Consider the following 114,484-nt stretch of genomic DNA (forward strand, 5'->3'; position numbering starts at 1 on the left):
CGGTCATCACGGTCTTCATTCGGTAGCCGTTGCGCGCGTTGCCGCCCTTGCGGGCGGAGCGGCCCGGCTCCGCGGTTGAGGCCAGGTGCTCGTCCGTCTCGGCTTCCAGGGCTTCCTGAAGCAGGTGCCGGGTCAGCTGCTGCAGCAGCCCGCCCTCACCGAGCAACTGCATCCCGCCGGCCCTGGCCTGCTCGGCCGCCAGCTCGGCGACCGACGCCACCACATCCGACGCACCCGTGTTCTTCCTCGGACCCATGTCCAAGGCATCGGCCCTTCCGGACTCCGACGAAACCGAACCGTCAGAAGCCGACCCGATCTGGTGATCCGTCAGCGAGCTCATCAGTGTCTCCCTTGATCAGGGTGTCCACCTGATTCATGACACTCCCTTTTACAGACCCGTTCCCGGCTGTCGGGCCGACGTCCCGTCGGGCCGGACGTCGTCGTCGGGCTCGGGCACCGGTTCGTCGGCGGGCAGGTCATCCTGCTCCGCGTCCGTCACCGGTGCGGGCTCGGTCGCCGGTGCAGGCTCGGCGTTTTCGCGGAGAGGGAGTTCGCGCTCGGCGGGCTTCGGTTCGGTGGTGGTCGCGGTCGCGGTCGCGGTTGCGGTGGCGCGGTGGGCGAGGAGGGTGCCGCCGAAGAAGGCGAGGGCGGGCCATCCGGCGACCATGATCCGCAGCCAGGCGGGGACGTGGGCGAGGTCGAGGAGGCCGGCGGTGGCGACGTTCGCGCCGAGGGAGGCGGTCAGGGCGATGGCGAACCAGGTCCAGGCGGTGCCGGCGGGACGTCCGGTGGTGCGCAGGGTCCGCATGCGGTGCCAGGCGGCGACGAGCAGCAGGTCGACCGAGACGGGGTAGGCCCAGGCTTTCCAGCCGTGTTGTCCGGCGGCTTCGGCGATGTCGTGGAGGTGGGCGAAGGACAGAGCGCCCGCGATGGCGGCTTGTACGAGGACGGCGTCCGGGCGGGGTAGACGCGGCGGTGGGGTGGTGGCGGTCATGCGGAAGGTGGTCCTCGCGGGTCAGGTGGTGGTTTGTGGGATTGCCGTCTTTGCCGTCTTGGGGCTGCGGGACGGGCTCTGAGCTGGGGCGGGTTCGGCTGCCCGGGTGGTGCCGTGGACGCGGCGGTGTGCGGGGTCGGGACGGTGCGTATAGCGCCGAGGGTCGGGCAGCGGGGTAGGTGGTGGGCGGGGCGGGCACGCGGCCCGAGTACCGGCACGGCTGCGGCGACCGCTGCGGGCGCAAGCCCGGCTTCTGCCCGCAGAAGGAGCCGATCCGACGCGAGACCAAGGACACCAAGTCCCGAGCCGGGCGACGTGCGGTGCCGCTGCCCGAGCAGCTCGTCGTGATCCTCCGGCAGCACAAGGAGGAGCAGGACCGCGAGCGGGCCCTCGCGCGTCACCTCTGGACGGACAAGGGCTACGTCTTCACCTCGGAGACCGGCGAGCCGCTCAACCCCAGCACCGATTACCACCACTGGAAGCGGCTCCTGCGCGAGGCCGGCATCCGCGACGGCCGCCTCCATGACGCCCGTCACACCGCCTCGACCGTCCTCCTCCTGCTCGGCGTGCCGGAGCGGATCGTCATGGCGATCATGGGCTGGTCCTCGACCTCGATGGCCCAGCGCTACCAGCAGGTCACCGAGCCGATGCTGAACGACGTCGGCAGGAAGATCGGCGCGGCTCTGTGGGGCGACGTCGGATCTGGCCCAGAGGAGCCCGGTGAAGACGCCGCCTGAGGCCCAGAACCCCAACTGAGACGACGACACGAAGAAGGCCCCGACCGGAAACCCGGTCGGGGCCTTCAACTGCCCTACTGGGCAAGGGCGGAGGATACGAGATTCGAACTCGTGAGGGGTTGCCCCCAACACGCTTTCCAAGCGTGCGCCCTAGGCCTCTAGGCGAATCCTCCGTGGGAGAGCTTAGTACATGTTCGGGGGTGGTCGCGACCAGCTATCCCGTAGGCGGGAGGGTGGGGGTGGCCTGTGGATCGTCGGGGCCCGGATCCGGTAGTGTGGGGGTCAGCCCCTCGTGTGGCGTTATCTCTCTGAACCCCCCCAGGGCCGGAAGGCAGCAAGGGTAGGAGGGCTCTGGCGGGTGCACGGGGGGTCTTTGCGTTCCCGGACCGGGGGGCGGGGACGGTGGCGAGGTGAGGGGCGACGCGTTTGTCGGTGCGTCCCGATATCGTCGGGGGTGTGTCCCTAGCCCTGTACCGCCGCTACCGCCCCGAGACCTTCGCGGAGGTCATCGGGCAGGAGCACGTGACCGCTCCGCTCCAGCAGGCCCTGCGTAACAACAGGGTCAACCACGCGTACCTGTTCAGCGGGCCGCGCGGCTGCGGGAAGACGACGAGTGCGCGCATCCTGGCCCGCTGTCTGAACTGCGAACAGGGGCCGACGCCGACGCCCTGCGGGGAGTGCCAGTCCTGTCGCGACCTCGCGACCGGCGGGCCCGGTTCGATCGACGTGATCGAGATCGACGCCGCCTCGCACGGTGGTGTGGACGACGCGCGTGAGCTGCGGGAGCGGGCGTTCTTCGCGCCGGTGCACAGCCGCTACAAGATCTTCATCCTGGACGAGGCGCACATGGTGACCTCGGCCGGGTTCAACGCTCTGCTCAAGGTGGTCGAGGAGCCGCCGGAGCACCTCAAGTTCATCTTCGCGACCACCGAGCCGGAGAAGGTGATCGGGACGATCCGGTCCCGGACGCACCACTACCCGTTCCGGCTGGTCCCGCCGGGCACGCTGCGCGACTACCTGGCGGAGGTCTGCGGCCGGGAGGGCATCCAGGTCGAGGACTCGGTGTTTCCGCTGGTGGTCCGGGCCGGGGCCGGGTCGGTGCGTGACTCGATGTCGGTCATGGACCAGCTGCTGGCCGGTGCCGCCGAGGGCGGCGTGACGTACCAGATGGCGACCGCGCTGCTCGGGTACACCGACTCGGCGCTGCTGGACGAGGTGGTGGACGCCTTCGCCGCGCAGGACGGGGCGACGGTGTTCCAGGTGATCGACCGGGTGGTCGAGGGCGGGCACGACCCGCGCCGCTTCGTCACCGACCTGCTGGAGCGGCTGCGCGACCTGGTGATCCTGGCCACCGTGCCGGACGCGGGGGAGAAGGGGCTGATCGACGCCCCGGCGGACCGGGTCGCGATCATGCAGGCGCAGGCGGACGCGTTCGGTGCGGCGGAGCTCAGCCGGGCGGCGGACATCGTCAACACCGGGCTGACCGAGATGCGCGGCAACGCGGCGCCCCGGCTGCAGCTGGAGCTGATCTGCGCCCGGGTGATGCTGCCGGGCGCGTACAGCGACGAGCTGTCGCTGCAGGCACGGCTGGACAAGCTGGAGCGCCGGGCGGCGGCTGGTGGACTGGCCGTGCCGGTGGGCCTGGGTGCGCCGGTGGGCCTGTCCGCGCAGGTGGGCCTGGGTGCGCAGGTGGCGCCGCCCGCCGCCGCGCCTGTTCCGGCGCCGGCCCCGGTGGCCGAGGCCGCCCCGGCGCAGGCCCAGCCCGTGCAGACGGCACCGGTCGCACCGCCGGCCCCGGTAGCCCCCGCGCCGGCCGCCCCGGCGGCGCCCGCCGGGCCCGCGCCGGGCGCCTGGCCGATCCCGCGCAGCTTCCCGCCGGCGGGCGGGGCCCCGGCCGCCGCTCCCGCGCCGCAGTCGCCGGCCCCGGTGGCCGAGGCCGCCCCCGCCCCCGCGCCCGCGCCCGCGCCCGCTCCCGCCCCCGCCCCCGTAGCGCCCGCGCCCGCGCCCGCGCCGGCACCTGCCCCGGCGCCCGTGGGCGCCCCGGCCGGGCAGCCGTCGGGCGCCGCGCAGCAGGGCGCGGCGCAGGTCCGGCAGCTGTGGCCGCAGATCCTGGAGGCGGTGAAGAACCGCCGCCGCTTCACCTGGATCCTGCTCAGCCAGAACGGCCAGGTGGCCGGGTTCGACGGCAGCGTGCTCCAGGTGTCCTTCATCAACGCGGGCGCCCGGGACAGCTTCGTCGGCAGCAACAGCGACGACGTGCTGCGCCAGGCGCTGGCCGACGCGCTGGGTGTGGACTGGCGGATCGAGTGCATCGTCGACCCGTCGGGTGGCAGCTCCGGTGGCGTTTCCGGTGGTGGCTCCCCGGCCGCCACCCCGTCCGGTGGTGGCTGGGGAGCCCCGGCCCGTCCGGCGGCCGCCGCGCCGCCGGCCCCGGCGCCCGCGCCGGTCCAGCCGCAGCCCTCGCCGCAGGTGCCGGCCGCCCCGGTGGCGCCCGCGCCGGTCCAGGCCCCGTCGCCGGTGGCCGCGCCGTCCGCCCGCCCGGTGCAGGCGGTGGCGCCGGAGGACGACATCCCGGAGGAGGACGACCCGGACCTCAACGAGGAGGCGTTCTCCGGTCAGGAGCTGATCATCCGCGAGCTGGGAGCGACGGTCCTGGAGGAGATCCACCACCGCGGCAACTGAGCGACGGCCCGCCCCGGCAGCACGTAGGCTCGGCCGTGACGACGCGAGCGGACTGCGCGCAGGACAGCAATGCAGGATCGCGAGCACGACAGCGAGGAGTGAGCCGTGTTCCCCGGTGGTGGCCAGCCCAACATGCAGCAGCTGCTGAAGCAGGCGCAGAAGATGCAGCAGGATCTCGCGCAGGCGCAGCAGGAGCTGGCGGAGACGAAGGTGAGCGGTTCGGCGGGCGGTGGCCTGGTCGAGGCCACGGTGACCGGTGCCGGTGAGCTGGTGGCGCTGACCATCGCCCCGGCCGCCGTCGACCCGGAGGACACCGAGACCCTGGCCGACCTGGTCCTGGCGGCCGTGCGGGACGCCAACCAGTCGGCGCAGAAGATGCAGGCGGAGCGCATGGGCCCGCTGACCCAGGGCCTGGGCGGCGGCATCCCCGGCCTGCCGTTCTGACCTCGTAGGGGTTCAGCGGCGACCCGGCAGGCCGGTCCGACCCGGACCGGCCCACGGGCCCGTGTCCGACCCGCCCAAGGGGCCGACCAGGCGGGCCTGAAGTTCTGGAGTTCAGACAACGGTCCCATGTGATTTATGTGGGAGTCGGGCGTCGGGCGGTGCGTCCGGCGCCCGATTCGTTGGATGATGGCACCGGAGCACCACCGACCATCCGAGGGAAGGCGCGACGTTGTACGAGGGCGTGGTTCAGGACCTGATCGACGAACTGGGCAGGCTGCCCGGCGTCGGGCCCAAGAGCGCCCAGCGGATCGCCTTCCACATCCTGCAGTCCGACCCGACCGACGTGCGCCGCCTCGCGCACGCGCTGCTGGAGGTCAAGGACAAGGTCCGCTTCTGCACGGTCTGCGGCAACGTCGCGGAGGCCGAGCAGTGCCGGGTCTGCCTGGACCCGCGCCGCGACCTCGGCGTCATCTGCGTGGTCGAGGAGTCCAAGGACGTCGTCGCCATCGAGCGCACCCGCGAGTTCCGCGGCCGCTACCACGTGCTGGGCGGCGCGATCAGCCCCATCGAGGGCGTCGGCCCGGACGACCTGCGGATCCGCGAGCTGCTGGCGCGCCTCGCGGACGGCACGGTCACCGAGCTGATCCTGGCCACCGACCCCAACCTGGAGGGGGAGGCGACCGCCACCTATCTGGCCCGGCTCTGCAAGCCGATGGGCCTGAAGGTGACCCGGCTGGCGAGCGGACTGCCCGTCGGCGGGGATCTGGAGTACGCGGACGAGGTCACCCTCGGCCGCGCCTTCGAAGGGAGACGACTGCTCGATGTCTGACCGGACGATCAACCAGCAGCCCCACACGCCCCACCAGCCGTCCCACGGGCAGGCCCACCAGCCGCCGCCGGGGCAGCCGCACGGGGAGCCGCAGAGCCACACCCCGCACACCCACGCGCACGGTTCGGAGCCGGACGACTTCGCCGTGCAGATCGCCGACTCGGTGGAGAGCTTCGTGCTCGCCGTCACCGAGGTCGCCAAGGGCGACGAGCCGGGCAGCGCGGTCTCGCTGCTGCTCCTGGAGGTCTCGCAGCTGCTGCTGGCCGGTGGCCGGCTGGGCGCCATCGAGGACGTCGTCCCGGAGGACCGCTTCGAGCCCGACACCGGACCGGAGCCGGACGGCGAGCAGCTGCGCGAGCGCCTGGCCGTGCTGCTCGCGCCGATCGACGTCTACCACGAGGTCTTCGACCCGTACGGCCCGCCGGAGAAGCCGAACGCCTTCCGGATCTCGGACGACCTGGCCGGCGTGGTCGGCGAGCTGCAGCACGGGCTGACCCACTACCGCGAGGGCCGGGTCAGCGAGGCGCTGTGGTGGTGGCAGTTCTCGTACCTCTCCAACTGGGGCACGACCTGCACGGCGGTGCTGCGGGCGCTGCAGTCGCTGATCGCGCACGTCAGGCTGGACAGTCCGATCGGCGCGGTGCCGGACGGCGCCGACACCGACGACGACGGCCTCACGGACGAGCAGCTGGAGCAGCAGGCCGGTGACCTGATGGCGGCCGAGCTGGGCCTCGGGCGGTAGCACCGGTTTCCGGTGCACCCGTGGTGTCCGGGGCGTCGTGGGCGGCGCGGCGGGTTTCGGTGTGCCCCTCGGATTTCGCCGCGTGCCCCGGGTTTTCGCCCCGCGCCCCCGGTTTTCGCCGCGCGCCCCGGTTTTCGCTGAGTGCCCCCGGCGCCCTGGCGTCCGGCCCCCCGGCGGCTGATGGTGACGAATGCCTCAGCATTCCGCGCGGAAAAGAAATCCCGCCGGATCGCCGCCCATTCGTCCGCCGATTCTTCGGAGCGGCGGCGAATTACCCGCAGACCTGCCGGTGGGCCGCCCGTTTCGCCGACCACCTGCTGAAACGGGCGTCTCATCATATGGAAAGCGCCGGTTGCGGCACCCCTGCTCGGTAGACTGGCGTCGACCGCACACCCCCCTTCCCCCGGAGGGTGCGGGGGCCTGGCGCCCCCGGAAGACGACACAAGTCGAGGAGCGCACGTGGGCCTTGTCGTGCAGAAGTACGGCGGCTCATCCGTTGCGGATGCCGAAGGCATCAAGCGCGTAGCCCGCCGAATCGTTGACGCCAAGAAGGCCGGCCATGAGGTCGTCGTCGTGGTGTCCGCGATGGGCGACACGACGGACGAGCTCATCGAACTCGCGGAGCAGGTGTCACCGCTCCCTGCCGGCCGTGAGTTCGACATGCTGCTGACCGCTGGAGAGCGCATCTCCATGGCGCTGCTGGCCATGGCGATCAAATCCCTGGGTCACGAGGCCCAGTCCTTCACGGGCAGCCAGGCCGGTGTCATCACCGACTCGGTCCACAACAAGGCGCGCATCATCGACGTGACGCCGGGTCGCATCCGCACCGCCCTGGACGAGGGCAACATCGCGATCGTGGCCGGCTTCCAGGGCGTGTCGCAGACCAGCAAGGACATCACCACGCTGGGCCGGGGCGGCTCGGACACCACCGCCGTCGCCCTCGCCGCCGCGCTCAGGGCCGAGGTCTGCGAGATCTACACCGACGTGGACGGCGTGTTCACCGCCGACCCGCGCGTGGTGTCGAAGGCCCGCAAGATCGACTGGATCGCGTACGAGGACATGCTGGAGCTGGCGTCGTCCGGTTCCAAGGTGCTGCTCGACCGCTGCGTGGAGTACGCCCGGCGCTACAACATCCCGATTCACGTACGCTCGTCCTTCTCGGGTCTTCCCGGGACGATCGTCAGCAACGAGAACCCGAACAAGCCCGAAGGGGGCGAGATGGAGCAGGCCATCATCTCCGGAGTCGCCCACGACACTTCCGAGGCCAAGGTCACGGTCGTCGGCGTGCCCGACAAGCCGGGCGAGGCGGCCCGGATCTTCCGTGCCATCGCGGACGCCGAGGTCAACATCGACATGGTGGTGCAGAACGTCTCCGCCGCGTCGACCGGGCTGACGGACATCTCCTTCACCCTGCCCAAGGCCGAGGGCCAGAAGGCCATCGACGCGCTCGGCCGGGTCAAGGAGGGCATCGGCTACGAGTCGCTGCGCTACGACGACGCGATCGGCAAGATCTCCCTGGTCGGCGCGGGCATGCGCTCCAACCCGGGCGTCACCGCGGCCTTCTTCGAGGCGCTGTCCGCCGCGGGCGTCAACATCGAGCTGATCTCCACCTCGGAGATCCGCATCTCGGTCGTCACCCGCGCCGAGGACGTGCCGGAGGCCGTCCGCGCCGTGCACAGCGCCTTCGGACTGGACAGCGAGACGGACGAAGCCGTCGTCTACGGAGGCACCGGGCGATGACCCGGCGGGCGAACCTCGCCGTCGTCGGCGCCACCGGCGCGGTCGGCGAGGTGCTGCTCGGCCTGCTCTCCCTCCGCCAGGACGTCTGGGGCGAGGTCCGACTCATCGCCTCCCCGCGCTCGGCCGGCCGCACGCCGGTCGTGCGGGGGGAGCCGGTCGAGGTCGTCCCGCTGGCGGAGGAGGCCTTCGAGGGGATCGACGTCGCCGTGTTCGCCGTCCCCGCCGAGGTCGCCGCCCAGTGGGCGCCGATCGCGGCCGCCAAGGGCGTCGTGGTGGTCGACGACTCCGCCGCCTTCCGCACCGCCGAGGACGTGCCGCTGGTCGTCCCCGAGGTCAACGCGGCCGCGCTGCGGCTGCGCGCCCGCGGCATCGTCGCCAGCCCGGCCAGCACCACCCTCGCGATGATCGCGGCCGTCGGTGCCCTGCACGCCGAGTACGGGCTCGCGCGACTCGTCGTCGCCTCCTACCAGGCCGCCTCCGGCGAGGGCCGGATCGGCGAGGCGGCGCTGCGCGAGCAGACCGCCCTGGTGGCCGGCACCGAGGTCGGCCGGCAGACCGGCGACCTGCGCGCGGTGATCGCCGAGCACGGGCCGTTCGCCGGCCCGCTCGCCCTCAACGCGGTGCCCTGGACGGGCTTCCTGATGGACGGCGGCTGGTCCTCCGAGGAGGTCGGCATCCGCGACGAGGCCCGCAAGGTCCTCGGCCTGCCCGCCCTGAAGGTCTCCGCGACCTGCGTCCGCATCCCGGTCGTCCGCACCCACGCGCTGGCCGTGCACGCGGTGTTCGAACGCGAGGTCACCCAGGAGCACGCGCAGCAGATCCTCCGCGACGCCCCCGGCGTCGTGCTCTACGACGACCCGGCGGCCGGCGAGTTCCCCACCCCGAACGACGTGGTCGGGACGGACCCGGTCTGGGTCGGGCGGGTGCGCCGGGCGCTGGACGAGCCGGCCGCGCTCGACCTCTTCCTCTGCGGCGACAACCTGCGCAAGGGCGCGGCGCTCAACCTGCTGCAGATCGCGGAACTGGTGGCCGGCGAGCTGACACTGGAGCAGGAGGGGGACGCGCTCTAGGGCAGGAAGGGACACGCCTCAGGGGGAGGAAGGGGCGCGCCCAGGTGCAGGAAGGGGCACACCTCGGGGGAGGGAGTGTCCGCTCCTCGACACAATCTGTCCGGAATCCCGATGGAATCCCCTGGAGGCCGCTTCCGCCGATGCGGAAGAATGGCCCCCGGGCTGGGCAACCATGACAGGGGATCGAGTGTCCAACGGGCGTGGCGAACGTGATGGTGGGGGTAGGGGCGGGCATCCCGGCGAGAGCCGCGGTGGCCTTCCTCTCGCGTGCCCCGTGGCCGGCGAGTAGGCCGGAAGACGACCAGATGACCTCGGTCGCACCCGGTGCGGCGGACTCCGGTGCCGGTACCGACGCGGGTACCAGCGAGGACCTGCTCACCGAGACCTACCAGGCCCACTACCGCTCCCTGCTGCGGCTCGCCGCGCTGCTCCTGGACGACCTCTCGACCTGTGAGGACGTCGTCCAGGAGGCGTTCATCCGGGTGCACGCCGCCCGGCGCCGGGTCCGCGAGCCCGAGAAGACCCTGGCCTACCTGCGGCAGACCGTGGTCAACCTGTCCCGCTCCACGCTGCGCCGACGGATCCTCGGTCTGCGGCTGCTGCCCAAGCCCATGCCTGACATGGCCAGTGCAGAAGAAGGCGCTTACGATGCGCTGGAGCGCGACCAGTTGAAGGCCGCGCTGCGTGGTCTGCAACGCCGTCAGCGGGAGGTTCTGGTGCTGCGTTACTTCGTGGACATGACGGAGGCGCAGGTCGCCGAGACCCTCGGTATCTCGCTCGGGTCGGTGAAGGCCTACGGTTCGCGCGGACTCGCCGCCCTGCGCACCCAGATGGAGGCCGGACATGGCTGACGGCGCCGGGCAGCGGCCCTCGGGCGGCGAGGACGACGGGTTCTCCGCCGAGGAACGGGCCGTCCGCGAGCTCATGCGGCACGCCGTCGCCGACATCCAGCCCGAGCCCGGCGGCCTGCCGCGGATCCGGCACGCCGTACCCCGCCGCCGGGCCGTCCGGCGCGGGGCCTGGACCGGCGCCGCCGCCCTCGCCCTCGCCGTCGCCGTCGCCCTGCCCGCGCTGCACGACGGGGAGCACCTCGGCCTGTCCGGCGGCCCCGGCTCGGCCGACGCCACCAGCCCGTCCGTCGCCACCCCGACCGGCACCAGGACCGGCGGCAGCACCGGCACCGGCACACCCTCGCGCCCCGGCCCCAGCGGCACCGGCGACACCGCCTCGCCCTCTGCCCCTGCCACCGCCTCGCCCAGCCCCGGCACCAGCACCACCCGCCCCGACGGCACCCCCGCCGCGCCCGTCCCCGCCGCCAGCACCGGCGACAGCGCGATCGTCCCGCTCTGCACCCGCGCCGACCTCGGCCAGGGCGGCGCGCAGGTCGGCCCGGCCGACGCCGACGGCCGGATCTACGGCTCGTTCACCGTGGTCAACGTCTCCGGACACGGCTGCCGGCTCGGCGGCCCCGGCGCCGTCGCCGTCACGGCGGTGAGCGGCACCGACCGCAGCCTCGTCCGCACCGCCGACCACACCGCCGGCGACCCGGCCGCCGCCCTGCCCGCGATGGACGCGGACCCCCCCGTCCTCGCCCCGCAGGCCGGCTACCGGGTGCCGTTCGCCTGGATCCCCGACCGGATCTGCCCCACCTCCGGCGGTGGCGCCGCCACCACCGCCGCGCCCACCGGCCAGGGCGGCGCCAAGTCGGCCGCCGCCGGCTCCCAGGCACCCGCCGCCAGCGGCGCCGCCCCGGCGACGGACGCCTCGGCGGCCCCCAGCGGCGGCCCCCAGCCCAGCTCGTCCCCCAGCGCCGGGCCCACCACCGGCACCAGCCCCACCGCCACCCCGACCGCCAACCCCAGCACCCGGCCCGCCACCGCCACCATCGCCCACACCCCCGCCCCCGGCAGTCCCGCCGTCGCCACCGCCACGCTGCCCATCACCTGCGCCGGCACCCTGTACCGCGGCGGCGTCCAGCCGGTGGGGGCAACGGCGCCGCAGCCGTCGGGCTCGCCCTCGGCGGGCTGACGGGGGCGCCGGCCCCGGCGGGGCTTCAGCCCGTGACGGTGACCGGCCCGGTCGGCCGGGCCGGCGGCGCACCCCGGGGGGCGGGACGGGTGTGAGGAGTGGTTACCGTGGGGGGTGTGTACCGGTTCCTCCTGACTCCCCGCTGGCTCGGCGGCACCGCGCTGGCCGTGGCGGCCGTGGCGGTGTGCGTCTGGCTGGGCTCCTGGCAGCTCGGCCGGTTCGAGGACCGGTTCTCGTCGCATCGGGAGACCAAGCAGTCCATCACCGCTTCGAGTGATGTCCGGCCGATCGACGACCTGCTCAACCCGGCCGCCCCGCAGGTGAACACCGAGACCGTCGGCAAGCCCGTCACGGTCACCGGCAGCTACGACGCGGAGCACCAGCTCCTCGTCCCGAACCGGGTGGTGGACGGCAGGCAGGGCTACTACGTGCTGACCCCGCTGCGTACCGCGGACGGTCACGTCGCCGCCGTGGTCCGCGGCTGGGAGCCCGGTGCGCCCGCCGAGGGCGCGTCCGCGGCCGTGCCGCCGCCGACCGGGCAGGTGACCGTCACCGGTCGGCTACAGGCCGGGGAGAGCAGCGGCAGCAACGGCGCGGTGGCGGGCGGTCTGCCGGCCGGCCAGCTCGGCACGATCAACCGGGCGGCGCTGCTCAACGTGCTGGCGTACGACGGCTGGTACGACGGCTGGGTGGCCGCCGACGCGGTGCCGGCCGGGCTGACCCCGGTGCCGACCGTCCAGCCGCAGGGCGGGGACGGGCTCACCCTGCGGGCCTTCCAGAACCTGGGCTACACCCTGGAGTGGTTCGTCTTCGGGGGCTTCGTCATCTTCATGTGGTTCCGCCTGGTGCGCCGCGAGGGGGAGGCGGAGCAGGACCGGGCCCTCGGTCTGGACCCGGTCCTGGACTGACCCTCCGGCCGTCGGCGCCGCCTCGGTGCCTCGGTGTCTCGGCGCCTCGCGTCAGCGCGCCGGTTTGCCCGGTGACGTCGGAGCCGTCGGGACCGCCGGTACGGGCGGTACGGTCGTCGGCTTGCCCGGCGCCGTCGGGGTGGTCGGCACCGGCGTCGGCGACTCGGTGAACACCGGCTCGTCGTGGCAGCGGCCGTGGCCGCCGTTCACGGTGTCGGCCGAGTCGTAGTGGTCGATGTGGTGGTGCACGGTGCGCCCGGTCTTCGACCCCTTGGACCCGGAGCCCTTCGAACCGGACGAGCCCTTGGAGCCGCTCGACCCCTTCGACCCGCCGGACCCCTTGGCGAGCTGGACCACGTCCTCGCCCCCCGCCGGCGCGTAGGCCGCCCGTACGACGGCCGGCCCCGGTCCCGCCCCCGGCGCGCTCGCACGCGTCGCCGTGGCGACCGGGCTCGCGGCCGGGGCGGCCGGAGCCGCCGGTGTGGTCGGTGCGGCCGCCGTCGGCGTCGGACTGGGCACCGCGGGCCCCGCCGGGGGCGGGCAGGAGGCCTCGGTGCCCTGCCCGCCCGAGCAGCCGGTGAGCACCAGGGCCCCGGCCACCGCCACCCCCGCGAGCGTCAGCCGACGCCTCACACCGACCCCCCGTCGCCGGCCCCGGTCCCGGCCCCGTTCCCGTTCCCGTTCTCGGCGTCCGCCACCGCGGCGAGGTGACGTCGGACGAAGTCGATCTCCAGCCGCAGCTGCTTGATCCGCTCCTCCACCACCAGCGACCCGTGCCCGGCGTCGTACCGGTAGACCTCGTGCGGCTTGCCCAGCTGCTCCAGCCGCTCGACGTAGTTCTCGATCTGCCGGATCGGGCAGCGCGGGTCGTTGACCCCGGCGCTGATGTAGACCGGCACCCGCACCTGCTCGACGTAGCTGAGCGGCGAGGAGGCGGTGAAGCGCTCCGGGACCTCCTCCGGGGTGCCCCCGAAGAGGGTGCGGTCGAGCGACTTGAGCGCCTCCATCTCGTCGGCGTACGCGGCGTGGTAGTCCGCGACGGGCACGGCGGCGATGCCCAGAGCCCAGCTGTCCGGCTGGACGCCGAGGCCGAGCAGGGTCAGGTAGCCGCCCCAGCTGCCGCCGCTGAGCACCAGTCGGCGCGGGTCGGCGAGGCCGCTGGTGACCGCCCACTCCCGGACGGCCGCGATGTCCTCCAGCTCGATCAGGCCGACCCGCCCGTGCAGGGCGTCCGTCCAGGCCTGGCCGTAGCCGGTGGAGCCGCGGTAGTTGACCCGGACCACCGCGAAGCCGTGGTCCAGCCAGGCGGCCGGTCCGGCGGCGAAGGAGTCGCTGTCGTGGTGGGTGGGGCCGCCGTGGACCTCGAACACGGTCGGGAAGGGGCCTTCGCCCGCTCCGGCCGGCCGCTGCACGAGGGCGTGCACCCGCCCGCCGGGCCCGTCCACCCAGGCGTCCTCGACCGGGACGGAGCCGGGCGGCACCGCGCCGGGCGCCCGCAGCACGACCGTCCCGGTGGTGGAGCGGACGGCGGAGGGCTCGGCGGCGGAGGACCACAGGTACTCGACGGTGCCGTCCGGACGGGAGGTGGCGCCGCCGACGGTGCCGCGCGGGGTGTCCAGCCGGGTCAGCCGGCCGTCGGCGAGCGTGTACGAGAACAGCTCGCTGCGCGCCTCGTACTCGTGCTCGACGAGCAACGCCTCGGCGCCGGGGCGCCACTGGGCGGAGACGTCGCCGGGCAGTTCGCGCCCCCGCTCGTCGCGCAGCGGCAGCGCGGTCTCGGCGCCGGTGGCGACGTCCCAGATCATCGGCTCCCAGCGGCCGGTGCGCTGGTGGGCCACCAGCAGCCGGGTGTCGCCCTCGACCGGGGCGAAGCCGAGGCAGGCGACGCCGCGCGGTTCGTCCCGGCCGGTCACCTCGTCGAGTTCGGCGACGGTCGAGCCGTCGGAGAGACGGACGACGCGGATCGCGGAGTGCATCGCGTCGCCGTGCTCGGTGTGGTCGATGGCGAGCAGCGTGCTGTCGTAGCTCAGGTCGCCGACGCCGCCGTACTCCTCGTGCCGGTAGATCTCGACGGCCTCGGCCGCGCCGGGGCGGCGCAGGTGCAGGGTGGTGCCGTCCTCGTCGGTGGACCGGCCGACGACCACCGTGCCGTCGCGGCCGAGCGCCAGCCCGGCCGAGTAGGAGGCGGCGAGGCCGGGCACGGCCTCCTCGTCGCGGGCGTCGGCCTCGCGACCCTCGGGCCCGCCGGCGAAGGGCAGGCGGCGCCAGACGCCGAACTCGTCGCCGTCGTGGTCGTCGAACCACCAGACCCAGGCGCCGTCGGGGGACAGCTCGGCGTCAGTGGTGCCGTTCGGTCGGTCGGTGACCTGGCGGTGGGTGCCGGTGGCGCGGTCCCAGGCGTAGACCTCGTAGGTACCGGTCGCGTTGGACACGTACAGCGCCCGGTCGGGGGCGTCCTCGGCCCAGTCGGGCAGTGACACCCGGGCCGCCCTGAACCGCTGCTCCCATGCCGGTACGGCGCTCTTCTCCTCGCTCATCCGACCATCCAACCCGATCGGGGGGACAGAACGGAACGGGCGGGGGCCGTAGCCCACCACCCGTTCCGTTCCGCCGACCCCGCGGGGTGGCCGGACCGTGCCCCGTCCGCTGTGGGGCTAACCCCTGCGGGGCAGCAGCCGGACCAGGCCCACCAGCACCAGCTCCAGCACCGCCAGCGCCGTCACACTGCGGCCGAACGCGGCCACCGGGTCGCCGGCGCCGTAGTACAGCAGGCCGATCAGCGCGATGCCGAGCGCCCCGCCGACCTGCTGCACGGTGGCCAGCACCCCGGCCGCCGAACCGGCCAGCCGCGGTTCGACCCCGGCCAGCACGACGGAGGTCACCGGGGCGATCACCAGGCCCATCCCGAGGCCGTCCACGAACAGCCCCGGTGCCAGCCACCAGACGCTCCCGCCCGGCGCGCCGTACACCGCGAGCGCGAGCAGGCCCAGCCCGGCGGCCATCAGCAGCCCGCCGACGGTGATCGTCCGCCGTCCGCCGAGCCGGGCGGCGACGCGGTGGGCGGCGTTGGAGGTGAGCAGGTAGCCGAGGCCGATCGCGGTGAACACCAGTCCGGCGCCGAGCGCGTCCAGGCCGCGGCCCAGCTGCAGGTGCAGGGCGAGGACCAGGAAGAAGGAGGCCTGGCCGAGCCAGAAGGCGAGCTGGGCGAGCAGACCGGCACCGAAGGACCTGGTCCGGAACAGCCGGGTGTCGACCAGCGGGGAACCGGTGTCCCGGGCGCGGTGCTGGTGCACCGTGAAGCCGGCCAGCAGGGCGGCCGAGCCGCCCAGGCAGAGCCAGGTCCACAGCGGCCAGCCCTGCTGGGGGCCCTGGATCAGCGGCAGCACCAGGCCGGTCAGCGCGGCGGTGACCAGCAGCACGCCCACCGGGTCCAGGCCCGGCCGCTGCGGGGCGCGCGACTCCGGCAGACAGCGGCGGACCAGGGCCAGGGCGGCCAGGCCGATCGGCAGGTTGATCAGGAAGCAGCTGCGCCAGCCGAGGCCGAAGAGGTCCGCCCGGATCAGCAGCCCGCCGATCAACTGGCCGAACACCGAGCCGACGCCCATGGTCAGCGCGTACCGGGCGAAGGCCCGTGCCTGCGCCGCGCCGCTGAACGCCGTCCGCAGGATCGCCAGCACCTGCGGGCCCATCAGCGCCGCCGCCAGGCCCTGCACCACCCGGGCGCCCACCAGCGCGGCGGCGGTGGGGGCGAGGCCGCAGCCCGCGGAGGCGAGGGTGAACAGGGCCAGGCCGAGCCCGAACACCCGGCGGCGGCCGTACCGGTCGCCGAGGCGGCCGGCGGTGACCAGGCCGGCCGCGAGGGCCAGGCTGAACCCGGCGATCACCCACTGGACGGCGGCCGGTCCGGCGCCCAGGTCGGCCTGGACGGACGGGACGGCGACGTTGACGACGAAGAAGTCGAGGGCGGTCATGAAGGTGGCGGTCAGGACGACCGCCAGCAGGCCGCGCGGGGCTTCGGGCGTCGCGTCGGCCGGAGCCTCGGTTGTCGCCTCGGTTGTCGCCGCGGTCTCGGTCGCGGTAGCGGTCTCCGAGCGGTTGGTCAGGGCGGTGCTCATCTCGGCTTCTCCTCAAGGGGGTTGGGGCGGCGGTCAGGGGCGGTGGGGGCGCCCCTGACCCGTCCGGCCTGTCGTCAGGCGCCCGGGACGCGGTCCAGGAAGCCGTACACCGAGCCGATCCGGCCGTCCGGCGAGGCCACCAGCACGTCGAAGCCGATCACCACCGGCTCGGCGCCGGCCGGCCCGAGGTTCCAGGTGAACCGGGCGATGTCGTGGTGCGCGTCCACCGGGCCGAGGGTGAACTCCAGCCCGGGGAACTGGGCCTGGGCGGCGCCGATCAGCGCGTCGATCGCCTCCCGGCCGGTGACGGCGGCCAGCGGGTCGGTGTAGCTGCCGTCCTCGGCCCACACCTCGTCGACCAGCTTGCGGCGGGCGGCCGGGTCGGTCTCGTTCCAGACCGCGAGGTAGCGCTCGGCGAGCTGCTGGAGGGTGCTGGCGGTGATCTCGGTCATGGTCTTCTCCCGTGTCCTGGTGGGTGGTTGGCGGCTCGTTCCCGCTGCTCACCAAGGTAGGGACGGGGCGGCGCGGGCGAATCGGTCACGTATCGGTACGGGGGTACGTAGCGTTCGGCGACGGGGTACGCAGGTGCGCTCGGCCTCGGTGGCGCCGCCCGTTCCCGCGCTCGGTAGGGTCGGGGCATGCTGTACGGGAGGGAAGACGAACAGTCCGTCGTGGCGGCGCTGTTGGACGCGGCACGGGAAGGCCGCAGCGGGGTCCTGCTGCTCCGGGGCGAGCCCGGGATCGGCAAGACCGCGCTGCTGGACCACGCGGTCGCGCGGGCGGGGGAGCCGTTCCGGGTGATCCGGGCCGCCGGCGTCGAGTACGAGGCCGAACTGCCCTTCGCCGGGCTGAGCCTGCTGCTCGCGCCCGGCCTCGACCGGCTGCACGTCCTGCCCGGGCCGCAGCGACGCGCCCTGGAGGCGGCGTTCGGGCTCGCCGAGGACCGCACCCCGGCCGACCGGCTACTGGTCGGGCTCGCGACCCTCGGGCTCCTCGCCGAACTCGCCACCGAGCAACCGCTGTTGTGCATCCTTGACGACGCGCAGTGGCTGGACGACGCCTCCCTGGACGCGCTGCTGCTGGCCGCCCGCCGACTCCAGGCCGAGGGGGTGGCCCTGCTGCTCGCCGCCCGCACCGGCAGCGCCGCTCCGGAACTCCCGAACACGGGCTTCCCCGAACTCCGGCTGACCGGCCTGTCCGAGCCCGACGCCGCCCGGCTGCTGGAGCACCGGGCCGGCCCCGACCTGCCCGCCGCCGTCCGCGACCGGCTGCTCGCCGAGGCGGCCGGCAACCCGCTCGCCCTCACCGAACTCCCCGTCACTACCGGTGCGCAGGCGCCCGCCACCGGCTCGTCGGCACCGGCCCCGGGCGGCCTGCCGCTCACCAGCCGGCTGCTGATCGCCTTCCACGGCCAGGTCACCGGCCTGCCCCCGGCCACCCAGACCCTCCTGCTGGTCGCCGCCGCCGAGGAGAGCGGTGAACTCGACGTCGTGCTGCCCGCCGCGGCCGCCCTCGGCATTCCCGCCGAACACCTGGGCCCCGCCGAGGAGTCGGGCCTGGTGGCCGTCACGCCCGGGCGCCGGATCGCCTTCCGCCACCCGCTCCTGCGCGCCGCCATCCTGCAACGCGCCCCGCACCACCAGCGGCTGGCGGTCCATCAGGCCATCGCCGGGGCGCTGCCGGACGGCGACCGCCGCACCTGGCACCAGGCCCTCGCCGCCACCGCGCCCGACGCCGCCCTCGCCGAAGCGCTGGAACGCACCGCCGTCCGCGCCGAGGCCCGCGGAGCCCACGGTGGCGCCGCCGCCGCGTACGAGCGCGCCGCCCGGCTCACCCCGGACCGCGACGCCGCCACCCGCCGCCTCGTCCTGGCCGCCGAAGCCGCCACCGAGGAGGGCAGGTTGGCACAGGCCGAGGCGCTCGCCGACGAGGCCGGGGCCCGGACCGACGACGCCCTGGCGCACGCCCTGCTCGACCAGGTCCGGGCCACCGCGCACTTCTGGCGCGGCTCCCACCCGACCGCGTACCGGCTGCTGCTCGACGCCGCCGGCACCGCCATCGAGGCGCCGTACGCCGCCCGGATGCTGTTCCAGGCCTTCCACACCGCCTGGTACGTGGGGGAGGAACCGGTGGTCGCCGTCCTCGACCGGCTGGCCGCGCTACCGCTCGCCGACGACGACCCGCTCACCCCGCTCGCCCGCCACCTGCCCGCCGCCGTACTCCCGGCCCTCGGTCGGCCCGCGGCCCGGCCGCCCGCCGCCAGGGACACCGCCGCGGCCGCCCGCAAGGCCGGCGCCGAGACCCCGGTCGACCTCGTCCAACTCTGCGGCGCCACCCTCATCCTCGGCCGGGACGACGAGACCGCCGAACTCGGCGGCGAACTCGTCGCCGAGGCCCGGGCCAAGGGCACCATCGGCGTGATGCCCACCCTGCAGTTCTTCCTCGCCGAGGCCGAACTCTTCCACGGCCGCCACCGCGACGCCGAGGTCACCGCCACCGAGGCCCTCGCCCTCGCCCGCGACACCGGCCAGCACCAGTGGGTCAGCCAACTCACCGCGCTCCTCGCCCACCTGGCCGCCCTCGACGGCGCCACCGACCGCTGCACCCGCCTCGCCGCCGAAGCCCTCGCCGCCACCGGCCCGCAGACCGCCGCCCCGGCCGCCGGTCGCCCCTGGGTGCACTGGGCGCTCGCCCTGCTCGACCTCGGCCACGGCCGCGCCGGCGACGCCGCCGACCGCCTGCACACCCTCACCACCGGCCCCCACCGGCACCACGTGAGCGCCACCCGGGCCGTCCCCGACCTGGTCGAGGCCGCCGTCCGGCTCGGCACCCCCGAACGCGCCGCCGAACCGTACGAACGCTTCGCCCGCTGGACCGCCGCCGCCGACCGCCCCTGGACCGAGGCCCTCCGGCTGCGCTGCCAGGCCCTGCTCGGCCCCGACGAACTCGCGGAATCCGCCTACCGCGCCGCCCTCGACCTGCACGAGGACGCCCACCGCCCCTTCGAGCAGGCCCGCACGGCCCTCCTCTACGGCGAGTGGCTACGCCGCTCCCGCCGCCGGACCGACGCCCGCCCCCACCTGCGCGCCGCCCTCGAAACCTTCGAACGCCTCGCCGCCCACCCCTGGGCCGCCCGCGCCCGCGCCGAACTCACCGCCACCGGTACCCCCGCCCCGGCCCCCACCGACACCCCGCACTCCCCGCTCACCCCGCAGGAACTCCAGATCGCCCGCCTGGCCGCCCAGGGCCTCACCAACCGCGAGATCGCCGCCCAACTCTTCCTCAGCCCCCGCACCGTCGCCCACCACCTCTACAAGGCCTACCCCAAGCTCGACATCACCTCCCGCACCGACCTCCCCACCACCCTCTGACCCCCACCCCACCCAGCTCTCCGGAGCAGCTCCGGAAAACCACTCAGGGCTGGGCTCCGGAAGGGGGCCGGCCACTGGGTCGTATGGGGGCGTCCCCTGCCAGGGCGTAGCGCGCCGGGGGGAGCCCCTCCCTTTCCGTACCCGCTTCGATCGGGCGCTGGTCAACCGTTCAGTTCTGCGACAGGGCGAAGGCCAGCATCGCGGTGGAGGTGAAGTCGACCGAGGGTTCCACGGTCTGCCAGGCGCCCGCGTCGTCGAGGAAGCGGGCCTTGGCCCCGTCGAAGTCGGTCCAGGCAGTTCCGGGGTTGGAGGAGCAGCGCTTCATGGTGGGGAAGGTGTTGAGTTCGGCGAGCTTCTCTGCGGCGTTCGGCCCGTTGACCACGGCGCCGCGCAGGATCTCGCCCGTGCCGTCGAGGCTGCCGCCGAGGTTGGCCAGTTGGTGTTCCGGGCAGTGGGGGTAGACCTCGCCTGCGCCGATCATGAAGGTGCTGCCCCAGGAGTTGGCGCCCAGGGCCCAGCCGCGCTGTTGTGCGCCGAAGGCGTCGTAGTGGTGGTCGCCGGTGGCCTTGCCGTACAGCTGTGCGGTGGCGACCAGGCCGAAGGTGTGCGGTACCGAGTCGAAGTCGGTGTACACCGCGCCTGCCCTGAAGGGGTCCGTGGCGGCTCGGTTCACGCCGTCGTCCAGCTGTCGGCGCAGGTCGCCCTGCAGATCGGCAGGAGTCACGCTGTCCGTGCCGCTGTCACCGCCCGTCTTCAGGGCGGTGAGCAGGTCGGCGTGGGCGAGGGCGCTGACGTCGGCGACGCCGAGGGTGCCCTTGGTGTCGGAGCCGATGTACTGCTTGGCCCAGTGCCCCGCCTGCTGCTGCCAGCCGGCGGCCCGGCCGTCGCCCAGTGCCTTGGCTGCCAGGCTCATTTCGGCGGCGCCGAACTCCATGTCGTCCTGCCAGGAGTACTCGGGGTAGAAGTTGTGCGGGAACGCGGTGACCAGTTCGTCGCCGGGCTCGGTGTCCGCCTTGGCGTAGACGGCCGCGGCCTTGTTCAGCCAGGACTTGGCGGCGGCTGGATCGCTCTTGGCGCTGCTCTGCGCGGCGAGCGCGAAGACCGCGGCCACGCGGCCGGCCAGGTTGGGGCTGATCGCTGCGCCGGGCTCGTTGGCCCGGAAGACCGGCCGGTTCTTGATCAGGTAGTCGGGGTCACCCGGTTTCACGTCCAGCTTGTCGTCGGCCTCGGGCAGCCGCCAGACGTCGTGGTCGGTTCGGACGTTGTCGTTGCCCGCGCCGATGCCGACCTGGGCGTAGAGGGTGCCGGTCTTGCCGTCCCACATCTTGTCCAGCCAGGCCAGGCCTTGCTTGGCCTCGTCGGCCAGACCTGCGGCGTGCGGTGCGGTGCGCAGGGCCAGCAGCAGATCGGCGGTGCTGTAGGCGGTGGTGTGCGTGAACTTGAGGAAGTCGCCTGCGTCGGACCAGCCGCCGGAGACGTCGATGGGGCCGCCCACCGGGGTCAGCTTCGCGTCGAGCAGCTGGGTGCCGTCCTCGTTGTAGTGCGGGGTGGCGTAGACCGTTGCCGTGCGGTCCGCCAGGTGCGAGGGCTTGCGGTGCATGACATCGGGCAGGACGTCCGCGCCGTCGCGCTGGGCCTGGAAGAAGCGGACGTTGTCCTCGATGAGCGGGGTGAGCAGGTCCTTGGAGGGCGCGATGCGGAACTTCGGGGAGCTGCCGGAGGCCGTGCCGGTGAGCTCGAGGCGGTAGCTGCCCGGGACGTCGACGGCCGACAGGTCCACGGTGTGGACGTCCGGGTACTTGCTGTTCCAGGTTCCGGTGCGGCTGCCGACCTGGCCGGTGGCCACGGTGGTGCCGTGTTCGTCCACCAGTCGGTAGCCGGCCCGGCTCAGTCCGGCTTCCGTCCCCATCACGAAGGCCTGCTTGGCTTCCCCGACGGCGTAGCCGACCTGGTCGACCCGGATCGCGGCCGGGCCGGCCTGGGACGGGTCCCCGTCGGTGGTTGTCCCGCTCTCGGGCAGGGCGTAGAAGACTGCGCCGATGCCGAGCGCGGTGGTTGCGAGGAGTGCGGTGGAGCGCAGGCTCCAGGTGAGGCCAGCTGGGAAGGTGGGCATGGATTCACTCTGCTCGGTTGTGTATGAGGCGAAGATGAGGGGGCTTGGCGGGGACGGCCTGGCCTCGCCAGGGTGGTCCCGGCCGGCGAGAACTGCCTTACGGGCGGAGTTCTCGCACCAGTCGGCCACCCTGAGTGAGCGCCAGATGGTGGAGGTGGGCCTTGCCGATGGCGCGGGTGATGCTGGTGAGGGCCGCGGGGCCGGGGTTCCCGGCGGGAGTTGTTCCACCCGCGGGCAGGGCGTAGAAGACTGCGCCGACGCCGAGCGCGGTGGTTGCGAGGAGTGCGGTGGAGCGCAGGCTCCACTTGGGGCCGGCTGGGAAGGTGGACACGGCTCCACCCTGCCCGGTGCTGCATGAGATGAGGATGAGGTGGCCTGGCGATGACGGCCGGGCGTCGCCAGGTCGCGTCAGCCGCTCTTGCGCTCTGGCAGCAGCAGCTCTGCCAGTGTCCCGCCGCCGGTGGCCTGGGAGAGCTGGGCGGTGCCGCCGTGAAGCTCGGCCACCCAGCGGACGATGGCGAGGCCGGTGCCGGTGCCGGTGCTGGCGGCCCCGGTGACGCGTCGCTCGAAGACCCGGGTACGGTCCTCGGCCGGCACGCCGGGGCCGTGGTCCCGGACCGCGACCCGGGTGGCGGCGACCGTCACGTCGACCGGAGTGCCGCCGCCGTGCCGTAGGGCGTTCTCCACGAGGTTGCGGACCGCTTGGGCCAGCAGCTCGGGATCCCCGTCGACGATGACGGCCTCGGTGGTGACGGTGACGCCGGTGGGGTCCGGCAGTTCCTCGATGGTCTGTTCGACCAGCTGGTCGAGGCGTAGCGGGGTGAGTTCGACTTCCTGGGTGCCGGCTTCCACGCGGGCTCGGGCCAACAGCCCGGTGACGAGTCGGCCCAGCCGGTCGACCAGCCGCACCGCCTCGTCCAGGGCTGCGGGGGCCCGGTGCGGTGAGGCGCTGCCGTTCTCCACCACCAGGCGCAGGGTGGCCAGTGGTGTGCGCAGTTCGTGGGCGGCTTCCGCGAGGAACTGCTCTTGCTGCTCAAGTCCTTGGAGGGCGGGGCGCATGGAGCGTCCGGTCAGCAGGTGGCCCACTGCGGCGGCCGCCAGCACGAGTGCGACGCAGCCCAGGGCGAGCCACTGGATCAGCCGCTTGTGGTCCGCCTGGCTGCGTGCGGGGTCGGCTCCGACCAGCACGGTGGCGCCGATCCGGTCACCGTCCCAGACCGGGGCCGCGGCCCAGTGGTACTGGCGCCCGTTGGCGGCGGTGGTGGTGACCAGGGTGGTTTCCTGGTCGTGTTGGACTTCCTGCCGGATCTCGTCGAGTTCTGCTTGTCCGGGCAGGGCGGCCTGGGAGGGGTACGCGTAGCGGATCCGTGGTCCGGCGTTCGGGGTCGCCTGGACGACCGCGAGTGCCTCGGCGCTGCGGGCGAGTTCGTCCTCCTGCAGCGAGTCCAGGCGCAGGGTGCCGTCGGCGTCGTAGTAGAGGGTGCGGGCGAGGCCGTCGGCGCGGTGGCTGACGGCGTTGTCGAGATCGTTCGTGCGGGAGTGGCTGTCGGTGCGGACGGCGATGGTGGCGAGCACCAGCAGGCAGACGGCGGTCGTCGCTGCGAAGAGCAGAGTCATCACCCACCGGACGCGATGCAGGCGCGCGGCGGCTGGAGTACGTGACATCACAGGCCCGTGGCCGGGTCGGCGAGGCGGTACCCGGCGCCGCGTACCGTCAGGATGAGTTCAGGTGGTCCCAGCCGCCGGCGCAACTGGCCTATGAGGACGTCGACGACATTCGAGAGCGGTTCGGCCTGCTCGTCCCAGCAGCGTTCGATGAGTTCACTGCGGGTGACCACCTCGCCGGCACGCAGCATCAGGACCTCCAGGACCGCGAACTCCTTCGCGGTCAGTGTGAGCAGCACGCCGTCTCGCCGCACCCGGCGGCGGGGGAGGTCGAGTTCCAGGTCGCCGACGCGAAGCTCGGGCAGCCGTGCGGGCTGGCCGCGGCGGCACAGGGTGCGCACCCGGGCGTTGAGCTCGGCGAACGCGAACGGCTTGACGAGGTAGTCGTCGGCGCCGTGCTCGAAGCCGGCCACCCGGTCGGCGACCGCGTCCAGTGCGGTGAGCAGGAGGACCGGCAGGGTGGAGCCCGCCTTGCGCTGAGCGGAGAGGAGGGTGAGCGCGTCCCCGTCGGGCAGAGTGCGGTCGGCGATCAGGCAGTCGTAGTCGTTGACGGCGAGTTTGAAGTCGGCCTCGGCGAGATCGCCGGCGAAGTCGACGGCGAAGCCGGCTTCGCGCAGGCCTCTGGTGATCGCCGGGCCAAGCTCTGGGTCGTCCTCAAGGACCAGTACGCGCATGACCGGGGAGCCTACTTGGTCGGAAAGATCGCGAAGGCCTGGGTCATGGCGATGAGAGTGGATTATGCGGCTTTGCTGGATCTGGGCATCCCCGAAGTGGACCGGTGGTCGCCGGTGCGCGCTCGGGAGGCCGTCGAGGCCCCGCAGAGCGGCGCCGATCACCGGAGCTGGGCGAGGTGCGGGGACACGAGCCGACGGACGGCCTCGCTCGACCGGCATGGAAGCGCCAGGATGCCGTCGAAGACGGCTTCACGAGCGTCGACTCGGCAGGGGAGCTCCGGGTGCCGTCGCCTTCCTCATGATCGCCTCATGAAGCCGCTGGCAGCCTGCGGGCATGGCAAAGATACGTACCGGCGTCATCGGCATGACCGCTGTCGGCGTGGCAACCACCGTGCTCGCGGTCTGCTGCATCCAGTCCGCCCAGGGAGCGACGGCAGCGGCCTCCGCGTCCGCAGCGCCTCGCGCCGTGGTGCGCGTCGACCAGGTCGGCTACACGCCCGGTGAGGCCAAACAGGCCTACCTCATGACCTCCGTCTCCGCGTCCACAGCGTCCTTCCGGGTGCGGGACGCCTCCGGAAAGGAAGCGCTGAGTGGCAAGGTCGGGGCCTCCACCGGCGGGTGGAACAGCACCTACAAGGCCGTTCACACCCTGGACCTGTCCCGTCTCACCGAGCCCGGTGACTACCGGGTGGAGGTGTCCGGGCCCGTGAGCGCGACCTCCTCGCAGTTCCACATCGCGCCTGCGGACGAACTGTTCGGCAAGCTCGTCCAGGACAACGTCCGCTTCTTCCAGGCCCAGCGCGACGGAGCCGACGTCGTTCCCACCGAGCTGCGACGCAAGCCCTCGCACCTGGCGGACCGCCAGGCCACCGTGTACGACACCCCGGCCTACGACGCGGACGAGAAGGTTCTGCTGGCGCCCCTCAAGCCGGTCGACGGCCCGGTCGACGTCTCCGGCGGCTGGAACGATGCCGGTGACTTCCTCAAGTTCACGCACACCGCCTCCTACTCCACCGCGAGTCTGCTGCTTGCACAGCGGACCGCGCCCGTCGGCGGGAAGGAGCTGGCTACCGAGAGCCGCCACGGGCTGGACTGGCTCGACAAGATGTGGGACGACGAGTCCCGCACCCTCTACGTGCAGGTCGGTCTCGGCAAGGGCGACACGGACGACGGCAGCGGCAAGATCCGCTCCGATCACGACATCTGGCGCCTGCCCGAGGCCGACGACGCCCTCCAGGTCAAGCCCGGCGACCCGAACTACCTGATCAAGCACCGGCCGGTCTTCCGTGCGGCACCCCCCGGCAAGCCGATCAGCCCCAACCTCGCCGGGCGCGTCGCCGCGACCTTCGCCCTGGCCGCCCAGCTGGACGCGGCGGACAACCCGGACCGGGCACACGCGGAGCTGGAGAAGGCCGCACACGTCTACGAACTCGCCAATACGGCACCCGGTGACCAGCTGGTCACCGCTTTCCCCCACGGGTTCTATCCCGAGGCGTCCTGGCAGGACGACATGGAATTCGGCGCCAGCGAGCTGGCCCTCGCCGGCCAGGCCCTCGGCGACAACCGGGCAGTCGGCTGGATCAAGCAAGCCGGCCACTGGGCCAAGCAGTACATCGACTCCGACACCAAGGGCACCCTGGGGCTTGGCGACGTCAGCGCACTCGCACACGCCGACCTCGCCAAGCTCCTCAACTACGGCACCCCGAGTGCGGAGGTGACCAGCAGTCAGCTTGTCGCCGACCTCAAGCGACAGCTCGACGACGGCAGCTCCCGTGCGGCCCGCGACCCGTTCCGAGCCGGCGCCGTCTACACCGACTTCGACTCCGTGCCCCACACCTTCGGTCTGGCCGCCACCGCCCAGCTGTACCACCGCGTGACCGGAGACTCCCGCTACGACGCCTTCGCCACCCAGCAGCGCAACTGGACGCTGGGCGCCAACGCCTGGGGTTCCTCCTTCGTCATCGGGGCAGGCACCACCTTCCCGCACTGCCCCGAGCACCAGGCCGCCAACCTCGCCGGTGACCTCGACGGCGAAGGTGACATCCTGCTGGGCGGTGTCGTCAACGGCCCCAACGCCGCTGCCAAGCTCAAGGATCTCAACTCCTTCCCCACCATGCGCAAGTGCCCGACGAACCAGGGCAACCCCTTCGCGGCTTTCGACGGACGCGGCAGCGGCTACCTGGACCACGTAGGAGCCTGGCAGACGGTCGAATCCGCAGACGACTTCACCGCCACAGCCCTGCTCGCCTTCACCCTCTCCGCCTCCACCCCCCAGAACGCCGAGGCCAACGCCAGGTGACGACCGCGCAGGGCGACGCCCTGACCGCTCTGGACGTCATGCTGGACCGGGGTGAGCTCCTCGTCCGGCAGCAGCTCCAGCGCGTGCGCCGCCGGCTGCTGCAGCCCGAGGTCAAGACCGACGCCTCGGAGTCCGTGCTCCCGCTGCCGGAGACACGGGACATGGTGTCCTCCCCGGTCCGAGGTCTTGTATCGACACCTGTCGGTACAGCGAGCTTGGCTTGCTGATTAGATGACTGTCAACATAGACATATGTCGAATTCAGAACCGGTCGTCCTCGGGCAGGACGATGCCGTGGTGTGCTGCTCGCCGATGGTCCGCGAGCCGCTGGGCGAGGAGGCGGCCGTCGACCTGGCGCGGATGTTCAAGGCGCTCTCCGACCCGGTCCGTCTGCGGCTGCTGTCCCTGATCGCCTCGCACGAGGGCGGCGAGGCATGCGTCTGCGACCTGACGGGCCCGTTCGACGTCTCCCAGCCGACCATCTCCCACCACCTCAAGGTGCTGCGCGAGGCTGGCCTGGTCGGCTCCGAGCGGCGCGGCACCTGGGTTTACTACTGGGTGCTGCCCGCTGCCCTGGTCACGCTCTCCTCCCTGCTGCAGGCCCCGGCTGGCGCGGCTGCCGGGGGTGCGGGATGACAGGGATGGCTTCGCTCGGCCGCCGGGCGGCAGTGGAGTTCGTTGGGACCGGTGCGCTGGTCGCGGTGGTGGTCGGCTCGGGCATCCAGGCCACCAAGTTGTCCCAGGACGTCGGTGTGCAGCTGCTGGCCAACTCCCTGGCCACGGTGTTCGGCCTCGGGGTGCTGATCGCCTTGCTCGGCCCGGTCTCCGGCGCGCACTTCAACCCGGTGGTCACCCTGGCCGCGTGGTGGACCGGCCGCCGCGGCGGAGAAGGGCCGAACCTGCGCGAGGCTGCCGCCTACGTCCCGGCGCAAATCGCCGGGGCGATCGGCGGGGCAGTGCTGGCGGATGCGATGTTCGCCGAGCCGCTCGTCGCCTGGTCGACCCACGACCGCTCCGCCCCGCACCTGTGGCTGGGCGAGGTGGTGGCGACCGCCGGGCTCATCCTGCTGATCTTCGGCCTGGCCCGGACCGGCCGCGAGCACTTCGCCCCGGTCGCGGTCGCCTCCTACATCGGCGCCGCCTACTGGTTCACGTCCTCGACCAGCTTCGCCAACCCGGCGGTGACCGTCGGCCGGGCGTTCACCGACACCTTCGCCGGCATCACCCCAGCCTCCGCTCCGGCCTTCGTCGCCGCCCAGCTCGTCGGCCTGGCCGTCGGCCTCGCCCTGGTCGTCGTGCTCTTCGGCCGCGCCGCGCCCGCCACCGAGGACGTCGTCCTCCCGCACGGCGAGCTTCACCCGGCCGCCTCCGGCCGCTGAACCCCCGCCCCGCACCTGCCCGAAGGAAGAGACCCGTGACTGCTCCCGCCGTCCCGTCCGTGCTGTTCGTCTGCGTGCACAACGCCGGCCGCTCCCAGATGGCCGCCGCCTTCCTCACCCGCCTCGGCGCAGACCGGGTCGAGGTCCGCTCGGCCGGCTCCGCCCCGGTCGACACCGTGAACCCGGCCGTGGTCGAGGCCATGGCCGAGGTCGGCATCGACATCTCCGCCGAAACCCCGAAGGTGCTGACCGTCGAGGCGGTGCAGGCGTCCGACGTGGTGATCACCATGGGCTGCGGCGACGCCTGCCCCTCCGTCCCCGGCAAGCGGTACCTGGACTGGAAGCTGGACGACCCGGCTGGCCAGGGCGTCGACGCCGTCCGCCCGATCCGCGACGAGATCGAGGAGCGGATCCGCGGCCTGCTCGCCGACCTTGGCGTCGAGGCCGCCGCATGAGCCCCGCCGTGCGCATCGGCACCATGGTGCCCGAGCACGCTGATCAGGTCTTGGCGATCTATCAGCTCGGCATCGACGAGGGCAACGCGACCTTCGAGACCACCGCCCCGACGTGGACCGCCTTCGACGCGGCCAAGCTCCCGGACCACCGCCTGGTTGCCCTCGACGCTGACGGCCGCGTCCTCGGCTGGGCCGCCGCCGTCGCCGTCTCCGACCGGTGCGCGTACGCGGGCGTCGTCGAGCACTCCGTCTACGTCCACCCGGACGCACAGGGCCGAGGCGTCGGCGCCGCCCTCCTGGACACCCTGATCGCCTCGACCGAGACGGCAGGCATCTGGACCATCCAGTCCGGCATCTTCCCCGAGAACACAGCGAGCCTCGCCCTCCACGCTCGCGCTGGCTTCCGCGTCATCGGCACCCGCGAACGGATCGGCAAACACCGCGGCACCTGGCGCGACGTCACCCTCGTCGAACGCCGCAGCCCCACTGTGTCCTGAATCACCCGGTGGCGTCGGCGGAGCCACCCGCTCTGCCGACGCTTCCTCAGTAGGCGTTGCCGGCGGTCGGGGAGGGGCGGAGCGGTTGCTGCACTTTCGTGTTTGCAGAAACGTCAGAGGCCCTATCGGATCTCTCCGATAGGGCCTCTGACCTGGGTCGGGGTGGCGGGATTTGAACCCACGGCCTCTTCGTCCCGAACGAAGCGCGCTACCAAGCTGCGCCACACCCCGGTCCTGCGGTTTGTTGCTCTGTCTCCGTCGCAACGAGTAGAACTCTACCGGACGCTCGCCGAGACACGAAATCCGGTTCCCGGCGGGCGTCCGGTGCAGGTCAGCGGGGGGCCGGGGTGAGGGTGAGGAGGGTGGCCTCGGGGGGGCAGGCGAAGCGGACGGGGGTGTAGCGGTTGGTGCCGCAGCCGGCGGAGACGTGGAGGTAGGAGCGGCGGCCGCCGGCCTGGTGGGTGGAGAGGCCCTTGACCCGTCGGGTGTCGAGGTCGCAGTTGGTGACCAGGGCGCCGTAGAAGGGGATGCAGAGCTGGCCGCCGTGGGTGTGGCCGGCCAGGATCAGCGGGTAGCGGTCGGCGGTGAAGGCGTCGAGGACACGCAGGTAGGGGGCGTGGACGACGGCGAGGGAGAGGTCGGCGTCGGCGGAGGGGCCGCCGACGACCTCGGAGTAGCGGTCGCGGCGGATGTGCGGGTCGTCGAGGCCGGTGAATTCGAGGTCGAGGCCGCCGATGGTGAGCCGGCCGCGGGTGTTGGTGAGGTCGAGCCAGCCGGCCGCGTCGAAGCCGTCGCGGAGCTTCTCCCACGGGTTGTGGACGGCGCCGGTGATGCCGCGGCGGCCGGTGCCGTCGGCGTTGTTCAGGCCGTGGGAGCCGCTGCGCATCGCCTGGAGGTAGCGGGCCGGGTTCTTGCGGGCCGGGCCGTAGTAGTCGTTGGACCCGAAGACGTAGACGCCGGGGAAGTCCATGAGCGGACCGAGCGCGTCGAGGGCGGCGGGGACGCCGAGCGGGTCGGAGAGGTTGTCGCCGGTGTTGACGACGAGGTCGGGGCGCAGGCCGGCGAGGCTCTGCAACCAGCGCTGCTTCTTGCCCTGCCCGCTCACCATGTGGATGTCGGAGACCTGCAGTACCCGGATGGGCCGGGCACCGTGGGGCAGGACGGGGACCTCGACCCGGCGGAGCCGGAAGGAACGGACCTCGTACCCGACGGAGTAGGCGAGGCAGGCGGCGCCGGCGGCGGCGAAGCCGAGGGGAACGGAGTACAGCGGTCGCATCGGTCCATGCTCTCAGACGGGGGATCAGCTGGTGAACGTCCGGTGGCCGGGTGCGGATACGGCGGACTACTCCGCTCCGGGGTGGTCTTCGGCGCGCCGGGCCCGCAGGGCCTGGACCTTGTGCCGGTTGCCGCAGCGTTCCATGGAGCACCAGCGCCGCCGCCCGGGCCGCGAGGTGTCGACGAAGATCAGCCGGCAGTCGTGCGCGCCGCACTCGCGCACCCGGTCCGCGTACGGGCCGGTGAGCAGGGCGATGGCGTCGCGGGCGAGGGTGGAGGCGATCTGGTGGCCGTCGGCGGGCAGCGGGGCGGTGGCGGTGCCGTCGGGGGCGATCCGGGGGACGATCGGCGGGTGTGCGGCGGCCTGGTTGAGGACGGCGTAGTCCGCGGCGGTGCCGGGGCGGCCGTGGGCACGGTCGGCGGCGAGCCGCCAGAGCGCGTCGCGCAGGGTGCGGGTGGCGGTGAGCTGGGCGGGGTCGATGCGGACGGCGTCGGCGGGCAGCCGCAGCCGGGAGCGGGGTAGCCAGCGGGCGAGGTCGGACGGCTGGTGCAGAACCTCGTAGCGGGCGTAGGGGCCGAGGCCGCCGGTGGTGAGCAGTTCGAGGCAGAGGGCGCCGGGGTCGAAGTGGAAGCCGGCGCCTTGGGGGGTGGTCAGGGTCAGCCCGGCGGCGGCGCCTCGGTCTCCGTCCATCATGTAACCAGGATAAGAGGTTACTGCGGCGGGGAGAGCCCGGCGGACCCTCGGGAGGATCCCGCAGACCGCTTAGACCGACCGCCCACCATGTGCCGGTCGGTCTTAATGGCAAGCGACCGAACGCCGCAGGTGAAAGACTCGGGGCCATGACGACGCTCAAGGCGCAGCTGCAGGAGGACCTCACGGCTGCCATCAGGAACCGGGACGAGTTGCGCTCGTCCACCATCCGGCTCACGCTGGCTGCCGTCACCAGCGAGGAGGTGGCGGGCAAGGCGAAGCGCGAGCTGTCCGACGCCGACGTGCTGAAGGTGATCGCCCGCGAGGCGAAGAAGCGCCGGGAGGCCGCCGAGGCGTTCGACACCGCGGGCCGGACCGACCAGGCGGCCCGGGAGCGGGCGGAGGGCGAGGTGCTGGCGGAGTACCTGCCCAAGCAGCTCTCCGACGACGAGCTGACCGCGATCGTGGCGGCCGCCGTAGCCGAGAGCGGGGCGACCGGCCCGCAGGCGATGGGCGCCGTGATGAAGCTGGTGAAGCCGAAGGTGGACGGCCTGGCGGAGGGCGGCCGGGTCGCCGCCGCGGTGAAGGCGGCGCTGACGGGCTGAGCCACCCACCAGGGCCGCACCCGCCAGGGCCGCACCCGCGAAGGTACCGACGAAGGTTCGCCCGCCGGGGGCACAGAGCCCGACCCGCAAAGCCCGAAGGGGCGCCCCCGAGATCACTCTCGGGGGCGCCCCTTCAGCGTGCCGTGCCGGAGGCCGCTCAGCCGTTGTTACCGCCGTGCTTGCCGCCGTTGCCGTTCCCGCCGTTGCCGTTGCCGCCGATGATGCCCGGCGGGAAGGTGAACCCGCCACCGATCATCCCGCCGGCGTTGTTGGCGCCCCCGGCGGGGTTGCCTCCGGGGTTGCCGCCCTGGGCCGGCGGCGGGTTCCCGCCCTGGGCCGGCGGCGGGTTGCCGCCGGGCTGCTGGGCGTTCGGGTCGGCCGGTGGGGTGGCCCCGGCGTTGGGGTCGGTCTTGACCGGGTCCGGGATGTTGACGGTCTGGAGCTGCTCCTTGGCCGTGCCCTTGAGCGCCTGGTTCATCGCCATCTGCCAGATCGGGCCGGGGCCGTCGGCGCCGAACACCTCACTGAAGTAGTGGCCGCCGATGGTGATGTTCTTCATCTTCACGCCGCCGGCCGGGCCGCCGAGCCAGACCGAGGTGGCGAGGGACGGGGTGTAGCCGCTGAACCAGGCGGCCTTCTTCTCGTCGGTGGTACCGGTCTTACCGGCGATCTGCCGACCGTCGTCCAGGGTGAGGGAGGCCGCGGTGCCCTTCTCGGTCACGTTGAGGAGGACGGTGTTGAGGTTGTCCGCGGTGTTCTCGGAGAAGGCCTGGCTGCAGGTGGACTGCGGGACGGCGACGTCCTTGCCGTCGACCGTGCTGATCTTGTTGATCGCGATCGGGGTGCAGTACTTGCCGCGGGCCGCGAAGGTCGCGTAGACGTTCGCCATGGTCAGCGGGCTGAGCTCCATGGTGCCCAGGACCATCGAGGGGACCTCCTGGAAGGCGTCGCCCTTGGCGGACTGGGTGATGCCCAGCTTGTTGGCCATCTGCTTCATCGAGCAGAGGCCGACCTGCTGCTCCATCTGCACGAAGTAGGTGTTGACCGAGCGGGCCATCGCCTCCTTGAGCTCGTACGGGCCGACCTCGCTGTCCTGCTCGTTCTTGACCGTGGCCTTCGGCTTGTCGGTGTTCTTCCAGGTGCCCGAGCAGGTGGACATCTGCGGGTAGTCGATCTTGTTCTGGGAGGGGAACGCCTGGGTGGCCGACATGCCCGACTCCAGGGCCGCCGCGGCCAGGATCGGCTTGAAGGTCGAACCGGTCTGGAAGCCGTTGCCGCCGCCCATCGAGGCGTCGACGTTCAGGTTGACGACGGTCTGGTTCTTGTTCGGGTCCAGGCCGTACGGGCGGGTCTGGGCCATCGCCAGGATCTTGCCGCTGCCGGGTTCCATCATGGTCGCGGCGGCCGACACCGAGTCGGTCACGTTGACCTTCTTGGTGACGGCGTTCTGGGCGGCGGCCTGCTTGTCCGGGTCCAGCGTGGTGTAGATGTTCAGACCGCCGGTGTCCCACAGCTTCTTGCGGTCGGCGGCGTTCTTGCCGAACGCCGGGTCCTGCTTGACCACGTGGCGCACGTAGTCGCAGAAGAAGCCCATGCCGGCCTGGGCGGTGATGCAGCCGTTCTGCGGGTCCTTGAACTTCAGGCCCAGCGGGGCGGCCTTCGCCTCCTTGGCCTGGTCCGCGGTGATGTGCTTGTTCTCGACCATCTTGTCGATCACGACGTTGCGGCGCTTGACCGTGTTCTCGGGGTAGCGCACCGGGTCGAAGGACGACGGGTTCTGCACCATGCCGGCCAGGGTGGCGGCCTCGGCGATGGTCAGGTCCTTGTTGCTCTTGCTGAAGTAGCGCTGGGAGGCGGCCTCGACCCCGTAGGCCTGGTGGCCGTAGAAGGTGATGTTGAGGTAGTTGGTGAGGATCTGGTCCTTCGACAGATCCTCCTCCAGCTTGATCGCGACCTTGAGCTCCTGGATCTTGCGGCCCAGGGTCTTGCGCTGCGCCTCCAGTACCGCGGCCTGGTCGTCGCCGGCCTTCTCGACGTTGACGTTCTTCACGTACTGCTGGGTCAGCGTCGAGGCGCCCTGCGAGGCGGTGCCGCTCTCGGCGTTCTTGCCGATCGCGCGGAGCACGCCCTTGAGGTCGACGGCGCCGTGCTCGTAGAAGCGGGCGTCCTCGATGTCGACCTGGGCCTGCCGCATGTACGTGGACATCTGGTCGGCGGTCAGGACGGTGCGGTCGCGCTCGTAGACCTTGGCGATCAGGCCGCCCTTGGCGTCGAAGATCTGCGTCGCCTGGGTGAGCGGCGGGGTCTTGAAGTCGTCGGAGATGTTGGCAAAGCTCTCCGCCGTGTCCTTGGCGGTCAGCCCGATGGCGCCGACGGCGGGCAGGGCGAGGCCTGCCAGCAGGACTCCGGAGAGCACGCTGACGCCCAGGAACTTCACTCCGTGTCCCGCGAAGTCCAGCGGTGACTCGCGGCGTTTGCCGCGCGGAGCTCCGGTGTTGCCTGGGGGCTGGGGTGCCTGGGGGCGCTTCGGTGCCATGGGGAGAACCCTACGTCGCCGAATCCCGCACATAGGGGCAGGTGTTCGCCTACGCTTGTCACAAGCTTGCGACAGCTTCGGTGCGTCAACACTATTCACTCTTGTGAGTGCGGAGACTTGCCCGAATTGCCCATCCTTGGGCGGTTATTGAGGCAGCTGTGGCCTGCTGTACCCGTGTGAACCGTAGCGCTCAGTGATGACGTGCGTGGCGAGAGTTGCTGCCGCGCGCTTGGCAAGGCTTGCGACCTGCGATCACTCCAACGAGTGAGCTGACCGGTACCCATAGTCCAATCGGGTCATTCGAGATTGAGCCCGGAGGGGCTGTTGCAAGCTGCCGTTCTTCCGTAACGTCCTCAACTGGCAACGGTGAGTATGCCGTTGCCGCCGTGGGGGAGCCTCGATACGGGAGAGGACGGCGCCGGGATGGGCTGGGTTGACGACTGGAGTGCGCAGGCCGCCTGCCGCACGAGTGATCCGGACGAGTTGTTCGTCCAGGGGGCGGCGCAGAACCGCGCCAAGGCGGTGTGCAGCGGGTGCCCCGTTCGCACGGAATGTCTGGCAGACGCACTGGACAACCGGGTCGAGTTCGGGGTCTGGGGCGGGATGACGGAGCGCGAGCGCCGGGCGCTGCTGCGCCGCCGCCCGACGGTCATGTCGTGGCGGAGACTGCTGGAGACGGCCCGCACCGAGTACGAGGAGTCCCTCGCCACCGGTGTGATACTGACGGACTACGCCCAGGCGGGCTGAGCACGACGGCGCCGGGCATACCGGCGCTGAGCACGACAGCGCTGGGCATACCGGCGCTGAGCACGACGGCGCCGGGCATACCGGCGCTGAGCACATCGGCGACGAACATGGCGGCGCCGAGCACACCGGCGACGGGCACACCTGTGCTGGGGGCACAGGCGCACCCGCGCCGGATACGTCGGTGCCGGGCGTCCGGCGCGGGTCGGCGCCTACGCGGCGCCGCTGAGCCGGTCCCCGATGGCCCGCAGCCCGTCCAGGTCGTGCACGTCGCCAGGCAGCGCGGCGACCTCCACGATCGGCACGTCCGGGTACACCGACACGAAGCGGTCCCGGGTGCGGCGCTCCCGCCCCATGATCTGCATCCGCTCGGCGTGCAGCCGCAGCAACCCGGCCGCGAGCAGTTCGGCCTCGGGCGAGGCGTGCTCCGAGCCGTTCTCCTCCAGCGCCTCGGCGGCCGCCAGCGCCCGTTCCGCGGTGAGCTGCGGCGCGCCCGAGCCGTGCACCCGGTTGAGCACCAGCCCGGCCAGCGGCATCCGGTCCGCGGCGAGCCGGTCGACGAAGTACGCCGCCTCGCGCAGCGCGTCCCGCTCCGGCGCGGCCACCACCAGGAACGCCGTGCCCGGCGCCTTGAGCAGCTGGTACGTGCGGTCGGCGCGCTCGCGGAAGCCGCCGAACATCGAGTCCATCGCGCTGACGAAGGTCTGCACGTCGGTGAGCAGCTGGGCGCCGAAGATCTTGCCCAGGGTGCCGGTGAGCAGGCCCATCCCGGCGTTGAGGAACCGCATCGCGCTGCGGCCGCCGACCTTGGCCGGGGCGGTCAGGATCCGGATCACCCGGCCGTCGAGGAAGGACCCGAGCCGGTTGGGTGCGTCCAGGAAGTCCAGCGCCGAGCGGGACGGCGGGGTGTCGACGACGATCAGGTCCCACTCCTCGGCGGCGCGCAGCTGCCCGAGCTTCTCCATCGCCATGTACTCCTGCGTGCCCGCGAAGCCGGCCGACAGGGACTGGTAGAACGGGTTCTCCATGATCGCCTTGGCCCGTTCGGGTTCGGCGTGGGCGAGCACGACCTCGTCGAAGGTCCGCTTCATGTCGAGCATCATGGCCTGCAGCTCGCCGTCGCCGGTGACCCCCTTGACGACCCGGGGGGTGTTGTCCAGCTCGGTCAGGCCCATCGACTGGGCGAGCCGCCGGGCCGGGTCGATGGTCAGCACCACGACCTTGCGGCCGCGTTCGGCGGCCCGCAGGCCGATCGCCGCGGCGGTGGTGGTCTTGCCGACGCCGCCGGAGCCGCAGCAGACGATGATCCTGGTCTTCGGGTCGTCGATCAGCTCGTCGACGGCGAGTCGGCTGCCGGTGGAGCGTACGCCGTTGCCGCCGTGGCCGTTGCCGTGGTGGCCGCCGCTGCCGCCGTGGCCGCTGGTCCGGCCGGCCCCGCCGCTGCCGCCGCTGGTTCCGCTGCTGGTCACGCCGCCCCCTGCCGTTTCAGTTCGCCCGCCAGCCGGTACAGCCCGCCGAGGTCCACGCCCTCGCCCAGCAGCGGAAGTTCGTAGGTGGGGAGCCGCAGCTGCTGCAGATCGGCGCGCTGCTCACGCTCCAGCTCGACCCGCTCGGCGTGTTCCCGGGCCTGCGCCAGCAGCGGGTCGAGCAGCGGCTCCACCGCCGCCCGGACGGTCTCCGTCTTGCGCGAGCGCCCGCCGAGCCCGGCCTCGCCGAGGGCCAGGGCGACCTCTTCGCGGTGGTCCCCGTCCACTGCGGCCACCGCCGCGGCGTCCAGCACCGGCGGCCGGACCATGTTGACCATCACCCCGCCCACCGGGAGCCTGGCCTCGCGCAGCTCGGCGAAGCCGTCGACCGTCTCCTGCACCGGCATCTCCTCCAGCAGGGTGACCAGGTGCACCGCGGTCTCCGGCGACTTCAGCACCCGCATCACGGCCTGCGCCTGCGTGTGTATCGGCCCGATCCGGGCCAGCCCGGCGACCTCGGCGTTCACGTTCAGGAACCGGGTGAGCCGTCCGGTCGGTGGCGCGTCCATCACGACCGCGTCGTAGCGGCGGCGGCCGTCCGGGCCCTTGCGCCGGGCCGCCTCGCAGGCCTTGCCGGTGAGCAGGACGTCCCGTACGCCGGGCGCGATGGTGGTCGCGAAGTCGACGAAGCCGACCTTCTGCAGCGCCTTGCCGGCCCGGCCGAGCTTGTAGAACATCTCCAGGTACTCGAGCAGCGCGAGCTCGGTGTCGATGGCCAGCGCGAACACTTCGCCGCCGCCACCGCCGCCCCCCTCGTCGGGCGGCAGGCCCAGCTGGGCGCGGGAGACCGAGGCGATCCGGCGCTCCTCGTACGGGAGGGCGGCGATGCCGAACAGTTCGGCGATGCCCTGCCGCCCCTCGACCTCGATGAGCAGGACCCGCCCGCCGTCGGCGGCGAGTGCCAGCGCCAGCGCGGCGGCCAGCGTGGTCTTCCCGGTGCCGCCCTTGCCGCTGACCACGTGCAGCCGGACGCCCTCCCAGTCGGGGTCGCGCCGGGCCGCCTGGCCGGGGGTGCGTGCCACGCTCCGTCTCCGTCCGTCTCGTGGGCCGGGGGCCGCTCCGTCGGCCGGCCCGATCTCCGGTGCCCTCTCGCGAGGGTAACCAGGGAGCGCGCCGGATGCCCGGAGCACCAGGGGGGCCGGGCCTGAATCATGCCCCCTTTGTGGGCCACCTCACACGCCGGTCCGTGGGCGGCGCCGATCGCCGCGGCGGCTCGTCTAGAGTCTGGCCATGACCAAGTGGGAATACATGACGGCGCCTCTGCTCGTGCACGCCACCAAGCAGATCCTGGACAACTTCGGCGAGGACGGCTGGGAGCTCGTCCAGGTCGTGCCGGGCCCGAACCCGGAGCAGCTGGTGGCCTACTTCAAGCGGGAGAAGAACGCATGAGCAAGGTCGAGGTGAAGCTCGCGGACCTGGGTCTGACCCTGCCGCCGGTGGCCGCCCCGGTCGCCGCGTACGTGCCGGCCCTGCGCGCGGGCGAGTTCGTGTTCACCTCCGGCCAGCTGCCGGTCGTCGGCGGCAAGCTGCCGAGCACCGGCAAGGTCGGCGCCGAGGTGTCCCCGGAGGAGGCCAAGGAGCTCGCGCAGACCTGCGCGCTGAACGCGCTGGCCGCGATCAAGTCGGTGATCGGCGACCTGGACCAGATCGAGCGGGTCGTGAAGGTCGTCGGCTTCGTCGCCTCGGCCCCCGACTTCACCGGCCAGCCGGGCGTGATCAACGGCGCCAGCGAGCTGCTCGGCAAGGTGCTGGGCGAGGCCGGCGTGCACGCCCGCAGCGCGGTCGGCGTCGCGGTGCTGCCGCTGGACGCCCCGGTCGAGGTCGAGCTGCAGGTGCGGGTCAAGACCAACTGACCGTGATCGCGAAAGGCGGGGTTGGGCCTGTCCAACCCCGCCTTCGTGCGCTTAGCATCCGGGCATGGACCATCGAGCGACGACGCTCCCGATGCCGCCCGGTTGGCCCGCCCGGATCCGGGCGGTCGACTCCGGCGCGCTGACCCCGGCGGTGCCCAGGCCCGCCGCGACGGTCGTGCTGCTGCGCGACGCGGCCGACGGGCCGCAGGCGTACCTGCTGCGCCGGCGCACCTCGATGGCCTTCGCGGCCGGCATGTACGCCTACCCGGGCGGCGGGGTGGATCCGCGCGACGCCGAGGTGGAGACGGGCTGGGCCGGGCCGACGCCCGAGGAGTGGGCGCGGCGGCTCGGGGTGGACGCCCGGACGGCGCGGGCGGTGGTCTGCGCGGCCGTCCGCGAGACCTTCGAGGAGGCCGGGGTCCTGCTGGCCGGGCCGGACGCGGACAGCGTCGCCGCGCCGCGCGACTGGAGCGCCGAGCGGGCCGCGCTGGAGGCGCACGAGCTGTCCTTCGCCGAGTTCCTCCGCGACCACGGCCTGGTGCTGCGCAGCGACCTGCTGGGCGGCTGGGCCCGCTGGGTCACCCCGGAGTTCGAGGAGCGCCGCTACGACACCTGGTTCTTCGTCGCCGCGCTGCCGACCGGGCAGCGCGCGGCCCTGGAGGTCGGCGAGGCCGACCGGGTGGCCTGGCTGACGCCCTCCGAGGCCGTCCGGGGCCACCAGGAGGGCCGGTTCGGGATGCTGCCGCCGACCGTGACGGTGCTGCGCGAGCTGTCGCCGGTGCACACCGCCGCCGAGGCCCTGGCCGCGGCCGCCGGGCGGTCGCTGGCGCCGGTGCTGGGCCGGGCCGAGGTCCGGGGGGACCGGATGACGGTCCGCTGGCCCGGGTACGACGAACTGACCATCGACGGGGACTTCCCCGAGGACGCCTGACCGCACGGCAACGGCGAACGCCACCACCGCGGAGCACCGGTGACGCCGAACAGAACCGACATCGAGCACCAACGACGCGGAACACCGACAATGCACCACCGACGCCGAACAGAGCCGCCGAACAGAAAGGACCGACGCCCGATGACCCACAACGACGTGGCTCGCCGGACGGCACCCGCGCTGCCCGCCCGCCGCCTGATCCCCCGCACCCCGGCCTGCGAGGGCCCGGTCCCGTTCGTCGAGGCGACCCGGCGGTCCCTCGTCCGGCCGCTGCCGCCGAGGGCCCTGTACCGCGACGGCGAGGGCAGCCGGTGAGCGGACTCCTGCCGGGCGACCCCGCCGCCGCCATCGACGGCGAGGCCACCCCTCGGGCGCTGTGCGTGCTGGCGCCGAACCCGTCGCCGATGACGCTGGACGGCACCAACACCTGGCTGCTCTCCGAGCCCGGCTCGGACCTCGCCGTGGTGATCGACCCGGGCCCGCTGCACGAGGGCCACCTGCGCCGGGTGGTCGACCTCGCGGAGCAGCAGGGCAAGCGCGTCGCGCTGACCCTGCTCACCCACGGCCACGCCGACCACTCCGAGGGCGCGGCCCGCTTCGCCGAACTCACCGGCACCGAGGTGCGCGCCCTGGACCCGGCGCACCGGCTGGGCTCCGAGGGCCTGGTCAACGGCCAGCGGCTGGACGTCGGCGGCCTCGACCTGCGGGTGGTCGCCACCCCCGGCCACACCTCGGACTCGCTGACCTTCCACCTGCCCGCCGACGGCGCGATCCTCACCGGCGACACCGTCCTCGGCCGCGGCACCACGATGGTCGCCCACCCCGACGGCCGGCTCGGCGACTACCTGGACTCGCTGCGCCACCTGCACACGATGGCCTCCGCGCACGGCGTGCGGACGGTACTGCCCGGCCACGGCCCGGTGCTCGCGGACGCGCTCGGCGCCGTCGACTACTACCTCGCCCACCGGGCCACCCGGCTCGCGCAGGTGGAGACCGCGGTCGAGGCCGGCTGCCGGACCGCGGAGGAGGTGGTGGCCCGGGTCTACGCCGACGTCGACCGGACGCTCTGGCCGGCCGCCGAGCTCTCGGTCCGGGCGCAGCTGGAGTACCTGGAGGAACACGGGCTGATCCCGGGCCTCGACTGACCGGGGTGCAAGCCCCGTGCAACCCGGGGAGAACGCCGAAGGGCCCGTCCGCTCGGACGGGCCCTTCGGCGTGGACGGGGCGGTGTCAGCGCGAGCGGCGCGACAGCCGCTCGACGTCCATCAGCACCACCGCGCGCGCCTCCAGCTTCAGCCAGCCGCGGCCGGCGAAGTCGGCGAGCGCCTTGTTGACCGTCTCGCGGGAGGCGCCGACCAGCTGGGCCAGTTCCTCCTGGGTGAGGTCGTGGGCGACGTGGATGCCCTCCTCGGACTGCACGCCGAAGCGGCGGGAGAGGTCCAGCAGGGCCTTGGCGACGCGACCGGGCACGTCGGAGAAGACCAGGTCGGACATCACGTCGTTGGTCCGGCGCAGACGGCGGGCGATGGCCCGCAGCAGCGCGATGGAGACCTCGGGGCGGGCGTGCAGCCAGGGCTGCAGGTCGCCGTGGCCCAGACCGAGCAGCTTGACCTCGGTCAGCGCGCTGGCGGTCGCGGTGCGCGGGCCCGGGTCGAACAGCGACAGTTCGCCGATCATCTCGCTGGGGCCGAGGACGGCGAGCATGTTCTCGCGTCCGTCCGGCGAGGCGCGGTGCAGCTTGACCTTGCCCTCGGCGACGACGTACAGCCGGTCGCCCGGGTCGCCCTCGTGGAACAGCGACTCACCACGTGCGAGGGTCACCTCGGTCATGGAAGCGCGCAGCTCGCCGGCCTGTTCGTCGTCGAGTGCCGCGAAGAGTGCGGCGCGCCGCAGAACGTCGTCCACGTGCTTCCTCCTTCTCGGCCGTCCGGCGGGTGGGCCGTCCGGCGCAAGTTCCGTACCGTGCTCTGCATCACCAAGCATGGCGCATGTCGCTCCGATCATATGAGGAGGGGGTGCGCCGAGGTGTGCTGCGCGGGGCCATTCGTACTGGCGGATCACCGGCCGGGGCGCCGCGGGGGAGGCACCGGATCGAACGCCTGCGCGAATGGCTCGAACAGTGAATCGCCCACCGCCGTGCGGGCGTAGAGGACACTGTGGCCCGCGCGGTGGGCACTGGTCAGGCCCGCCGCGCGCAGGGCGGTCAGGTGCTGCGAGACGCCGGCGGCGGACAGGCCGGTGCGGCGGGCCAGCTCGGTGGTCGAGGCCGGGGAGTCCAGTTCGGCCAGCAGCCGGGCCCGGGACCGGCCGAGGACGGTGGCCAGCGCGTCCGGCGCCCCGCCCGGGCGGGGCGCCCAGAGGGTGGCCGCGCCGCGCGCCGGGTAGCTCAGCTGCGGCGGGTCCGGCGGCAGCACCCGGGTCAGCACCTGCGGCCAGGCGAAGGCGGAGGGCAGGAGCAGCAGCCCGGCCCCGGCGGTCAGCCGGGTGACCGCGCAGTGCCGTCGCTCCAGGCGCAGCGCGGTGCCGTCCCAGCGGACCGTCTCGTGCAGGTCGTCCAGCATCCGCGCGGTGCCGTGCTCGGCGGCCTGCCGGGAGCGGTGGAACACGTCCGCCTCCAGCAGGGCGCGGATCCGGGCCCAGTACGGGGCGAGCGAGAGTTGCCAGTACGCCTCGATCTCGGCGGCGAGCCGGGGCAGCTGCCCGGCCGGGTCGCGGTACAGGGACTCCAGGACGGGCGGCAGGCGGCCGCCGGCCTCGGCGGCGAGGATGTCGAGGTCGGCCCGGACCTGCCCGGCGCCGGTGGCGGTGATCGCGGCCAGCTCGTCGGCGAGGGCGGGGGCGAAGCCCGTCGGCGCGGGGTTGAGGAAGTCGGGCAGGTGGCCGGTGGGCGGGACCATGACGGCCAGCCGGCTGCGGTCCAGCCCGGTGGCGGCCGGCCGGGCGCGGACCTGGTCGGCCCAGCGGCGGTGCAGCGCGGGGACGGGGGAGTGGGCGAGGGCGCGGAGGCTGGTCACCACCTCCTGCATGGGGGAGACGGCGAACCGGGTCAGCGCCAGGTCGTTCGCGGAGAAGTGCAGTGCCGTCCGCATGCCGGGCCCCTCCCAGAAGATTCGGGCTCAGCTTAATCAGTGGTGGCCGCTGCGGGACGGGCCGCACGATGCGGGGGAACCGAGGCAGCACCCGACGGCACGGAAGACGGTGACCCCGCATGTCCCCCACCCCCACCTCCACCCCCACCCTGCGCGAGCGGGCGCTGCGGCTGCGGGAGCTCGTCGCGGACGGCCCGCTCGTCCTGCCCAACGCCTGGGACGCGGGCAGCGCCGCCGTCATCGCCTCGGCCGGCGCCCGGGCGATCGCCACCACCAGCGGCGGCGTCTCCTGGTCGCTCGGCCGCGGCGACGGCCACCGGCTGGAGCGGGCCCAGGCCGTCGAGGCGGCCCGCCGGATCGTCGCGGCCGTGGACGTGCCGGTCACCGTCGACGCCGAGGGCGGCTACGGGCCGCTGCCCGCCGACGTGGCCGCGACCGTGGCGGCGCTGGTCGAGGCCGGCGCCGTCGGCGTCAACCTGGAGGACTCGGCGGCCGTCGGCGGCCCGCTGTTCCCGGTGGCCGAGCAGGCCGACCGGCTGCGGGCGGCCCGGGCGGCGGCGGCCGGGGCCGGCCTGCCCGAGCTGGTGATCAACGCCCGTACGGACGTGTTCCTGTTCGGGCTGGGCGGGCTCGACGACGTCCTGACCCGGGTCGAGGCCTACGCCGGGGCGGGTGCCGACGGCCTGTTCGTCCCCGGGCTGCTCGACCTCGACGCCCTCGCCGAGCTGTGCCGGCGCTCCCCGCTGCCGGTGAACGCCATGGCCGTCGCGGGCGGGCCGACCGTCGCCGAACTCGCCGGCGCGGGGGTGCGGCGAGTCAGCGTCGGCACCGGCCTCGCCCAGCTCGCGTACACCGCGGCCCGCCGCGCCGCGGCCGAACTGCTCGGGCCCGGGACGCTGGCGGAGCTGGACGGCGCGCTCGGCTTCGGCGAGCTCAACGGGCTGTACGGGGGCTGACCGCGTTCCCGGGGGGCTGACCTGGGTCAGCCGGGTCAGCCGGGTCGGCCGGGTCAGCCGGGTCGGCCGGGTCAGCCGGTGAAGCCCAGCTCGCCGAGGGTCTTCTCGATCCGGGCGTGGTGCGCGGCCTCCCAGTCGTCCAGCGTCTCGGCGGCCTCCTTGGCCAGCTTGGCGCGGGCCGCCGCCAGGGCCTCCGCGCGCCGGGCCGCGGGCACCACCACGACCCCCTCCTCGTCGGCCACCACGATGTCGCCGGCCGCCACCGACACGCCGCCGCAGCGCACCTGGGCGCCGTGCGTGCCGAGGGCCTGCTTGGCCCCCGGGATCGGGATCACGCCACGGGCGAACACCGGGAAGCCCAGCTCCCGGACCTCGCCCAGATCCCGGATCAGGCCGTCGGCCACGAAGGCCGCGACGCCCCGGCGCTGCGCGACGGCGCACACGTTGCCGCCGGCCAGCGCGTAGTCCAGGTCGCCCGACTCGACGACGATCACGGCGCCCGGCTCGGCCCGGTAGATCGCCGCGTGCAGCATCAGGTTGTCGCCGGGCGGGCACTGCACGGTGAACGCCGGGCCGGCCACCCGGGGCGCCCCCGGCCAGAGCGGACGGATGCCGATGTCCATCACCTGGGCGCGCCCGAGCACGTCGGCCAGCGTGGTGGTGGGGATGTCCTTGAAGTGCTGGTCCATGCTTCCTCGTTCTCCGAGTCATGTGCTTCGTGCGGCGGTGCGGCGTCAGGCCAGCGCCAGTTCCATGGCCTGCTCGGTGGTCTCGACGCCCCACTTGCGGGCCGGTCGGGAGACCGTGAGCCGGAAACCGGCCTGTTCGTAGAGGTGGTGGGCGGCGCCCAGGCCGGCGATGGTCCACAGCAGCACGCCGTGCGCCGCTCGCTCCCGCGCCTCGGCGAGGGCGGTGTCCAGGAGCCGGTGGCCCAGCCCCTGGCCCCGGACGGCCGGGTCGGCGATCACCCAGCGCAGCTGCCACCAGCCGGGCCGGTCCGCGACCCGGGTCAGCCCGGTCGCGCCGACCACCCGCCCGTCGAGCTCGGCCACCCAGAGCCGGCCGGGCGCGGCACCGCCCTCGGCGGCGCGGGCCAGCGCGAGTTCGGCCATGCCGAGGGCGACGTGGGCCTCCATCGTGGCGTCCATCCCGAACTCGCGGGCGTACAGCACCCCGTGCAGCGCGGCCACCGCTCCCAGGTCGCCCGGCCGGTCGGCCTCCCGGATCTCCACCGGCACGGCACCCGCCTCCTCCACCGCAGCAGTCTTCACTGAAACAGTCGTTTCAGTGAAGACTAGGGCGCATGCCTGACGCTGTCGACACCTCGCAGCCCTCCGCCCGCCGGACCGAGCTGCTCGCGGCCACCAGACGCTACCTGGCCGAGAACAGCCTCTCCGACCTCTCGCTGCGGCCGCTCGCCGAGTCGATCGGCAGCAGCCCCCGGGTGCTGCTCTACCTCTTCGGTTCCAAGGAGGGCCTGATCCGCGCCGTGCTCGCCGCCGGCCGCGAGGAGCAACTGGCCCTGCTGGCCCGCTGCGAGCAGGAGCCCGGCACCCCGCGCGAGACCCTCGACCGGCTCTGGGACTGGCTCACCGCCCCCGAACACCGAAGCGTCCTGAGGCTGTTCTTCGAGGGGTACGTCCGGGCCCTCGGCCCCGGACCGGACGGCCCCTGGCGCGGCTTCGCCGCCGCCTCGCTCGACGAGTGGCTGCCCCCGCTGCGCACCCTGATGGCCGACTCGCCCGTCGACCCCGCGCTCGCCCTGGCGGTGATCCGGGGTCTGCTGCTCGACCTGCTCGCCGACGATCGGAACGCGCCGCGGGTGGCCGCCGCCTGGCGGTCCTTCCTCGCCGGGGTCTGAGCCCGCGACCGCGTTCCGTCGGTTCGGCCGGACCCGCCGGTCAGGCGAAGAACTTCACCAGCTCCGGCGCCAGCACCTCGGCCGCCACCTCGTGGGTCTGGCCGGCCAGCGTCCGGTACTCGGCGCCCGGCACGGCCGCCGCGACCGCGCGCGCCGGCGCCCGCAGCGACTCCGGGCTGGCGCCGCCGTCGACGACGAGCGTCGGCACCGCGACCCGGCCCAGGACATCGCCCGGGACGGCCGCGCCGCCGTGCACACCGAGCGCTGCGGCGTCGTAGGGCAGGGTCGGCGCCACCGCCTCGAAGGCCGGCCACATCGGGGCCGCGCGCAGCCCGTCCAGCAGCTCCGCCGGCATGCTGGCGAAGGTCATGAGGGCCGCGACGGCGTCACCGCGCCGACCGTCCGCGAGCGCCGCGTCCAGCTCGGCCACGTACTGGGCGAACCGGGCGCGCTGCCCGTCCTCGGCGCTGAACGGCGGCTCGTAGACGGCGAGTCGGCTGATGCCGACGCCCTGCGCGGCGGCCCGCAGGGCGAGCGCGGCACCGGAGGACACCCCGAGGACGGCGGCCGAGCCGCCGGCGGCCGTGATGACGGCCGCCAGGTCCTCGATCTCGCGCTCCACCGCGAAGGGCGCGGTGTCGCCGCTGTCACCGCGGCCGCGCCGGTCGTAGGTCCAGACGGTGTGGTGCGCCGCGAGCTGCTCGGCCAGGGCGGGAGCCGGGCCGAAACCCCGGTGGCAGAGCGCGCCGTCCACGAGGACGACGGCCGGCCCGGAGCCGGCCACGGAGTAGGCGATGCTGGTGCCGTCGGCGGAGACAACGGTGTTCATGGGGTGGGTCCTTCGCTCGTACGGATCGGTCACAGGGGTAGACCGGCCGCCGCCGCGGAACTCATCGCTCCGGCCGAGGATTTCTTCCGCCGCGGGCAGGGGCGTGTTCCGGTGCCTCCGCCACTCTCGTCGGAGGCACCGGAACGGGGTCATGGTGGGATGCGCAGGAGGCCCGACGGCGGGCGGCGGGCCTCCCGGGTGCCCCCGGCCGGGCAACCGAACACGCCGCACGCGGTGCTCATCGGACAGCGGTGCTCATCGGACAACAGGCCGCCCGTCGCCCCGGCGGGCGCCGGTCGCACTGATCGGCCCCGAGGGGTCCGCCGGGCGGCGTAGCCTTCGTGCATGGCAGAGAGCAAGGCCCGGAAGGCGGCGGCGCCGAAGCCGGCCGTGAAGACGGCGGCGGTGAAGTCGAGGAAGCCGGAGTCGCAGCTGGCGATGGTGCGGCGGGCGCGGCGGATCAACCGCGAGTTGGCGGAGTTGTACCCGTACGCGCATCCGGAGCTGGACTTCGAGAACCCGTTCCAGCTGCTGGTGGCGACGGTGCTGTCGGCGCAGACGACGGACCTGCGGGTGAACCAGACGACGCCGGCGCTGTTCGCGAAGTACCCGACGCCGGAGGACATGGCGGCGGCGAACCCGGAGGAGCTGGAGGAGGTCATCCGCCCGACCGGGTTCTTCCGGAACAAGGCGAAGTCGTTGATCGGCCTCTCGATCGCCCTGCGCGACGAGTTCGGCGGCGAGGTCCCGGGCCGCCTCGACGACCTGGTGACGCTGCCGGGCGTGGGCCGCAAGACCGCCAACGTGGTTCTCGGCAACGCCTTCGGGGTGCCCGGGATCACCGTGGACACGCACTTCGGGCGGCTGGCCCGGCGGTTCGGCTGGACCGCCGAGGAGGACCCGGTGAAGGTCGAGGCGGCCGTCGCCGAGATCTTCCCGAAGTCGGAGTGGACGATGCTGTCGCACCGGGTGGTCTTCCACGGCCGCCGGATCTGCCACTCCCGCACCCCCGCCTGCGGTGCCTGCCCGATCGCGCCGCTCTGCCCGTCGTACGGGGAGGGCGAGACCGACCCGGAGAAGGCGCACAAGCTGCTCAAGTACGAGCTGGGCGGGCAGCCCGGACAGCGGCTGCGGCCGCCGGGGGACTTCCCGGGGGAGGCCGCCGCCCGGGCCGACGCCGCCGCGCACCAGGGGCGGGTCGCGGACCTGGCGGTGGGCGAGTGACGCGGCGGGCACCGGAGCCGTCGGCGGCCCCGGTGATCGAGCGGGACGGCCTGCCGGTCTGGCTGGACCCGGTGCGGGACGCCGCCGAGCGGGTGCTGCCGGAGCAGCTGAGCCGCTTCCTGCCGCCGGTGGAGGGCGGCCGGGCGGCGGCGGTGCTGATGCTGTTCGGCGAGGGCCCGGACGGGCCGGACCTGCTGCTGATCGAGCGGGCCCGTTCGCTGCGCTCGCACGCCGGGCAGCCGTCCTTCCCGGGCGGCGCGCTGGATCCGGAGGACGGTGATCCGGACGGTCCGGGCCCGATCGCGGCGGCGCTGCGCGAGGCCTGGGAGGAGACCGGGCTGGACCCGGCCGGGGTGCAGGTGTTCGCGGCGCTGCCCGCGCTGTACATCCCGGTCAGCCGGTTCGTGGTGACCCCGGTGCTGGGCTGGTGGCGCGAGGAGTCGCCGGTGCGGCCGGTGGACCAGGGCGAGACCGGCGCGGTGTTCCGGGTGTCGATCGCGGACCTGGTCGACCCGGCGAACCGGGTCCGGCTGCGGCACCCGTCCGGACACGTGGGGCCGGCCTTCGCGGTGGCCGGGCGGCTGGTCTGGGGGTTCACGGCCGGGGTGATCGACCGGGTGCTGCACCACAGCGGACTGGAGCTGCCCTGGGACCCGTCCCGGATCGTCGACCTCTCGGACGAGGCGCTGGCCCTGGTGCAGGGCGACCTCGACCACTCCCGGGCGCTGCTGGGCGGCGACGCCGGTACCTCGTGAGGGCCCGTCCGCGCGGCCGGGTCGAGGGCCGTGGGAGGGTATCGGGGTGAACGTCCTGGATGTGCTGCTGATCGCCGCTGCCGTGGGATTCGCCGTGTCGGGTTACCGGCAGGGCTTTGTGGTGGGTGTCCTGTCCCTGGTCGGCTTCCTGGGCGGTGGCCTGCTGGCCGTCCAGCTGCTGCCGTTGCTGCTCGACCACCTCAGCCCGGGCACCACCGCCTCGGTGGTGGCCGTGGTGGTGGTGATCGTGTGTGCCGCGATCGGCCAGGCGATCACCGCGCACTTCGGCTGGAAGCTCCGCGGCCACATCGACCGCCGCCCGGCGCGGGTGCTGGACGCGACCGGCGGGGCGGCCGTGAACGTGGTCTCGATGCTGCTGGTGGCCTGGCTGATCGGCTCGGCGCTGGCCGGGGCGTCGCTGCCGACGGTGTCCAAGCAGGTCCGCTCCTCGGCGATCCTCGGCGGCGTGCAGAACGCGCTGCCCGACGACGCGCCGAACTGGTTCTCGGACTTCTCCAAGGTGCTCGCCCGCAACGGCTTCCCGCAGGTCTTCAACCCCTTCGAGCACGAGCCGATCACTCAGGTCGACACCCCCGACCCGGCGCTGGCCGGCAGCCCGGCGGTGGCGCGGGCCAAGCAGAGCCTGGTCAAGGTGGTCGGCACCGCCACCTCCTGCGGCAAGACCCTGGAGGGCAGCGGCTTCGTCTTCGCCCCGCACCGGGTGATGACCAACGCCCACGTGGTCGGCGGGGTCGACGAGCCCACCGTGCAGATCGGCGGGGCCGGGCAGCTGTACGACGCGACGGTGGTCCGCTACGACTGGCAGCGCGACATCGCCGTCCTGGACGTGCCCAAGCTGAACGCGCCGGCGCTGGCCTTCGCCGGCGAGGCGAAGACCAACGACAGCGCGATCGTGGCGGGCTTCCCGGAGAACGGCGCCTTCAACGTCCAGCCGGCCCGTATCCGCGGCCGGATCCAGGCCAACGGCCCGGACATCTACCACCGCGGCCAGGTGGTCCGCGACGTCTACTCGGTCCGCTCGCTGGTCCGCCAGGGCAACAGCGGCGGCCCGCTGCTCACCCCGGACGGCCAGGTCTTCGGCGTGGTGTTCGCCAAGTCGCTGGACAGCGCCGACACCGGGTACGTGCTGACCGCGGCCGAGGTGCGGGACGACGCGGAGAAGGGCAGCACCGCGAACACCCGGGTGGACACCCAGGGCTGCGCGCTCTGACCGGGCCCGGCGGCGGTCCGACGCGCCGGGTCCTACCATCCGATATCCGTCGCACCGTCAGTCCGCCCTGGTAGCCTCTGCCGCGCTCACCCGTTCGGCTCAACCGGGCGCCGTCCCGGAGTGAGTCTTACGGGAGGTCGTGGTAGTCCGATGATGGGTCACTCGCACGCGGTCAGTGGGGCGATGCTGTACGCCGCCTCGGCGCCGTTCCTGCCCCCGCTGCTGCTGCACACCACGCTGCAGCCGGCGGACATACTGATGGGCACGGTGCTGTGCGCGGGTGCGGCCCTGCTGCCGGACCTCGACCACCACGACGGCTCGATCGCCAACTTCCTCGGCCCGCTCTCCAAGGCGCTCTGCCGCTTCGTGGCCTGGGCCTCCGGCGGTCACCGGCACGCCACCCACTCGCTGCTGTTCGTCGCGCTGATGGGCGCCGGCACCTGGGCGGGCGTCACCTTCCTGGGCCGCAACTTCACCCTCGCACTGACCTTCTTCCTGCTCGCGCTCGCGATCCGGGCGCTGCGGCTCTGCCCGCCGGGCGACGGCCCGGAGGCCTGGATCACCATCATCGGGCTGTCCGCGCTCGGCACCTTCGGGATGAACACCTGGATGCCGAGCTCGCCGGGCTGGCTGCCGTACGCGGTGGCGCTGGGCACCCTGGCGCACCTGCTGGGCGACTGCCTGACCAAGAAGGGCGCGCCGCTGCTCTGGCCGCACAGGGAGCGCTACGAGGTGGTGCTGATCAAGCGCAGCGGGAACAGCGTCGAGACGAAGGTGCTGGTGCCGATCATGTCGGTGGCGACCTTCGTCCTGCTCTGGTTCACCGCGCTGTCGCCGACGATCGTGAACTGACCCGCCGGGAACCGGCCGGGTGACGCGGCGCGAGGCCTCAGGTCTCGCGCCGCAGTCGTGCGCCGACCCAGCGGGCGCGCCGACCGAGGATGCGGGGGATGCCGAGCTGGCGCTGCGCCGGGCGCTGACGGCGGTCGAGGCCGTCGTGGCCGAGGTCGTCCGCCCGGTCGGGGCGGTGGGCGGAGCGCTGGGAGCTGTTGTGGCGTCGGGCGCGCGGGGCGCCGCCGCGATCGGGCATCCAGGTCATACCGGAATGGATGCCCTTGGGCCGGTGGGGGTAACCGCCCGTTGCACGGCGAAGTTGGCCTATGCGGTTGTCATATGAGCTTAACAATAGGGGAGTTGGGGCCAAGGGCCCTTCCCCTGCGTCCCTTCCCGCGCACCCCGCCCGCGTGCCCCTCCCGCCGCTCCCCGGCTGTCACTCCTTGTGGCGGCCGACCCAGTCCAGCAACTCCGCGGTGAACTCCTCCGGGGCCTCCTCGTGCGGGAAGTGCCCGACCCCCGGCAGCAGCCGCCAGCGGTACGGCGCCGCCACGTACTCCCCGCCGCCGAGCGCGGTGTGCGACAGCAGCACCGGGTCCGCCGCGCCCTGGACGTGCAGGGTCGGCGCCGTGATCGGCTTCTTCATCCGCCGGGCGAACTGGATGCCGTCCGGGCGCGCCATCGAGCGCAGCAGCCAGCGGTACGGCTCGATCGAGCAGTGCGCCGTGCTGGGGATCTGGATCGCCTGCCGGTACGCGTGCACCGTCGCCTCGTCCAGCTGGTTCGGGCCGGTCCAGGCCTCCAGGTAGCGGCCGATCTGCGCGGCGTCGTCGGAGACCAGGCGGCGTTCCGGTATCCACGGTGGCTGGAAGCCCAGCACGTGCTCGAAGGCGGCCGCCTGGCGGCGGTCGGTCAGCAGGGCCCGGCGCAGGTCCCGGGGGTGCGCGGCGGAGACCACGGTGAGGCTCTGGATCACCGACGGGCGCATCACGGCGGCCACCCAGGCCAGCGTGCCGCCGGAGGCGTGCCCGACCAGGTGCGCCCGGCGTTCGCCGAGCGAGCGGATCACCCCGGTGATGTCCAGGGCGAGGTTGCCCGGGTCGTACCCGCGCGGGGTGCGGTCGCTGCCGCCGATGCCCCGCAGGTCGAGGGCCACCGCCCGGTAGCCGGCCTCGGCGAGCGCGGTCAGCTGGTGGCGCCAGGCCCACCAGTACTCGGGCCAGCCGTGCACCAGCAGCACCAGCGGGCCCGTGCCCAGCTCGGCGATGTGGAACCGGGCGCCGTTGGCCGCGAGGTCCCGGTGCGTCCACGGGCCGGCCTGCCGGACGCTCCAGGCCTCGGCCTCGCCGCCGGAGCCGCCGTCGGCCCCGCCGTCGGGGGCGATGCCGGGGCCCTCCTCGGCGGGCTCCCGTCCGGGGGCCGGAGCGGGGCCGGAGTCGGCGGACGGCTGCGCGGGTTCGGGCTTCTGGTCAAGCGGCATACCGAGAGCGTGTCACATCCGCGGCTCGGACAGGTGTCCGGCACTCGCTCCCGGCGGGGTCCGGGCGGGCGGCGCGCGCCGCCCCCGGAGGGACCGTTACGGGATGCGGCCCAGGGCCCGGTCGATCTCCTCCTTGGTGGCCGGGCGCGGCCGGGCGTTCTTCAGCACGTCGGCGGTCTTCTGAGCGCCCTCGATGGTGCGGTGCGGCTTCTCGATCCGCTTGAACGAACGCCAGGCCATCAGCCCGAGCAGCACCGCGAGCAGCAGGTAGGCGCCGGCCACGATGAGGAACGACCAGCCGAGCGACAGGCCCAGCGCGTGGATGCCGAACGCCACCGCGGCGCTCAGCATCGGGACGGCGGCCAGCGCCACCACGCCGGCGACGGCCAGCGAGACGCCCCCGGAGACGCCGCGCTTGACGTCCGCCCGGATCTCGGCCTTGGCGAGCGCGATCTCGTCGTGGACCAGCGCGGACAGGTCGGCGGTGGCCGCCGCGAACAGCTGCCCCACCGAACGCTCGCCCTCGTAGGGCGCCCGGCCGTTGCTGGACGGGTCTGCGGCTCCTGCGGGCATCAGCGGTTCTCCTCTGCGGCTGTGCGGCGTGACGCCGCCGTGTGGTGCGGTTCCGGGGGGTCGGTGGGGCCCGGAGGCGTCAGTGGACTGTCGACAGCTCAGAATCATGCCCCTACCGGTCAGTCGCACACCACTCCGGGGCCCCGCCGGAGGGATGTGTCCCGGCTGCGGGCGGCTCCTGGCAGGCCTCAGCGGTCCGTTCCGGGCCCCTCGCCGGTCGGGTGCCGGGTCGGTTCGGCGACCCGGGCCCGCCAGGCCGGGTCGTCCTGCTGGTAGACGTCCGGAACGCCGTCGTCGTCCAGGTCCCGGTCCTCCTCCTCGCACAGCGCGCGGTAGTGCCGGTTGCGCAGCTTGAGCAGCACGGTGGCGACCGCCGCGCAGAGCAGCGAGCCGACCAGGACGGCCGTCTTGGAGCGGTCGGCGAGGGCCAGGTCGCCGGGGAAGGCCAGCTCGCTGATCAGCAGCGAGACGGTGAAGCCGATGCCCGCGAGCACCGAGACCGCGAACATGTCGGCCCACTTGAGCTGCGGGTTCAGTTCGGCCCGGGTGAACCGGGCGGCCAGCCAGGTGCCGCCGAATATGCCCACCGTCTTGCCGACCAGCAGCCCGATGACGATGCCCATCGGCGTGGCCTGGGTGAACACCTCGCGCAGCGCCGGGACGGAGATCGTCACCCCGGCGGCGAACAGCGCGAACACCGGGACGGCCAGGCCGGCCGAGAGCGGGCGGACCAGGTGCTCGATGTGCTCGCCGGGGGAGTGCTGCTCGTCGCCCTCCTTGTGGCAGCGCAGCATCAGGCCCATCGCGACGCCCGCGACCGTGGCGTGGATGCCGCTCTCGTGCATCAGAGCCCAGTTCACGACGGCCAGCGGCACGAAGAGGTACCAGCCGTGCACCCCGCGCCGGTGCAGGAACCAGAACAGCACCAGGCCGGCGAAGGCCAGGCCGAGCGCCCAGAACTTGATGCCGGAGCTGTAGAAGATCGCGATGATCAGGATCGCGATCAGGTCGTCCACCACGGCGAGGGTGAGCAGGAAGGCGCGCAGGGCGGACGGCAGGTGGCTGCCGACCACGGCCAGCACGCCGAGTGCGAAGGCGATGTCGGTGGCGGTCGGGATGGCCCAGCCGGCGGGGTGGCCGCCACTGCCCGAGTTGACGAGGGCGAACAGGATCGCCGGCAGCGCGACGCCGCAGACGGCGGCTATCACCGGCAGCACCGCGGCGCTCGGGGTGCGCAGCTCGCCCGCGACGAACTCGCGCTTGAGCTCGATCCCGGCGACGAAGAAGAAGATCGTCAGCAGGCCGTCCTTGGCCCAGTTGCCCAGGGTGAGGTCCAGGTGCAGCGGGGCGGACGGCCCGATGGTGTAGTCGAGGACGCTCTCGTACGCGTGCGGCCAGGCGTTGGCCCAGATCAGCGCGACCACGGCGGCGATCAGCAGCAGCACGCCGCCGACCGTCTCGGTGCGCAGGGCGTCGGTGACGAAGGTCCGCTCGGGCAGGGAGAGCCGGCCGAGAAGCTGCCGGCGGCGGGTCGTCGGCTCGTGGACGGGCGGCTGGTCGGTCACGCGGGACCTCCTGAGGGGCTGGGAGCGGCAACGGATACACCTGTGGTGCAGTTGCCGACCAGACTTCCCGGCGCGCCCTGTGACGCCCGGACTCCTGCTCAAGGATCTTGATGCGTCATTAACAGTCTAACGGGATCGTTCGGGTGACATCCGGATTGTCCCATTCAAGGACTTAAGCCCTGTGGGACGGTTCTGCATCCCGGCGGAGCAGCGGTACGGCACTCGAACGGCGCGTACGACACCCTGCGCACCCTGGCGGCCGGCCGGGGGAGGGCGGAGGACTGACAGCCGTGCCCCGGGCGGTGACCACCGCCCGGGGCACGGGTTCATCGCTTCGGCAGGCTCAGCCGTTGCCGCCCGACGGCGGCAGCTGGGCCTGGATCTGGCTCATCACCGTGCTGTCGGCGAGGGTGGTGGTGTCACCGACCTCGCGGCCCTCGGCGATGTCGCGCAGCAGGCGGCGCATGATCTTGCCGGAGCGGGTCTTCGGCAGCTCGCCGACCACCTTGATCTGCTTCGGCTTGGCGATCGGGCCGAGCGTGCGGCCGACGTGCGCGCGCAGCTCCTCGACCAGCTCCGGGCTCTCGGTGACGCCGCCGCGCAGGATCACGAAGGCGACGATGGCCTGGCCGGTGGTGGCGTCCGCGGCGCCGACCACGGCGGACTCGGCCACCGACGGGTGGCCGACCAGGGCCGACTCGACCTCGGTGGTGGAGATGTTGTGGCCCGAGACGAGCATGACGTCGTCGACCCGGCCGAGCAGCCAGATGTCGCCGTCCTCGTCCTTCTTGGCGCCGTCCCCGGCGAAGTAGCGGCCCTGGAAGCGCGACCAGTAGGTGTCGATGTAGCGCTGGTCGTCGCCCCAGATGGTGCGGAGCATGGACGGCCACGGCTCGGTGAGCACCAGGTAGCCGCCGGAGCCGTTCGGGACCTCGTTGGCCTCGTCGTCGACCACGGTGGCCGCGATGCCCGGCAGGGCGCGCTGGGCCGAGCCCGGCTTGGTCTCGGTGACGCCCGGCAGCGGGCTGATCATCATGGCGCCGGTCTCGGTCTGCCACCAGGTGTCCACGATCGGGGTCTTGCCGGCGCCGATGTGCTCGCGGTACCAGATCCAGGCCTCGGGGTTGATCGGCTCGCCGACGCTGCCCAGCACCCGCAGCGAGGACAGGTCGAACTTCGCGGGGATGTCGTCGCCCCACTTCATGAAGGTGCGGATCGCGGTCGGCGCGGTGTAGAGGATCGTCACGCCGTACTTCTGGACGATCTCCCAGAACCGGCCCTGGTGCGGGGTGTCCGGGGTGCCCTCGTAGATGACCTGGGTGGCGCCGTTGGAGAGCGGGCCGTAGACGATGTACGAGTGGCCGGTGACCCAGCCGATGTCGGCGGTGCACCAGTAGACGTCGGTCTCCGGCTTGAGGTCGAAGACCGCGTGGTGGGTGTAGCTGGCCTGGGTGAGGTAGCCGCCCGAGGTGTGCAGGATGCCCTTGGGCTTACCGGTGGTGCCCGAGGTGTAGAGGATGAACAGCGGGTGCTCGGCCTCGTGCGCCTCGGGGGCGTGCTCGGTGGACTGGCGCGCGGTGATCTCGTGCCACCAGACGTCGCGGCCCTCGGTCCAGGCGATCTCCTGCCCGGTGCGGCGGATCACCAGGACGTGCTCGACGCCCTCGACCTTGGTGAGCGCCTCGTCGATGGCCGGCTTGAGCGCGGACGCCTTGCCGCGGCGGTAGCCGCCGTCAGCGGTGATGACGAGCTTGGCCTGCGCGTCCTCGATCCGGGAGGCGACGGCGTCGGCGGAGAAGCCGCCGAAGACCACCGAGTGGGTGGCGCCGATCCGGGCGCAGGCGAGCATCGCGACGACCGCCTCGGCGATCATCGGCAGGTAGACCGCGACCCGGTCGCCCTTGCGGACGCCGAGCTCCAGCAGCGCGTTGGCGGCCTGCGAGACCTCGTCCTTGAGCTGGGCGTAGGTGATCGAGCGGCTGTCGCCGGGCTCGCCCTCGAAGTGGATCGCGACCCGGTCGCCCAGGCCGGCCTCGACGTGGCGGTCGACGCAGTTGTAGGCCACGTTGAGCTTGCCGTCGGCGAACCACTTGGCGAAGGGCGGGTTGGACCAGTCCAGCGTCTCGGTCGGCTCGACGGCCCAGCTGAGGCGGCGGGCCTGCTCGGCCCAGAAGCCCAGGCGGTCCTCGGAGGCCTGCGCGTACGCCGCCGCGGTGACGTTCGCGGCTGCGGCGAGCTCTGCCGGCGGGGCGAAGCGCCGCTCCTCCTTGAGTAGGTTGGCCAGGCTCTCGTTGCTCAACGCGCACTCCCTATCGAGTCATGATCGGGGACGATCCCGTGCGTGGGGACTGTCCCGTGTGTCCCAGCGCACAGCTCACCAGGCGAATGGGGCAGTTGACAAGAGGCTTCGGATTATTGGTGTAGACCTTTGACCGACAGTCGAACGACGCGCCGTACGGCCCGCCGCCTCGGGGGCGGCAGGCCGTACGGCGGCCGGCGGGCCGTACGGCGGCCGGCGGGCCCGTGCCCCGGCCCGCCCGGCGGGGACCCGGGCCCGGCTCTCAGGCGGCCAGCCGGGGGCCCTCCTCGCCGCCGGCGACGGGGGCCGTGCCGTCCGCATTCACCCGTTCGGGCGTGTCGCCCGTCGTGGGCCCGGCCGGGGCCGCCTCGACGCGCGCCTCGACCGGGCTGAACGTCCCGGCGGCCCGGTCGAGCACGTAGGCCTGCGCGGTCGCGAAGTCGAAGTACATCCCGACCAGCCGCAGGGTGCCCTCCTCGACCCGGCGCTCCACGGCCGGGTTGGCCATCAGCTGGTCCAGCTGCTGGACCACGTTGGTGATGCAGAGCTGCTCCACCAGGTCCACCACCGGCCGGGCGGCGAACCCGGCGGGCGCCCGGCGGAGCCGGTCCAGCGAGCCGCGGCCGTTGCGCAGCCAGCGGGCCAGTGCGGTGGGCGGCCCGGGGCGCTCGTGCACGCCGTCCAGCAGGGCCTTCATCGCACCGCAGCCGGAGTGGCCGCAGACCGTGATCGAGCGCACCTCCAGGGCCTCGACCGCGTACTGCACCGCGGCCGCCACCGAGTCGTCGGCCGCGCCGGGCTCGTACGGGGCCGGCACCAGATTGCCGACGTTGCGGACGGTGAAGAGGTCGCCCGGGCCGCTGTTGGTGATCATGCTGGTGACCATCCGCGAGTCCGCGCAGGTCAGGAAGAGCTGGGAGGGGGTCTGCCCCTCCCGGGCCAGCCGGGCGAGCTCGGGCCGGATCAGCGGGGCGGTGTGCTGCTGGAACACCCGGACGCCGTCCAGCAGGCGGCCGTGCGGGTCCTCCTGCTGGTCGATGCAGTGGTGGCCGACCCAGGGCGTCCAGGCCCGGCAGCGGTGCGGGCCGGGTGAACTGCCCGCCCGGACGGTGCCGTCGGGGTCGAGCACCTCGTCGTCCCTGCGGCGCGTCACCATCGAGACCCGGCCGCCCGCGCCCTGGCGCCCCGTCCGCCAGCTGTGCAGCGTCTCGTACGCGGCGTGGTCCAGGAAGGAGCCGTCGTGGACCACCGTGACCTCGGCGTGGGCGGGGATGCCGGCCAGCGCCCGGCTCAGCCGGGGGACCGCGGTGAAGGTGAGCGGCCCGTGCGTCTGGACGGTGACCGAGCCGTCCGGTCCGGCCAGCACGTCCACGTGGGCGCGGGTCAGCCGGTAGAGCGCGAGCAGGACGGCGGTGCCGGCGCCGAGTGCGACGCCCCACAGCACGCCGAGGGCCACCACGCCGAGCATGGTGGTCAGGTAGACCGGGAACTCGCGGTGCCGGTGCACGTTGCGGATGTGCGCGAAGCTCACCATCTGCAGCCCGACCACCAGCACCAGCGCGGCCAGCGCGGCCAGCGGGATCCGGCGCAGCCCGCCGGTCAGCGCCAGCGCGGCGGCGAGCACCCAGACGCCGTGCAGCACCGAGGCCCACCTGGTCTGGCCGCCGGCCCGCACATTGGCGGTGCTGCGGACGGCGCCGCCGGCGACGGGCAGCCCGCCGACCAGCCCGCTGACCACGTTGGCCAGGCCCTGGCCGCGCAGTTCGCGGTCGAGGTCGCCGGTGCGCCGGGACATCCGGTCGACCGCGACGGCGGACAGCAGTGACTCCACGCTGGCGACGGCGGTGACGGTGAGGACGGCGGCCAGCACCCCGGCGAGCGGGCCGTGCGGCAGCGCTGGCACGAGTGCGTGCGGCTGCCAGGCGGGCAGTCCGATGTGGGCGAGCCGCAGGTCCAGGGCCAGGGCGAGCGCGGTCGCGGTGGCGACGGCGGCCAGCGGGCCCGGGACCTTGGCCAGCCGGGCGCCGAACTCGCCCGCGCGGCCGGGGAGTCGGCCGAGCCGGGGCCAGCCCAGCAGGACGGCCACGGTCACCGTGCCGACCAGCAGCGCGGGCGGGTGCGGGCCGGCCAACTGGCCCGGCAGCGCGATGAGGTTGGCGATCGCCGAGCTCTGCGGGGAGCCGCCGAGGACGCCGTGCAGCTGCGCGATGGCGATGGTGAGCCCGACCCCCGCCAGCATGCCGTGCACGACGGCGGGCGAGACGGCGAGCGCCGTCCGGGCCACCCGGCGTGCGCCGAGCAGGAGTTGGAGCAGCCCGGCGGCGAGGGTGATGGCGCAGGTGGCCCGCCAGCCGTACTGGACGATCAATCCGGCGGTGATCACGGTCAGCGCGGCCGAGGGGCCGCTGACCTGGAGCGGGGTGCCGCCGAACAGCCCGACGACGATGCCGCCGACGGCCGCGGCGGCGAGGCCGGCGGTGAGCGGGGCGCCGGTGGCGAGTGCGATGCCGAGGGAGAACGGCACGGCGATCAGGAAGACCACCAGGGAGGCGGAGAGGTCCTGGGCCCAGCGGGCGCCGGTGCCGGGGCCCGGTGGCGCGTGGTCGGTGGTGTCGGAGGCGATGGGTGCGCTGGAGATGTCGAGGGTCATTGTCTTCCCGTCTGTCCGGGGGAACGAACGCAGTCAGGTCCGGCGGTGAGTCCGGGGTGGGGCTCCGGGGCGGATCGGCTGTCGTGGGTCGCGACGGTGTGGCGGGATGGCGTGGGCGCGGCGGGGAATACGGGTGCACCGGCCGGACCTTGACCATCAGGGCCCGCCAGGGACCTGGGCGAGGTGCGGGACGTCTCGCCGAGGGCCGTCGGGACGGACCATCAAGACTCGGTAAACCGAGGGTAATGAAAGCTTTGCACAGCGTCACCCGGGGAGGGAAGGGGAAAACCCCCTGATTCACCCCATCGGGTGGTGTTCGAACCGCCGGGAATCTGCTGGTGGCGCCGGTTGCCCGGGCATGCGGAACGGGCCGTGGCCCTCCCCGGGTGCAGGGGGAGGGCCACGGCCCGTTCGGGGTGGAGTGGGGTCAGGCGTGTGCGCCCGCCGGGGTGGAACGCACGCCGTCGGCCGCGAGCCCGCCCAGCACGAACGCGTCGTCCACCTGGGTCGCGAGGTCGACGCCGACCTTGGCGTTGGCCCAACTCTCCGCGTTGCGCAGGTGGAACAGCACGGCCTGCTCGGTGTAGCGGCGCGCGTCCCGCTGCCCGTACGCGGCCTCGGCCTCGGTCCTCAGCTCCTCCAGGACGGCCCGGTTGGTCGGCTCCAGCGACTTCAGCGGCGGCTCGGCGCCCTGCTCCAGGCGGCGTACCCAGTCCGAGTGCCCGAAGGTGGTGAGCAGGTCGTCGCCGACCTCGCGGCGCAGGAACGCCAGGTCGTCCGGGCCCTGCACCTTGTTGCCGATCACCCGCAGCGGCACGTCGAAGTCGCGGGCGTAGTCCTTGTACTGGCGGTAGACGGAGACGCCCTTGCGGGTCGGCTCGGCCACCAGGAAGGTCAGGTCGAAGCGGGTGAACAGGCCGGAGGCGAAGGAGTCGGAGCCCGCCGTCATGTCGGTGACCAGGTACTCGTCGGGGCCGTCCAGCAGGTGGTTGAGCAGCAGTTCCACCGCGCCGACCTTGGAGTGGTAGCAGGCCACCCCGAGGTCCTCCTCGGTGAAGGCGCCGGTCGCCAGCAGCCGGACCGAGCCCTCGTCCAGCGCGATCGGGCGGGCGCAGGCGGCGTAGACCGGGTTCTCCTCGACGATCCGCAGCAGGCGCGAACCCCGGCCGGGCGGCGTGGTCTTGATCATCTCGTCGGATGAACGGATCAGCGGGTTGCTGCCGCGCAGGTACTCCTTGATCTCCGGCAGGTGCGCGCCGAGCGAGGGCAGCTTGCCGGCCTGAGCATCCGTCAGTCCTAGGGCGGGGCCCAGGTGCTGGTTGATGTCGGCGTCGACGGCGATGACCGGCCGGCCCGCGGCGGCCAGATGGCGGATGAACAGTGCGGACAGCGTGGTCTTGCCGCTGCCGCCCTTGCCGACGAAGGCGATCTTCATCTGGGACTCCGGCTCTCGCTCTGGGCCCGCGCTCGGGGCCGCCTGCTCAGGGGTCGCGCATGCCGAGGCGCCCCTAATTGGAAATAGTTATCGTCTCCGATAGTGGCCATGCTAGCCGGGGTTTGGGCCTCCCCGGCGGAGGGAAGTGAGGATTGCCTCTAACGGGTGATCCGGGGTTGCTGTTCCGGGAGGGGCCGGCTGTTCATTACTCTCGGGTAGGTGAGCACTGGAACAGATCCCCTCGCCCCGCTGGCCCAGCTCCCCGGGGTGCCCGACGCCGTGGCCGAGGTCCGCAAGGCCGTCGACCGGCTCTACGGCCACCGGGTGATGCGCCGCCGCGCGGCCGAGGTCACCTCCGAGTCCGCGCTGCGCGGCGCCCGCGCGTCGGCGGCGCTGGCCGGGGCGGACTGGCCGCTGGAGGAGGTCCGGCGCCGCAGCGACTTCAGCGCGGACGCCGAGGCCCGGACCGTCGGCGCGGCCCTGCGGATCGCCGCCGAGGCCGGCCAGCTGCTCAGCATCTGGCGGCACTCGCCGCTCCAGGTGCTGGCCCGGTTGCACCTGCTCGCCGTCGGCGACGGCGAACCGTCCGCCGGGCGGCCCCGCCGCGCGGGCGAGGGCGCCGAGGAGCTGTTCCCGCGGGAACTCAAGCCGGTGGAGAGCGTCGAGGTCGTCCAGGCGGACGGGCCGCCGCCCGCGCTGCCGCCCGCCCCGGGCGCGGAGGAGGTCGCGGCCCGGCTCGACCAGCTCTCCCGGCTGCTGGTGGCGCGCGCGGAGGGCCAGGGCGTGGGGACGCCGGCCCTCGTGGTGGCCTCGGTGGTGCACGGTGAACTGCTCGCGCTGCGGCCGTTCGGCGCGTACAACGGCGTGATCGCGCGGGCCGCCCAGCGGATCGTGCTGCTCGCCGAGGGGCTCGACCCGAAGTCGATCTGCCCGGCCGAGGTCGGGCTGGCGGAACTCGGCACCGACGCCTACCGGCGGGCCCTGGCCGGCTATCTGGCGGGCACGCCCGAGGGGATGGCGGCCTGGATCGCGCACTGCGGCAGGGCGCTGCGGCTCGGCGTGCGGGAGAGCACGGCGGTGTGCGAGGCGATGCAGCGCGGAATGGTCTGAGCGGCCCCTCGGGCAGGCGCCTTCGGGTGCGCGGGCCCGGATGTGCGGATGTGGACATGGGGGATCCGGACACGAAGATCCGTACATGAAGATCCGGACATGAAGATGCGGCGGCACCTGATCCTGCTTGGTGCCGCCGCTGGTGCAGATCCCGGGTGACCATGCATGCACCGGAAGTGCCGATCAGACGGGGATCCTGCCCGTTCGTCTGGTCCGGCGGCCCGACAGCGGGTCGGCTGCATGTGGGTGCTCGGTCATCTGTACACGCGGTCCGTGGGGCCTTAACTGCGTTGTCGGTTTGACCTCTTCGGTCCTGACCGGGTCTCGCGGGCCGTGCTTCATTTGTATCGCGTTTCGGGCGAAAGGGGAACCCGAAATGAGAAGTCTGTGCGGAATGACCGATTTGCTGGCAGGGTCCGGTGGTGTCCATCGGTGTCTGGCGCTGTTCGGCAGCGTCCGGGGCGTCCGCGGCGTCCGGGGCGTCCGGGGCGTGCGGCTCAGGCCGTTGGGCGGCGCCGGTGGGCCAGGTACCAGATGACCCCGGCGGTCACGACGGCCGTCCCGATCGCCACGGCCGTCAGCACCGAACCGCTCGGTGCGGAGAACTCCGGGAGCCGCCGCCGCAGTTCCACCGGCCGGTCGAAGACGAGCACCGGCCACTCCCGGGCCTGCGCCTCCTTGCGCAGCGCGCGATCGGGGTTGACCGCCGACGGGTGGCCGACGGCCGCCAGCAGCGGCAGGTCGGTGGAGGAGTCGCTGTAGGCGTAGGACTCGGCCAGGTCGTAGCCCTCGGACTCGGCCAACTCCCGGATCGCGGCGGCCTTGTTCTCGGCGTAGGCGTAGTACTCGATCTCGCCGGTGTAGCAGCCGTCCTCGACCTTGAGCCGGGTGGCGATCACGTGGTCCGCGCCGAGCAGCGCGCCGATCGGCTCGACCACCTCGGAACCCGAGCTGCTGACGATCACCACGTCCCGCCCGGCCGCGTGGTGCTGCTCGATCAGTGAGGCGGCCTCGTCATAGATGATCGGGTCGATCAGGTTGTGCAGCGTCTCCGCGACGATCTCGCGGACCTGCTGGACGTTCCAGCCCCGGGTGAGCGAGGAGAGGTACTCGCGCATCTTCTCCATCTGGTCGTGGTCCGCGCCGCCGACCAGGAAGACGAACTGTGCGTACGCGCTGCGCAGCACGGCCCGACGGTTGATCAGGCCGCCCTGGTAGAAGGGGCGGCTGAAGGCCAGCGCGCTCGACTTGGCGATGATGGTCTTGTCCAGGTCGAAGAATGCCGCCGTGCGCGGCCCGCCCGCCCGGGGGCCCGCGGGTGAGCGGAGTTGCTCGGGCCCGGTGGCCTCGCCCGGGGAGTCGTCGGCGCGGTCGTCGGCGTTCTCGGTGGTGTCCACGGGAACCGAGGATAGAGGGAGCCGCAAAACAGGCCGCCATTCGGTGTACTCGTGGGCGTGCGGGTTTGTGTTTCTGGCCGCTCGGGTACACCATGGAAGTCACGGATCGTTCGCGACCGTGCTAACCCGGTCCGGCTCCTCCCCCCCGAGTCGGGCTGTGGATAGACGACCCCCGCTCTCCCCCCCGGCGGGGGTCGTCGCACGTCCGGGGCCATTTTCAGGGCTTGAAGGCCCTTCGCGGCAGATGCTGCGGCCGACTCGTCGGCGGTCTACACGGGGTGTCGACACCCTGGTCCGTCGACCACCTTTCGTCACTCTGCGTCGCTGTTTGCTCATGGCCGCCCATGGTTCTTCGGCTGGTTCCGGTCGGTGCTCCGGGAGGCCGCGATGGTGTGCCCGCGCGGCGCCGGGAGACGGTTCGGCGGGCGGCCGACCCAGGGTGCGACGGGCCTCCGGTTCATCTCCGTGACCCCCGATCGTCAATTCTTTGCCGAATAGCCCCCCGCCCGGGTGAACGTTTTCCTCCACAGCCCACGAGTTATCCACAGGCATTCGGAACGTGGATGACGGAATCCGGATCTCCCCCCACCGTGATGGTCGGCGGCGGTCGCCGGGCGGATCTCACCTCCCTCTCCCAGAGGTCTGCCGGGCGGCCGCTCGCCGGAACCGTCCGACGCGCGCCCCGGACCGCCCCTGGCGGCCGGTGGCGCAGAGGGGAGCCCGCCATGTCGACGCCGATCGCCGACCACGCCACCACCGAAGGGCCCGGGGCCACCGGCCCGCTCGTCGTCACCGAGGACGAGGGCCTGGCCGAGCACCTGCTGCGGCTCTGCGCGGCCGCCGGCACCGAACCGAGGCTGATCCGGGGCGCGCCGCCGCCGCGCGAGGTCTGGGAGGGCGCCCCACTGGTGCTGGTCGGGGACGACCAGGCCGCCCGGTGCGCCGGGCTCGGCCGGCGCACCGGGGTGCTGCTGCTCGGGCTGGACCTGGACGACGCCGGGGTGTGGGTCCGAGCCGTCCAACTCGGCGCCGAGCACGTGCTGTTCCTCCCCGACGCCGAGGCCTGGCTGCTCGACCGGATCGCCGACGCGGCCGAGGGCGTGGGCTCCCCGGCGCTCACCGTCGCCGTGCTCGGCGGCCGGGGCGGGGCCGGGGCCTCGACGCTGGCCTGCGCCCTCGCTGTCACGGCCGCACGGGCGGGCCGGCGGACCATACTCATCGACGGCGATCCGTTGGGCGGCGGCCTCGACATCCTGCTCGGCGGCGAGGCGGTCCGCGGGCTGCGCTGGCCCGATCTGGCCGGTTCGCGCGGGCGGGTCAGCGGGGCCGAACTCGCCAGGGCGCTACCGGCGCTCAAACGGCTGTCCGCGCTGTCCTGCCTGTCCTGGGACCGCGGCGACACCCTGACCGTGCCGCCGGAGGCCATGCGCAGCGTGCTGGCCGCCTCCCGGCGGCGCGGCGGGCTGGTGGTCGTCGACGTGCCGCGCCACCTCGACGCGGCCGCCGGGCAGGCGCTGGAGCAGTCCGACCTGGCGCTGCTGGTGGTGCCGGCCGAGCTGCGCGCGGTGGCCGCCGCCGACCGGGTCGCGGCGGCCGTCCGGATGCGGCTCGGGGACGTCCGTGCGGTGGTGCGATCGCCGCGGACCTTCGGGCTCCCGGCCCATCGGATCGCCCGCGGGCTGCGGCTGGAGCTCGCGGGGGAGTTGGAGCCGGAGCCCGGGCTCACGGACGACGTCGAGAAGGGCGTCCCGCCCGGGATCCGGGAGAGCGGCCCGCTCGCGCGCTTCTGCGAGACCTTCCTGGACGAGGTGTTGCCGCCGGTGCCGGCGGTCGGAGGAGGTGTGTACTGATGGTCCGTCTGCGTAGAACGGGCCCCACCGCACGGGCGGCGGGCGGGCCGCCGGATCGGGACGACGGTGCGCGGGAGCACCGGTCGCTCCGGAGCGTGCCGCCGCCCGGCGGGCCGCCCGAGGCGCCGCACCGGCCCTGCCCGTACGGGCGCACGGCCCGGGAGGAGCGGACGGCGGCGCTGGTGGACGCGGTACGGCTGCGGCTGGCCGAGTCGGGTGCCGCCCCGACGGCGGGTTCGGTCGCGGCGGTGCTCCGGGCCACCCGGCCGCCGCTCGGTGGGGACGAAGTCCTGGACACCGTGCGCTCGCTGCGCGCCGAACTGGTGGGTGCGGGCCCGCTGGAGCGGCTGCTGGCGGCGCCCGACGTCACGGATGTCCTGGTGAACGGTCCGGACGAGGTGTGGGTCGACCGTGGCGGCGGCCTGCACCGGGCCACCGGAGTCCGGTTCGCCGACGCCGAGGCGGTGCGGCGCCTCGCCCACCGGCTGGCCACCGCGGCCGGGCGGCGGCTGGACGACGCACGGCCCTGGGTGGACGCCCGGCTGCCGGACGGCACCCGCCTGCACGCCGTGCTGCCGCCGATCGCGGCCGGTTGCACGCACATCTCGCTGCGGGTCTGCCGGCCCCGGCCGTTCACGCTCGACGAACTGGTGGCGGGCGGGGCGCTGCCGCCGGAGGGCGCCGGCCTGCTGGCCGGCATCCTGCGGGCCAGGCTGTCGCTGCTGGTGTCCGGCGGGACGGGCACGGGCAAGACCACCCTGCTCGCGGCCCTGCTCGGCCTGGTCGGGCCGGAGGAGCGGATCGTCGTCGCCGAGGACTCCGCCGAACTGCGGCCGGCCCATCCGCACGTGGTCCGGTTGCAGAGCAGACCGGCCAACCAGGAAGGTCTGGGCGAGCTCACGCTGCGGGACCTCGTCCGGCAGGCGCTGCGGATGCGCCCGGACCGGCTGGTGATCGGGGAGGTCCGCGGGGCCGAGGTGTCGGACCTGCTGGCCGCGCTGAACACCGGGCACGAAGGAGGCTGCGGCACGGTCCACGCCAACACGGCGGCGGACGTGCCGGTCCGGTTGGAGGCGCTGGGCTCGCTCGCCGGGCTCGACCGGCCCGCGCTGCACAGTCAACTCCGGGCGGCGCTCGACCTGGTGGTGCACCTGGTCCGGGAGCCGGGCTCCGGGCGGCGCCGGGTGGCGGAGATCCACACGCTGGCCGCCGGCCGCGACGGCCTGGCCGTCACCACGCCGGCGGTGGAGTTCCCGGCGGCGGGCGGTCTGGTTCCCGGGGCGGGCTGGGACCGGCTGGTCGGGCTGCTGGCGGTGCGCGGGGTGTCGCTCGCGGCGGGGCCGACGTGACGGCGGGGCCGGCTGATGCGGTGGCGGTGGCGGTGGCGATGGCGGGGTTGGCGGGTGCGGCCGCGCGTGCGGCGGAGCTCGCGTTCGTCCTGCTGCTGGGCGGGTGCGCGACGGGCGCCCTGGTGCTGCTCGGGGCGCGGCGCAGGAAAGGCCGATGACAGGGAGGTTTTGAGGTGATGAACAGTCAGATCGCGTTCCTCTGGACCGTGGTGTTGTGCCTGCTGGCCGTCGCCGGGTGGCGCGCGGTGCAGGATCAGCTGCCGGGCGGGCGGCGCTGCAGATCGGTGCTGGCCGGCAGCGGGCCTCCTCCCGTTCCGGCACCGGGCCCGCCGGGGGCCGGGAGCCGCAGGTTGCGGCCGCCCGGTTGGCTGGCGCCCGAACTCCTGGTGGTGCCGGCCGGGTTGTCCGCCGGGTGGGTCACGTCCTCGCCGGTGCCGGTACTCGCCGCCGTGCCGGCCGTGCTGCCGCTGCGGAGGTGGCGGCTGCGGCGGCGGCTGGCGGTGGAGGCCGGGCGGCGGGCGGCCGCCGTGGTGGAGCTCTGTGCCGGATTGGCAGGGGAGTTGCGCAGCGGGGCGACGCCGGAACAGGCGCTGCACCTGGTCACGGCGCGCCTCGCGGTCGATCCGGACGGGCTGCGCCGGCTCGGCGAGGAGCCGGTGGCGCGGCTCGCGGCGGGCCGGTACGGCGGGGACGTGCCGGGCGCGCTTCAGCTGCTCGCCGAACTGCCGGGTGGGAGTGGGGCGTCGGCGATCGCGGCCTGCTGGCTGGTCGCCTCCGACGGCGGGTCGGGGCTGGCCGTCGCGCTGGACCGGGTGGCGGAGGCGCTGCGCGGCGAGCGGGCGCTGGCGGAGGAGATCGCCGGGGAACTGGCGGGTCCGCGGACCACGATCGCCGTCCTGGCCGCCCTGCCGGCCGCCGGGCTGCTGCTGGGCGCGGCACTCGGGGCCCGGCCGGTGGACGTCCTGCTGCACACGTCGGCCGGGTTGGGCTGCCTCGCGGTGGGGGCGGCACTGGAGGGCCTGGGCGTGCTCTGGACGGCGCGCATCGTCCGGGCGGCGGCCCAGGGCGGGTTGGAGGCTCCCCGGCGGCCCGTCGGGGAGCGGGGAGGTGACGGCGGCGGGAGCTGCGGGCTTGCACGGGTGGGCGTGCGCGTGATGGCGCGGGATCGGGCTCGGGCGGAGGTGTTGTCGAGGTGATGCGGGGCGTCGAGTGGGCGGTCGTCGGACTTCCGGTGGTGCTGGCCGCCGTGGTGCTGGTGGACCGGCGGGCGCGGCAGCGGCGGGCGTTCGGCCTGGTACGGGTACGGGTACGGCTGCGGGTGTCGGCGGGTGAGGAGGAGAGGAGGCGGGTGGAGCCGTCGGCTTCGGGCGGTGGCGGGCGGTGGCGGCGGGTGGCCCTGGCGGTCGGCGCCGGGGCCGGTGCGGCGGTGCTGATCGGCGGCGCCGTAGGGGTGGTCGGTGGTGCGCTGCTGGCCGTGGGCGTGCACCGGTGGTCGGCCCGGGCGCGGTCCCCGACGGATCGGCGGGCGGCCCTGGAGGAGGATTTGTTGGCCAGGCAACTTCCTTTGAGTGCCGAGCTGTTGGCGGCTTGCCTCGGCTCGGCGGCCTCGCCCTCGGCGGCGGTGTCGGCGGTCGGCCGGAGCGTGGGGGCGCCGATGGGGCCCCGGTTGGTCGCGATCGGTGCCGAACTGGCCCTGGGCGCACCGCCGGAGCTGTGCTGGAGCCGTCTGGGCGAGCAGCACCCGTCGCTGGCACCGCTGGCACGGTGCCTGGTCCGGACGAGCCTCGGTGGGGCTCCGGCGGCTGGGCCGTTGATCGGGCTCGCGCAGGGGCGCCGGGCGGCGGCCACCCGGGCGGCCCACGCCAGGGTCCGCCGGGCGGGGGTGTTCGCCACCGCGCCGCTCGGGCTCTGCTTCCTGCCGGCCTTCGTCCTGATCGGCGTGGTGCCGGTCGTCATCGGCCTCACCACCCGCTTCGCCCAGGACATGTGAACGCGGGGCGGCGCCAGGCGGATCGACGGCGGGGCGTCGTCGGGAGCGTCGGCGCCGTCGGCACCGGAGACCGCGCGGCACAGATGCCGCCGGCACAGGTATCGGTATCGGAGACAGGAGAGATTCATGACCGCAGTGATCGCAACGAGGCCCGCCGGCGGGCGCCCGCTCCGGCAGTTGCCCGGGGCATGGCGGCGCAGGAGCCGCTGGGCGGCCCGCGGGATGCGCGGGGTGGCGCGGAACCGGGGCCGGTCGGACGCCGGGATGACCACGGCGGAGTACGCCGTCGGCACCTTGGCCGCCTGTGCCCTCGCGGCCGGGCTGTACAAGGTGGTGACCAGTGCGACCGTCATGGGGGCGCTGACCGACGTACTGGAACGGGCGCTTCATGCGACCTAGCCGGGCGGTGGCATGTCGCGGCAGGCACGCGTGGTCGCTGCGGCCGGGCCGTCGTGGCGATGCGGGTTTCGCCACGGCGGAGACCGCGGTGGCCTTGCCGGCGCTCGTCCTGCTCGCGGCGATGCTGATCTGGGGTGTGCTGGCGGCGGCCGCACAGATCCGCTGCGTGGACGCGGCCCGGGTCGGGGCCAGGGCGGCCGCGCGCGGGGAGGCGGACGCCGCCGAACTCGCCCGCGCGGCCGCGCCGCCGGGGGCCCAGGTACGGATGGAGGTGGCGGCCGAGGTGGTGCGGGTCGAGGTGGACGCGCCGTGCGCGGCGCCGGGCAGGCTCGGCGAACTGCTCGCGGTACGGCTGGGCGCGGCCGCGGTGGCGGCGAGGGAGGACACCCTCGTGGGGGTCGCGGGAGGAGGTGGTTCATGGCCGTCCTGACCGGGGTGAGGTCGGCGGCGCGGCGATGGGCGGGTGCTCGTACCGTCCGGGCGGCCGCTGTGGGCGGGCGCGGGCCGGACACCGGCTCGGCGACGGTCTGGCTGCTCGCCCTGGCGATGCTGGGCACGGCGGTCTTCGCCGCGACGATCGCGGTCGGTGGGGTGGTCGCCGCCCGGCACCGGGCCGAGTCGGCCGCCGACCTGGCCGCCCTCGCGGCCGCGGACCGGCTGCTGCTGGACCCGGACGGCGGGTGCGGGCGGGCTTCCGGGATCGCCGCCGCACAGGGTGCCGCTCTGGTCTCCTGCGCGGTGGACCGGGCGGGGGACGCCGTCGAGGTGGTGGCCGAGGTGGCGGTCGGCGGGCTGCCGGTGCGCCTGCCGGTCGGGCCGGCGCGGGCGAGGGCCCGGGCCGGACCGGTGCGGGCCGCGGTCACCGCCGTCGAGGACGGCCTCGGCGGGGCGCCAGGTGAGGCGGTGGCGGGCTCATGAGCCGACCGGTGGTCCATCGTCCGCGTCCGGCTCGGACCTCGGCCCGGAGCCGGCAGCCTCGGAGTCGGCAGCTCCGGCGTCCGCCGCCTCGGAGCTTGCCGCCACGGAGCCCGCCGCTTCGGAGCTTGCCGTCCCGGAGCCGGTCGCCGCGGGGGCGCCGGCCAGCAGGACGTCCAGGAGTTGAACGGCGGCGGCCTTGTCCAGCGGCTCGTTCCCGTTGCCGCACTTGGGTGACTGGACGCAGGACGGGCAGCCGCGCTCGCACTCGCAGGAGGCGATCGCCGCGCGGGTGGCCGTCAGCCATTCGGCGGCTCGTTGGAAGCCGCGCTCGGCGAAGCCGGCCCCGCCCGGGTGGCCGTCGTAGACGAACACGGTGGGCAGTTCGGTGTCGGGGTGCAGCGGGACGGAGACGCCGCCGATGTCCCAGCGGTCGCAGGTGGCGAACAGCGGCAGCAGCCCGATCGAGGCGTGTTCGGCGGCGTGGGCGGCGCCGGGCAACTGGTCGAGCGGGAGGTTCGCGTCCAGCAGCTGGTCCTCGGTGACGGACCACCAGACCGCGCGGGTGCGCAGCGTGCGGGGCGGCAGGTCGAGCTTGCTCTCGCCCATGATCTCCCCGGTGGAGATCCGCTTCCGGAGGTAGCCGACCACCTGGTTGACCACCTCCACCGAACCGAAGCTGAGTCGGCCCTCGCCCCAGGGGACGGTGGTGTCGGTGTCGAGCACGGAGATGGAGGTGATGTCGCGGGCGGCCGTGGTGTACGGCGGGTCGGCCGGCTCGACCAGGGCGACGGAGTTCTCCAGGTCGAGCTCCCGGACCAGGAAGGTACGGCCCTGGTGGAGGTGGACGGCTCCGGTGTGGACGGTGGTGTGGGCGGCCGCGGCGTCCACCGTACCGAGCAGACGGCCGGTGTCGGCCTCGACGATCTGCACCGGGCTGCCACCGCTGCCGCGCAGGTCGACGGCGTCGGCCGCGCGTTCGCGGCGGGTCCAGTACCAGGAGCCGTCGCTGCGCCGGCGCAGCAGGCCGCGCCGTTCCAGGACCGGCAGCAGCGGTGCGGTGGAGGGCCCGAACAGCTCCAGGTCGGCGTCGGTGAGCGGGAGTTCGGCGGCGGCCGCGCACAGGTGCGGGGCGAGGACGTGGGGGTTGTCCGGGTCGAGCACGGTGGCCTCGACGGGCGCCGCGAACAGCGCCTCCGGGTGGTGCACCAGGTAGGTGTCCAGCGGGTCGTCCCGGGCGATCAGGATGGCCAGTGCCCCCTGTGCCTCGCGGCCCGCCCGGCCGGCCTGCTGCCAGAGCGAGGCCCGGGTGCCGGGGTAGCCGGCCATCAGGACGGCGTCGAGGCCGGAGACGTCGACGCCGAGTTCGAGAGCGGAGGTGGAGGCGAGCCCGAGCAGCCGGCCGGAGTGCAGGGCGCGTTCCAGTGCCCGGCGTTCGTCGGCGAGGTAGCCGCCGCGGTAGGCGGCCACCCGGTCGGCGAGCGGTCGGCCGAGCTGGTCCTGGGCCTGGAGGGCGACGAGTTCGGCGGCCCGGCGGGAGCGGACGAAGACGACGGTGCGGGTCTGCCGCTCGACCAGGTCGGTCAGCAGGTGCGCGGCCTCGGCGGTGGCCGTGCGGCGGACGGGCGCGCCGTGCTCGCCGACGTTCTCGGTCAGCGGCGGCTCCCAGAGGCCGAAGACCATCGGCCCGCGCGGCGAGGCGTCCTCGGTGACGGCCTGGGCGGGCAGGCCGGTCAGGCGCTCGGCGGTGGCGGCCGGGTCGGCGGTGGTGGCGGAGGCGAGCAGGAAGGTGGGTGACGAACCGTAACGGGCGCAGACGCGGCGCAGCCGCCGCAGCACCTGGGCGACGTGCGAGCCGAACACGCCCCGGTAGCTGTGGCACTCGTCGACGACCACGTAGCGCAACACCTTGAGGAAGGAGGCCCAGCGCGCGTGGGCGGGCAGGATGCCGCGGTGCAGCATGTCCGGGTTGGTGAGCACGTACGAGGCGTACTGGCGGACCCACTCGCGCTCCTCGGGCGGGGTGTCGCCGTCGTAGAGGGCGGCCCGGACCCGGGGCGGCGCGAGTTCGGCGGCCCGGCGGCGCTGGTCGGCGGCGAGCGCCTTGGTCGGGGCGAGGTAGAGCGCGGTGGCGCCGCGGCCGTTGCGGGCCTCGGTGCCGTCCAGCAGATCGCTGAGCACCGGGGCCAGATAGCCGAGCGACTTGCCCGAGGCGGTGCCTGTGGCGATCACCACAGTCTGACCGCTTTTGGCCAGTTTCATCGCTTCTGCCTGGTGCGCCCAGGGCCGCTCCACCCCGACATCGAGCGCGGCGGCCACGATCTCGGGCCGGATCGACTCGGGCCATGGCGCATAACGCGCAGGTCGAGCGGGAAGGTGCTCCGTATGGGTGAGCCGGTCGGACCGTCCCCGGCTGGCTGACAGGGTCGTGAGCAGTGCCTCGGGCGGGCTGTGTCGGGGCGGCATGAGGACCCAGTGTGTCACCGGCGTGACGGAGAATCGTCGTAAGCCATCGTGCAGGCATGGTCGCAGGTGGTTGAATGTGGCCGTGACGGCCGGATGGCCGTGGGTCGCAGCGCCGAGGCTTGCCACGCGTGGCTGGGCGCGCCCGGGCCCGCGACCATGCGGTGGCGGCCGGCCGGCCGAGGATCGCACATGACGTAGCAAGGCAAGGTGCTGGAGGTTCCGTGGACCTGTCCCTGTCGACCCGTTCAGTCGGCGATCGTACGGTCGTCGAGGTTGGCGGCGAGATCGATGTGTACACCGCCCCGAAGCTGCGGGAGCAGCTGGTCGAGCTCGTCAACGACGGCAAGTACCACCTGGTCGTCGACATGGAAGGCGTGGACTTCCTGGACTCGACCGGGCTCGGTGTGCTGGTGGGCGGTCTGAAGCGAGTGCGTGCCCATGAGGGTTCGCTGCGCCTCGTCTGCAACCAGGAGCGCATCCTGAAGATTTTCCGCATCACCGGCCTGACCAAGGTCTTCCCGATCCACACCTCGGTGGACGACGCGGTCAGCGCGACCGACTGACGCGGCCGGGCCGGCCCGCAGTGGTCGGCCCGTTCGCTCCACGCGTCCGGGTGCCGGGGCCTGCGGGCCCCGGTGCTTCCCGGCCGCTCCAGGGCCGGTTCCACCGGCCCGCAGGGGCCGCATCGCCGGCCCCGGTCGGAACACCCCGAGGGGGAGAGATGGCAACCGTCGAACTTCGATTCAGCGCGCTTCCGGAGCACGTGCGAACGGCTCGGCTGGTCGCCGCGGCCGTCGCCAGACGGGCCGGGGTCGACGAGTCGGTGCTCGACGAGGTGCGGCTCGCGGTCGGTGAGGCGTGCTCCCGCGCGGTCGGCCTGCACCAGCGCGGCGGCATCGGCGGCACGGTCCGGGTCGCGTTGACCGATCAGGAGAAGCGTTTCCTCATCGAGGTCGAGGACGAGGCCGGCCCTGCCGCCGTCCCGGCCGCGGGTGCCGCCGAGGGCGTGGACCCGGACGAGGACACCCTGGGCCTCGCCGTGATCACCGGCCTGGTCGAGGACCTGGAGGTCACCAACGGTGCGGACGGTGGCCTGATCCGGATGAGCTGGCCGGTCTCGGTCGAGTCCGTGGCGGTCTGAGGGCCCAGCCGCCGGGCGCCGGCTGGTCCAGCCCCAGGCAGTCCAGCCTCAGGCAGTCCAGCTCCTGGGTGGTCCAGCCCTCGGGAGCCCGTTGACAAATTGTTGAACCTGGCGGTTCGCTGCTTCCGGCACGACCGGGTCCGATCGGTGATCGGACCCGTCGCGGAGAAGGAAGACCATGCGGATTCGCATTCTGTGGCCGGCCGGGCAGACCACCGCCACGCTCGCGGGCACACCCACCGCCGAGGCGCTCTGGGCCGAGCTGCCGATCAGCTCCTCGGCGAGTACCTGGGGCGAGGAGGTCTACTTCGGCACGCCGGTCAGCGTGCCGTGCGAGGCCGACGCCCGGCAGGTCGTCGAGCCGGGCACGGTCGCGTTCTGGACCGACGGCGACAGCCTCGCGTTGCCGTACGGGCCGACGCCGATCTCGCGCGACGGCGAGTGCCGGCTGGCCGGCCCTTGCAACGTCCTCGGCGCGCTGGACGGGGAGGCCCGGGTGCTGCGCACCGTCCGGCCCGGTGATCCGGTCCGCGTCGAGCGCGCCTGAGCGGGCCCGCACGTCCTGACGGGCGGAGGCCTGAGGCCCCGGGCGTCCGAGGGCGGGGAACCGGCAACCGGCAACCGGGAACCGGGACGCCGACATCGGCCGTGTAGGTTCGACGACCGAAGACGACCGAAACCGAAAGGCTTCTCCCGGTGAACAAGCGACTGCTGGCCGTACCCGCCCTCGGCGCGCTGCTCGCGTTCGGCGCCGTCGGCTGCGGCGACGACAACGGCAAGCAGCTGGAGGCCTGGGCGTCGAACGTCTGCGGCTCGGCCAAGGACCCGATCGCCCAGGCGCAGACCGCGCTCGCCGACACCGGCCAGGTGAAGACCGGCGAGGCCCCGGCCGACCTGCAGAAGCGGCTCTCGGCGGACATCGGGCGGCTGGCCAAGACCAACCAGGACATCGCGGCGGCCATCAACTCCGCCGGTGCGCCCAAGGTGGCCGACGGCGCGAACCTGCAGAAGGACACCGTCGCCGAGCTGACCAAGGCGGCCGACGGCTACCAGGACGTCCAGAAGAAGCTGGACGCCCTGTCCAACGCCGACCAGGCGAAGTTCGCGGACGGGCTGCGCAGCGTGGCCGACCAGGTCCAGCAGCTGGCCTCGCTGTCCACCCAGGCGCAGGGCAAGCTGCAGCGCGGCGACCTCGGCGCGGCCATGGCCAAGCAGGAGGGCTGCAAGCCCGCCGGCTCCACGGCCCCGAGCGCCGGGGCGGGCGCCACGTCGGGCGGCGGCGCGTCCGCCACCCCGAGCGCCGGGGCGGCCGGTGGGACGCCCGCGCCCGGCGCGACGGACGGCGCGAGCCCGGCGGCCACCCCGTCCACGGGCACCGACACCACCCCGGCGGCCCCGCCGGCCACCCCGTCGACGGCTCCGACCACCCCCGCGCCCAGCGCGAGCTGAGCCCGGGGCCGTCGGGCCCGTCGGGCGGGCCGGGCCCCGGACCGGACTCGACCGGCCCAGGGTCGTCGGGCCCGAGCCGTCGCACACCTGCGCAGCCGCCCCGCCCCGGCGCGGCGGCTGCGCACCCTGCCCCGAGGGACAATGGCGGGGTGATCAGTAGCCCCGTTCTCGACCAGACCCGCCTCGCCAAGCTGCGCGAGGCGCTGCTCGACGCCTCGTTCACCGCCGACGGCTGCCTCGACCTGCTCGGGCCCACCGGCTACGCGGCGTTGGCCCGTAGTGAGGCGGTGCCGGCCCTGCGGGCGACCCGGGGCGGCAGCCCGCTGGAGACGCTGGTCCGGCTGTTCCTGCTCCAGCAGCCGGTGCCGTACCGGGCGGCCGCGGCCGCGCTGCCGGTCGAGGACTGCCTGGCCGACGGCTGGCTGCGCTCCGACGGCGAGCTGGTGCGTGCCACCGTGGACGTCCGGCCGTACGCCAACGAGGTGGCCGGGATGCCCAGTTCGGACGCCTGGGTGGTCTCCGACCTGGGTTGCGCGGTGGGTGGCGCGGGCGGTATCGGGTCCGGCGAGACCGCGCACGGGGTGGCCCGCAAGGATCTGGTGCTCGGGGTCGGCGGCGCGTCGACCACGCTGGCCAACATCACCGTGCGCCGCCCGGTCCGGGCCGCGCTGGACCTCGGCTCGGGCTCCGGCGTGCAGGCGCTGCACGCGGCCCGGCACGCTCGGCAGGTGACCGCCACCGACCTGAACCCGCGCGCGCTGCGCTTCTCCGAACTGACCCTGGCGCTGTCCGGTTTCGGCCAGACGGAGGTGCTCACCGGCAGCCTCTTCGAGCCGGTCGGGGAGCGGCGGTTCGACCTGATCGTCTCCAACCCGCCGTTCGTGATCTCGCCGGCCGGCCGGTTCACCTACCGTGACGGCGGCATGGCCGGCGACGACCTGTGCCGCAGCCTGGTCCGCTCCGCCGCCGACCACCTGGAGCCGGGCGGCTACTGCCAGTTGCTCGCCAACTGGCAGCACGTCAAGGGCGAGGACTGGCACGAGCGGCTGGCCGGCTGGGTGGCGGGCACCGGGCTGGACGCCTGGATCGTCCAGCGCGAGGTCCAGGACGTGGCCCAGTACGCCGAGTTGTGGCTGCGGGACGGCGGCGACCACCGCGGCCCCGGCGGCGACTACCAGGCCCGGTACGGCGAGTGGCTGGACGCCTTCGAGGCGGGCCGGGTCGAGGGCATCGGCATGGGCTGGATCACCCTGCGGGCGAGCGGCGCCGAGCGCCCGACCGTCCGGGTGGAGGAGTGGCCGCACCCGGTGGAGCAGCCGCTGGGCCCGCACATCGAGGAGTGGTTCGACCGGCAGGATTTCCTGCGCTCGCACGACGACGCGGGCCTGCTCGCGGCCCGCTACGTGCTGGCCGACGAGGTGGTCCAGGAGCAGGTCGGCGCGCCGGGTGCGGAGGATCCGGAGCACGTGATCCTGCGTCACAACCGGGGCATGCGGCGCGCCACCAAGGTGGACACCGTGGGCGCCGGTTTCGTCGGGGTCTGCGACGGGACGCTGTCGGCGGGCGAGATCGTGGACGCGATCGCACAACTGCTCGGCGAGGACCGGGTGGTCCTGCGGGACCGGGTGCCGGAGTCGCTGCGGCTGCTGACCGAGCAGGGGTTCATCCACCCGGCGGGCTGACCGGGCCGCGGTTCGAGGCGGCCGGAGCCGGTACGTCGAGGCGGCCGGAACCGGTTCACCGTCCCGTACTCCCTGGTTCGTCCGGCCGTCGCCGGTCGGCCGCCGCGCGTTGGCCCCCTGCTGTGAGGCTCTGTCCACAGGCTGTGGACAGAGCTGGGGAGCCGGGGGCCAGGGGTGGACACGACGACGGCGACGGTGGGCGGGCTGGTGCTCGCCCTCTTCGGTGGCGTGCTGCTGCTCTGGTGCGCCGCCGAAGTGCGCCTTCGCCACCGGGTGCGCCGACGGGGGGCGTCGGCGGTGGCCACGGTCGTCGCCGAGGACGAGGCGCACGGCCAGCTCGACAGCGCGCCGCTGCTCTCCTTCTCCGTCCTGCCGTCCGCCGGCGGGTCCGGCCCGGGCCGGATCGCCGAGCTGGTGCTCACCCGTCCGCGCGGCCACACCCCGCTGCGCCGTCCGGACCGCTTCACGCCCGGCGCCTCGGTGCGGATCTGCTACGACCCGCGCCGCCCGAGCCGGGTGGTGCTGGCGGCCGGGGAGATCGGCCGGGCGGCGGTCGCCGACCTGTTGTGGAGCGTGCTCGGCGTGGGCTGTCTGGTGGCGGGCGCCGGGCTGCTCGCGGCGGTCAACGGCTGATTCCGGAGCGCACCGCCGACCCCGCGAGGCGTTCGCCGGGAACCGCGGCCGCCGCCTCCGGCGGGTGTCCGGGCGGTCGTCCCCCAGTGCCGTCGATACTCCGTTGACAGATTTCGAAATCCGTCATTCCATCCTCCGGAACCCGCCGAAGCCCCCTTCACGGGGCGCGAACCTCCGTCATCGGGTTACCGTTCGAGTGGCGTCGGTGAGCTCGGTAACTGAAAACGCGGGATGCGTCCGTTTGACAAGGGTGGCCGGGGTACGGTCACACTCCGCTGGTGGGGTCGTCGTACAGCGGCACCCCCGGGACGGTGGAGGGGTCGGGCGGAGCGCAGCCCGGGCTGCCGGCGCCGACCAGCCCACATAAGGACCGGGAGAGAAGAGCGAAGGTGTCCCCGAGCAGCGAGACCGCGCACGGACAGCGACTCGTCATTGTCGAGTCGCCGGCCAAGGCGAAGACGATCAAGGGCTACCTTGGCCCCGGCTACATCGTCGAGGCGAGCGTCGGGCACATCCGCGACCTCCCCAGCACCGCGGCGGAGGTCCCGGACAAGTACACCGGTGAGGTGCGCCGCCTCGGGGTGGACGTCGACCACGACTTCGCACCCATCTACGTGGTCAACGCGGACAAGAAGTCCCAGGTCAGCAAGTTGAAGTCGCTGCTCGCGGAGTCCGACGAGCTCTTCCTCGCCACCGATGAGGACCGCGAGGGCGAGGCCATCGCGTGGCACCTCCAGCAGGTGCTCAAGCCCAAGGTGCCGGTGCACCGGATGGTGTTCCACGAGATCACCAAGTCGGCGATCCAGGAGGCGGTGGCCAACCCGCGCGAGCTCAACCAGCGCCTGGTCGACGCCCAGGAGACCCGCCGCATCCTCGACCGCCTCTACGGCTTCGAGGTCTCGCCGGTGCTGTGGAAGAAGGTCATGCCGAAGCTCTCGGCGGGCCGCGTGCAGTCCGTCGCGACCCGCCTGGTGGTCGAGCGCGAGCGCGAGCGGATCGCCTTCCGCACCGCCTCGTACTGGGACCTGGTCGGCACCTTCGGCACCGGCCGCACCGCGGCCGACGCGGCGAACCCGGAGACCTTCGGGGCCCGGCTCTCCTCGGTGGACGGCAAGCGGATCGCCAGCGGCCGTGACTTCGGTTCGGACGGCCGGCTGAAGGCCGGCAGCGCCAACACCCTGCACCTGGACGAGCAGGCCGCCCGGCAGCTGGCCGCCGCCCTGGAGCAGACCGCGTTCGGTGTCCGCAGCGTCGAGTCCAAGCCGTACCGTCGCTCGCCGTACGCGCCGTTCCGCACCACGACGCTCCAGCAGGAGGCCAGCCGCAAGCTCGGCTTCGGCGCCAAGCGGACCATGCAGGTGGCCCAGAAGCTGTACGAGAACGGCTTCATCACCTATATGCGTACCGACTCCACGACGCTGTCGGACACCGCGGTCTCCGCCGCCCGCGCGCAGGTCACCCAGCTGTACGGCGCCGACTACCTGCCGGACGCCCCGCGCACCTACGCCAGCAAGGTCAAGAACGCGCAGGAGGCGCACGAGGCCGTCCGCCCCTCCGGCGACCGCTTCCGCACCCCCGCCGAGACCGGCCTGAGCGGCGACGACTTCCGGCTCTACGAGCTGATCTGGATGCGCACCGTCGCCTCCCAGATGAAGGACGCGGTCGGTCAGTCGGTGACCGTCAAGGTCGGCGGCGCCTCCGCCGACGGCCGCGACGTCGAGTTCTCCGCCTCCGGCAAGATCATCACCTTCCACGGCTTCCTCAAGGCCTACGTCGAGGGCGCCGACGACCCGAACGCCGAGCTGGACGACCGCGAGCGCCGGCTGCCGCAGGTCGTCGAGGGCGACCCGCTGGCCGCCGAGCAGCTCACCCCCGAGGGTCACGCCACCAAGGCGCCGGCGCGCTACACCGAGGCCTCGCTGGTCAAGGAGCTGGAGGACCGGGAGATCGGTCGCCCCTCCACCTACGCCTCGATCATCGACACGATCATCCAGCGCCGGTACGTGTTCAAGAAGGGGACGGCGCTCGTCCCGTCCTTCCTCTCCTTCGCCGTGGTCAACCTCCTGGAGAAGCACTTCGGCCGACTGGTCGACTACGACTTCACCGCCAAGATGGAGGACGACCTCGACCGGATCGCGGCCGGCGAGGCCAAGTCCGTGCCGTGGCTGAAGCGCTTCTACTTCGGCGAGGGCGACGGTCACGCGGCCGGCGGTGCCGCCGAGGCCGGCAACGGCGACGGCGACCACCTGGGCGGCCTGAAGGAGCTGGTCACCGACCTCGGCGCGATCGACGCCCGGGAGATCAGCTCGTTCCGGATCAGCGACGACATCACCCTGCGGGTCGGCCGCTACGGTCCGTACGTCGAGCGCGCCTCCGCCGTCGAGGGTGAGCCCGGCCAGCGCGCCGACATTCCGGACGAGCTGCCGCCGGACGAGCTCACCGTCGAGCTGGCCGAGGAACTGCTGGCCAAGCCCAGCGGCGACTTCGAGCTCGGCCCGGACCCGGTCAGCGGCAACATGCTGGTGGCCAAGGACGGCCGCTACGGCCCGTACGTGACCGAGATCCTGCCCGAGGGCACGCCCAAGACCGGCAAGAACGCGGTCAAGCCGCGCACCGCCTCGCTGTTCAAGACGATGGCGCTGGACACCGTCACCCTGGAGGACGCGCTGCGGCTGCTCTCGCTGCCGCGCGTGGTCGGGGCCGACGCCGAGGGCGTGGAGATCACCGCGCAGAACGGCCGCTACGGCCCGTACCTCAAGCGCGGCACCGACTCCCGCTCGCTCACCAGCGAGGACCAGCTCTTCACGATCACCCTCGACGAGGCGCTGGTCGTCTACGCCCAGCCCAAGCAGCGCGGCCGGGCCGCCGCCGCCCCGCCGCTCAAGGAGCTGGGCACCGACCCGGTCAGCGAGCGCCCCGTGGTGGTCAAGGACGGCCGCTTCGGCCCGTACGTGACCGACGGCGAGACCAATGCCACGCTCCGCAAGGACGACGAGGTCGAGACGATCACGCCCGAGCGCGGCTACGAGCTGCTCGCCGAGAAGCGGGCGCGCGGGCCGGTGAAGAAGGTGGCGAAGAAGGCCCCGGCCAAGAAGGCGACCGCGAAGAAGGCGACGGCGACCAAGACCGCCGCCACCAAGACCGCGGCCGCGAAGAAGACCGCTGCCAAGAAGACCACGACGGCGAAGGCGGCCACGGCGAAGAAGACGGCGGCCAAGAAGACTGCCGCGAGCAAGGCCGCGGCGACCGACGAGGGCTGATCCTCCGGCAGCGCTCCGCCAGTGCCGCCCCGGTGGTGCTCCGGTGCCGCCCCGGTGGTGCTCCGGCAGCGCTCTGCCAGTGCCTCGGACGGCGCTCGGACAGGGCCTTCGCCCGTGCCGACGGGCCCGCGTCCCCACCTCGGGGACGCGGGCCCGAGGCCGGTCGGACTCTGTGCGCGGAACGTCACAACCCGGTGATGAGCGGGATCCGGAACCCCGTTCATCTCATTCCGGCCAACCCCCGCCCGCTACGCTGACCGTATGACGAGCGAGGAGCAGCCCACCCCCAGCGCCGCCCCGGCCGCCAGCGCCGCCACGCCCGACCTGCCCGAGGTCGCGCCGGCCGGGACGCCGGTGGAGCGGGCCCGGGCGCTGCTGCGGACACGCCCCTACCGGCGCCTGTGGACCACCCAGCTGATCGGCGGCACCGCCGACCGGCTCGGCCTACTGGTGCTGCTCGCGCTCACCGTGATCGCCGCGGCTCTCGGCGGCCAGTTCGGCGACCTGCCGCGCAGCCTCGCCTTCGCCGTCGCCGCGGTCCTCGCCGTCCGGCTGGCGGCCACCGGGCTGATCGGCGTCGCGCTGCTCGGGCCGGTGCACCGGCTGGTCACGGGCCGGCTGGACCGGCGCTGGACGCTGTTCGGCGCCGACACGCTGCGCGCCCTGCTGATCGGCCTCGCGCCCTGGTGGACCGTCTGGCTGGGCTCCGGCCCGAAGCCCTCCGGCGCCGCCACCTACGTCCTGCTCGCCACGGTGTTCGTCACCGGTGCCGCCGAGCGGGTCTGGGGGATCGCCAAGGACGCCGCCGTCCCCGGCCTGCTGCCGCCCGCCAACCCGCACGCGCCCGCCGCCGAGCAGCGGCCGGCCGCCGCCAACCTGGACACCGTCCGGAGCATCGACCGCTTCACCGGCTGGGCCACCGCGCCGCTCGCGGCCGCCGGCCTGGTCGTCCTCACCCTGCTGAACAACATCGGCGCGGCGCTCGGCTCGGACTGGCTCCGGGCCCACCAGGTCACCTTCGCCGCCCTCGGCGCGGCCGGCCTGTTCGCCGCCTCGGCCGCCCGCGGCTACCTCCAGCAGCTGCCCGTCGGCGCGCTGACCGTCGCCCCGCACTCGCCGCTGCAGGGCCTGCGCGCCCCCACCGACGCCACACCGGGCCCCGCGCTGAGCAAGGGCCGCACCGGCAGCGCCCCGTACTTCACCTTCGCCGTCGCCGCCGGCTACGCCTCGATGGCCGGCGTCGCCGCGCTCGCGCTGCTCACCGCCGCCGAGCACCGGGCCGGGCCGATCGGCTACGGCCTGCTGGTGCTCGCCGCCACCGCGGCGCCCGCCCTCGGCTCCCGGCTCACCCGGGCCACGCTGCCCGCGCTCTCCCGCCGCCGCCTGCTCGCGCTGGCGCTGCTCACCGAGGGTGTGGCGCTGATCCTGGCCGGGCTGGTGCTGGACTTCGTGCTGGTCCTGGCCCTCACCCTGCTGGCCGGCCTCACCGCCGGGATCGTCGTCTCCGCCGGGCGCACCCTGCTCGCCCAGGAGGTGGAGGAGGCCCGGCTGCCGAAGGTCACCGAGCACCTGTACGCGGTGCTGCGGGTCGTGGTCGGCGCCGCGCTGGTCGTCGTCCCGCTGATCGCCGCCGTCTACGGGGACGTCGAGTACGGCAGGGTCGAGCCCGGCTCCTTCACCTTCATCCACGGCGGCGCGGCCCTGGCCGTCGCCACCTCGGGGCTGCTCACGCTGGTCCTCGCCGCCGTCGTCCTGCTGCGGACCGACGACCGGCGCGGCACCGCGCCGTTCGGCCGGGACCTGGTGGACGCGGTGCGCGGCGCCGTCGCCCCGGCACCGCACCGGGGCGCCGGCACCGGCTTCTTCATCGCGCTGGAGGGCGGCGACGGCGCCGGCAAGTCCACCCAGGCCCAGGCGCTCGCCGAGTGGATCCGCGGCAAGGGGCACGAGGTCGTGCTCACCCGCGAGCCCGGCGGCAGCCCGGTCGGCCAGCGGCTGCGCGGTCTCGTCCTGGACGTCGGCAACACCGGCCTGTCGCACCGCGCCGAGGCGCTGATCTACGCGGCCGACCGGGCCGAGCACGTCGAGAACGTCATCCGGCCGGCCCTCGCCCGCGGCGCCGTCGTGATCACCGACCGGTACATGGACTCCTCCATCGCCTACCAGGGCGCCGGGCGCGACCTGGCCGCCACCGAGGTCGCCCGGATCTCCCGCTGGGCGACCGGCGGGCTGCTGCCCGACCTGACCGTCGTTCTGGACGTCGACCCGACCCGGGCCCGGGAGCGCTTCACCGAGGCGCTCGACCGCTTGGAGTCCGAGCCCACCGAGTTCCACCAGCGGGTCCGGTCCGGCTTCCTCGCCCTCGCGGCCGCCGACCCGGCGCGCTACCTGGTCGTCGACGGCAGCCAGGCCCCCGGCTTCGTCACCACCGCCATCCGGCACCGGCTCGACCGCGAGCTGCCGCTCTCCGAGCAGGAGAAGGCCGCCCGCGCCGAGCAGGAGCGGCTCGCCCGTGAGGAGGCCGAGCGCCGCGCCGCCGAGGAGGCCCGCAAGAAGGCCGAGGCCGAGGCGGCCGAGCGCAAGCGCCAGGAGGTGCTGGAGCAGCTGCGGGCCGAGCAGGCCGAGAAGGAGCGGTTGGCCAAGGAGGAGGCCGAGCGGGCCGCCGCCGAGGCCCGACGCAAGGCGGAGGAGGAAGCCCGCCGCCGGGCGGACGAGGAAGCCCGCCGCCGCGCCGAGGAGGAGGCCGAGCGGAAGGCCGAGGAGGAGGCCCGGCTGGCCGCGGAGGCCGCTGAGCGCAAGCGTCTCGCCGACGAGGCGGCCGCCCAGGTGGAGCTCCAGCGCCAGCGTGAACTCCAGCGCGAGGAGCAGCGCCGCCGGGCGGAGGAGGCGCTGCAGCGGGCCGAGGAGGCCCGGCTGGCGCAGGCCGCCGCGCTCGCGGCCGCGGCTGCGGCGGCGGAGACGACGGCGGACCGGGCGGCGGCCGGGAGGCCGGGCGCCGGTCCGGTTCCCGGGGAGGCCGTGACCACCGAGCTGCGGGCCGTCCGGGACGTTCCGGGCGCGGGTCCTGCGGGTCCTGCGGGTCCTTCGGGTCCTGCGGGTCCTGCGGGCACCGTCGGCCCCGGTGGGGGCGACGAGGCGACGCGGGAGCTCTCGCTGCGGGACCGGCAGACGGCCGCCCGTGCGGCGGAGGCCGCCGACGCGACCACGCAGCTGCCGGTGGTCCCGCCGGCCGCCGCGGACGAGACGGCCGTGCTGCCGGTGGTCCCGGCCGAGGCGGACCGGACCGCGGTGCTGCCGCGGGTCGAGCCGGGCGGTACGCCGTCGGGTCGTACGTCGCCGGGTCGTGCGCCGTCGGATCGGGTGCCGGGCGGTGTGGTGCCGGGCGGAGTGGCGCCGGGTCGCGCGGAGGACCGGGTGCCGCCGGGACTGTGGCGCGAGGAGCCGGTGGACAGCACCCGCGAGCTGCCGGTGGTCGGCGCCGAGCCCGAGCCCGCCGCCGAGTCGCAGGCCACCGCCGAGCGGCCCCGGCCGGACTGGGCCGAGGAGACGCCGATGGACGACCTGCCGAGCCTCACCGACACCCTGCTCGGCACGCGCGACGAGTGGGCGAGCTGGGAGCACGGCGGTGGCCAGGCCCCGCAGGACCCGCGTGGCGGCCAGGACCCGCACGCCGGCCAGGACCCTCGCGCCGGCGGCGACCGGGACGGCGACCGGGGCGGCGACAAGGGCGAGGGCGGCGGCAAGGGCAAGGGTCGTCGCTGGGGCCGCCGGGGCTGACCCTGGACGGCTGGACGGCTGGACGGCTGGACGGCTGGACGGCTGGACGGCTGGACGGCTGGACGGCTGGACGGACGACGGGCGGCGTCGTCGGGGTGGAGAGCCCCGGCGGCGCCGCCTTCGTCGTCCGGCGCGTCCGTCGTCCGATGCGGTGGGCGTCCCGCGGCGGGGACGTCCGTCGGCGGCGGGTCACCCGGACGGCGGCGTGGCTGTCCGAGCGGGCACGTATGCTCGACGGCGGGGAAGAGGCGCCGGGAGCGCTGCCGTACGGAGCTTGGGAGCAGCAGTGGCCGTCTGGGACGACCTGGTGGGCCAGGAGCGGGTGGTCGAGCAGCTGACCGCCGCCGCCCGGGCGGCCGGGGCGACGGTCGAGGCCGGTCGCGGGGCCGGTCCGCAGCCGGGCGGGAACGCCTCCCTGATGACGCACGCCTGGCTGTTCACCGGCCCGCCCGGGGCCGGGCAGGTCACCGCCGCGCGCGCGTTCGCCGCGGCCCTCCAGTGCAATAGCCCCGACCTCGCGCTCGGCGGCACGCCGGGCTGCGGATTCTGCGACGGCTGCCACACCGTGCTGGCCGGCAGCCACGCCGACGTCAAGTACGTCCGGACCGACGGCCTGTCCATCGGCGTCGGTGACATGCGCGCCCTCGTGCTGCGCGCCTCCAGCTACCCGACCGGCGGCCGCTGGTCGGTGATCCTGGTCGACGCCGCCCACCGGCTCACCGAGGCCGCCGCGAACGCGCTGCTCAAGGGCGTGGAGGAGCCCTCCCCGCGCACCGTCTGGTTGCTCTGCGCCCCCTCCGTCCAGGACGTGCTGCCGACCATCCGCTCGCGCTGCCGCCTGCTCGTCCTGCGCACGCCCACCGCCGAGGCCGTCGCCGACATGCTGGTCCGCCGCGACGGCGTCGAGCCGGAGACCGCCCGGCTGGCCGCGCTCGCCGGGCAGGGCGACGTCGAGCGCGCGCGTCGCCTCGCCGTCGACGAGCAGGCCCGCACCCGCCGCACCGACGTGCTGCGGATCCCGCTGGAGGTCGCCGACATCGGCGGCTGCCTGGCCGCCGCCCAGCGCCTGGTCGACACCGCCAAGGCCGACGCCGAGGCGCTCGCCGAGACCCAGGACGCCAAGGAGACCGACGACCTGAAGGCCGCCTACGGCGCCGCCGAGGGCAGCAAGGCGCCGCGCGGCATGGCCGGGGCGGTCAAGGAGCTGGAGAAGCGGCAGAAGAGCCGCGCCACCCGCACCCGCCGGGAGACCCTCGGGGTCGCGCTGCTCGACCTGCTGGGCTTCTACCGGGACGTGCTCGCGCTCCAGCTCGGTTCCACCGGCTCCCTCGCCAACGAGGACCAGCGGCAGGCGCTGAACCGGGTCGCGCAGGACGGTCCGCCGGAGGGCACGCTGCGCCGGATCGAGGCGGTGCTCGCCTGCCGGCGGGCGCTGGACCGCAACGTCGACCCGCTGCTCGCCGTGGAGGCGATGACGGTGGCGCTGCGCGCGGGCTGAGCCGCCTGTCGGGTGGGGGTGCCGGGGCAGGGTTGCCTGGTGGGGTACCGAGCCGTGCTGCTGGGCCGTGCTGCTGGGCTGTGCCGCTGGGCCTTCCGAGGCGGGGTGCGCCCGGCGTAGGCCTCCCGGAGCTGGCCTGCCGTCCCACCTTCGAGTGAATGCTCGATACGCGCCGAGCACACCCGCGTGTGATGGTCCGCCCGTTGTGCACGCTGGGGGCCGACTGCGCCCCGGTGCCGGGGCCGTCGCCCCCCGTACGGTACCGGGTCCCGTCCGGCGCCGGCCCTCCTCCCGAGGTGGTGCGTCCCATGGTTCGTTCGCTCCTCGTCATCCCCCTGCTGGCGGCCGCGCTGGGCGGGATCTGGCTGGCCCGCGGCGCGCTCCAGCGCTGGCGCGACCTGCGCGCCGCCCGGACCTACGAACTGGCCGGCGACCGCTGGCCGATGCTGGTGCGGGCGGCCGGAGCGATGGTCTGCGGGGTCTGCGTCACCGCGCTGACGCTGCTCACGGCGCTCGGGGCGTTCGGCGGCCCCGGCCGCGGCGACCAGGAACCGGACCGCGCGGAGCCGACGGTCGACGCGGTGAGCGCGGGCACGGGCGCGGGTGCCGCGGCCAGGCAGCAGGCGGCGCCGCCCGTCGTCGCCGAGCCGGCCGCGGCCTCCGCCACGTCGTCGCCCACCGTGGCCAGCCGCTTCGACAGCGTCGGCCACCCGGGCGGCGGCGAACTGCTGCAGTCCGCCGTGCTCGGTCCGGACGGGCAGCCGCGCAACGTCCGGGTCTGGCTGCCGCCGCAGTACGCCAAGGAGTCGAACGCGCGCTTCCCGGTCGTCGTGATGCACGCGGCCGCCCCGCACAAGACCGCCGACGCCGAGGTCCCGGACGTCTTCGAGGGCATCAGCTCGGCCCTGCAGACCGGCCGTGCCCGCCCGTTCATCCTGGTCACCCCCGAGGCGCCGAACGGCACCGCGCACCCCTGCGACCTGGTCGCCGCCGCCCCGGCCGCCGTCGCCGACGACGCGACGCTGCGCACCACCATCGCCGCCTCCTTCCGCACCCTGCCGCCCGGCCCGGCCTCCTGGGGCACCCTCGGCGTCGAGGGCGGCGCGTCGTGCGCGGCCGCCGCCGGACTGTCCCGCCCCGACCTGTACGGGGTGGCCGCCGCAGTCTCCGGCCGGTACGACGCCGCCGCGCTCACCCAGACCGGCGCCGAGGCCCCGGCCGGCAGCGCGGCGAAGCTGCTGCTGGCCGCCGCCAAGGCCGACTCGGCCGGGCTGGACGCGGCCCGCAAGCTCCAGGCCGCGCTCAAGGCCGGTACCGGCCCGGCGGCCAAGGCCGAGGTGCGGATCTCGGACAACGTGCAGGACTACACCCCCGACCGGGAGCGGCTGCGGCTCGTTCGGCAGGCCGTGCAGTACCTGGCCGAGGCGCTGGCCAAGGCGTCCTGACCCGGTGTCAGTGCGTCATCGCCGCCCGGTGCCCACGGCGGGCACCGGGCGGCGTGCTGTGGTGCAATGCGATTCGGGTCGCCGGTCGGCGACCCGGAGTGACGATCGAAAGGGAGCGGATGAGGGCCACCGGGCGAGTACTGGCTGCGGCGCTCGCTGCCGGGCTGCTGGCGGGCGGGTGCGGCGCGGGTTCGCCCGGGACGGGCGGCGTCGAGCCCTCCGGTTCCGCGGGCGCGACCTCGCCGGACTCGGCCGGGCCCGCGACGCCGACCGCCACCGCCGCGCCCAGGGTCACGCCGCTGGAGCCGCTGCCCGCCGCCGTACCGGCCGAGCTCGCCCCGTACTACGCGCAGCGGCTCGCCTGGAAGTCGTGCGACGGCGGGTTCGAGTGCACCACCTTCCGGGTGCCGCTGGACTACGACCGCCCCGGCGACGGCGACCTCACCCTGACGGCCGCTCGCGCCCTCGTCCTCCCGCCGCCCAAAACCACAACCGGAACCGGAACCGGAGCCAGGACCGGAGCGGGGGGCTGGAGTGGGGACAGGGGTGGGGACGGCTCCGGTCAGGTCAGCCGGATCGGCTCGCTGCTGCTCAACCCGGGCGGGCCCGGCGGCTCGGCGGTCGAGTACCTGCAGATCGCCGCCGATACGTACGACAGCGGCGTGCGCGCCCGGTACGACCTGGTCGGCCTCGACCCGCGCGGGGTCGGCCGCAGCAACCCGGTCAGCTGCCTGAGCGGCCCCCGGATGGACGCCTTCACCGCCATCGATCTGACCCCCGGCGACCAGCGCGGGATCGACGCACTGGTCGCCGCCGACAAGGAGTTCGCCGAGGGCTGCCGACAGCACACCGGGGCGGCGCTCGGCCACCTCAGCACCGTCGAGGCCGCCCGCGACATGGACGTGCTGCGCGCCCTGCTCGGCGACAAGCGGCTGAACTTCGTCGGCAAGTCCTACGGCACCTTCCTCGGCGCCACCTACGCCGGGCTCTTCCCCGGCCGGGTCGGGCGGCTGGTGCTGGACGGCGCGCTGGACCCGTCGCTCGACGCCGCCACCAGCAACCGCACCCAGGCCGGCGGCTTCGAGATCGCCTGGGCCGCCTTCGCCAAGGACTGCGCCCCCCGTAAGGACTGCCCGCTCGGCCGGACCGAGCAGCAGGTCGGCGAGCAGCTCACCGCCCTGCTCGCGACCGTCCAGGCACACCCGCTGCCCAGCACCGACAAGGGTCGCCGGCTCACCGGGGCCCAGGCGAAGACCGGCGTCATCCAGGCCATGTACGCCGACTCCCTCTGGCCCAAGCTGCGCTCCGCGCTCACCGCCGCCAAGGCCGGCGACGGCACCGGCCTGCTGAAGCTCGCCGACTCCTACTTCGGGCGCGAGGCGGACGGCTCGTACCCCAATCTGATGTCCGCCAACACGGCGGTGAACTGCCTCGACCTGCCCGCCGCGTTCGCGGGGCCGGCAGACGTCCAGCGCGCGGTGCCGGAGTTCGAGCGGACCTCGCCGCACTTCGGCCGCGACATGGCCTGGATGGCGCTGGCCTGCACCTACTGGCCGGTCCGGGCCACCGGCGCGGCGCACACCATCCGGGCCGCCGGCGCCGCCCCGATCGTGGTCGTCGGCACCACCCGTGACCCGGCCACCCCGTACGCGTGGGCCCAGGCGCTGGCCGGGCAACTGGAGTCCGGACGCCTGCTCACCTACGACGGGGACGGCCACACCGCGTACGGGCGCCACAGCGACTGCGTGGACGACGCGGTCAACCTCTTCCTGCTGGAGGGCGAGGCCCCGAAGAAGGGCAAGCGCTGTGACTGGTAGGCGGCGGAGCGCCCGGTCGACCGGATTGTTTTCGCTTCAACCGACGTTCGGTGCGACGTTACGATGAGCGCCCCCCTGCTCTCGTCCCCCTCCCCGGAGCGCACCGTGCTCGGAGTCAACGACCTGGCGACCTACATCCTCGGCGCCCTCGTCATCGTCCTACTGCCCGGCCCCAACTCGCTGTACGTGCTGTCCGTCGCCGCCCGCAAAGGCGTACGGACCGGCTACCGGGCCGCCGCCGGCGTCTTCGTCGGCGACCTCACCCTGATCAGCCTCACCTCGCTGGGCGCCGCCTCCCTCCTGAAGGCCAACCCGGCCGTCTTCGCCGTGGTCAAGCTCGGCGGGGCCGCCTACCTGCTCTGGATCGGCTACGGCATGCTCCGCGCCGCCCGCCAGCTCTGGCGCGAACGCCAGGCCGCCACCGCTGCCGCCACCACCGCCACCGCTGCCGCCACCACCGCTGAACCGGCCGCCGAGCCCGTCGAGCGCCCGTTCCGCCGCGCCCTGGTGATCAGCCTGCTGAACCCGAAGGCGATCCTCTTCCTGCTCTCCTTCTTCACCCAGTTCGTCGACCCCGGCTACGGTCAGCCGGCTCTCTCCTTCGGCCTGCTCGGCGGCATCCTCCAGACCTTCAGCGTGCTCTACCTCTCCCTGCTGATCTTCGCGGGCACCACCCTCGCCTCCGCCTTCCGCCGCCGCAAGCGCCTCTCCGCCACCCTCACCAGCGGCGTCGCCGTCCTCTTCGCCGGCTTCGCCGCCAAACTGGCCGTCTCCTCCGCCTGACCCCACCCTCCGCATCCAGGTGTGGATCACCCGCGAAACCCGTGTAGACTGGCCCGCGTTGCCACCACGCGTGACAACGGTGCCGCCTTAGCTCAGTTGGCCAGAGCAACGCACTCGTAATGCGTAGGTCGCGGGTTCGAATCCCGCAGGCGGCTCTGTAGAAGCCCTAGGACTCACTCGCCGTGACCTGGGGCTTTTGCCTTTTCTTGGCGTGCGGGCAGGTGTCGGCGACGCGTTACAAGATCGCTTGCGTGAGCGATGCGTGAGCGCGGGTGTTGATCTTGGTTTAGCGCTTGGTCTTCTTGGCCTTGGACCTCGCCTTCTTCGCGGCCTTCCGCTTCGCCTTTTCGGCCTCGGCCGCAGCCTTCGCGGAGGCCTTGGCGTGAGCCTCGGCTTCGGTCTTCCGCTGGAGGGGGACGAGCTTCGCGGCAGCCTCGGCGGCGTCCTTGGCGATCTCGGGCAGGACGCTGGTGTAGATGTCCGAGGTGATCTTGATGGAGGAGTGGCCGAGCATCTCGGACACCACCTTCATGTCGACCCCGCCGGCGAGCGCGAGGGTGGCCGCGCCGTGGCGGAGGTCGTGCAGGCGGATCGGCGGCAGGCCGGAGGCGGTCACGAGTCGCTCGAACATCTCGGTGACCTTGCCGGGGTGGAGCCAGGAACCGTCCTCGTTGGTGAAGACCCGGCCGGTGTCCTTCCAGGCCGACCCCCAGTCGTCCCGGTCCTTCTGCTGGCGCTCGCGGTGGCGCCGGAGGACCGCCACTGTGTCGTCATCCAGCGCCACGGTCCGGAAGCTTCCGTCGGTCTTGGGGTCGGACTCCTGGACCTCCCAACCGTCCTGCACGAGCTGGGCCGTCACGGTCAACGAGCTGTTGTCGAGGTTGGTCTCGGACCACGGCTGGCCGCACGCCTCGCCCCGGCGAAGTCCGCGGAAGGCGATCACGTGCCACATCGCGTACAGGCGGTCGGCAGCCACGAAGTCGAGGAACGCGCCGGTCTGCTGCGGCGTCCAGACCATCACGGGGGAGGGCTTCACGCCGGTCGCCTGCCACTGGGCGGCCCGCTCCGGCGTCCAGACCAGAGCGTTCGGCCTGGCGGCCGGGTCAAGCTTGACGTGGGCGGCCGGGTTGAGGGTGATCAAGCCCTCGGGGATCGCTTCGTTCAGGGCGGTCCGGAGCGTGGCCCGGATGCGCTGGCGGGTGGCCGCGCCGGTCGTGCGCCGGAAGGGCGGCATCTCGGCAAGTTCAGCGCGCAGAGCCCTGCGGCGGGCGCGGTTCTCCAAGCCCTTGATCGGCACCGTGGCGAGCTCGGCCTTCAGCGCGTGCCGCAGGGCGTTGTTCTCCAGGATCTCCTCGTTGGCGTCGGCGATGGCCGTGAACATCTCGGCGAGCGTGCTCACCCGCAGCCGGTCGACGCGGATGTGCCCGATGCGGGGCTTGAGGTGGACCCGCACGTCGCACTCGTAGCGGGTGATGCCGGACTTGCGGATCTTCTTGCCGGCCAACCAGGTGTCGAGCCACTCGCCGACAGTGACGCGGGTGGAAAGGTCCTGACCGGCCTTCAGGCGGTTGCGGGTCTCCTCGATGTCGGGCAGCTGGGCCTTCTCGTCGGCGACCTTCACCAGGAGTTCGGCGACCAGGGCCAGGTCGTCGGGGTCTTCCTTGCCGAGGGCGAGCAGGCCGCGGACGTGATCGAGGTCGGCCTGCGCCTCCTTGAGCGTCTCGTAGCCGGCGCGGTTGAACGAACGGCGGGTGCCGTCTTTGGCGTTGGGCAGCTCCTGGCGTATGGAGTAGGAGCCGTGCTTACGGTTGCCGGCCTTCGGGCACGATTTGCCGAGCGGCTTTCCGGTCTCGGCGTCGCGGCAGTAGCAGCGGTGGTAGGTGGAACCCTTCATTCGTCCTCCAGGGCGGTATCGGTGTTCAGCGGGGGAAGCTCAGCGTCGAGAAAGTCGAGACTCGGTGCGAGGTGCGGGACTTCCAGGCCGATCTCGCGCAGGTGTGCCCTGACGGGTTGAAGCCGCTCGCGGACGGCGGCGACGAAAGCGTCGAGTTTGTCCTGTGAGCCGGGAGGCCATTCCTCCCTGAACAATTTGAATTCCAGCTGGAACGCGTCGTGATGTTCCTCCTGGAGCTCTTGCCAGATCCGTTCGTGCTCCCGGTAGAGGCGGAGCCGGTACATCCCGAGCGAGTGGCGGGCCTCTCCTGTGAAGTGGGTGAGCGCCGACCAGCGGTCGCTGGGCATCTCTGGCAGGTAGTCGACCCAGCCGCCGAGGGCTGGGGAGAAGAGCAGCTCGACCGGTGCGATGTCCAGGGCCTCGGCCACGACGATCAGCTCGGGAATCGTGATCGTCTTGCGCCTGCCGGACTCCCAGTTGGCAATGACGTTCCGGGGGACTTCGTAGCCCAAGTCCCCTGTTTCGTCGGCCACATCCTGCGCGGACAGTCCAAGATCTTGCCTCCTTCGGGTGATTGCTCGGATCACGTCCTTGGTGATCCGTTCGGGCCAGTCGGGCGCGTCTTCGTCGTCGGTGGACCAGTGTTCCTCGCGGCCTTGTGTCATATCGACACAGTAGCCACTGGAAATCTCTTCTCCGTTGCGGCACTCCGCCGCAGCCCCCGGCCGGGGGAAGCTCGGATTTGGAGTTCATGTGCGAACTGGTGACATATCGGCGACGGCGCAGGGGATGGGTCGGGCCGAACTTCTCAGGCTGCCAGCGGCCATCGACCTCGACACCGCCAATCGGGCCATCGGCCTCGGGCGGAGCAAGGGCTACGAGCTGGCCCGCCTCGGCGCCTACCCCTGCCGGGTCCTGCGACTGGGCAAGAAGTACCGCGTGATCACAGCGGACCTTCTGCGCCTGCTCGGCATCGACGCGGCGTTCGGCGAAGGTTCGGCGGCTGATGCAGCTTGACGTGGTGAGAGCCCGATCCACAAGCCTGTCTGCCGTGGGCGTACTTGCCCGATTGGAGTGGATCTTCCAGCGACATGACCGTACGTTCGTGGTCCCTCGGCGGCCTCGGCCGCCGAGGGACCACCGCCAAGGCGAAAGCAGCCACTGCGAGTTGAGCGGACCAGGATCCCCGGCCCGACCACCCCAGGGCGCACGAAGGCCCCCGGTGCTGCGAACACCGAGGGCCAGGCGAAGTCCTTACCCACGACCTTCATCGGCGGCGCGCGACGGAACAGGTCCCGCGCCCCAGTCTGGAGCTTCACCATGGAGTCTACGTCCCATCGGCCCGATCCGGCAGCTTCCATTGCGAGTTGGCCGCCGGTCGCCAAGCCGGGCGAGCCCGGATCCTTCTTGTCGGGCCAACAGCCGGAGCCTGCGTCCACAGCCTGTGGGCACGACGCCGAGGCGGCGCCTGCCGAGCCCGCCGTCCCGGACGGGACCGACCTGATGCCCGACACCGAGGCGACCGAGGGCGCCGACCTGCTCGCGCAGCTGAGGGCCCAGATCGCGAAGTTCGTGATCCTTCCCTCCGACCAGGCCCTGGACGCCACCATGCTGTGGGTCGCCGCGACCCACCTGCAAGGCTCGTGGCAGCACGCCCCGCGCCTGGCCGTGGTCGGCCCGGCCAAGCGCTGCGGCAAGTCACGCCTGCTCGACGTCCTCACCGAGACGGTGCACAACCCCGTGGCGACGGTGAACTCGTCTCCGTCCGCGATCTTCCGCTCTATCACCGAGGAGCCGCCCACCCTGCTGGTGGATGAGGCGGACACGATCTTCGGCAGCCCGAAGATGGCCGAGAAGAACGAGGAGATGCGCGGCCTGCTCAACGCCGGGCACCAGCGCGACCGCTACGTCCTGCGCGTGGTCGGCAAGGAGCACGCCCCGGGCAGGTTCCACACCTTCGCCATGGCGGCCATCGCCGGCATCGGCGACCTCCCCGACACGATCATGGACCGCTCCATCGTGATCCGCATGCGCCGCCGCGCCGAGGGCGAGCGCGTCTCCCCGTACCGCACCAAGCGCGACCGCCCCGCCCTGCACGCGATCCGCGACAAGATCGCCCGCTGGACGGCACCGCTCGCCGACCAGGCCCTGTGCCTGGAGCCCGCAATGCCGGTCGAGGACCGCGCGGCCGACACCTGGGAGCCCCTGGTGATCGTCGCTGACCTCGCCGGAGGCCCCTGGCCCCGCCGTGCCCGCGAGGCGTGCAAGCGCATGGTCGACGCCGAGGCGAAGGCGGAGGAGGACAACCCCGGCGGCGCACGGATCCTCGCCGACATCCGCCGGATCTTCCACGCCAACCGCGAGGCGGACAGTCTGACCACCGACCATCTGCTGCGCGAGCTCAACGACAACGCCGAGGCCCCGTGGGCCGACTCGGCCCGAGGCGGGCTGACCCCGCGCGCACTCGGCGCGATGCTCCGCGAGTTCGGCATCACCTCCGGCAACGTGCGCCTCGGCGACGGAACCCAGCGCAAGGGCTACACGCGCCACAAGTTCCTCGACGCCTGGCGCCGCTACTGCCCCACCGTCCACCCCATCACCTCCACGGCCACGGACGAGAGCACGGGCACGAGCGGCAGAGGCTGACCAGCCTCCCCGAACTGCCGTCCCTGCCGTCCCTGCCGTAACAGCACAGGTCGCAGCACCTGCCGCCGGGACGGAACGGCCTCCCGAGACGGAAACGCTCCCCCACCGGGGACGGCAGCACCCCGCCTGCAAGACGGCGCATGGGACGGCAACCGTCCCACCCCGCCACCGGCCCGCCGCCGCCCGAACCTCGGCACGAGCGGCGGGCCGACCCCGGGACGGGAAACACATCCGTCTTGTGCCGTCCCAGCTGTCCCTGCCGTAGAACTGCAGGTCAAAGGCCATGCCTCCGGGACGGATGCGAGCCCCAAGACGGATACCGCATCGTCCCGAACCCGAACACCGCCGCGTCCACGGCACACCCGGGCAGCCGAGCCCGCCGCAGTCCGGGGCCTGTCCCGCAGGCCCAAGACGGCAAGACGGCAAAGACGGCAATTCCACAAACCACCACCGCCCGACCCGCGAGGACCACCTTCCGCATGACCGCCACCACCCCACCGCGTCTGCCCCGCCCGGACGCCGTCCTCGTACAGGCCGCCATCGCTGGCGCCCTGTCCTTCGCCCACCTCCACGACATCGCCGAGGCCGCCGGACAACACGGCTGGAAAGCCTGGGCCTACCCCGTCTCGGTCGACCTGCTGCTCGTCGCCGCCTGGCACCGCATGCGGACCCTGCGCACCACCGGCCGCCCTGCCGGCACCGCCTGGACGTGGTTCGCCATCGCCCTGACCGCCTCCCTCGGCGCCAACGTCGCCACCGCCGGACTCCTCGACCTCGCCCACGTCCCCGCGTGGCTGCGGATCCTGGTCGCCGGATGGCCCGCCCTCGCCTTCTTCGGTGGCACCCTCCTCGCCCACAACGCCACCGCGACCGAGGTCACCGCCGAGCCCGAGCCCGCCAAGGACGAACTCCCGCTCCACGAGAACCCCGAGCCCTCCCCGGCAGCCCAGCCCGTACCAAACGCGGAGCAGGACGGCCCGTCCAGCCCCGCGCCGGTGGCTGAGCGCAGGGACGACGCCCCGGCCTCCGACGAAGAACCGGTCGCGCCTCGCAAGCGCACTGGACGCCCACCGGCGAAGACCATGAACCAGCTCGTGGAGATGATGCGGCCGATCGTCGCCGAGCACGGTGTCAGCGTCGCAGTGGTCGAGAAGGCCCTCAGCGACGCCGGGATTCCGATCAGCAGCAAGCGGCGGACGGAGCTGATGACGCTCCTGCGGGATAAGCAGGCTGACCCTCAGCCGGAACACGCCGACCGCGAGCTCGAGCAGGCGCGTGAGCACCCGGTGCCTGCCTGACACCCCTCCATTGGTGGCCGCCCGCCAACGACCCGTACGGCGCCTGGCGGCGGCACCTTCACCGCCAAGTGGTCTGGCGGATGTCCACCTCGTGGTCAGCAAGATCCGCCAAAGCACCGGATCACCCTTCCGCCGAACCGGTCGCCGCCCGATGCGGTCCGTGCGCCGCGTTCGCATCCCGCTCGCACCACAGCACCTCGACGACCCCGCGACAGGAGATCAGCCCGTGACCGACACCCAGTACCCGCGCGGCGCCGCCAGCGAGAGCGCGAAGGAGAGGAAGAAGTCCCATACCGTGAAGGGTCTTTGGCAGTGGGCGTTCGGCAACCGTGCCCCTGGCGGAGCCAGTAGTACCGCGTGTCCGACTCGTGGCCGGACTCGCGGGATCTCCGCCCCAGGGGTGGCGGAGACGGCCCGGCGCGAGGGCGCGCCGGGCCAGGAGGTCGGGGCCGAGGGCGGCCCCGACCCGGACAAGCTCCTTGCCGTCCAGCAGCAGATCCTCGCCGACGTCCGCCCGACCGAGACCGACAACGAGTCCTCCGACCACAACACCGCCGATGATGCCGCGCCGAAGAACCGCCGCTACACCGGCACCAAGCGCGAAGAGCGCGTCGGCCCTCTGCGGTTCGAACCCGAGGAAGAGCCTCGGCTGCGTGCTGCTGCCACCGCAAACGGCTACCGCGGCCTGTCCGGGTTTGCCGCCGACGTGGTCCTGGCCTTCATAGCTGGCCGGTTCTTCATCGACCTGCCCCTGGCGGAAGAACGCCGACTCATCCACGAGTTCCGCGCCCGCGTCCTGCGCCAGATCAGCGGTATCGCCAGCAACGTCAATCAGATCGCCCGAGCCCTCAACGGCGGATACGAGCCCCCGGTCGACATCCGCCGCACCCTCGACGAACTGCACGGCCTGCTCACCGAGATCGCCGAGGCCCTTCGCCATCCCGCCAGCCAGGAAGGCTGAACACCGTCGTGATCGCACCCATCAAGAACCCCGGCTCCAACACCCGCGGCCTGCTTGCCTACCTCTACGGACCCGGCCGCCATGACGAGCACCGCGACCCGCACATCGTCGCCGGCTTCGCCATGCTCGCCATGCCCGACCCCGGCCGCGACGAGAACGCCACCCTCACCCAGCTCGCCCGCTACCTCGACGAGCCCGTCCGCCTGCGCAACAGCGAGCCCGGCAAGAAGCTCACCGACCACGTCTGGCACTGCCCCGTACGCGCCGCACCCGAGGACCGCTACCTCTCCGACACCGAGTGGTCCGAGATCGCCGAGCGCATCGTCAGGGCCGCTGGCATCGCCCCCAAGGACGACGACCTGGCATGCCGGTGGATTGCTGTGCGCCACGCGGACGACCACATCCACATCCTCGCAACCACCGTCCGCGAGGACGGCCGCCGCCCCAAGCTCCACAACAGCGGCCAGCGCGTCGGCGCCGAGTGCCGCGAGATCGAGAAGGACTACGGCCTGCGTCAGCTCGGCACGGGCGATCGGACCGCCGAACGCCGCCCTACCCAGGCCGAGATGCACAAGGCCAAGCGGCTCGGCTGGGAACAGACCAGCCGCGAGTGGCTCCAGGACCGCATCCGCGCCGCCATCCCCCACGCGAGCAAGGCGGAGGAACTTCTCGCCTACCTCCAGACCGATAGCGTCGAGGTCAAGATCCTCCGCTTCCCGTCCGGCGACCTTCGGGGCTACTCCGTCGCCCGCCCCGGCGACCTGAAGGCCAACGGGCAGCCGAACTACATTCCCGGCGGGAAGATCGCCCCCGACCTGTCCCTGCCCAAGCTCCAGGCGCTCCTCGCGGCCAGCACGCCGGAGGAGCACCCCACCGCCCGCCGCAACAAGCCCGCCACCCGCTGGCAGCACGCCACCAACGTCCTCGACACCTTCACCACCGACCACGACACCACCGGCGACAGCGGCGACGCGCGTGTGCAGGCGCACATCACCGCCCTCGGTGAACTGATCGAAGCCACCGCCCAGACCGCGCCCCAGGACCTGCGCGCCGAACTCCGAGCAGCAGCAAAGACCTTCGCCCGCGCCCAGCGCTCCCAGATCCGCGCCGACCACCAGGCGGCCTCCGGCCTGCGGCAAGCCGCCCGCGACCTTGTGCACGCCAGCAGCGGCAAGGACGGCAGCACCCTCGCCGTCCTCGTCGCGGCCCTCGTGTGGGCCGCGATCCTCTCCCAGCGCTGGCACACCGCCAAGGGCCATGACCAGCAGGCCGAAGCCGCGCGCCGAACCGTCCAGCACCTCCAGGCCGCGTACGACCAGGCGGCCGCCGACCAACTCGCCTTCCTCGCCCAACGCCAGCCCAAGGAGCAGACCCGCAACACCCTCGCCAGCGACGTGCTCGCCGCCATCCCCGACCACGCGACGCGGATCCTCACCGATCCCAACTGGCCCGCCCTCGCCACTGTGCTCGCCGACGCTGAGGCCGGCGGCTACGTACCCCACCAGCTCCTCACCGAGGCAGCCGCCCGCCGCGAACTTGGCAGCGCCCGGCTGCCCGCCCAGGTCCTCATCGCCCGTATCCAGCACACCAGCTACAACCCCGCACCCAACCGCACCGTCGAGGCGGCACTCCTACGCTCCACCGGTGCAGCGGCGCCACCCCGGCAGTACAGGCCGAAGCCCACAGCAGCACCCGCGGTCGAGGCGACGGGGCCAGCGCGCCGCCATAGGTAGAACGTCAGGGCTGCAGTGCCCGGACGTACCTTGATCGCCATCCTCAGCGCCCTGCACGCGGCACAGCAATCAGATACGACCTCACGCGAGGACCGTGCACTCGCGTCGACGTACTACAGCCGGATCGCCAGTGTCATCAACAATGCGCTTCCCTCGCAGGACGATGCCGCCAGGACCCGCATCGTCATCGACGATCGCCCCCCGCTCGCTCCCGACAACGCCATCAACTGATCGACATCTGATATTGGCGCGCACATGCCAGTCGCGAACAGCGCAGCTGGCCGTGGTTGCAATTTTGGTTGCATTCACTGTCGTCCAGCACCGTTCATAGCCCATCTAGCGAGTCGCTCCGCCGCACGTCAGGACGCCTATGGACACCCCCGGACAGCCTGACGAGCTGGGCGTTGACCGCGTCCCCACGGATTGCTGATCGGCTGCCACGCGACCACGCTCCTGCGGGCCCTGCTCGTGCTGACAACCGCCGAGGTCCCGCGCTGACGTACGATCACCCGCCAGCGATCAAGCCTCTAGCCGGCCCAAGCACCCTGCCCGGTATCCCTCCTGAGCTGCGAATTCAGGGTGGAAATCTCTCAATGCCCACCGGTTTGCTCCAGCCCGGGGCAGATTGGGCTTGAACCTCAGCGGCGTTCAGGAGAATTCGAAGCCCGGCGGGTTCGCGTAGCCGCCGCCCGGCCAGGGCCGCGGCGTCGTCGCCGATGGCACTGAAGCATCGGGACATCGGCCGCCGCGCCGACGGCGAGCCCACGATCAACGACGCGCTGACGGCGTCCGCTTCGTCCAGCCCGCTGACCTCGACCGCTCGCCGCGTGCCCACCGTCGCCGTCCGTACCGATGCAGGCACACCGGCCGGGCGGCGATGGTGGGCGGTCGCCCCCAGGGGGGCAACCGCCCCAGCCACACGCGACCTGCCCGACACGGTCGTACCTGCTCCACGCCAACTCGGCGCTACGGAAGGATGGATGGATGGGCGACTGGGAGTTCGTGAAGGACAGAACCGCCACTGAAGGCGCGGTGTGGAGGTCAGCCGACGGCCTGCTCTACAAGCGAATCGGCGGCGAGGACCTGCGGGCGGAGTGCGAGTTCCAGCAGGTGGCCGCCGGCCTGGGCTACCCCGTCCCGGAGATCGTCGACAGCGGGTCCGAAGACGGAAGCTACTTCGTCGTCGAGCGAGCCATCGGTGATACCTCGCTGCACGAGGAGGCTTTGGCCGATGCCAGGCGGGACGGGCAGGTCAGCTACCAGGTGATCAGCACGGCTGCTGCTGTCGCGTCGTGTCTCTTGCAGGCCCAGGCGAGGCACCCCTTGCCCTCGACACCATGGTTCGAGAAGGCGGCCTTCGCACCCGAGGTCTTTGAGGAGAACCCGGACTTCGACATCCCGCGGGTTCACGAGGCGGTCAAGCACGCCCTCGACCGGCTGGCTCAACTTCCGATGGTGCACGGGCACCTGGACTACGGCCTGCCCAACGCCCTCCGGGCCGGGGTCATCGACTGGCAGCATCCCGGACCGGTCCCGCTTGGCTATGACGTCTACCCCGCGCTCGACATCGTGGCCTTCAAGGGCGGAGGCAAGGGCTACACGATCACCCCAGAGCAGCGCGCCGCCTACACCGCCGCACTCGACGAGACCACCGCATCCCTGATCGGGCGGCGCGTGAGCGAGCACATGGGCGACTTTCTGCTCGTCAAATGTTTCTTCTTCCTCGCCCTCATGCGGCCCACCGACCCCGTACGGCGCGACAAGCACATCAAGTGGCAGTACCGCCGCGCTCTGTTCACGATGGGACTTGATCAGTATGAGTCGTCCAACACGATCGACACCAGCGACTTCCCTACTCTGGAACGGTTCGCCGCTGAACACCGGTAGGCCGGTGCCCACCATCTGACCAGGAGGGGTCCACCGCACATGGGCAGACTGAGTACTACAACGACCCGAACGCCCCCAAGGCCAACACCCTCATTCCCGCCAGCAACCTGCTCGTCGTCGACGACAGCGGCGCGATCCTGCTCCAGCGCCGCCGTGACACAGGCCAGTGGGCCTTGCCCGGCGGCGCGCAGGACATCGGTGAGACTGCCGCCGAGTGTGCCGTGCGCGAGTGCCTGGAGGAGACCGGCATCATCGCTGAGGTCACCAGCTTCCTCGGCGTTTACACCAACTCCAACCACATCGTCGCGTACACCGACGGCGAGATCCGCCAGCAGTATGAGAACACCTACATCGGCCGCCCCATCGGCGGCGAGCCCACGATTAACGACGAGGCCGACGGCGTCCGCTTCGTCCACCCCACCGACCTCGACCGGTACGACATCCACCCCAGCATGCGCCAGCAGATCGGCGACTACCTCGCGGCACCTACCCCTACCTCGGCTGAACCCAACGTCGCGTTCATAGGTTGCCCTAGCCGGCCTCGGTGATGGGGAGCCGGTGCTGGCATTCCGCCGCCGTGTGGGTCGGATCGTGTCACGATGGCGGTCGGTCACTACGGGGGAGCAATGCGGGACGCACTTGTCGAGGACTTGGAGGCTCGGCTTGCCGAGTACGCCTACCGGTCGGAGACGGAAGCGCTACTCGACGAAGCGGGGCGCGAGTCTGCCATGCGACTCCTGGCCCTCGTCGCCGAGGAGGTTCAGGGGTCACGCAACGTCGACACCGAGGCTCTGTACACAGCGGCTGCATTCCACTGGGCGCGAGCAGTTGTGCTTGGCGATGGTGATCGCGCGCAGGTGGAGCACGAGACGGCGATCCATCTCTTCGGTCTGCTATTCCTTGCGGACCGCAGGAAGGTCCCGCGTGAGCTCTGGCCCAGGCTGGTACAGGAGACCGGGCATGACCCGTGGGCCGATCCGCTAGAGCATGCGGCTGACCTGGTGGTGGATTTCGAGGAGCAACAGGACTGGGCTGCTCTGGACGAGGCTCTTGGGCTGCTTCAGCGCATTCCCCGGGGTGGGGACGGTGCGTGCCAGGACACCCTGCTGGGCCTGGCCCACCAGTATCGTGCGACGGCGCTGGCTCGGGACGACCGGTCGCGGCTGGCCGACGCGGACCGGGCCGTCGAGCTGTTAAGCGCTGTGGCGGCGCTGCAGGAGCCATCGGCTTCGCGGACTGCCACGCGTCTGCTGACCCTCGGCAGTGCCCAAGTCGGCCGCTTCGAGTTGACCGGACTCCCGGCGGATCTGGCCGATGCCGCGCACTCGTACCGTCGGGCCCTGGAGCTGGCAGCACCGGGGTCCACCGAGCAGGTGTCGGCGATGATCGGCGTGGGGACGGGGCTCGGCCGCCGGGCGGAGGTGCCAGGCACCGAGCGGAGCGACGTGGTCGCCCAGTTGCGGGAGACGGTCGACTGGCTGCGTCGGGCAGCGGACCTCGACCTGGAGCACGGCCGGCGGCCGGACCGTGCGAACCTGGCCAAGGCGACCGGGTTGTTGCTGGAACACACGCTCCGACTGAGGCGCGCTGGCGACGCCGCCACCAGCCGGGGCGCACAGGACGCGTCGGCTTCAGCACCGCCACCGACCGAGGTCGAGGCAGCGCAAGCACGTCGCCTGATCGCCCTCGGCGGCGAGGTGGACCAACGGGTCGTCACCGAGCAGGAGGCACTGCGGCGGGTCGGCGAGTCGGGCAGCGAACTGTCGGAGGCCGCCGTGCGGATCGTGGTGGCGGTGGCCGTCGACCTGGTCAGGATTGGCACGCCCCGGCGAGCGGTTGCCGTGCTGGCCCTGACCCTGGCAGCGGCCGAGCGGCGTTGGGGGACCGATCGGGACGGTCCGTGGTGGTGGGCGGCAGACGCGTACGTCGAGGCGGCCCGGCTGGCCCTGGCCGAGCAGTCGGACGCGGTGCTGTTCCAGCATGCGCGCGAGGTGGCCGGCCGGCAGATCGACGAACTACGCGGCCGTGACGTCGTGCAGGATGTCGCCGAACTCGCCGAGACCCTGTTCGCGGACGGCCTGTTGTGCCTGACCCCGTACACCGGGGGGCTGGTGGACCTGTCGTTCGCCTCGGCCCAGCAGCTTCGGCGCGACCGCGAGGCTCGGTACATGGGCGTCCACACCGTGCGGTGGGAGGGCGTCATCATGCCGGACCCGCGGCATGCGGTCGAGGAGGCCGTGGCCCGGCTCGGGGAAGCGGCGGCGCTCGCCACCGGCCACCGGCGCGGCCGAACGCTCAAGGCCCTGGTCGAGGCCCTCTCCATGCTCGCCGGTCTGACCGGGGCCTCGTACGACCAGGAGGCGAGGGCGGCGGTCCGGGAGGCTGTCGGGACCCTGGACCCGTTCCGCGATCCGCTCGGCTACCTGTACCTGCTGCGGATCCTTGCCCGGCTCGGTGAACTGGTCCTGCCTCGCGAGCTGGACGGCCTGCTGCCGGTCCCGCTGGACGAAGTCTGGAAGCGCCAGGGCGAACACGAAGCGGCGAGCCTGTTCACCGAGGCACTGGTCCTCGCGGCCGAGACGGGGCACCGAGATCTGGAGGCCGCACTCATCGAGGCCGCTGACGGGGCGGGCCTCCGGCTCCAGAGGCCCGACCAGCGGCGGGCACGCTGGACCAGCGAGGTGCACCTGCTCCACGAGGACACGCTCGACTGCCCGGTGCCGGGCGGGATGCGGGCCGTGACGGAGGAGCTCACAGCAGACCCGACCCGGGCGCCGGCCGAGCGGGCCGCGGCGCTCGTTCACCTCGCCGCGCACTCCTGCGAGGACGACGAGCAGGCCCTGGGCCGAACCCTGATCCTGGAGGCTGCCCGATCGGCTCCGGACTGGGTAGACCAGCACGTCGAGATGGTGGCGCACCTGTACGGCCGCTTGTCCTACGACCTGGCCGTGCGCGCCGACCGCGCGGCGGACTGGGTGACGGCGGCCGAGTGCTTCGCCGTGGCCGGCGCGCAGTACACGATGTGCGACCAGGAGGACCTGGCGCTCGACGCCTTCGAGGCCGGGTTGGCCTGTGTCCGGCACTGTGACCATCCGGCGGCGAGCAGTGCTGCCAGCGCACTGCTCGGCAGCATGACTTCGCTCCGAACGAGCACGGACGAGGGAATCGCCTGGAAGCTCCGAGAGCTGTACCTCTCCCTCGGCAGCCTCCTCTCTGCGCACGCCCGCGTCGATGCGACCACCGTTCTTCTTCTGCACCAAGTGGCCAAGGGCATGGACTTCGCGATCGCGGCCGAACGCTCCGGTCCGTTCACCCCGTCACGTGCGCTCACTGCCGCGATCGACCGGGCGAGCCTCGACGCCGCCCAACCGCTGCCTGCCGAGCGGTCGCTGAGCCCGGACGACGCCCTCCTCTGCTACGTCGGCACCGGCGAGGCTGAACCCGAGAGCGGCCCTGACGCCCGGCAGCGCAACCTGCAGCGGGCCGTCGACCGCCGGATCAGCATGGAACTCCACCAGACCCGGAACCTCCCGCGAAACGCCCTCCTGCGCCTGGACGAAGTACAGGCGCTGCTCCCGGAGGACACGGTGTTGCTGTCGTTGTTCCTCGGGCAGTTCCCGGGACCGAACGCGACGGACCTTCGCACCGGGACGGTGGGCCTGGCGGTGACGCGCGAGGAAGTGCGCCTGCGGACCGTCGCGTTCAACGACGTCGGCGGCGACCTGCTCCGCCTCACCCGCGGTCTCCATACGATGCTGATCCACCCGGTGGCCGGCCCCGTTTCCGTGCTGAGGCAAGCCGTAACGGCCGATCCGCTGCACCGCCTGGTGAGCCGCGAGGCGGGCACCGCTCTGGAGTACTCCGGCGCACAATGCCTGGCCGGTTTCACAGAGCTGATGGGACGTTGGCAGGCCGAAGGCAAGCGGCATCTGTGCATTTGGCCGAACGGGCCACTTCACTTCGTCCCCTTTCCGCTGCTTCCCGTCGCAGACGGGCTGGTAGCGGACAAATGGACCGTGACACAGCTTTCGAGCCTCGCCTTGCTCCGCACCACCACCGCGGATCTGACGCCGCCCACAGCACGCTATGAGCTCGTGGCGTTCGGGTCGGCGACCGGCGGTGTGCGGCACGGCTTGGGCGCCGAGACGGCGTTGGAGCATCATGCGTCTTCGGTGGCGGCGTCGATGGGTGGCCGAGCGGTGCTCGGAGCCGCCGCCACGCCCAGCCGCTTCCTGCGCGAGCTCGGCACCTCGCGCTACGTGCACGTGGCGGCGCATGGCGCGCACAATGAGTGGGCCTCCTGGTACCAGTGTCTCTTCCTGTCGCCCGATCCCGACAACGACGGCCGGGTCTTCGCGCACGACATCCTCAGAACCGACCTGCGTGGCGTCGAACTCGTCACCATGAGCTCGTGCGAGTCGGCGCTGGGTCGCTACGACGTGAACGACAATCTGCGTGGCCTGCCGGCGGCCTTCCTGGCTGCGGGGGCCTCGGCCGTCATCGGATGCCTGTGGCCGGTCCATCCGGACGTGGCCACCGATTTCTTCGCTGAGCTGTACCGACAGCTCTGCGGAGACGGCGATCGTCGGTCTGCGTTCCGTTCCGCTCAGTGCCATACGCGCACCAAGTACCCCGCATACCGGGACTGGGGTTCGTTCTGTTTCATTGGCGACTGGCGCGCGCCGCACACACCTTGAGGAGTAGCGCAGTGAATCACGTCAGCATCGACGCACCGGTCTTGCGGGATGTCGAGCTCTCTCCGGTGCCGCGACTTAACACCCCGACTGCGTCAGCCTCGTTGAGGGGGCGGGTGTCCCTGGGGGTGGCTGCGGTGCGTCGGCTCACGGCCGAGCAGGCGGCCCAGGGGGACGAGGAGTGGCTCGACTTCCTGGAGTCGGAGTCCGCCCACAGCGACTACCTGCTCCTCAGCCTGGTCTGCGCCTTCCGGCCGTCGGACAACGATGACCCGTTCGTCGACGCTGGCCTCGGCATCCGCTTGGAGGCTCCCGACGAGCCTGCGGACCGACAGCCGATCGCCTGGTCCATTGCCCCGAAGAAGCGCCTCGCTCCCGGCGGTGGAGTGGGCGGCCGGATCGCGCTAACAGCCAAGCTCGCCATCATCGAGTCCACCCTGGATGTCACCCCCAATCAACAACAGGAGCAACTGTTCCTGGTGGGTATGGGCGAGCGTGACAGTGACCCCGAATGGCGGTTCAAGGCGACGAGCTCGGTCCCCTTGATCGGAGACGAGACGTTGACCGTCGTGGTCAAGGCCCCAACCGGGGCGACAGTGCGGGCCCACGTCTCCGTCGCCGCCACGGTCAGGCAGCGGCGCCTGGGTCTGATCCCCTACCGCGCAGAGTTGCCGCCAGCGCTACGGACAATCGATCTTCAATGAAGTACCTATCCGAGCCGGGTCATCGATACACCGTCGCAGCGAGCCACGACTAACGGAGTGCGTGAGCGATGCGAGAGTGGACGGCGCGCCACGTGCCGGTTCGGGCGGGATCGTGGATCATAGCGCGACGTCCTAACCTGCGGGTTCATCGCCAAGTGGTCGATGCCGACAGTAGCCAACATGATCACTCTCGGGCGGAGGCCCGGACCGCTCAGCGGCCCGGGCCTTCGTCGTCTCGTGGTCTCAGTTGCCAAGTTTGGATCTCTCGCCGAACGGGCCATGTCGGCCTGCTGGCCGACGGCATCCTCCGCTTGTTCGTTAGTCAGTGCCTTGGTACCGCTGTCAACTTGGGCCGGGTTTGTCAGTAGCGGGTGGTATGTCTGTCCTACGACCCGATTGGGCCGCCCGGGTGGTGAAGGGTGGATGAGTATGGCAGGCGAGCGGTACGTCGATCACGGGGTCCTTAAGGCCTTCGCGCAAAACAAGGTGAACGTGCCCGCGGAGGAGGCGAAGGAGCGGCGCCGGCAGGTGAACCACCTGCGGGAGCGGCTGGAGAACTACATCGCCGCTCACCCGGACTTCGACCTGGTGAAGCTCCGGGCGTCCGGCAGTACGGCCAAGCACACGGCGATCCGCCGCAAGAGCGGCACGGGATCCGACGCGGACGTCGCCGCGTATCTGTGCGTCGGTGACCCCGACGTCGACGTCTCGACCGTACTGGCCTGGCTGGAGGAGCGCTGTAAGGAGGTCTACGGCAAGACGAAGGACGCGGAGGACTTCAAGCCCTCCGACCACGCGGTCGGCATTACCATGCGGGGCTCCGGCTTGAAGATCGACGTGGTGCCGGTGCTCTACACCGGCGAGCCGGACGACCGGGGCTACCTGGTCACCAGTAAGAACACCAAGGTGCTCACCTCGGTCACGCTGCACCTGCGCTTCATCGAGAAGCGCAAGGGGGAGGCCGGTGACGGCTACCGGGAACTGATCCGACTGCTGAAGGCGTGGATCCGCGAGAGCAAGGTGGCCGACCCGCAGCTGCGCTGCAAGTCGTTCCTGATCGAGCTCCTGGTCGCGCACCTGTGGGACGTCGGCTGGAACGGCAAGCCGCTCCAGGTCGACGACTACCCAGCAGCGATCGAGCAGGTGCTCTCCTACATCGTCCGCACCGGCCTGAAGACGCAGATCGTCTTCACCGACTACTACAAGGCCAACGCGGTGAGCACGACGACGGACCCCATCCAGGTCTGGGACCCGGTCAACCCGGAGAACAACGTCGCGCGGGGCTACAGCGAACTCGACCGCCTGCGGCTGGTGAACCACGCCAAGACGACCCTCGACACCCTCACGATGGCCGCCTACGCGGCCAACAAGGGCGAGGCGCTCGACGCCTGGCGCGAGCTGTTCGGCCCCACCTTCCCGGGAGAGTGACCATGACCGGCTCGTACACCAGATCCGCTTCCGCCTCGTTCACGATCACTGATGCCCGCTACGTCGGAGGACGAGTCGGCGCCGACCTGCGTCTGCTGTACAACCTCTACAGCGAGCCCTCCGTCGACAGGATCGAGAACTTCGCTGAGGAGGTCGCCCTGCTCCTGCGCGACGGTTATCTCGACACCGTCGACTACGGCTTCCGTGACACGGCCACCAACACCTGGAAGTTCCGCCTGCGCTACAAGGCCACGGCTGGCGGCCAGCTCGCCGACTCCCGGCCGGGCAGCTTCCCGGACCCGGTCGACCTCACCGGGTACACCTTCCACAGCTTCCTCACCTACAGCTCCGCCTTCGGGCTCCTGACCAGCAGCCAGCAGGCCGGGGTCAAGGAGACCCTGCCGATCTCCCGGACGACCGGCACCGCTCCGAGCGCCCTCGCGGGCACCACCACAACCGGGCACGGCTACGCCCGCAGCGGCAGCGGCGTCTCCCGCGACGTCTACGTCGCCCACTAGTCCAGCGCGACCAGCAGGAGGAACGAGAACGTGACCAGCCAGGACGACCTGTTCCACCCCGTCATCGACCTGCCCGAGCCCACCCGCCGTGCCCGCTACGACCGCCTGGTCGGCCTGGACGATATGAAACTGCGCCTGCGCAAGGAGGCCGCGCTCCTCGCGGACCCGCGCCAGCTCCGGTCCTGGGCCGCCGAGCACCACGGCGGCGACGTTGCCGCGCTCGCCCTGTTCGCGGACCGCGCACCGCTGTTCGTCTTCGCTGGCGACGTCGGCTCCGGCAAGTCCGCGCTGGCCGAGTCCTTCGGCTGCGACCTCGCCGACTGGCTTGGCCTGCCGGTCTACCTGTACCGGCTCAAGCTAGCCACCCGCGGCAGCGGCCTGGTCGGCGAGATGACCTCGCTGATCGGCGACGCCTTCACCCACATGCACACAGTGGGCAAGCGCGTGTCTGGCCCCGAGGGTGCGCGCGCCGTGCAGATCCTCGTCATCGACGAGGCCGACGCCCTGGTGCAGTCCCGCGAGGCCCAGCAGATGCACCACGAGGACCGGGCTGGCGTTGACGCATTCCTGGCCGGAATCGATGGCCTGGCCGGAGCCGGGCTTCCGGTCGTCGTCGTGCTGTGCACCAACCGGGTCGGCGCCCTCGACCCAGCCGTCATGCGCCGCGCTGCGGCCACCTTCACCTTCACCCGCCCCGGCGACGAGCAGCGCCACGCGGTCCTCACCCAGGCGCTCGACGGGCTCGGCATCCGGCCGGAGACCGTTCGCAAGGTCGCCGAGCTCACCGGCCCCACCAAGGACCGCCCCGGCTACACCTTCTCCGACCTCACCCAGCGCCTGGTCCCAGCCGCCGTCTTCCGCGCCTTCCCCGACCGGCCCGTCACGGACGAGGACCTCCTCGCCCTCGCTGAGGAACTGGCGCCCACCCCTGTCTTCACCGAAGAGCGCTGATGGCCCACCTCCCTGCCCCCGGCCCCACCAGCGTCCGCACCAGCGGCGACTACTACCAGTGGCTCGTCGCCTGGGAGGCTTGCCTGACTCTCCTGCGCGAGAACGCAACCCGCTCGGACAACCCCGTCCGCGCAGTCGGCGTCGAGCTCGACGGCGTGGGCAACCTCGACGACGTCGTTCTGCTGCGCGACGTTCCCCCGAACACCTACAAGCAGGTCAAGTACGCGGTCGACAGTGCCACGCCGGTCAACGGGGAGTACTTGACCAAGCCCAGCACCAGCGATGGCCCGTCGATCCTCAAGAAGATCGCCAAGGCGTGGAAGAAGCTGACCGCGGACGGCGGCAGCATTGATCTGCGCCTGGTCACCAACCGGGCGGCCGACCCCACCGACGACCTCGTGGCCGGCCGCGATGCCCGCACTGGACTTTTGATGCCCAAGGCAGCCATCGGTGGCCCCAGGTCGGACCGGGGCAAGGCCCGTGCCCAGTGGGCCCAGAAAGCAGGTCTGACCGAAACCGAGCTCCTCGACCTGTTGTCGGTGCTACGTTTCGATCTGCCTCTGGACATGGCCTGGTATCAGGAGCATCTGCGGCTGATGATGGCCCTCGCGGGTTTGCGCAACGACCAGCGAGCGCTGGAGGAGGGAGCCGCCTGGGTCGCCAAGATGGTGCGTGACGGTCGGCGCAAGCTCACCCTCGCGATGGTCGAGGCCGCCGTCGCCGAGCTGGACCTGAAGGCGGGCCCCGCCCGTGCCGTCCTGTCGATCGCCACGCTCACGCCGGACCCGATGGCCCCGCAAGCCGACCACGCCATCGACTGGGTCGATTGCTTCGAGGGGGAATCCGCCTACACCAAACGCCGCCCTCGGGCACCCAACACCTGGGCACAGTTGCAGGCGGACGTCGAGGCCGCTCCCGAACACCTGCCTACCGGAACTGGGGCCGTCTCTGTCACCGGCAGCATCCGGCTGGCACCCGCATTTCTGGTCGGCACCACCTTCCGCATGGTCACTGGCACGGACCTCGCCGTCGTGCAGCGCGGCCAGCTCTGGTCCACCAACCACCAGTTCGACACCGTTCTGGCTCCGGGAGTTGCGGAGCACGAGATCGGCCAGGGCAACGAGCTCGCCGTCGCCATCGCTGTCGCCACGGACCCTACCGAGGACGTCTTGGAGTATTTGCGTGTGCAGGGTCTTCCCGTTGCCAAGCTCATTGTCCTTACCCCGCCGGGCGGCACGGCGAAGGACGGTTCTGTTCCGGACAGTGCCACCGCCAACGCCCTGGCCGTCGGCATCCGTGACCACCTGCGTCGTCCCACCCGCCGATTTCGGCGTATACATCTCTTCCTCGCCTGCCCTATGGGGCTCGCCGTTCTCCTCGGCAACCGTTGGAACCGGCTGTGCGAGACCGTGATCTACGAGGACATCAAAGTGGACGAGGGCTATGCGCCTGCCTTCACCGTCCAAGCCTGATGGCGAGGGCATCGATGCCCTCGCCAGAAGGGGAGCGGGTAGTGCCATGCGGCAGCCCATCAAGATGGCTGGATTGCGATGCTCTTCGCAAGGCGCCAACCCCGCCAACTCTGCACCACTACAGTGTTTATGGCGTGACGATGCGAGCAACTACCGGGAGCAAAAATGGATGTGACGTCTACTGAGCTTGCTTTGGCGGCGCTGAGCGGTGCCACCGGAAGTTTGAGCGAGGCTGTCGTGACCGATCTCTGGCGTCGTCTCCGGAACCGCTTCTCCAACAACAGCAGGGCGGTTGCCGCGTTGGATGGGCGCGACAGCAGCGATCCGGATGCTGTCGCCGCGCTGAGCGAGGTGCTTCACCGCGAGGCTGCGGCTGACCCGGAGTTCCGCCGTGAGATGGAGGAGTGGCTGTCCCGCCTGGTCGCGCCGGCGAGCGGTACTGTCAACACCGTGCGTGATTCCCATGGCCTGAACGCACCCGGGGCTACGTTCAATGGCACGGTGAACATGTCCTTCGGCCAGAACGAGCAGGCCCGATGACAGTGCCCCCGCCCCTGCCCGGTCGAGAGGCACCGGCGAATAGCGTCATTGGCTCGACGGGCTTCAACGCCCCAGGGGCGGTATTCCATGCTGCCGTCAACGTCAACTTAGCAACGGGCCTTGCCAATCCGACCCCATCGGTTGAGGAACTGCTCGCGCTGGGATCGGTGGAGGCGCCGTACGGCAGGCTGCCGGAGGCCGTACTGGGTCGGGACGGGATCCTCAAGGTTCTTGCAGGGACCGGCACAGCGGACCATCCGCGTATCCAAGTCCTGTCCGGAATGGGTGGGGTGGGGAAGACTACGGTGGCTCTTTCTGCAGCTGAGCGGGCCAGGGAGGTCGGTACCGAGGTCTTCTGGATCCAGGCCGGATCCGCGGCGGCCGTGGCAGACGGGATGCAGCACGCGGCTCTCCTCGCCGGCGCCCCGGCTGAGCACGTAGCCCACGCCTGGGAGAAAGGCGGAAGGCCTGCAGCTGATCTGGTCTGGCGCTATCTGGCTGCCCTGGACCGTCCCTGGCTGCTCGTCTTCGATGATGCCGACGATCTCGACGTGCTGTCGTGCCTGGGGACGGCACTGGCTGACGGCACAGGATGGGTCAGGCCCCCTGTTGGAAGATCGCAAGGAGTCCTTGTCACAACCCGTGATAGTAACAAGCGTTCCTGGGGCGCCCGAGTCGCGAGTCTCCACCGGGTGGAGGTCTTGGAGCTCGAATTTGCAAGCCAGGTTCTCCAGGAACTCGCTCCCGAGGCAGGCGACACGGAATCTGCAACGGCTCTGGCCGACCGTCTCGGCTCTCTGCCGCTCGCGCTGCACTTGGCGGGCACGTACCTGGACATGGCGTACGGCGATCCGCTGGCTGAAGCCCAAACCTTTGCCGAATACGTCGACGCGCTCGACGATTCCCCATTATTCCTCGATGACGCAAACGAGGGTGTGCACGGGGATCTGCGAAGCGAGGAGGAACGAGCCCGCCGGACGATTGCTAGTACGTGGGAGCTGTCCCTCTCCCTCCTCGAACGGCAGGGCACGGCACAGGCTCGCGGCTTGTTGCAGCTATTGTCCTGCTTCGCCCCGACCGCGCCTCTGCCGACTTCCTTGATCGATCCATCCAAGGTTGCCGCCTTGGGGATGTGGACTACAGACCTGTCGCCCAAGGTCGCTAGAAGGGCGCTTAATGGCCTAAGCCGATTCGGCCTCATCGGGCTCGACGTCCGCTCTGGAGAGCCGGTGTACCAAATCCACCGGCTCGTGGCCGAAGTTTCGGTTGCCCCGCTCCTTGCGGCTCCCGCAGACTACCGAGAGGTGTGGGATTCAGCCGCCGACTTGCTGGTCGCGGGTACTCCTTACCTGGAGAATCCACGGGATCCGAGTTCCTGGCCAACCTGGCAGGGGCTCATTCCACACTGGTTGGTTACGATGAGCCGATTGCCAAAATGGGGCACTGCTGCCGATGACCGCCTCGGCAATGTGTTGCTCTGCGCTGGGGTTGCAGTGGCCTACCTGAGCGTCCGGGGCGACTACGAGGTGGCTTGTCGACTGGCGGACGAAGCGCTAGCACGAGCCGAGTCTGAGGGAGTAAGCCCGTGGATCGGCGTGAACATCCGCAGACACAGGGCGATCACGGTCAAGGAGATGGGTGATCTGAAGGCCGCCGAGGCCGAGCTGGATCGCATTGCAGAGGAGTGCATCAGGCAATTCGGCGAGGATGACCCTACCACTCTTACAGTGCGATATGAGCGCGCAAGAGCGGCGTCACAGCGAGGGAAACTCGAGGAAGCGGAGCGCGAGTACAACGAGGTAATCCTCCATGAAACCAGGCTGTACGGCTCAAATGCGGCCAATACGCTGCGGTCGAGGCATGGCCGTGCGATCTGTATTAGAAGCATGGGGCGCTTTGATGAGGCGGCGGAGGAGGGGCGGCAAGTACTGGAAGGGCTGCGGTCCGAATTGGGCGAGACGCACCCTGATGCACTCGAGGCCCATCACGAATTTGCGATTTCGCTGCGAGATCAGGGGGAGAACGAGCGCGCAGCGGAGGAATTTCGCCGGGTGCTCGAATTGGAGGAATCAACTCTCGGGGTCGAGCACTCGTCTACGCTGATCACCCGCGCAAACTTGGCAACCACGCTCCTCCTGTGCCAGGAGTTCACCAAAGCGGAAGCTGAGATCCGGGCCGTGCTGGACGCGCGTACTCGCATCCTGGGGCCTGATCATCCCGACACGCTCGACTCACGCCACAGCCTGACCGTACTGCTTATGCAGCGGGGAGAACTCAACGCGAAGAGCGCTTCGGCGGTCTTGGAACAGTTGACCGAAGCCCAGAAGAAGCAACTCCTCGACGACCATCCCAATGTGCTAGCAGGCCGCAGCAGTCATGCTGCGGCACTGCGCTCCATTGGGGAACTAGCCAAGGCGGAATCGGAGTACAGGTCGATTCTAGATTCGGCAGCTGCGCGTCACGGAAGGAAGCACCCTGTCACCCTCAACGCGCAGGTTGAGTGGGCGATGGCCTTGGGCCGTATCGGACGAACGGGCGAGGCGGTTTCCGAGATGCGCAAAGCTCTGGCGCTTCAGGAAGATATTCTTGGCCACTCGCATCGCAATGTCGCCAGCGCACGCGCTGCGCTGGGCGCGCTTCTCCTGCAGCAAGGAAGCCTGGACGAGGCCGAGAAGCAATTGCGGCAGGCGTTAAAGGATATTCCTGGAGGCGATGCTGGACGCCCGGACGTTCGGCATGAATTGGTGGCAGTGCTGCACGCGCGAGGAATGCTACGGGAAGCGATTCGCCAGCTGCGAGAGATCGCCGACGAGGAGCTTAAACGGTCGGGTCCCGGGCATCCTGACTCGATCATCGCTCGCAATAGTCTCGGGGTCGCCCTGAAGGACTTCGGTGAATTGGAGGAGGCGGCGACTGTCTACCGTGAAGCGCTCAACGATGCTGAAGATACGTATTCGGAAGACCAGCCAGTAGTCTTGATGCTGCGTCACAATATTGCCGTCGTGATGCGCATTCAGGGCGATCTCGATGGGGCCGAGAAGGAGCAGACGGCTATCCTGCAGGTCCAGGCGCGTCGACTTGGGCCCGAGCACCCAGAGACGCTAGCTACACGACTGTCGCTCGCCCGCATTCTCGACGACCGGGGAATCGTCGTCGAAGCTGAGGCCGCTTATCGAGAGATTCGGTCGGCGTGCGCTCGTGCCCTTGGCCCGAACCATCGTCAGACGCTTTCTGTCCAGGGAAATCTGGCCTTCCTCCTGCTTGGTCAGCAACGTCTTCCGGAAGCAGAAGCTGAATATCGAGATGGGCTGAACAGATGTCGGAACAGCATCGGAGATGACCACCCCGCGACCTTGCGGATGGAACACAACCTCGCCATCGCAGAGGCAGTCCAGGGGAAGCTTGCAGGGGCCATTCCCCGGCTCCGCAGAGTTGTGGAGCGTCGGGGTAGCACACTGGGGACGGATCATCCCGACACTCTGGCGGCGCGCGAGGATCTCGGTAAGACCCTGTACCAGGCAGGGCAGCCGGCAGCGGCTGCTGAACAGCTCAAGGAAGTGGTTGAGGGTTGGTCTCGGGCCCGTGGTGCGGACCACGACGAGGTCTGGGAGGCACGCTACCGGCGAGCTCAGCTGCTCTGGGAGGCGGGGCACCCCCGCGCGGCGCAAGAAGAACTGGAAGCGCTGCTGGACCGCACTCTGGAGACCCGGCCAGATGAGGATCGGCGCATCACCGCGCTGCAGCGGGTGCTGATGGCTGTGAGGGCCGATGACGGCAGCTGCTAGGCCGGAGCCGTCATGTGTTGGTACGGATCGAATTTGCGTGAGCGGTGCGTGAGCGGACGGGGCAGCACGTGCCGGTTCGGACGGGATCGTGGATCACCACGCAATGCCCTGACCTGCGGGTTCATCACCAGGTGATCGATGACGGCAGCAGCCAACATGATCACTCGCGGGCTCGTAATGCGTAGGTCGCGGGTTCGAATCCCGCAGGCGGCTCAAGATAGGAAGGCCCGGTCAGATGCTCTGACCGGGCCTTTTGTCGTCTACAGCATGCGCCGATGGCGGCGGGCGCGGGCCGCCCGGGGGTTCGTGGTCTCAGAGGGCATTTGTTGAGAGTAGTTTGCCCTTTATGTCCTAACAGGCTCGCCAGGTTGGTGTGGTCTCGGCCGCTATGTGCTTGGCGAGGTTGTCGATCGAGGCGATGTGGATCATGGCTTCGGAGCTGGCTGGGAGGGTCTCGTAGTCGCGGGCGAGGCGGCGGCGCTGCATGATCCACCCCGGGCTTCGATCGACCACCCACCGCCTTTTCGCCGCATGAAGTCCGGGGGCGTCGGACTTCCGGTGAACGACTTCGACGTCGATGCCCAGGCTTGCGCCGTGCTCGATCATGGCGTTCTTGAAGCCGGTATCGACCCAGGTCTTGGAGATGCTCGGGTAGGTCTTCTTGGCCTGGTTGAGGAGGCGAATTCCCACGGCGTTCTCGGACAGGCTCGCGGCGGTGACAGTGACGGCGAGGATGAGTCCGATGGTGTCGGTGAGGATGCCTCTCTTCCGGCCGACGATCTTCTTCGCGGTGTACTGGTCAAGGGCACGTTGGTGGAGGTCTTCATGCTCTGGGTGTCGATCACCGAGGCGGTCGTAGTTGAGTTGGGCGAAGATTCCCTCGTCGTACCAGGCCGCGTAGTAGGCGTAGACGGTGCCGTGGTTGGGGAAGTCGTGCGGAAGGTACGTCCAGGGAATTCCGGTGCGGTTGATGTAGAGGATCGTATTGAAGACGTCGCGCAGGTCGACCTTCGCCGGCTGGCCAGTCGGCCGACGGTCGAGCCGGGCCGTTCCCTATGCCGTCAGAATCGGCTCAATGCGGGCCCATCGGGCGTCGGACGGATCGCGCAGGTATGGCTTGCGCTCGGTCATGACACAGCGTCAGTGCGGATGGGGCGGAGGATCCCGCTCCGCTGTCCGTTTGGGCGGTTCTATGACCTCTGTAAACCAGACGGACTTCAAGGTGAGCTGCCGGGCGAGACGGGCGGCCGATCCTTTGATCGGAGGAAGGGCATTGTTTATCTATCGTGCATAACGTAGCCAAAGAGACATGACCATGAGCCATTTACG

96 protein-coding genes, 3 tRNA genes, 1 other RNA gene and 2 pseudogenes are annotated in these 114,484 nt (G+C 72.5%); 68 read left to right on the plus strand and 34 right to left on the minus strand.

All coding sequences use genetic code 11. From position 1 onward, the window contains the following. Positions 1-340: transposase (locus tag ACIOJE_RS00005; protein WP_400772280.1), on the minus strand; the 340-nt coding region annotated here is incomplete at its 3' end. Positions 341-388: 48 nt separating this feature from the next. After that, positions 389-994, minus strand: coding sequence for a DUF2637 domain-containing protein (locus ACIOJE_RS00010; protein ID WP_400772283.1), 606 nt, complete (start codon positions 992-994; stop codon positions 389-391). Between the two features lie 200 nt (positions 995-1,194). Between ACIOJE_RS00010 and ACIOJE_RS00015 the strand changes: the two are divergent. After that, a pseudogene (locus ACIOJE_RS00015) lies at positions 1,195-1,731 on the plus strand (tyrosine-type recombinase/integrase); the annotation flags it as partial. Positions 1,732-1,819: 88 nt separating this feature from the next. Here the strand turns inward: ACIOJE_RS00015 and ACIOJE_RS00020 are convergent. After that, positions 1,820-1,904: transfer RNA gene (locus ACIOJE_RS00020), tRNA-Ser, on the minus strand. A 111-nt stretch (positions 1,905-2,015) separates the two neighbouring features. On the opposite strand from ACIOJE_RS00020, the gene ffs reads away from it, so the two are divergent. The 10 genes from ffs to ACIOJE_RS00070 all read left to right on the plus strand — a co-directional run bounded on the left by ffs (position 2,016) and on the right by ACIOJE_RS00070 (position 12,174). After that, an RNA gene (gene ffs, locus ACIOJE_RS00025) (signal recognition particle sRNA small type) lies at positions 2,016-2,106 on the plus strand. Between the two features lie 81 nt (positions 2,107-2,187). Next, complete coding sequence (locus ACIOJE_RS00030; protein WP_400772285.1) at positions 2,188-4,413, plus strand: DNA polymerase III subunit gamma and tau; 2,226 nt, start codon at positions 2,188-2,190, stop codon at positions 4,411-4,413. Positions 4,414-4,518: 105 nt separating this feature from the next. Beyond that, positions 4,519-4,857 (plus strand): YbaB/EbfC family nucleoid-associated protein, encoded by a 339-nt coding sequence (locus ACIOJE_RS00035; RefSeq protein WP_063348649.1) that lies wholly within the window; start codon positions 4,519-4,521, stop codon positions 4,855-4,857. 229 nt (positions 4,858-5,086) lie between these two features. After that, positions 5,087-5,686, plus strand: a complete 600-nt coding sequence (gene recR, locus ACIOJE_RS00040) for a recombination mediator RecR (protein WP_280673486.1) — start codon at positions 5,087-5,089, stop codon at positions 5,684-5,686. After that, the gene (locus tag ACIOJE_RS00045) at positions 5,679-6,428 is read left to right on the plus strand and encodes a DUF5063 domain-containing protein (RefSeq protein ID WP_280673484.1); all 750 of its coding nucleotides are present in this window, start codon (positions 5,679-5,681) and stop codon (positions 6,426-6,428) included. Before recR ends, ACIOJE_RS00045 begins: the two co-directional genes overlap by 8 nt. A gap of 459 nt (positions 6,429-6,887) precedes the next feature. After that, a complete protein-coding gene (locus ACIOJE_RS00050; RefSeq protein ID WP_280673482.1) occupies positions 6,888-8,168 on the plus strand; it encodes an aspartate kinase in 1,281 nt (426 codons plus the stop codon). Continuing rightward, positions 8,165-9,238: an aspartate-semialdehyde dehydrogenase gene (locus ACIOJE_RS00055; protein WP_400772289.1), complete on the plus strand. Its 1,074-nt coding sequence runs from the start codon at positions 8,165-8,167 to the stop codon at positions 9,236-9,238. Before ACIOJE_RS00050 ends, ACIOJE_RS00055 begins: the two co-directional genes overlap by 4 nt. A 305-nt stretch (positions 9,239-9,543) precedes the next feature. Then, positions 9,544-10,089: a SigE family RNA polymerase sigma factor gene (locus tag ACIOJE_RS00060; protein ID WP_280673478.1), complete on the plus strand. Its 546-nt coding sequence runs from the start codon at positions 9,544-9,546 to the stop codon at positions 10,087-10,089. After that, complete coding sequence (locus ACIOJE_RS00065; protein WP_400772291.1) at positions 10,082-11,266, plus strand: hypothetical protein; 1,185 nt, start codon at positions 10,082-10,084, stop codon at positions 11,264-11,266. Before ACIOJE_RS00060 ends, ACIOJE_RS00065 begins: the two co-directional genes overlap by 8 nt. 116 nt (positions 11,267-11,382) lie before the next feature. Beyond that, positions 11,383-12,174 (plus strand): SURF1 family protein, encoded by a 792-nt coding sequence (locus tag ACIOJE_RS00070; RefSeq protein ID WP_280673475.1) that lies wholly within the window; start codon positions 11,383-11,385, stop codon positions 12,172-12,174. A gap of 51 nt (positions 12,175-12,225) precedes the next feature. Here the strand turns inward: ACIOJE_RS00070 and ACIOJE_RS00075 are convergent, their stop codons facing one another. The 4 genes from ACIOJE_RS00075 to ACIOJE_RS00090 all read right to left on the minus strand — a co-directional run bounded on the left by ACIOJE_RS00075 (position 12,226) and on the right by ACIOJE_RS00090 (position 16,741). Further along, positions 12,226-12,807, minus strand: a complete 582-nt coding sequence (locus ACIOJE_RS00075; protein ID WP_400772294.1) for a hypothetical protein — start codon at positions 12,805-12,807, stop codon at positions 12,226-12,228. Then, positions 12,804-14,711, minus strand: coding sequence for a S9 family peptidase (locus ACIOJE_RS00080; protein ID WP_400772296.1), 1,908 nt, complete (start codon positions 14,709-14,711; stop codon positions 12,804-12,806). Before ACIOJE_RS00080 ends, ACIOJE_RS00075 begins: the two co-directional genes overlap by 4 nt. Before the next feature lie 117 nt (positions 14,712-14,828). Then, a complete protein-coding gene (locus ACIOJE_RS00085; protein WP_400772299.1) occupies positions 14,829-16,289 on the minus strand; it encodes an MFS transporter in 1,461 nt (486 codons plus the stop codon). A 74-nt stretch (positions 16,290-16,363) separates the two neighbouring features. Beyond that, a complete protein-coding gene (locus ACIOJE_RS00090) occupies positions 16,364-16,741 on the minus strand; it encodes a nuclear transport factor 2 family protein (protein WP_280673467.1) in 378 nt (125 codons plus the stop codon). Between the two features lie 186 nt (positions 16,742-16,927). On the opposite strand from ACIOJE_RS00090, the gene ACIOJE_RS00095 reads away from it, so the two are divergent. After that, complete coding sequence (locus ACIOJE_RS00095) at positions 16,928-19,660, plus strand: ATP-binding protein (RefSeq protein WP_400772301.1); 2,733 nt, start codon at positions 16,928-16,930, stop codon at positions 19,658-19,660. Between the two features lie 169 nt (positions 19,661-19,829). Here the strand turns inward: ACIOJE_RS00095 and ACIOJE_RS00100 are convergent, their stop codons facing one another. The 4 genes from ACIOJE_RS00100 to ACIOJE_RS00115 all read right to left on the minus strand — a co-directional run bounded on the left by ACIOJE_RS00100 (position 19,830) and on the right by ACIOJE_RS00115 (position 24,112). Further along, positions 19,830-21,773, minus strand: coding sequence for a glycoside hydrolase family 9 protein (locus tag ACIOJE_RS00100; protein ID WP_400772304.1), 1,944 nt, complete (start codon positions 21,771-21,773; stop codon positions 19,830-19,832). Between the two features lie 97 nt (positions 21,774-21,870). Next, positions 21,871-22,104, minus strand: a complete 234-nt coding sequence (locus ACIOJE_RS00105) for a hypothetical protein (protein WP_400772307.1) — start codon at positions 22,102-22,104, stop codon at positions 21,871-21,873. A 77-nt stretch (positions 22,105-22,181) separates the two neighbouring features. Then, positions 22,182-23,390, minus strand: coding sequence for a sensor histidine kinase (locus ACIOJE_RS00110; RefSeq protein WP_400772800.1), 1,209 nt, complete (start codon positions 23,388-23,390; stop codon positions 22,182-22,184). 47 nt (positions 23,391-23,437) lie between these two features. Further along, a complete protein-coding gene (locus ACIOJE_RS00115) occupies positions 23,438-24,112 on the minus strand; it encodes a response regulator transcription factor (protein ID WP_280673459.1) in 675 nt (224 codons plus the stop codon). Positions 24,113-24,446: 334 nt separating this feature from the next. On the opposite strand from ACIOJE_RS00115, the gene ACIOJE_RS00120 reads away from it, so the two are divergent. Genes ACIOJE_RS00120 through ACIOJE_RS00145 form a run of 6 tightly spaced genes read left to right on the plus strand, consistent with a single transcriptional unit; the run spans position 24,447 to position 28,741 of the window. Further along, entirely contained in the window at positions 24,447-26,411 is a 1,965-nt protein-coding gene (locus tag ACIOJE_RS00120) for a glycoside hydrolase family 9 protein (RefSeq protein WP_400772310.1), read from the plus strand. Then, entirely contained in the window at positions 26,408-26,638 is a 231-nt protein-coding gene (locus ACIOJE_RS00125; protein WP_400772312.1) for a hypothetical protein, read from the plus strand. Before ACIOJE_RS00120 ends, ACIOJE_RS00125 begins: the two co-directional genes overlap by 4 nt. Positions 26,639-26,662: 24 nt before the next feature. Then, positions 26,663-27,046, plus strand: a complete 384-nt coding sequence (locus ACIOJE_RS00130; protein ID WP_400772315.1) for an ArsR/SmtB family transcription factor — start codon at positions 26,663-26,665, stop codon at positions 27,044-27,046. Beyond that, on the plus strand, positions 27,043-27,789 hold the full coding sequence (locus tag ACIOJE_RS00135) for an MIP/aquaporin family protein (protein WP_280673451.1): 747 nt from the start codon (positions 27,043-27,045) through the stop codon (positions 27,787-27,789). Before ACIOJE_RS00130 ends, ACIOJE_RS00135 begins: the two co-directional genes overlap by 4 nt. 35 nt (positions 27,790-27,824) lie before the next feature. Further along, positions 27,825-28,244, plus strand: coding sequence for an arsenate reductase ArsC (locus ACIOJE_RS00140; protein WP_280673449.1), 420 nt, complete (start codon positions 27,825-27,827; stop codon positions 28,242-28,244). Continuing rightward, positions 28,241-28,741 (plus strand): GNAT family N-acetyltransferase, encoded by a 501-nt coding sequence (locus tag ACIOJE_RS00145; protein WP_400772318.1) that lies wholly within the window; start codon positions 28,241-28,243, stop codon positions 28,739-28,741. Before ACIOJE_RS00140 ends, ACIOJE_RS00145 begins: the two co-directional genes overlap by 4 nt. Positions 28,742-28,898: 157 nt before the next feature. Here the strand turns inward: ACIOJE_RS00145 and ACIOJE_RS00150 are convergent. The 3 genes from ACIOJE_RS00150 to ACIOJE_RS00160 form a co-directional block, all read right to left on the minus strand. Then, a tRNA-Pro gene (locus ACIOJE_RS00150) sits at positions 28,899-28,972 on the minus strand. Positions 28,973-29,072: 100 nt separating this feature from the next. Continuing rightward, positions 29,073-30,017 (minus strand): metallophosphoesterase, encoded by a 945-nt coding sequence (locus ACIOJE_RS00155; RefSeq protein ID WP_400772321.1) that lies wholly within the window; start codon positions 30,015-30,017, stop codon positions 29,073-29,075. 66 nt (positions 30,018-30,083) lie between these two features. Next, positions 30,084-30,710 carry a CGNR zinc finger domain-containing protein gene (locus tag ACIOJE_RS00160; RefSeq protein WP_400772323.1) on the minus strand — a complete coding sequence of 209 codons (627 nt, stop codon included), beginning with the start codon at positions 30,708-30,710 and terminating at the stop codon, positions 30,084-30,086. A 146-nt stretch (positions 30,711-30,856) separates the two neighbouring features. On the opposite strand from ACIOJE_RS00160, the gene ACIOJE_RS00165 reads away from it, so the two are divergent. Continuing rightward, a complete protein-coding gene (locus ACIOJE_RS00165) occupies positions 30,857-31,312 on the plus strand; it encodes a GatB/YqeY domain-containing protein (RefSeq protein WP_280673441.1) in 456 nt (151 codons plus the stop codon). Between the two features lie 157 nt (positions 31,313-31,469). Here the strand turns inward: ACIOJE_RS00165 and ACIOJE_RS00170 are convergent, their stop codons facing one another. Next, the gene (locus tag ACIOJE_RS00170; protein ID WP_400772326.1) at positions 31,470-33,848 is read right to left on the minus strand and encodes a transglycosylase domain-containing protein; all 2,379 of its coding nucleotides are present in this window, start codon (positions 33,846-33,848) and stop codon (positions 31,470-31,472) included. Positions 33,849-34,271: 423 nt separating this feature from the next. Between ACIOJE_RS00170 and ACIOJE_RS00175 the strand changes: the two genes are divergently transcribed. Then, positions 34,272-34,595, plus strand: a complete 324-nt coding sequence (locus ACIOJE_RS00175) for a WhiB family transcriptional regulator (protein WP_033333275.1) — start codon at positions 34,272-34,274, stop codon at positions 34,593-34,595. 209 nt (positions 34,596-34,804) lie between these two features. On the opposite strand, the gene ACIOJE_RS00180 is transcribed toward ACIOJE_RS00175, so the two are convergent. Then, positions 34,805-36,061 (minus strand): ArsA family ATPase, encoded by a 1,257-nt coding sequence (locus ACIOJE_RS00180; protein ID WP_400772328.1) that lies wholly within the window; start codon positions 36,059-36,061, stop codon positions 34,805-34,807. Beyond that, positions 36,058-37,140, minus strand: a complete 1,083-nt coding sequence (locus ACIOJE_RS00185) for an ArsA-related P-loop ATPase (protein ID WP_400772331.1) — start codon at positions 37,138-37,140, stop codon at positions 36,058-36,060. The genes ACIOJE_RS00180 and ACIOJE_RS00185 overlap by 4 nt, the downstream gene beginning before the upstream one ends. Positions 37,141-37,348: 208 nt before the next feature. On the opposite strand from ACIOJE_RS00185, the gene ACIOJE_RS00190 reads away from it, so the two are divergent. From ACIOJE_RS00190 to ACIOJE_RS00210, 5 genes are all read left to right on the plus strand, one after another. Next, positions 37,349-37,507: a DUF4177 domain-containing protein gene (locus ACIOJE_RS00190; protein ID WP_094743074.1), complete on the plus strand. Its 159-nt coding sequence runs from the start codon at positions 37,349-37,351 to the stop codon at positions 37,505-37,507. Further along, complete coding sequence (locus ACIOJE_RS00195; protein ID WP_280673430.1) at positions 37,504-37,971, plus strand: RidA family protein; 468 nt, start codon at positions 37,504-37,506, stop codon at positions 37,969-37,971. The genes ACIOJE_RS00190 and ACIOJE_RS00195 overlap by 4 nt, the downstream gene beginning before the upstream one ends. Before the next feature lie 64 nt (positions 37,972-38,035). Next, entirely contained in the window at positions 38,036-38,902 is an 867-nt protein-coding gene (locus ACIOJE_RS00200) for an NUDIX hydrolase (RefSeq protein WP_400772333.1), read from the plus strand. A 141-nt stretch (positions 38,903-39,043) separates the two neighbouring features. Beyond that, a complete protein-coding gene (locus ACIOJE_RS00205) occupies positions 39,044-39,217 on the plus strand; it encodes a hypothetical protein (protein ID WP_280673424.1) in 174 nt (57 codons plus the stop codon). Beyond that, entirely contained in the window at positions 39,214-40,047 is an 834-nt protein-coding gene (locus ACIOJE_RS00210; RefSeq protein ID WP_280673422.1) for an MBL fold metallo-hydrolase, read from the plus strand. Before ACIOJE_RS00205 ends, ACIOJE_RS00210 begins: the two co-directional genes overlap by 4 nt. Before the next feature lie 85 nt (positions 40,048-40,132). Here ACIOJE_RS00210 and ACIOJE_RS00215 read toward each other — a convergent pair whose 3' ends face one another. Then, positions 40,133-40,807 carry a Crp/Fnr family transcriptional regulator gene (locus tag ACIOJE_RS00215; protein ID WP_030240972.1) on the minus strand — a complete coding sequence of 225 codons (675 nt, stop codon included), beginning with the start codon at positions 40,805-40,807 and terminating at the stop codon, positions 40,133-40,135. 152 nt (positions 40,808-40,959) lie between these two features. Beyond that, positions 40,960-41,991: an ArsR/SmtB family transcription factor gene (locus tag ACIOJE_RS00220; protein WP_400772337.1), complete on the minus strand. Its 1,032-nt coding sequence runs from the start codon at positions 41,989-41,991 to the stop codon at positions 40,960-40,962. Positions 41,992-42,110: 119 nt separating this feature from the next. Here ACIOJE_RS00220 and ACIOJE_RS00225 point away from each other — a divergent pair, with 119 nt between their 5' ends. Further along, positions 42,111-42,947, plus strand: coding sequence for an isocitrate lyase/phosphoenolpyruvate mutase family protein (locus ACIOJE_RS00225; protein WP_400772339.1), 837 nt, complete (start codon positions 42,111-42,113; stop codon positions 42,945-42,947). A 71-nt stretch (positions 42,948-43,018) separates the two neighbouring features. Here ACIOJE_RS00225 and ACIOJE_RS00230 read toward each other — a convergent pair whose 3' ends face one another. Together ACIOJE_RS00230 and ACIOJE_RS00235 are read right to left on the minus strand one after the other, a co-directional pair. Further along, positions 43,019-43,636 carry an RraA family protein gene (locus ACIOJE_RS00230; protein WP_400772342.1) on the minus strand — a complete coding sequence of 206 codons (618 nt, stop codon included), beginning with the start codon at positions 43,634-43,636 and terminating at the stop codon, positions 43,019-43,021. A gap of 45 nt (positions 43,637-43,681) precedes the next feature. Continuing rightward, positions 43,682-44,218 carry a GNAT family N-acetyltransferase gene (locus ACIOJE_RS00235; RefSeq protein WP_280673413.1) on the minus strand — a complete coding sequence of 179 codons (537 nt, stop codon included), beginning with the start codon at positions 44,216-44,218 and terminating at the stop codon, positions 43,682-43,684. A gap of 32 nt (positions 44,219-44,250) precedes the next feature. Here ACIOJE_RS00235 and ACIOJE_RS00240 point away from each other — a divergent pair, with 32 nt between their 5' ends. Further along, positions 44,251-44,808 (plus strand): TetR/AcrR family transcriptional regulator, encoded by a 558-nt coding sequence (locus ACIOJE_RS00240; protein ID WP_280673411.1) that lies wholly within the window; start codon positions 44,251-44,253, stop codon positions 44,806-44,808. Positions 44,809-44,848: 40 nt separating this feature from the next. Here the strand turns inward: ACIOJE_RS00240 and ACIOJE_RS00245 are convergent, their stop codons facing one another. Next, on the minus strand, positions 44,849-45,637 hold the full coding sequence (locus ACIOJE_RS00245) for an alpha/beta fold hydrolase (RefSeq protein ID WP_400772345.1): 789 nt from the start codon (positions 45,635-45,637) through the stop codon (positions 44,849-44,851). A 345-nt stretch (positions 45,638-45,982) separates the two neighbouring features. Here ACIOJE_RS00245 and nth point away from each other — a divergent pair, with 345 nt between their 5' ends. From nth to ACIOJE_RS00265, 4 genes are all read left to right on the plus strand, one after another. Continuing rightward, positions 45,983-46,861 (plus strand): endonuclease III, encoded by an 879-nt coding sequence (nth, locus tag ACIOJE_RS00250; protein WP_400772347.1) that lies wholly within the window; start codon positions 45,983-45,985, stop codon positions 46,859-46,861. Beyond that, complete coding sequence (locus ACIOJE_RS00255) at positions 46,858-47,616, plus strand: CoA pyrophosphatase (RefSeq protein ID WP_280673405.1); 759 nt, start codon at positions 46,858-46,860, stop codon at positions 47,614-47,616. Before nth ends, ACIOJE_RS00255 begins: the two co-directional genes overlap by 4 nt. Before the next feature lie 46 nt (positions 47,617-47,662). Continuing rightward, positions 47,663-48,847 (plus strand): MarP family serine protease, encoded by a 1,185-nt coding sequence (locus ACIOJE_RS00260; protein ID WP_400772350.1) that lies wholly within the window; start codon positions 47,663-47,665, stop codon positions 48,845-48,847. A 150-nt stretch (positions 48,848-48,997) separates the two neighbouring features. Beyond that, entirely contained in the window at positions 48,998-49,699 is a 702-nt protein-coding gene (locus tag ACIOJE_RS00265; protein ID WP_400772352.1) for a metal-dependent hydrolase, read from the plus strand. Between the two features lie 37 nt (positions 49,700-49,736). Here ACIOJE_RS00265 and ACIOJE_RS00270 read toward each other — a convergent pair whose 3' ends face one another. From ACIOJE_RS00270 to ACIOJE_RS00300, 7 genes are all read right to left on the minus strand, one after another. Further along, positions 49,737-49,946 carry a hypothetical protein gene (locus ACIOJE_RS00270; protein ID WP_280673402.1) on the minus strand — a complete coding sequence of 70 codons (210 nt, stop codon included), beginning with the start codon at positions 49,944-49,946 and terminating at the stop codon, positions 49,737-49,739. A 171-nt stretch (positions 49,947-50,117) separates the two neighbouring features. Beyond that, positions 50,118-51,161 (minus strand): alpha/beta fold hydrolase, encoded by a 1,044-nt coding sequence (locus tag ACIOJE_RS00275; protein ID WP_400772355.1) that lies wholly within the window; start codon positions 51,159-51,161, stop codon positions 50,118-50,120. Positions 51,162-51,257: 96 nt separating this feature from the next. Then, positions 51,258-51,734 carry a phage holin family protein gene (locus ACIOJE_RS00280; protein WP_280673399.1) on the minus strand — a complete coding sequence of 159 codons (477 nt, stop codon included), beginning with the start codon at positions 51,732-51,734 and terminating at the stop codon, positions 51,258-51,260. Positions 51,735-51,922: 188 nt separating this feature from the next. Next, positions 51,923-53,299 (minus strand): Na+/H+ antiporter NhaA, encoded by a 1,377-nt coding sequence (gene nhaA / locus ACIOJE_RS00285; protein WP_400772358.1) that lies wholly within the window; start codon positions 53,297-53,299, stop codon positions 51,923-51,925. 343 nt (positions 53,300-53,642) lie between these two features. Next, positions 53,643-55,598, minus strand: a complete 1,956-nt coding sequence (gene acs, locus ACIOJE_RS00290) for an acetate--CoA ligase (protein ID WP_280673395.1) — start codon at positions 55,596-55,598, stop codon at positions 53,643-53,645. Between the two features lie 262 nt (positions 55,599-55,860). Continuing rightward, positions 55,861-58,248 (minus strand): SulP family inorganic anion transporter, encoded by a 2,388-nt coding sequence (locus tag ACIOJE_RS00295; RefSeq protein ID WP_400772361.1) that lies wholly within the window; start codon positions 58,246-58,248, stop codon positions 55,861-55,863. A gap of 427 nt (positions 58,249-58,675) precedes the next feature. Next, positions 58,676-59,683: an ATP-binding protein gene (locus tag ACIOJE_RS00300; protein ID WP_280673392.1), complete on the minus strand. Its 1,008-nt coding sequence runs from the start codon at positions 59,681-59,683 to the stop codon at positions 58,676-58,678. A 219-nt stretch (positions 59,684-59,902) separates the two neighbouring features. Here ACIOJE_RS00300 and ACIOJE_RS00305 point away from each other — a divergent pair, with 219 nt between their 5' ends. Then, positions 59,903-60,793, plus strand: coding sequence for an oxidoreductase (locus ACIOJE_RS00305; protein ID WP_280673390.1), 891 nt, complete (start codon positions 59,903-59,905; stop codon positions 60,791-60,793). A 497-nt stretch (positions 60,794-61,290) separates the two neighbouring features. Here the strand turns inward: ACIOJE_RS00305 and ACIOJE_RS00310 are convergent, their stop codons facing one another. Continuing rightward, complete coding sequence (locus tag ACIOJE_RS00310) at positions 61,291-62,064, minus strand: HAD family hydrolase (RefSeq protein WP_400772801.1); 774 nt, start codon at positions 62,062-62,064, stop codon at positions 61,291-61,293. 851 nt (positions 62,065-62,915) lie between these two features. Between ACIOJE_RS00310 and ssd the strand changes: the two genes are divergently transcribed. From ssd to ACIOJE_RS00345, 7 genes are all read left to right on the plus strand, one after another. Further along, on the plus strand, positions 62,916-64,040 hold the full coding sequence (gene ssd / locus ACIOJE_RS00315) for a septum site-determining protein Ssd (RefSeq protein ID WP_400772364.1): 1,125 nt from the start codon (positions 62,916-62,918) through the stop codon (positions 64,038-64,040). A gap of 95 nt (positions 64,041-64,135) precedes the next feature. After that, positions 64,136-65,389, plus strand: coding sequence for a TadA family conjugal transfer-associated ATPase (locus ACIOJE_RS00320; RefSeq protein WP_400669548.1), 1,254 nt, complete (start codon positions 64,136-64,138; stop codon positions 65,387-65,389). A 176-nt stretch (positions 65,390-65,565) separates the two neighbouring features. After that, a complete protein-coding gene (locus ACIOJE_RS00325; protein ID WP_400772366.1) occupies positions 65,566-66,585 on the plus strand; it encodes a type II secretion system F family protein in 1,020 nt (339 codons plus the stop codon). Further along, entirely contained in the window at positions 66,585-67,379 is a 795-nt protein-coding gene (locus tag ACIOJE_RS00330) for a type II secretion system F family protein (protein ID WP_400772368.1), read from the plus strand. The genes ACIOJE_RS00325 and ACIOJE_RS00330 overlap by 1 nt, the downstream gene beginning before the upstream one ends. Positions 67,380-67,505: 126 nt before the next feature. Further along, a complete protein-coding gene (locus tag ACIOJE_RS00335) occupies positions 67,506-67,778 on the plus strand; it encodes a DUF4244 domain-containing protein (RefSeq protein ID WP_348534037.1) in 273 nt (90 codons plus the stop codon). Further along, positions 67,768-68,208 (plus strand): TadE family type IV pilus minor pilin, encoded by a 441-nt coding sequence (locus ACIOJE_RS00340; RefSeq protein WP_400772370.1) that lies wholly within the window; start codon positions 67,768-67,770, stop codon positions 68,206-68,208. Before ACIOJE_RS00335 ends, ACIOJE_RS00340 begins: the two co-directional genes overlap by 11 nt. Next, a complete protein-coding gene (locus tag ACIOJE_RS00345; protein WP_400772372.1) occupies positions 68,196-68,696 on the plus strand; it encodes an Rv3654c family TadE-like protein in 501 nt (166 codons plus the stop codon). The genes ACIOJE_RS00340 and ACIOJE_RS00345 overlap by 13 nt, the downstream gene beginning before the upstream one ends. Here ACIOJE_RS00345 and ACIOJE_RS00350 read toward each other — a convergent pair. Continuing rightward, complete coding sequence (locus ACIOJE_RS00350) at positions 68,691-71,159, minus strand: DEAD/DEAH box helicase (protein WP_400772373.1); 2,469 nt, start codon at positions 71,157-71,159, stop codon at positions 68,691-68,693. The two genes, ACIOJE_RS00345 and ACIOJE_RS00350, sit on opposite strands and share 6 nt — an antisense overlap. 221 nt (positions 71,160-71,380) lie before the next feature. On the opposite strand from ACIOJE_RS00350, the gene bldG reads away from it, so the two are divergent. The 13 genes from bldG to ACIOJE_RS00415 all read left to right on the plus strand — a co-directional run bounded on the left by bldG (position 71,381) and on the right by ACIOJE_RS00415 (position 88,799). Then, a complete protein-coding gene (gene bldG, locus ACIOJE_RS00355; RefSeq protein ID WP_030240921.1) occupies positions 71,381-71,722 on the plus strand; it encodes an anti-sigma factor antagonist BldG in 342 nt (113 codons plus the stop codon). Positions 71,723-71,880: 158 nt separating this feature from the next. Continuing rightward, on the plus strand, positions 71,881-72,300 hold the full coding sequence (locus ACIOJE_RS00360) for an ATP-binding protein (protein WP_280673372.1): 420 nt from the start codon (positions 71,881-71,883) through the stop codon (positions 72,298-72,300). Between the two features lie 178 nt (positions 72,301-72,478). Beyond that, entirely contained in the window at positions 72,479-72,847 is a 369-nt protein-coding gene (locus ACIOJE_RS00365; protein WP_400772376.1) for a cyclophilin-like fold protein, read from the plus strand. 149 nt (positions 72,848-72,996) lie between these two features. Then, entirely contained in the window at positions 72,997-73,749 is a 753-nt protein-coding gene (locus ACIOJE_RS00370) for a small secreted protein (protein ID WP_280673368.1), read from the plus strand. A gap of 149 nt (positions 73,750-73,898) precedes the next feature. Continuing rightward, positions 73,899-75,431, plus strand: a complete 1,533-nt coding sequence (locus ACIOJE_RS00375; protein ID WP_400772378.1) for a methyltransferase — start codon at positions 73,899-73,901, stop codon at positions 75,429-75,431. 174 nt (positions 75,432-75,605) lie between these two features. Next, entirely contained in the window at positions 75,606-76,064 is a 459-nt protein-coding gene (locus ACIOJE_RS00380) for a DUF3592 domain-containing protein (protein WP_280673365.1), read from the plus strand. 389 nt (positions 76,065-76,453) lie between these two features. Further along, a complete protein-coding gene (gene topA, locus ACIOJE_RS00385) occupies positions 76,454-79,324 on the plus strand; it encodes a type I DNA topoisomerase (RefSeq protein WP_280673363.1) in 2,871 nt (956 codons plus the stop codon). 261 nt (positions 79,325-79,585) lie between these two features. Continuing rightward, positions 79,586-83,101 (plus strand): dTMP kinase, encoded by a 3,516-nt coding sequence (tmk, locus tag ACIOJE_RS00390; protein ID WP_400772381.1) that lies wholly within the window; start codon positions 79,586-79,588, stop codon positions 83,099-83,101. 286 nt (positions 83,102-83,387) lie between these two features. Further along, a complete protein-coding gene (locus ACIOJE_RS00395) occupies positions 83,388-84,599 on the plus strand; it encodes a DNA polymerase III subunit delta' (RefSeq protein ID WP_280674086.1) in 1,212 nt (403 codons plus the stop codon). A 308-nt stretch (positions 84,600-84,907) separates the two neighbouring features. After that, positions 84,908-86,044 carry a hypothetical protein gene (locus tag ACIOJE_RS00400; RefSeq protein ID WP_280673359.1) on the plus strand — a complete coding sequence of 379 codons (1,137 nt, stop codon included), beginning with the start codon at positions 84,908-84,910 and terminating at the stop codon, positions 86,042-86,044. A gap of 119 nt (positions 86,045-86,163) precedes the next feature. Then, complete coding sequence (locus ACIOJE_RS00405; RefSeq protein ID WP_400772383.1) at positions 86,164-87,861, plus strand: alpha/beta hydrolase; 1,698 nt, start codon at positions 86,164-86,166, stop codon at positions 87,859-87,861. Between the two features lie 105 nt (positions 87,862-87,966). Beyond that, positions 87,967-88,644 (plus strand): leucine efflux protein LeuE, encoded by a 678-nt coding sequence (leuE, locus tag ACIOJE_RS00410; RefSeq protein ID WP_400772802.1) that lies wholly within the window; start codon positions 87,967-87,969, stop codon positions 88,642-88,644. A gap of 81 nt (positions 88,645-88,725) precedes the next feature. Next, positions 88,726-88,799: transfer RNA gene (locus tag ACIOJE_RS00415), tRNA-Thr, on the plus strand. Positions 88,800-88,930: 131 nt separating this feature from the next. Here the strand turns inward: ACIOJE_RS00415 and ACIOJE_RS00420 are convergent. Continuing rightward, entirely contained in the window at positions 88,931-90,538 is a 1,608-nt protein-coding gene (locus tag ACIOJE_RS00420; protein WP_400772385.1) for a tyrosine-type recombinase/integrase, read from the minus strand. Next, positions 90,535-91,203, minus strand: coding sequence for a helix-turn-helix domain-containing protein (locus ACIOJE_RS00425; RefSeq protein WP_400772387.1), 669 nt, complete (start codon positions 91,201-91,203; stop codon positions 90,535-90,537). Before ACIOJE_RS00425 ends, ACIOJE_RS00420 begins: the two co-directional genes overlap by 4 nt. 124 nt (positions 91,204-91,327) lie before the next feature. Between ACIOJE_RS00425 and ACIOJE_RS00430 the strand changes: the two genes are divergently transcribed. The 16 genes and pseudogenes from ACIOJE_RS00430 to fxsT all read left to right on the plus strand — a co-directional run bounded on the left by ACIOJE_RS00430 (position 91,328) and on the right by fxsT (position 113,155). Then, the gene (locus tag ACIOJE_RS00430) at positions 91,328-91,555 is read left to right on the plus strand and encodes a hypothetical protein (protein ID WP_380363736.1); all 228 of its coding nucleotides are present in this window, start codon (positions 91,328-91,330) and stop codon (positions 91,553-91,555) included. 303 nt (positions 91,556-91,858) lie between these two features. Beyond that, complete coding sequence (locus ACIOJE_RS00435; RefSeq protein ID WP_400772389.1) at positions 91,859-93,184, plus strand: DUF3631 domain-containing protein; 1,326 nt, start codon at positions 91,859-91,861, stop codon at positions 93,182-93,184. A 479-nt stretch (positions 93,185-93,663) separates the two neighbouring features. After that, the gene (locus tag ACIOJE_RS00440; RefSeq protein WP_400772391.1) at positions 93,664-94,482 is read left to right on the plus strand and encodes a DUF2637 domain-containing protein; all 819 of its coding nucleotides are present in this window, start codon (positions 93,664-93,666) and stop codon (positions 94,480-94,482) included. Positions 94,483-94,708: 226 nt separating this feature from the next. Further along, the gene (locus ACIOJE_RS00445) at positions 94,709-95,443 is read left to right on the plus strand and encodes a MobC family plasmid mobilization relaxosome protein (protein WP_400772393.1); all 735 of its coding nucleotides are present in this window, start codon (positions 94,709-94,711) and stop codon (positions 95,441-95,443) included. An 8-nt stretch (positions 95,444-95,451) separates the two neighbouring features. Further along, the gene (locus tag ACIOJE_RS00450; RefSeq protein WP_400772395.1) at positions 95,452-97,176 is read left to right on the plus strand and encodes a relaxase/mobilization nuclease domain-containing protein; all 1,725 of its coding nucleotides are present in this window, start codon (positions 95,452-95,454) and stop codon (positions 97,174-97,176) included. 30 nt (positions 97,177-97,206) lie between these two features. Beyond that, the gene (locus ACIOJE_RS00455; protein WP_400772397.1) at positions 97,207-97,407 is read left to right on the plus strand and encodes a hypothetical protein; all 201 of its coding nucleotides are present in this window, start codon (positions 97,207-97,209) and stop codon (positions 97,405-97,407) included. 753 nt (positions 97,408-98,160) lie between these two features. Next, positions 98,161-99,063 carry a phosphotransferase gene (locus tag ACIOJE_RS00460; protein ID WP_400772399.1) on the plus strand — a complete coding sequence of 301 codons (903 nt, stop codon included), beginning with the start codon at positions 98,161-98,163 and terminating at the stop codon, positions 99,061-99,063. Between the two features lie 92 nt (positions 99,064-99,155). Continuing rightward, positions 99,156-99,568 (plus strand): annotated as a pseudogene (locus tag ACIOJE_RS00465) (NUDIX hydrolase). A gap of 121 nt (positions 99,569-99,689) precedes the next feature. Then, positions 99,690-103,760 carry a CHAT domain-containing protein gene (locus ACIOJE_RS00470; RefSeq protein WP_400772401.1) on the plus strand — a complete coding sequence of 1,357 codons (4,071 nt, stop codon included), beginning with the start codon at positions 99,690-99,692 and terminating at the stop codon, positions 103,758-103,760. 11 nt (positions 103,761-103,771) lie between these two features. Next, positions 103,772-104,461 carry a hypothetical protein gene (locus tag ACIOJE_RS00475; RefSeq protein WP_400772403.1) on the plus strand — a complete coding sequence of 230 codons (690 nt, stop codon included), beginning with the start codon at positions 103,772-103,774 and terminating at the stop codon, positions 104,459-104,461. Between the two features lie 423 nt (positions 104,462-104,884). Continuing rightward, complete coding sequence (locus tag ACIOJE_RS00480; RefSeq protein WP_400772404.1) at positions 104,885-105,889, plus strand: CBASS oligonucleotide cyclase; 1,005 nt, start codon at positions 104,885-104,887, stop codon at positions 105,887-105,889. 2 nt (positions 105,890-105,891) lie between these two features. Beyond that, positions 105,892-106,407, plus strand: a complete 516-nt coding sequence (locus ACIOJE_RS00485; RefSeq protein ID WP_400772406.1) for a hypothetical protein — start codon at positions 105,892-105,894, stop codon at positions 106,405-106,407. A 30-nt stretch (positions 106,408-106,437) separates the two neighbouring features. Then, entirely contained in the window at positions 106,438-107,358 is a 921-nt protein-coding gene (locus ACIOJE_RS00490) for an AAA family ATPase (protein WP_400772408.1), read from the plus strand. Then, on the plus strand, positions 107,358-108,830 hold the full coding sequence (locus ACIOJE_RS00495; protein WP_400772409.1) for an SAVED domain-containing protein: 1,473 nt from the start codon (positions 107,358-107,360) through the stop codon (positions 108,828-108,830). The genes ACIOJE_RS00490 and ACIOJE_RS00495 overlap by 1 nt, the downstream gene beginning before the upstream one ends. Positions 108,831-108,995: 165 nt before the next feature. Then, entirely contained in the window at positions 108,996-109,370 is a 375-nt protein-coding gene (locus tag ACIOJE_RS00500) for a hypothetical protein (RefSeq protein WP_400772410.1), read from the plus strand. After that, positions 109,367-113,155 (plus strand): FxSxx-COOH system tetratricopeptide repeat protein, encoded by a 3,789-nt coding sequence (fxsT, locus tag ACIOJE_RS00505; RefSeq protein ID WP_400772412.1) that lies wholly within the window; start codon positions 109,367-109,369, stop codon positions 113,153-113,155. The genes ACIOJE_RS00500 and fxsT overlap by 4 nt, the downstream gene beginning before the upstream one ends. A gap of 351 nt (positions 113,156-113,506) precedes the next feature. On the opposite strand, the gene ACIOJE_RS00510 is transcribed toward fxsT, so the two are convergent. Further along, the gene (locus ACIOJE_RS00510; RefSeq protein WP_400772804.1) at positions 113,507-114,157 is read right to left on the minus strand and encodes an IS5 family transposase; all 651 of its coding nucleotides are present in this window, start codon (positions 114,155-114,157) and stop codon (positions 113,507-113,509) included. Positions 114,158-114,484: the final 327 nt, after the last annotated feature.

The organism is Kitasatospora sp. NPDC087861, assembly GCF_044742585.1.
In the GTDB taxonomy this organism is placed as follows: domain Bacteria; phylum Actinomycetota; class Actinomycetes; order Streptomycetales; family Streptomycetaceae; genus Kitasatospora.

What these genes read in the sequence shown, in the direction of transcription:
- ACIOJE_RS00060 (WP_280673478.1), top strand. Translation starts at nt 9,544, where the DNA reads ATGACCTCGGTCGCACCCGGTGCGGCGGACTCCGGTGCCGGTACCGAC.
- ACIOJE_RS00095 (WP_400772301.1), top strand. Translation starts at nt 16,928, where the DNA reads ATGCTGTACGGGAGGGAAGACGAACAGTCCGTCGTGGCGGCGCTGTTG.
- ACIOJE_RS00130 (WP_400772315.1), top strand. Translation starts at nt 26,663, where the DNA reads ATGTCGAATTCAGAACCGGTCGTCCTCGGGCAGGACGATGCCGTGGTG.
- ACIOJE_RS00470 (WP_400772401.1), top strand. Translation starts at nt 99,690, where the DNA reads ATGCGGGACGCACTTGTCGAGGACTTGGAGGCTCGGCTTGCCGAGTAC.
- ACIOJE_RS00485 (WP_400772406.1), top strand. Translation starts at nt 105,892, where the DNA reads ATGACCGGCTCGTACACCAGATCCGCTTCCGCCTCGTTCACGATCACT.
- ACIOJE_RS00435 (WP_400772389.1), top strand. Translation starts at nt 91,859, where the DNA reads ATGGAGTCTACGTCCCATCGGCCCGATCCGGCAGCTTCCATTGCGAGT.
- ACIOJE_RS00155 (WP_400772321.1), bottom strand. Translation starts at nt 30,017, where the DNA reads ATGCGACCGCTGTACTCCGTTCCCCTCGGCTTCGCCGCCGCCGGCGCC.
- ACIOJE_RS00195 (WP_280673430.1), top strand. Translation starts at nt 37,504, where the DNA reads ATGAGCAAGGTCGAGGTGAAGCTCGCGGACCTGGGTCTGACCCTGCCG.
- ACIOJE_RS00160 (WP_400772323.1), bottom strand. Translation starts at nt 30,710, where the DNA reads ATGATGGACGGAGACCGAGGCGCCGCCGCCGGGCTGACCCTGACCACC.
- ACIOJE_RS00480 (WP_400772404.1), top strand. Translation starts at nt 104,885, where the DNA reads ATGAGTATGGCAGGCGAGCGGTACGTCGATCACGGGGTCCTTAAGGCC.
- ACIOJE_RS00205 (WP_280673424.1), top strand. Translation starts at nt 39,044, where the DNA reads ATGACCCACAACGACGTGGCTCGCCGGACGGCACCCGCGCTGCCCGCC.
- ACIOJE_RS00110 (WP_400772800.1), bottom strand. Translation starts at nt 23,390, where the DNA reads ATGACTCTGCTCTTCGCAGCGACGACCGCCGTCTGCCTGCTGGTGCTC.
- ACIOJE_RS00100 (WP_400772304.1), bottom strand. Translation starts at nt 21,773, where the DNA reads ATGCCCACCTTCCCAGCTGGCCTCACCTGGAGCCTGCGCTCCACCGCA.
- ACIOJE_RS00135 (WP_280673451.1), top strand. Translation starts at nt 27,043, where the DNA reads ATGACAGGGATGGCTTCGCTCGGCCGCCGGGCGGCAGTGGAGTTCGTT.
- ACIOJE_RS00270 (WP_280673402.1), bottom strand. Translation starts at nt 49,946, where the DNA reads ATGACCTGGATGCCCGATCGCGGCGGCGCCCCGCGCGCCCGACGCCAC.
- ACIOJE_RS00230 (WP_400772342.1), bottom strand. Translation starts at nt 43,636, where the DNA reads ATGGACCAGCACTTCAAGGACATCCCCACCACCACGCTGGCCGACGTG.
- ACIOJE_RS00350 (WP_400772373.1), bottom strand. Translation starts at nt 71,159, where the DNA reads ATGCCGCCCCGACACAGCCCGCCCGAGGCACTGCTCACGACCCTGTCA.
- ACIOJE_RS00275 (WP_400772355.1), bottom strand. Translation starts at nt 51,161, where the DNA reads ATGCCGCTTGACCAGAAGCCCGAACCCGCGCAGCCGTCCGCCGACTCC.
- ACIOJE_RS00460 (WP_400772399.1), top strand. Translation starts at nt 98,161, where the DNA reads ATGGGCGACTGGGAGTTCGTGAAGGACAGAACCGCCACTGAAGGCGCG.
- ACIOJE_RS00420 (WP_400772385.1), bottom strand. Translation starts at nt 90,538, where the DNA reads ATGAAGGGTTCCACCTACCACCGCTGCTACTGCCGCGACGCCGAGACC.
- ACIOJE_RS00295 (WP_400772361.1), bottom strand. Translation starts at nt 58,248, where the DNA reads ATGACCCTCGACATCTCCAGCGCACCCATCGCCTCCGACACCACCGAC.
- ACIOJE_RS00080 (WP_400772296.1), bottom strand. Translation starts at nt 14,711, where the DNA reads ATGAGCGAGGAGAAGAGCGCCGTACCGGCATGGGAGCAGCGGTTCAGG.
- ssd (WP_400772364.1), top strand. Translation starts at nt 62,916, where the DNA reads ATGTCGACGCCGATCGCCGACCACGCCACCACCGAAGGGCCCGGGGCC.
- ACIOJE_RS00430 (WP_380363736.1), top strand. Translation starts at nt 91,328, where the DNA reads ATGGGTCGGGCCGAACTTCTCAGGCTGCCAGCGGCCATCGACCTCGAC.
- ACIOJE_RS00055 (WP_400772289.1), top strand. Translation starts at nt 8,165, where the DNA reads ATGACCCGGCGGGCGAACCTCGCCGTCGTCGGCGCCACCGGCGCGGTC.
- ACIOJE_RS00345 (WP_400772372.1), top strand. Translation starts at nt 68,196, where the DNA reads ATGGCCGTCCTGACCGGGGTGAGGTCGGCGGCGCGGCGATGGGCGGGT.
- ACIOJE_RS00325 (WP_400772366.1), top strand. Translation starts at nt 65,566, where the DNA reads ATGAACAGTCAGATCGCGTTCCTCTGGACCGTGGTGTTGTGCCTGCTG.
- ACIOJE_RS00240 (WP_280673411.1), top strand. Translation starts at nt 44,251, where the DNA reads ATGCCTGACGCTGTCGACACCTCGCAGCCCTCCGCCCGCCGGACCGAG.
- ACIOJE_RS00090 (WP_280673467.1), bottom strand. Translation starts at nt 16,741, where the DNA reads ATGACCGAGATCACCGCCAGCACCCTCCAGCAGCTCGCCGAGCGCTAC.
- ACIOJE_RS00400 (WP_280673359.1), top strand. Translation starts at nt 84,908, where the DNA reads ATGGTTCGTTCGCTCCTCGTCATCCCCCTGCTGGCGGCCGCGCTGGGC.
- ACIOJE_RS00500 (WP_400772410.1), top strand. Translation starts at nt 108,996, where the DNA reads ATGGATGTGACGTCTACTGAGCTTGCTTTGGCGGCGCTGAGCGGTGCC.
- tmk (WP_400772381.1), top strand. Translation starts at nt 79,586, where the DNA reads ATGACGAGCGAGGAGCAGCCCACCCCCAGCGCCGCCCCGGCCGCCAGC.
- ACIOJE_RS00065 (WP_400772291.1), top strand. Translation starts at nt 10,082, where the DNA reads ATGGCTGACGGCGCCGGGCAGCGGCCCTCGGGCGGCGAGGACGACGGG.
- ACIOJE_RS00495 (WP_400772409.1), top strand. Translation starts at nt 107,358, where the DNA reads ATGGCCCACCTCCCTGCCCCCGGCCCCACCAGCGTCCGCACCAGCGGC.
- ACIOJE_RS00425 (WP_400772387.1), bottom strand. Translation starts at nt 91,203, where the DNA reads ATGACACAAGGCCGCGAGGAACACTGGTCCACCGACGACGAAGACGCG.
- ACIOJE_RS00225 (WP_400772339.1), top strand. Translation starts at nt 42,111, where the DNA reads ATGTCCCCCACCCCCACCTCCACCCCCACCCTGCGCGAGCGGGCGCTG.
- fxsT (WP_400772412.1), top strand. Translation starts at nt 109,367, where the DNA reads ATGACAGTGCCCCCGCCCCTGCCCGGTCGAGAGGCACCGGCGAATAGC.
- ACIOJE_RS00085 (WP_400772299.1), bottom strand. Translation starts at nt 16,289, where the DNA reads ATGAGCACCGCCCTGACCAACCGCTCGGAGACCGCTACCGCGACCGAG.
- ACIOJE_RS00335 (WP_348534037.1), top strand. Translation starts at nt 67,506, where the DNA reads ATGACCGCAGTGATCGCAACGAGGCCCGCCGGCGGGCGCCCGCTCCGG.
- ACIOJE_RS00145 (WP_400772318.1), top strand. Translation starts at nt 28,241, where the DNA reads ATGAGCCCCGCCGTGCGCATCGGCACCATGGTGCCCGAGCACGCTGAT.
- ACIOJE_RS00340 (WP_400772370.1), top strand. Translation starts at nt 67,768, where the DNA reads ATGCGACCTAGCCGGGCGGTGGCATGTCGCGGCAGGCACGCGTGGTCG.
- ACIOJE_RS00265 (WP_400772352.1), top strand. Translation starts at nt 48,998, where the DNA reads ATGATGGGTCACTCGCACGCGGTCAGTGGGGCGATGCTGTACGCCGCC.
- ACIOJE_RS00280 (WP_280673399.1), bottom strand. Translation starts at nt 51,734, where the DNA reads ATGCCCGCAGGAGCCGCAGACCCGTCCAGCAACGGCCGGGCGCCCTAC.
- ACIOJE_RS00440 (WP_400772391.1), top strand. Translation starts at nt 93,664, where the DNA reads ATGACCGCCACCACCCCACCGCGTCTGCCCCGCCCGGACGCCGTCCTC.
- ACIOJE_RS00045 (WP_280673484.1), top strand. Translation starts at nt 5,679, where the DNA reads ATGTCTGACCGGACGATCAACCAGCAGCCCCACACGCCCCACCAGCCG.
- ACIOJE_RS00175 (WP_033333275.1), top strand. Translation starts at nt 34,272, where the DNA reads ATGGGCTGGGTTGACGACTGGAGTGCGCAGGCCGCCTGCCGCACGAGT.
- ACIOJE_RS00300 (WP_280673392.1), bottom strand. Translation starts at nt 59,683, where the DNA reads ATGAAGATCGCCTTCGTCGGCAAGGGCGGCAGCGGCAAGACCACGCTG.
- ACIOJE_RS00120 (WP_400772310.1), top strand. Translation starts at nt 24,447, where the DNA reads ATGGCAAAGATACGTACCGGCGTCATCGGCATGACCGCTGTCGGCGTG.
- ACIOJE_RS00115 (WP_280673459.1), bottom strand. Translation starts at nt 24,112, where the DNA reads ATGCGCGTACTGGTCCTTGAGGACGACCCAGAGCTTGGCCCGGCGATC.
- ACIOJE_RS00200 (WP_400772333.1), top strand. Translation starts at nt 38,036, where the DNA reads ATGGACCATCGAGCGACGACGCTCCCGATGCCGCCCGGTTGGCCCGCC.
- ACIOJE_RS00405 (WP_400772383.1), top strand. Translation starts at nt 86,164, where the DNA reads ATGAGGGCCACCGGGCGAGTACTGGCTGCGGCGCTCGCTGCCGGGCTG.
- ACIOJE_RS00170 (WP_400772326.1), bottom strand. Translation starts at nt 33,848, where the DNA reads ATGGCACCGAAGCGCCCCCAGGCACCCCAGCCCCCAGGCAACACCGGA.
- ACIOJE_RS00010 (WP_400772283.1), bottom strand. Translation starts at nt 994, where the DNA reads ATGACCGCCACCACCCCACCGCCGCGTCTACCCCGCCCGGACGCCGTC.
- ACIOJE_RS00220 (WP_400772337.1), bottom strand. Translation starts at nt 41,991, where the DNA reads ATGCGGACGGCACTGCACTTCTCCGCGAACGACCTGGCGCTGACCCGG.
- ACIOJE_RS00245 (WP_400772345.1), bottom strand. Translation starts at nt 45,637, where the DNA reads ATGAACACCGTTGTCTCCGCCGACGGCACCAGCATCGCCTACTCCGTG.
- ACIOJE_RS00190 (WP_094743074.1), top strand. Translation starts at nt 37,349, where the DNA reads ATGACCAAGTGGGAATACATGACGGCGCCTCTGCTCGTGCACGCCACC.
- ACIOJE_RS00330 (WP_400772368.1), top strand. Translation starts at nt 66,585, where the DNA reads ATGCGGGGCGTCGAGTGGGCGGTCGTCGGACTTCCGGTGGTGCTGGCC.
- ACIOJE_RS00360 (WP_280673372.1), top strand. Translation starts at nt 71,881, where the DNA reads ATGGCAACCGTCGAACTTCGATTCAGCGCGCTTCCGGAGCACGTGCGA.
- ACIOJE_RS00365 (WP_400772376.1), top strand. Translation starts at nt 72,479, where the DNA reads ATGCGGATTCGCATTCTGTGGCCGGCCGGGCAGACCACCGCCACGCTC.
- ACIOJE_RS00165 (WP_280673441.1), top strand. Translation starts at nt 30,857, where the DNA reads ATGACGACGCTCAAGGCGCAGCTGCAGGAGGACCTCACGGCTGCCATC.
- nth (WP_400772347.1), top strand. Translation starts at nt 45,983, where the DNA reads ATGGCAGAGAGCAAGGCCCGGAAGGCGGCGGCGCCGAAGCCGGCCGTG.